This is a genomic window from Priestia sp. USM5 (genome assembly GCF_058323215.1).
Genome location: NZ_JBSGKN010000001.1, coordinates 57,672 through 173,014 on the forward strand (window position 1 = coordinate 57,672; position 115,343 = coordinate 173,014).

A 115,343-nucleotide genomic window follows, 5' to 3' on the forward strand; every position below is an offset into this window, starting at 1 on the left:
AGAAATAACTGTGCATGGCGAAGCCGTTTCTTACCGAGAATTTGTTTACTTTATGCTGCATAAGCCGCAAGGTGTCATATCAGCGACGGAAGATTCTCTTCATGAAACAGTTTTGGACTTATTGGAAATTGACGATGCTGTGTATGACCCATTTCCGGTAGGGCGTTTAGACAAAGATACAGAAGGGCTCTTGCTGCTGACAAATGATGGTCAGCTTGCACATCAGCTGCTATCTCCTAAAAAGCACGTTCCTAAAACGTATTTTGCAAAAATTAATGCGCCGGTGACTGAAGAAGATGCTGAAGCATTTAGACAGGGTGTCACTCTTGATGATGGATACGTAACAAAATCAGCAGAGTTAAAGGTACTAACAAGCGGTGTGGAATCAGAAATTGAATTAACGATCGTTGAAGGGAAATTTCATCAAGTGAAGCGTATGTTTGAAGCAAGAGGAAAAAAAGTAACGTATTTAAAACGTTTATCTATGGGAGCTTTGCTATTAGACGAGTCGTTAGATTTAGGAGAGTACAGGGAGTTAACGGAAGAAGAACTAGCTTTATTACAAAAATCAAATGCCTAAGAAGAGGCGAAAGAAAAAGGAACCTAAGTCTAAAATGGTTCCTTTTTTTGTCCACTTTGTTAGACAAGTGAAACATTTCACGTTAAAGCACTTAAACGAGTACCAACTCTGCTTGACGTGCAAATGGAGCGGGGGACTATGCACTCGTCCAAGTCTTGACTTTCTACTGCGTAGAATTTTATCTCTATATATAAATCACTTACTACCCTTGAAATAAACTTACTAGGATGACATCTTGACCTTCTTTTGCGTAGTCGTCCATGTACCGCGACTTGGGCTGCGAACTAAATCATTATATGCTAACACATTCAAGTCACGCTGAATGGTTCTTGGTGTAATACCAAATTCGTCTACGAGCTCTTGCGTTGTAACTGTTCCATTTTTACAAATGAACATATAGACCGATTTGATACGAGTTAGCATTCGATTAGTTGAAGGTTTCAAAAAACCACTTCCTTATTCGTTTTTCGTAAGGCACAACTTCTTTATAACTCTGAGATGTCAAGCACTATTTCAGTCCTTATCCTTATTGTACACAAAATCGACAGAAAAATAAAAGAGAAAACGCAAATTAACACAATATTTACAAAAAATGATATAAATATGTAATCCTTTCGTAACATCTCCTTCCTCTATTTGCACATTTTTTATAGTATATGTAAACAATAAACAAATAGAATCCGTTTTTATCGATTGTGCCTACAAATTATTTCCCGGAATTTTGACTCTGTAAACCTTTGATATGAAAGGAAAGAGACAATTATTTCTTTCTATATAAAGGTATGATAAAGTTAAATTTACCAATAGTAATGATAGATACAATCTGTAAAAGCAGGCAAAGGAGGCACACAGATGACAGCAATTAATTGGAAAGAGGAAGTGCAAAAAAGAGAAGCTGAAATTCTAGCTGAGACGCAGCGTTTTTTGCAAATTAAAAGTGTTTTGACAGACACAGAAAAAAAAGAAGAGCCATTTGGACCTGGAGTTGCTCAAGCGCTTCACTTTCTTTTAAACAAAGGAAAAAATGACGGGTTTTCCGTCAAGAACGTAGACGGATATGCAGGTCATATTGAAGCGGGAGAAGGAAAAGACCTTCTTGGCATTTTGTGTCACGTAGACGTCGTTCCTGAAGGAGACGGGTGGTCGGTTGATCCATACGGCGGTGAAATAAAAGACGGGAAAATTTTTGCTAGAGGAGCAATCGACGATAAGGGCCCGACGATGGCTGCTTATTATGCGATGAAAATTGTGAAAGATTTAGGGCTTCCTCTATCTAAGCGGGTTCGAATGATTATTGGAACGGATGAAGAAAGTGACTGGAGATGTGTGGACCACTACTTCAATCATGAAGAGATGCCAACGATGGGATTTGCGCCGGATGCGGATTTTCCTATCATTTATGCTGAAAAAGGCATTACAGATGTAGAAATTCGCCAGCAGCCCATTGAAGGAACAAAGGGAAGCGTCCAGCTTACATCATTTGTCTCTGGGCGACGCTACAATATGGTTCCTGATCTTGCAACAGCTGTTCTTGAATTCCATAGTGAAACGGATATTAAAAATAAATATGATCAATTTTTAAAAGATCAGTCTTTAAAAGGTTCAATAACCGAAAAGAGCGGTGCGTATACACTTACTCTAGAAGGAGTTTCAGCACATGGAAGCGTGCCTGATAAAGGGAAAAATGCTGGGCTTACACTTCTTCGCTTTTTACACACATTAGAACTTGATGAACAAGCTAATCAGTTTGTAGGTTATGCAAATGCGTATTTAATCCAAGATGCACTAGGAGAAAAAATGGGCTTAAATCGCAAAGATGAGGTCACGGGTGATTTAACGATAAATGTGGGAATCATGTCTTATAATCAAGAAGAAGCGGGGCACTTTGGCTTAAATATTCGCTATCCTGTATCAGCTCATATTGACGATATTATTGATACGATTAAAGAAAAAAGTGAATCTTATCAAATGACTATCAAACATTTTACAGATTCTAAACCACATCACGTCGATCAAAAACATGAGCTTATTCAAACGCTTCAAAAGGTTTACCAAGAACAAACAAATGAAGAACCTACGCTTATTTCAATTGGAGGAGGAACATATGCCAGAGCATTAGAAGCGGGTGTGGCATTTGGACCTCTTTTCCCAGGCCGTGAAGAAGTAGCGCACGAAAAAGACGAGTACATGGTAATTGAAGATTTGCTTCGTGCAACAGCTATTTATGCACAGGCTATTTACGAATTGGCTAAATAAAAAGAGGTTGAGACATAACGAAACGAATCCAATTTAAAGGTGAATAACTAGGATACATGAGCTGGACTGTTTGTGACACCGCAGTTGATTTCCATGCAAGGCTTCGCTTTCCGCGGGCGGCCGCTGAGTCTCCTCGTCGCCTGGGCTCCTGCGGGGTCTCACCTGTTCCGCTTTTCCCGCAGGAGTCTTCGCCTTGCCCTCCAATCAACTGCTAGAAGTAACGAAACCGATGAACCTACATTCACCATCACAAAAAAACGAACCATGAATCAAACATGTTGATCAATGGTTCGTTTTGCATTTGGGCTAAAATCCTTTTGTTCCAGCCTCTTTATTATTCAAATGAGAAGAGGTCGCTTGATAAATAACGTTCACCTGTATCGCAAGCAATACATACGACCACTTGATCAGGAGATAATTTTTTGGCTACCTCGATAGCAGCATAGCAGGCAGCGCCAGATGAAGGACCGACTAAAATTCCTTCTTCAGAAGCCAGGCGTCGCGTAATATCGTAGGCTTGTTCATCTTTAATTTTTAAAATTTCGTCGTAAACCTCTATGTTAAGCGTATCAGGAATAAATCCAGGGCTTGTTCCTACAAGCTTGTGCTTTCCAGGTCTTCCTCCAGATAATACAGGAGACCCAGCTGGTTCCACAACATGAACGGTCATATTTGGGTAGTTTTCTCTTAGGACTTCACCTGTGCCCGTGATCGTTCCGCCTGTTCCAGCAGTAGCAACAAAAGCAGATAGGTCTTTTCCTAAATCGTTCATTGCCTCAATAATTTCCTTAGCAGTCGTTTTTCGATGTGCGTCAGGATTTGCATTATTTTCAAACTGCATGGGCATAAATGCATTTGGAATTTCTTTTGTAAGCTCTTCTGCCTTGCGGATTGCGCCAGGCATTTTTTCATCGCCAGGTGTTAGAACAACTTCAGCACCATATGCTTTTAACAAGTTAATTCGTTCTTGAGTCATCGTATCGGGCATGACTAAAATAGAACGATACCCTCTTGCTGCTGCATTCATAGCTAAGCCAATACCTGTATTTCCGCTCGTTGGTTCAATAATGGTGGAATTTTCATTGAGCAAGCCTGCTTTTTCAGCTTCCACGATCATATTAAAAGCAGCACGGTCTTTTACACTACGGCTCGGATTAAAAAATTCTAGTTTTAAGTAAACGGATGCTCCATCTGCTGGTTGAAGACGATTCAATTTAACAAGAGGTGTCTCGCCAATCAAATCAGCCATATTGTTAACAACTTTCATTTTTCTCATCCTTTTCTTATAAAAATTCTCTGTATTATTTCTATGATAACACAATTTCTTATTTTTTAAGCACATGACAAATTTTCAGAAAAACCTCTCTATTTGATCCAGAAAACCTTTAAAATAAATCTAGCTCTTTTTGAACATGACAAATTGGGGAAAGATAATGAAAAGAAAAGGAGGGATTTGATGAAAAGTGATCAACACTATTTTATTGGAATCAACGTGCCAGTCTCCATTGCATATCAGGCAGAAAATTGGGCAAAAGAATTAACACCTTTTCCTTTTAAACAATGGACATACCCTGACGATTATCATATAACACTACAATTCTTAGGATTTGTAGATAACAAAAAGGAAAAGCTGATTAACCGCTTAAAAGAAGTAGCCTCCCGTCATTCAAGTTTTTCACTGCAGACCGGTCAGTACGATGTGTTCGGTGCGTATAACAAGCCTAGAGTGCTTTATGTAAGCCTTAAGCCAAATGATAAGCTTGTGAATCTACAAAGGGATATACAAGCTGTATGGGGAGACCTAAGCGGCTTATACGAAAAACGTCCTTATTGTCCTCATATTACGATTGCAAAGAAGTGGGGAGGGGCAGCCGGGCTTTCGGAAGAGCAGTTAAAGCAAACGTCGGTTGAAGAACAGTTTCAAGTAAGTTCATTTGCCCTTTTTGAAGTTCATCCTGCTAGCAAACCTAAATATAAAAAAATACTATCTTTTTCATTGCAGTCACAGTAGCATATGAACATACAAGCATGGAGAGAGGTTATTTAAAGATCACTCTTATTAAAGGAAAGAAAACGCCGATGATAATAGAGAAACAATCGGTGAACCAAGTGTTAGAGGAATTTTAATTAGGGGATTGATGTAAACGTGGCGCAGCTACTTAAGGTGCAAGATTATATTTCCCGTTATGAAAAAGACGTTTATCACTACACGTCTCAGTTTAATCATTTAAAAAAACATAATTGGAAGAAAGCAAAGCAATTGTTTGAACAAGGGCTATTACATGGCCCTCCTGTAAAAGAAGAAACAAAAGCTCAACGTTCATTTTTGCAAAAAGCAAAAGAGCGGTTTACAAGGAAAAAAGAAACGCTTGAAGTGGAAGAAGCGTTCTCTAGCGATAGCGTGGAAAATCAAGAGCTATTGAGGTTTACAACTCTTCCACAAACAGCGGAAGATTTGAAAATATTGTTTTTAGAAAATGTATTTGATCTTCAAATGAAATGGGCTACATCCACTTTATTTGAGTTCTCGCAAGCAGATCGTAAATATTACCATGATGAAGCTCTCCGTTATTTTATTCAGCGCTTTCCTGATACGTATCTCGTGATGTACAAGCCTGTTTTCCTGATGAATAAAGCTCCGGTAGAAGGGGATATCATTATTGTTACTCCGACGGAAACCCTCTGTATTTGTTTAATAGAAACATATAAAAGCGCTGTTTTTCAGTATTCAAAAGAAAATTTTTGGACAGAGTTAAGAGGAAGAGATCAAAAAAAGATATTAAATCCGTTAATTGGGTTAAATCGAATGGAGCAAATTGTCCGAAGTATCTATCGTACTCACGGCATTGAACATAGCGTAAAGAAAATATTACTAAGCAGAAATGGATACATTGACTACGCTGCGGAGCCTTATCAGGTTGAATTTGTAGATGCTAGAAAGTATGAAGAATGGTTTTATGAACTTAGGAAATCTAAAGCGCCTTTAAAGTTTAAACAGATGAAAGCAGCTCAGGTACTGCTCGAACACAGCCAGAGTATTTATTTTGACCGGGAATTCGAAGCAGGTGAATAATCCGAACATTCATGCTATGAAAGTGCTTTCGTTTTTGCGTTTGCTACATATAATGCTACTAAAGAGGTAATTGGCATAAGGAGGAGAAAAGGATGACTGGTGATAATAAGTTTCAGGCTTATTTAGATCAAATAGATCGTATTACTGTTTTAGTTCCAACTTCTTATCATGAAGGTCAAATTGATTTTTTTGTGATTAAAGGTGCACAAATGCATGAGACCATCTCTATTGAAAACGTACATGAATTAGAAGGTTTTATCAAATATGAAGGTAAGGTTGAAGAGAGCATAGAAATTGGACATTCGTACGTTATCTGTGATAATCACGGGGAGAAAGTTCCGTTGCAGGTAGGGGCTGTTATACGAACAAAAGAGTTTGATGAAAGATTTTATTATAATCAAAATGATTTGGGTGCAGCCTTTTATTCAGATCATATTATGATAAAAGTCTGGGCCCCGACTGCATCAGCAGTGGTTTTAAAATTAATACATGCAAATAGCGGAGAAGAAGAACTGTACGTTATGACTCGTCAAAGAAAAGGCGTATGGGAAAAGGAACTTCCCTTAGATAAAGAAGGGTATTATTATCGATTTTTAATAGATGTAAACGGTCGGACAAATGAAGCGGTGGACCCTTATGCCGTTGCAGCTACAGCAAATAGTGAATACGGAGTTCTGATAAATCTTCATACAGCCTATGTTCATCCCCATGAAAAGCCGCCTTTCCTTCAGCCAACGGATGCCGTTATTTACGAAATGCATGTTCGAGACTTTTCTATTCATCCTTCAAGCGGGATAGAAAAAAAAGGTACGTACCTAGCTGTTACTGAATCAAGCGGTCAGCCAGGCAAACCAACAGGCCTCCATTATTTAAAAGAGCTAGGAGTGACCCATCTTGAATTTCTTCCTATTAACGACTTTGGCGGAGTAGATGAATTAAACCCTCATGCTTCTTATAATTGGGGGTATAATCCATTGTTGTTTAATGTGCCGGAAGGAAGCTACTCTGCTGACCCTTCAAATCCCACCACTCGTATTGTTGAAGTGAAGCAATTAATATCAACGCTTCATCAACAGGGATTCCGTGTTATTATAGATGTAGTTTATAATCACGTATTTGTACGAGAAGAATCACCTTTTGAAAAAATTGTTCCGGGCTATTATTTTCGACATGATGAGTTTGGGATGCCTTCGAACGGGACGGGAGTAGGAAATGATTTTGCTTCTGAACGGAAAATGGCGCAAAAGTTTATTATCGATTCAGTATTATTTTGGATAAAAGAGTACGATGTTGATGGTTTTCGTTTTGACCTCATGGGGATTTTAGATATAGAAACGATGAAAATCATTCGGGAAAAAATAAATGAAATTGATTCTACTATTTTGGTGTTTGGCGAAGGCTGGGATTTAAATACGCCTCTTCCCCACACTCAAAAAGCAATGATGGCGAATGCCCGCCAAACACCTCAAATCGGCTATTTTAATGACCGCTTTCGAGATTCTGTAAAAGGAAGCACGTTCGATGTGTATGAAAAAGGTTTTATCAGCGGGAATATTCATCAAAAAGAAGCAGTGCAATCTGTGATAGCGGGTAGCATTCTGGATAAAGAAGACAGTCCCGCTTTATTTATAAATCCAGCACAGTCAATTAATTATGTTGAATCACATGATAATCATACGCTGTGGGATAAGTTAACGAATTCAAACGGAGAAGAAGACGAAGACACTCGTAGAAGTCGTCATCGCCTTGCTACTGCTATTGTGCTTCTTTCACAAGGCATACCGTTTCTTCATAGTGGTCAAGAGTTTTACCGCACTAAAAAAGGCGTAGAGAACAGCTATAATTCACCCGATGATATTAATGCACTCGATTGGAATCGAAGAAGGGAATTTTCTTCTGATGTGAATTGGGTTCAAGAGCTGATTCGTATTCGCAAACAGCACGATGCATTTCGCTTGGGGGATGCTTCAGCGATTAGGCAGCATGTCTCTTTTCTAAACACGCCGCAATCCGTTATTGGCTATTGCTTATCAAACGTATTGGCTTACGGTCCGTGGAAGAATATTATTGTGTTTTTTAATCAAGGCCTAATGGAAGAAAAAGTAGTTTTGCCAGAAGGACCATGGAAAATAGCACTTGATCATTGTAAAGTATATAAAAATGGGTATCCTACTATAGAGGATAATGCTATAAATGTTCCAAAGCTTAGCGTTCTTATTTTATTTCAAACGTAATTATTGTCTTCAACCACTTGACGAAAAAAGTGTGATGGAGATAATATTTATAAAGGATGGCTATTGATACATATCCTCAATAGCCGTCTTTTTTATTTACTAAGAAAATAACGTCATGATGTCTTAATAGATTGCTTTATTGAGTGAAATTTTTAAACGAAATGTGTGTGTTGAAATTGAAGGTGAATTGGTTGGAAGATATATTAGGAAGCGAATGGGAAATTACTCCTGCTGGCGGAGCGACAGGAGAAGCTTATTTTGCAAAATTTCAAGACCGAAAGCTTTTTTTAAAGCGTAATTCATCACCTTTTTTAGCAGTATTGTCAGCTGAAGGAATTGTACCGAAGCTCGTGTGGACAAGACGAATGGAAAATGGAGATGTGATCACAGCTCAGCACTGGCTAGATGGTCGAGAATTAAAACCAAAAGATATGAATTCGAGTCGAGTGACAGAATTGCTTAGTAAAATTCATCATTCAAACGAGTTATTAGATATGTTGAAAAGGTTAGGGAAAACACCGCTTCTTCCCGAAGACGTGCTAGCCGATATTCTAGAGAACGTGGACGAGCGACTTCAAAAAGAGAGTATTGTAGAGCAGGGAATCAGCTATTTACAAGCAGAGCTTCCGTCCATTCAGACAGATAAATATGTGGTATGTCACTGTGATGTGAACCACAATAACTGGATGCTTGGAGAGAATACGCAGCTATATTTAATCGATTGGGACGGAGCGATGATTGCAGATCCTGCTATTGATTTAGGTTTATTGCTTTATTGGTACATCAATCCATCTCAGTGGGAAGAATGGCTTGATCATTATGGGGTTGAACTAACTGAGAACTTGAAAAAGAGAATGAAGTGGTATGTGATAAGTCAAACCATTTTATTCATTGAATGGCATCGTTCGAAAAATGAACATTCTGAAATGAATTACTGGCTTGAATATCTTCGGATGTTGCTCGTCAACGACATTCAAGCACAGTAGCAAAGGTTATGACAAGGTAGATAGTTCTTGGACCCATTGTGATAAATTTTGTTGATTGGTTTGAATATGTTCGTCTAAATGAGCAGCACTTTTTGCATCTTGCGTGTATTTGTAAACGTTTTGTAGTGTTGCTTGTACGTCTGTGCTAGCATATCCTTTTGCTAACATTGATTGAATTAAACGTTCAACCTGTTCACATTCCGCAACCGTTCCGCAGCAATCACTTTGATGATTAGATAAAATATCTTTTACTATATTCATTTGGTGTTCGGCATTTAAAGGCATTAAGCATCATCCTTTCTCGTATGATGCTCTTATTTTTTTCTATCTAAACACAATTATGCATGAAAATGTCGGTTGTTTCGAATAACCGACATTTTCAATGCGTCAAAATAAATTAAAGAGGTGCAACATGAGATTACGAAACAAACCTTGGGCAAAAGATAAAATTGCTGAAAATCCCCAATACGTGGTTCCAAATCCAGCGGAGTATAAAGGAAACTGGAAAGAAGTTTTTGGAAATGAAAATCCTCTTCATATTGAAGTAGGAACAGGAAAAGGCCAATTTTTAGTAGGGATGGCTAAACAAAATCCGCATATCAACTATATTGGAATTGAAATGTATGAAAGTGTCATCTTAAGTGCTCTAGAACGATTGATTGAAGAAGAGCTTCCAAATTTAAAGTTGTTGAATGTAGATGCTAACCATCTTAGTGAGTTTTTTGCAAAAAATGATGTGGGTCGCGTTTATCTCAATTTCTCTGATCCATGGCCAAAAAAGAGACATGCCAAGCGCCGCTTAACATACAAAACGTTCTTAAGCATGTATGAAAATCTGCTGGTTGATGGTGGAGAAATTCACTTTAAAACAGATAATCAAGGGCTATTTGAGTATTCATTGACAAGCTTTTCAGAATATGGACTTCTTCTCAAGTACATTAGCTTAGATTTGCATAAAAGCGATTTTGAAGGCAATGTTATGACGGAATATGAAGAGAAATTTTCACAAAAAGGCAGCCGCATTTACCGCTGTGAAGTAAAATACCTGAATGAAAAAGACTGAGTTCCTCAGTCTTTTTTTGTTCAAAAAGAGAAGGGGATAGTGATAAAATAAAAAGGAATATAATGGAGGTGTAAAATGGAAACGTTAACAATAGGCGAATTAAAAGTTACATGGCTTCGTGGAGGGAATAATCATTTAGATGGAGGGGCAATGTTTGGTGTTGTTCCAAAAGAGCTTTGGACAAAAAAATATCCCATTTCAGACGGGAATCGAATTCCCATGAGGACTGATCCTTTGCTCGTTCAAACTGAAAAACACCTCATGTTAATTGATGCAGGTATAGGAAATGGGATGTTGGATGAGAAAAAAAAGCGTCATTTTGGCGTAACGGAAGAATCATTTATTGCTGAAGACTTACAAAAGTTAGGGTTCACGTGCGAAGATATTACTCATATCATTATGACGCATCTCCACTTTGATCATGTGTCAGGCTTAACAAAATGTATCAACGGAAACTTTTCCTCTGCTTTTCCAAATGCAAGAATTTTTGTTAGTGACATCGAGTGGAATGAAATGAGGAATCCTAATATACGTTCTAAAAATACGTATTGGAAACAAAATTGGGAATTTATTCAGCATCAAGTAATAACATTTAGCGACAAAGATGAAATTGTGCCTGGAGTAACGGTTCATCATACCGGCGGTCACAGCGATGGTCATGCTGTAGTTATATTAAAAGGAAACAATGACATCTTAGTGCACATGGGCGATCTTTTGCCAACACATGCACATCAAAATGTCTTATGGGTAATGGCATATGATGACTATCCAATGACTTCGATTGAACAAAAGCAGCAGTGGTTAGCTTATGCCTATGAGCATCAAGCTTGGCTAAGTTTTTATCATGATGCTTTTTATCGAGCTGTAAAATGGGATAACAAAGGAGAAATAGTTGACGAAATTAAACGGGTGTATTCAGCGTCAATTCAATAATAGCACCGCTTTTTTTATCAATGAAAAACTCGTAATGTTCCTGTTTTGCATCACGTGTTCTGATAATTCCACCTGTATAACCATAAAAAGAGAGACCATGCTTTTGAATGACCTTAGTCGTCGTTTCAATCCATGAGCCGTCGATTGCCCCATTTTGTTTAAAAGCGCTTTTAACAATCGTAAGGGCTTCCGATGAGGAAATTGACGACGTTCTTTTTTGAATAATATAAGCGCTTGCAAATCCGACTGCAGCTCCTGCTATTAGTTGAGTCCATTTCACGTTATTCACCTGCTTTTTAAGGATATGTTTTCATCATTATATCAAATTGTCGAATGCTTTGTTAAGTTGAGTCATAGAAGAGAAGGACGGAACTAGCAACTATTTCCGGTTTTCGATACAATAAAGAAAATGATACATAAAGGAGAGTATATATGAACAATGAAACGCTATCTCTATTTAAAACATTAACGGAGTTACCAGGTGCCGCTGGAAACGAACATCAAGTACGTTCATTTATGCGCTCGCAAATTGAACCCCTTGTAGATGAAGTCATTCAAGATGGGTTAGGAAGTTTATTCGGCGTTCGCTATAATGAAGAAAAAGGTCCTAAAGTAATGGTAGCAGGACATATGGACGAAGTAGGATTTATGGTTACGTCTGTAACTGATAAAGGAATGCTTCGTTTTCAAACTCTAGGAGGATGGTGGAGTCAAGTACTTCTAGCTCAACGCGTCCATGTTGTGACAAAAAAAGGTCCTATCACCGGCGTAATTGCTTCTATCCCTCCCCATTTATTAGACGAATCACAGCGCAACAAGCCAATGGCCATTAAAAATATGATGATTGATGTGGGCGCAGATAGCAAGCAGGAAGTAGCAGAAATGGGCATTCGTCCTGGCGATCAAATTGTACCGATTTGTCCGTTTACGCCAATGGCAAATGAAAAGAAAATACTGGCAAAAGCATGGGATAACCGCTATGGGTGCGGACTTGCGATTGAATTATTAAAAGAAGTAAAAAATGAAAAATTGCCAAATATCTTATATTCTGGAGCTACTGTTCAAGAAGAAGTAGGACTTCGCGGTGCTCAATCAGCTGCGAATATGATTAAACCGGATTTGTTTTATGCACTAGATGCTAGTCCTGCTAACGATACGTCAGGCGATAAAAATGCATTTGGACAATTAGGAAAAGGCGTATTACTTCGTATCTTTGACCGTACGATGGTCACACATAGAGGAATGAGAGAATTTATTTTAGATACAGCGGAGACAAACAGCATCCCTTATCAATACTTCGTTTCTCCAGGAGGTACGGATGCAGGGCGCGTTCATACTTCTAATAACGGAGTTCCTTCTGCAGTGATCGGCGTATGTTCACGTTATATTCATACCCATGCATCTATGATTCATGTGGATGACTATGCAGCTGCAAAAGAATTATTAGTCAAACTTGTACGCTCTACAGACCAAACAACGCTTGATACGATTAAACAAAACGGATAAAGAAGAACAAAGCAGCTGCTTTTGCGGTTGCTTTGTTTCATCATGACAGGAGAAAAAAATGAAAATTGCAATCGGAACGAAGAATCCAACAAAAGTAAATGCAGTAAAAAAAGTATTTGGAGATACTTTTACATATGTAGAGGTAGGCGTGCAGTCCGGGGTGTCACCACAGCCTTTTTCTGATGAAGAAACCATCCAAGGAGCGATTAACCGCGCGCGTGCTGCTGTTAAAGAGACAGGTGCTGATATCGGCATTGGGCTCGAAGGAGGGGTGCAGGAAACACCTCATGGCTTATTCCTTTGCAATTGGGGAAGTCTTGTTACCTCTAAGGACCTTGAACCGATTTTAGCTGGAGGAGCTCGTATTCGGCTTCCTGAAGCGGTAGCCGACATGCTTCGTCATGATAAAAAAGAATTAGCCGAAGCTATGGAAGTGTATACAAACCAAAAAAATATTCGAAAAAAAGAAGGAGCAATCGGCATTTTCACCAATGGAAATTTAGATCGGACCGCTATGTTTTATCAGGTTGTTTTAATGCTAAAAGGACAGCTGGATTTTAGGACAAATCAAGCTGTTCAATAGGAAATTCCTTTGTAACCCTTTATAATAGAAAAGCATCAGTGTATGATAGTTGCAACAACTCATATACTATGTTTTGATGTAGAAGGATTAAAAAATGTATGGGGCTTTAGCCGTTTAAATACGAAAGTAAAAAAAAAAGTGGAGGAAAGAAAAATGGAAAAAATGCAAACAATTGAACAATACAAAGAAATCATTAAAGAAGGAAAACATATCATGATGTTTTCAGCAGACTGGTGCCCAGATTGCCGAGTAATCGAGCCTGTGCTTCCAGAAATTGAGGCGAATCATAGCGAGTATACATTTCATTATGTCGACCGCGACGACTTTATCGATCTTTGTGCAGAATTAAGCATCTTTGGCATTCCAAGCTTTGTCGGTTACAGCAACGGAGAAGAAACAGGGCGTTTTGTCAGCAAAGACCGTAAAACAAAAGAAGAAATTGAAGAGTTTATTAACGGCTTAAATGCATAAAACAAGTGAAGACTGATAGCGATCTACAGCTATCAGTCTTCATACATAAAAATGAGAAAAGGAGGCGTAAATATGGCGAAAATGAATAGTCAAAAGATGAGAAAACTACTAGAAGAGCGATTAACGGGTGCGGATTGGTCATTTTTATTTGATCGTGAAAAAGATACGCTGCGCGTTGAACATAAGGAAACGAAAAAAGGTGTAACCATTTCTTTACCTGGGCTAATTGCAAAATGGGAAGAAAAAAAGGAAGCGGCTCTAGATGAAATGGTATATTATATAAAAGAAGCTCTTCGTGTTATGAACGATGAACAGCAGGTAACGGGAAAAGAAAAGCGCATTTATCCAGTTATTCGCTCAACGTCTTTTCCGGATAAATCGAATGAAGACGTGCCGTTGATTTATGATGAACATACAGCTGAAACACGCATTTATTATGCGCTTGATTTAGGCAATACATATCGTCTATTAGATGAGAAACTAATTCGTAAGGAAAATTTAGATCTATCCGCAGTGCGGGAAATGGCTAAATTTAATCTTCGCTCTTTGCCGATTTCACATAAAAAAGATACGGTAGCAGGCAATGACTTTTATTTTGTAAATCAGAACGATGGATACGATGCAAGCCGAATTCTTAACGAGGCATTTTTGCAAGATTTTGCTTCTAGTGTTTCGGGCACAATGGCTGTAGCAGTACCTCATCAAGATGTGCTGATTCTAGCTGATATCCAAAACGAAACGGGTTATGATATTCTTGCGCAAATGACCATGAGCTTTTTTGCAAGTGGACGTGTACCCATCACAGCTCTTTCATTTTTATACGAAAACGGTGAGCTAGAACCTATTTTTATTCTAGGAAAAAATCGCAGTAAAGGACGGGACTAATTATGAATCTTTTTTATAATAAAGAAGGTATCGGCGATACGTTAATCGTCAAGCTAGAAGATATTGCAATTGAAAATCGCACGTTTGAAACAAAAAGCGACGTTGTACGTATCTTTGATCAAAAATCAAATACAACGGCTGGCTATAACATCTTTCATGCTTCTTCTAAGTTAAAAGTAGAGGGAAATGGTTCTCTTGAATTAACAGAAGAAATGGTGGAAGAAGTAAATCGTGTACTTAGCGAAAGCGGTTTTGAAGGTAAACTTGAAGTGGATTTATCTCCTAAGTTTGTAGTTGGATATGTTCAAGAAAAAGAAAAGCATCCAAATGCAGATAAGCTAAACATCTGTAAAGTAGATGTTGGCACAGAAACACTTCAAATTGTATGTGGAGCACCAAATGTAGACGCAGGTCAAAAAGTCGTCGTAGCAAAAGTAGGAGCGGTTATGCCAAGCGGTATGATCATTAAAGATGCAGAGCTGCGCGGTGTACCTTCTTCAGGCATGATTTGCTCTGCTAAAGAGCTGGCGCTTCCGAACGCTCCTCAAGAAAAAGGGATTTTAGTACTTGAAGACAAATATGAAGTAGGTCAGCCTTTTCAAGCATAAAAGCAGAGTGTGATACTAATTTATAGGGCAAAAGCAGGATGTTTTTTTACACGTATATTTCAAAGCGTTACAGTTGCTGAAAAGCAATTGTCAATTCTTAAAAAGGTTTGATAAAATTAAAAGCCACTAGTATAGACTAGTGGCTTTTTTCGCGTTTAATTATGAGTGCTAATTAAACATGAAAAAATATTTTTGCAAAGAGGAATTTTACTGTATAAATAAGGGAAGCAAAATAGTAGATTTTATAGTAAGAGTTCAAGCATACGTGATAGAATGATAAATGAAAAGATAGTATATATATCCATCTCAGAGAATACTTTGAGGCCAAAGGTAAATAAAGGATGCATGGATAGCTTTTTGTAGATGTCGCAGCACTGCGATATAAGAGGCTAAACGAAGTAAGATAGTCTGATAGAAAGAGTGATAAAAATGGGTTTTGTACGAAAAGTAATGGATTATTTACTAGGATACGAAGTGAAAGAAATCGTTGTAGACGAACATGGAAATACAACGGAAGAATACCCTTTAAATAGAGAAAAAACAATTCCTAAAAAGAAGGCTACTAAGCCTAAACAAATGCAGTCAGTTCATCAAAAGCCAGTGATGAAAGCAGCGCCAAAACCTTCTGTTCCACACTCGGCCAGAACGCAAAAGCGGAATTACAGTGAAGAGCAGCAAGATGTTCATACAAAAGTAGCTTATCAATACCCAAAAGGAACGTTTCGTTTCCCTTTAATTGATGATACGGGAGAAGCAAAAAAGGCAGCAGCTCCTAAAAATGAACCAAGGCCTGTAGCAAAAAAGGCACCGGCTCCGTTTTATCAAGAGCCTGTTCGCAAGTCGGCGCTAACGCAGCCTAAGTCAGTATCTCAGCCGTTAAAAGCGGTATCTGAAAAGAAAGAAGCGATTCCGCAAGTAAGAAAACGTCCGTTCCGTCCGACTGAAATCCCTTCACCTGTTTATGGGTTTAATAAGCGGCCTTCTAATGTTGTACAAAACGGAAGTGAGGAAGTAGTAGAATATGAGCTTCCGAGTACACAGTTATCAAAAGCAGCGTTTGAAGATGAAATTTACCGACGAGCGATGAATACGTCTGTTGTAGAGCCGTTAAGAAAACCAGTTTCTAAGCCTATAGCGGAAGAAGCACAGATTCAAGAAACGGAAGAAATGATGCAACTGTCTTCTCAGCGTTTTGCTCAGTGGAAGCAATATGAGGAAAATCAAAAAGAGAAGATATCATTTCCTGAAGAAAAGCCAAGTTCTTCAGTAGCCGTAAAAGAACAGGAAGAGGTTCCAACTTTTGAAGAATCACATGCGGTCGAACCGTTAGTGGCAAAAGAGAAAGCTACCGACTGGGATTTGGCGGAAGAAACAGCAGTAGCTGAAGAGGCTCCAATTTCAAAGGAAACGCCTCCGTTTGAATCATCCGTTTCTTTCCAACAAGAGATCGGAAATGAAGCTGAAGAGGCAGAAGCAGAAACGTTGATGGAAGAAAGCCCAGCGTTTTTACAAGCAGAAGAAGTAGAAGCACTAAAGCCTAGAAAGAGAGAAGAAGTTCCAGCCGCTGAAAAAGAAAGTCACGTCATTCTAGAAGAGCCAACAAACAGTGTTCATGTTGAAGCAGAACATGAGCTGAATTCTGAAAGTTTACATCCATCGCAACCCGCAGCTGATGAATGGCAACCAGAAGCGGTATCCGCTGTTGTGCACCGAGAGCTTGAAAATTCAGTGATAAAAGAGGAAGAGAGCAGGATGCAAGAAAGTCAAGAGTTACAAGGACAAGTACAGCAAGAGTCAGCTGTAGAACCTCTTGTACCTGCAGAACAGCCAGGGAATGCTGAACGAGCTCGCGGTAAGCGATTAGTGCCTTTTAACGTAATGATGCTGAAAAAAGACCGCACAAAGATGGATAACAGCGCTCGAGAAAAAAGTCAGCCGTCCCAAGGTTCATACCAAAGGCAGGAGGCAGAAGCTCTGCAAAAAAAAACGGAAGTAAGTAGGCAAGAAGAAGTTCACGGTGAAAAAACCGAAGAAGCGGTTCCGCAGGCTTCATTAAAATCTGAAGAACCTGTAAATGTAAAAGCTTCTTCTCCTTATACATTTCCTGGAATGAACTTGCTTAACATTCCTCCAGCTGCTATTGAAGAAGATAATCAATGGGCGGATGAGCAGCGTGAGCTTTTGGATATGACATTAAAAAACTTTAACGTTCGAGCTAAGGTCGTAAACGTCACGCAAGGTCCTACCGTAACCAGATTTGAAGTACATCCTGAGCCCGGTGTGAAAGTGAACAAAATTACGAATTTAACAGATGATATTAAACTGAGCCTAGCCGCGCGTGATATTCGAATTGAAGCGCCAATTCCAGGGAAAAATACGATTGGGATTGAAGTGCCAAATCGTCAAAGTAAGCCGGTGTTAATTCGCGAAATTTTGAGGCATCCTTCTTTTAGAAAAGATAACTCTCCTTTAACGGTGGCGTTAGGGTTAGATATTTCAGGAACGCCGGTTGTGACTGACTTGAACAAAATGCCTCACGGTTTAATTGCTGGAGCGACGGGGTCTGGTAAAAGTGTGTGTATTAATACCATTATCGTCAGCTTGCTTTATAAAGCTGCGCCACACGAAGTCAAGCTTATGTTAATTGACCCTAAAATGGTTGAGCTAGCTCCTTACAACGGCATTCCGCATTTAGTCAGCCCGGTTATCACGGATGCGAAAGCAGCTACTACAGCTTTAAAGTGGGCAGTAGAGGAAATGGAGCGCCGTTACGAACTGTTTGCACATGCGGGCGTACGTGATATTACAAAATACAACGAACGTGTAAAAGAACATAATGAAAAAAGCGGGGAGCTGCCGTATCTAGTTATTATTATTGATGAACTTGCCGACTTGATGATGGTATCTCCAGGGGAAGTAGAGGAAGCTATTTGCCGTATTGCACAAAAGGCAAGAGCGTGTGGCATTCACTTATTGCTTGCAACGCAGCGTCCTTCCGTAGATGTTATTACAGGCTTAATTAAAGCAAATGTGCCAACGCGTATCGCATTTTCTGTTTCTTCGCAAGTTGATTCACGTACAATTATCGACACAGGAGGAGCAGAGAAGCTATTAGGTAAAGGTGATATGCTGCTTCTTGAAAACGGATCTTCTAAAAGCGTTCGAATTCAAGGGAACTTTGTTTCAGATGAAGAAATTGATCGCGTTGTAGATCATGTCAAAAAGCAAATGAAGCCAACATACTTATTTGATCAAGAAGATTTGTTGAAAAAGCAGCAAAGCTTTGCTTCAAATGAAGAAGATGAGCTTTTCTATGAAGCATGCGAGTTTGTGCTAGACCAAGGCGGTGCATCTACTTCCAGTCTGCAAAGACGCTTCAGAATGGGGTACAATCGCGCAGCGCGCCTAATTGATATGATGGAGCAGCAAGGAATTATTTCAGAAGCAAGAGGAAGCAAGCCGAGAGATGTGCTCATTACCGAAAACGAGCTTCAGGAAATGGAAAGTCAAACAGCCACTTCTACATTTTAAGCTGTTTTTCTGCATGTAGGTTAAAAAAAGAGGCTATGCAAAATCAGCAGGATACAGCTTTATGTGAGCTAACGCTCTGTCACTGTATCCGCCGCCTCTTTTTTTCCTGCTTTAAGTTCGTTTATACAGAATTTGAGTAGGGATTTTGGAAGAAATCCATCAGGAAAAAAAGGAAAAGGTTTGTCAGAACTAGTAAAATGATTTACTATATGTAAGGATAATGTGTGTTTTGCTTTTTTAGCATGTGATAGTTTGCTATCATTTCTCACCAGCTGAAACATATGAGCTGAAGGCGTTTAAAGAGGACAAACCAAAATAATTAGAGTACGAGTGAAGAGTAATGACAGAAGAAAATCATGAACTGATTAACTTTAATGAAATTCGTGAACAAAAGCAGCTTCAGTCTGATAATGCTATTTGCGACTTTTACAATCAATATTTCTTTTTTGTGAACCGCTATACGAATATACGAGAAAAAGTGCGGGCTTCACATCTATTTAAAGAGTTAGTAAACTTGCCTCATGAGGCGGCTCTATCTGATTCCCATGAACAATTATTTTTTCAGTGGTTTGCATTTGAATATGTAACCATTCAGGGGAAAACCCTGCTGCAGCTGTTTTTAGCTGATCAGGCGAAGCAGAAAACAGAGTCGTTTTTAATTCAAGGAGCCTTTTTTTTGACGAGTGTACTAGAGCCAATTATTGTGTCTAAAGTACCTAATTCGTTTTTCTTAAAAGGATATACCCCATTGACAAATGAGCAGGTTATCATCAAAGATGTAAGAGGAAGATTTGCAAATTTAGAGGAACAACAAGTAATTTGGATTCGAAAAATAAAATCAATCGGATATGACGTGTTAATTGACTCTTTCTTTTTAGGACATAAACAACGCATTGAACAGTTAGTAACCCAATATAATGACAAAAAAAATGCAATGACATGGCGATCGTTTTTAAAACAGCAGGCTATATACTATGTGATGAAGCCAAAATAAAAGGCCGTTTCGCAAGGGAAGAGAGTAGAAATGGAGTCATGGAGTTATGTTATAAGAAGTGATATAATGTACGAATGTTATCGTGAAATCAGCAATCAAACGACATTTATATACGTTTGTAAGAGCAATTCTAGATAACCGTCATATACTGTCTTACAGATAGACGAATGTTGGAGGTTCTTTATATGACAGTTTACCATTTTGTAGGTATTAAAGGAACAGGAATGAGTGCGCTTGCGCAAATCCTAAACGATATGGGCTTTCAAGTTCAAGGATCGGATATTGAAAAAGAAATTTTTACGCAAAAAGCACTAGAACAGCAGGGAATTCCTGTTTTACCATTTGATAAAAATAATATTAAAGACGGCATGACTGTAATTGCAGGAAATGCTTTTCCTGATACGCATGAAGAAATTGCAGAAGCAGCTTCAAAAGAAGGAGTCAAGCTTGTACGCTATCACCGTTTCTTAGGTGACTTTATGAAACAGTATACGAGTGTAGCCGTAACAGGAGCACACGGAAAAACATCCACAACGGGTATGTTAGCGCATGTGATTCAAGGAGCTGAACCTACTTCATATTTAATTGGAGACGGTACGGGTAAAGGTGTAAAAGACAGCAAGTATTTTGCGTTTGAGGCATGTGAGTATCGCCGCCACTTCTTATCTTATACGCCAGACTATGCAATTATGACGAATATTGATTTTGATCACCCTGATTATTTTGCCAATATCGATGATGTATTCAGCGCGTTCCAAGAGATGGCACTTCAAGTCAAAAAAGGAATTATTGCCTGTGGAGACGATGAACATCTGCAGCAAATTCAAGCGAAGGTACCTGTTCTTTATTACGGATTAGGCGAAGAAAATGATTTCCAAGCACGTAATATCGTAAAAAGCACAACAGGCACAACATTTGACGTGTTCGTTCGAAATACATTCCACGCATCATTTGAGATTCCAGGGTATGGCGACCATAACATCTTAAATGCACTTTCCGTTATTGCACTTTGTCATTATGAAGAAATTGACGTTGCTGTGCTGCAAGAGCGTTTTAAAACATATCAAGGTGTAAAGCGTCGTTTCAGCGAAAAGAACGTTGGCAAACAAGTGCTAATCGATGATTATGCACACCATCCAACGGAAATTAATGCAACGATTTCAGCTGCTCGTCAAAAGTATCCAAACCGTGAAGTTGTGGCTGTTTTCCAACCGCATACGTTTACGCGTACACAAACGTTCTTAGAGGACTTTGCAGCAAGCTTACAGCACGCTGATAAAGTATATCTATGTGACATTTTTGGATCAGCCCGTGAGCATCAAGGTAAATTATCAATTGAAGATCTACGAAGCAAAATCAGCGGAGCTGAATTAATTAATGAAGAAACAATTGAATCGTTAAAAGACCATAATGAAGCTGTATTAGTATTTATGGGTGCTGGAGACATTCAAAAGTTTGAAAAACTATATCAGCAAACCGTATCATAAAAAAGAGGCACTCTTCTGAGTGCCTTTTTTTTATTTCAAAACTCATTTTAAATTTTCAGGGTTTAACGCTTTTAATTCTTCAATGACAAATAGCCCGTCTTTACGAATCAACACGTCATCGAAATAAATCTCACCGCCACCGTATTCTGGGCGCTGAATCATCACCATATCCCAGTGAATATTTGACTTGTTTCCGTTATACGCATCTTCGTAGCACTCGCCAGGAGTGAAGTGGAAGCTTCCGTCAATTTTTTCATCAAATAAAATGTCTTGCATTGGATGTTGAATATACGGATTTACGCCAATCGCAAATTCGCCAACAAAACGAGCGCCTTCATCTGTATCAAAAATGCCGTTGATGCGTTCTGTATCATTAGCGGTTGCTTCAACAATTTTACCGTTTTTAAATGTTAAGGATACATTCTCAAACGTAAAGCCTTGATAGTTAGAAGGAGTGTTGTAAGAAATTGTTCCGTTTACAGAATCACGTACAGGAGCCGTGTATACTTCACCGTCCGGAATATTCATTTCTCCGGCACACTTCACTGCAGGAATATCTTTAATAGAGAACGTTAAGTCTGTATTCTCACCCGTTAAACGCACTTTGTCCGTACGGTTCATGAGCTCAACTAAAGCATCCATCGCTTTGCTCATTTTGCCATAGTCTAAGTTGCATACATCAAAATAAAAATCTTCAAATGCTACTGTACTCATTTTAGCAAGCTGCGCCATTGAATCGTTTGGGTAGCGAAGAACGACCCATTTTGTTTTTGGAACGCGAATTTCTCTATGTACTTTTTTACCGATCGTATTCCCTTGGATTTTCATTTTATCTGCCGGAACATCTGATTGTTCAAAAATGTTTGAACCAGAACGTAAGCCAATATAAGCATCCATTTCTTTCATCACATTTGCTTCGAAGTCTGCCATCATATTGTACTGCTCTTCTTGTGCACCGTTTAAAAGAGCTCGGTCTACCGAATGATCTTTTAGCAGTACAAACGGGTAGCCACCGGCCTTGTACGCTTCATCTACAAGTGCTGTCACAAGCTCGCGCTGAAGTCCAAAGTTTTCGATTAATACTTTTTCTCCTTTTTGAAGGCGAACAGAATAATTAATTAAATTTTTAGCTAATGTTGCAATTCTAGGGTCTTTCATAAATAGTGCCTCCTTAAAATAACAATGATTGATGATTCACTTTCTATTGTACCCCACTGAGCTTATTTTGTTTGTTTTTATGCTTTAAAATCCTTTTTTTCTTTAGGAAGGGAAATAACTCATATATCGCGAAATAATGTAGCAATCTTCCCTTTTTATGAATAAATGCAGAGAGAATATGGTAAAGTTAAAGAGTCTATAGGGAATAGAAGGTTTAATTGTTTATAAAATTGGGAAAGTAGTTATAACAAGAGAGATGAAAATAGGAGGTGCCTTGCACAGATGGTTATTATTCTTTATTTAAGCGCTGCTATTGTTGCCATTGCGATTTTTTACCTGGTGGTTTCCGTGTCAAAAACATTGAAATCCGTTCAGCACACATTAAATTCAGTGGCAGGTACTTTAGACGGTGTAGAAAAGCAAATGACAGGAATCACAGCTGAAACAACTGCACTTTTACATAAGACTAATCTGTTAGCTGAAGATATTCAGCGTAAATCCGAAGCGCTGAACACAGTCGTGGATTCTGTTAAAGGCGTAGGTGACTCAATCCAAGACCTAAATAAGTCGATTAAAAGCGTATCATCAAGCGTTTCAGAGAAAGTAGAAGAAAATAAAGAAACTGTTGCTCAAGTCGTTCAATGGAGCAATGTTGCATTAGACGTATGGGAACGTATAAAATTAAGAAAACAGAAAAAAATTGACGCGGAGCCTGTACCTGTTGAAGTAAAAGAAAAAGCGGTTCAACGCTCACGCTCATTTTCATAAGGATGAACTTTAAAGGAGGAGACGCATATGTCAAACAAACCAAATAAACCAAACAACACTTCAAATAAAGGCTTTTTAGTAGGAACAGTGATTGGAGGAGTTGTAGGAGCTGCAACGGCATTATTACTTGCTCCAAAATCAGGTAAAGAGTTCCGTTCGGATTTAAATGAGCAGGCAGCTTACGTTCGTTTAAAAACAGAGCAAGCGAAAAACAGCGCTGTTGAAAAAGGACAAGGGTTTGCTCAAACGGCTAAAGAAAAAACGGCTGGTTTATCACAAACATTATCTGAGCAATCTTCACAAGTAGTGGACAAAGTGAAAAACTTCCGTAAAGTAGATCCTGAACACGAAGCATTACCTCCAACGAGCTTAGAAGTGCTTGCTGATGAAGTGGAGTCTCAAAGCAACGAAGACGTTCAACAGAAGCTAACAGAAGCTCAAAAAGCATTAGATGAAGTGGAAAGCACAGTGCCACGACCATAATAAAGAATCAAAAGCGTTTAACCTATAGGGTGAACGCTTTTTTTGTATGTAATTTAGGTTGAACGGCAAGTAAATGTTAGTTTCATCAGAGGGATTTTAATTTAACAAGTTCTTTTCTTTCTATGCTGAAAATAACTTCACCTTATAAATAAATTCATTAGCATTATACATAAAGCTGAGCACTCTTTTTGTATGGAAACGGTCAAACCATGTAAACTTAAGAGTAAGTACAGAAAGGGTGAAAAAAATGAAAAAGATTTCAACAGTTGAAGAGTTCGAACAAGTTATTAAGGAAAACCATCGCTTTTTATTTTTAAAGCACAGCACGACGTGTCCAATTAGTGCAGCTGGTCATGAGGCATTTTCAGCGTTTGCTTCTAGTCATGAAGACATTCCTTCTTATTATCTTCATGTGCAAGATTCACGAGACGTATCCAACTATATTGCTGAAACGTATGAAGTGAAGCATGAATCACCTCAAGCGCTTCTGTTTGAAGATGGAAAAGTGAAGTGGCACGCTTCTCACTGGAACATTAACGAAGAAGAATTAGCGAAAAATGTAGCTCATTAATTGAAAGAGGCTGGTACAAAAGCAGTTTAGGTGAAGGAAGATCCGAACGATTAATCGTTCGGTTTTTTTTGTAAGCTGATTGCGGTTTCATCCACTTTTTCGTACAATAGATGTAGTTTAGCACATAAAAGCAGAGAAGCCCCTTACATATATCCTCCATCACCTATCATCTTATGTAGTAACCCTGCTAAACGGATTTTTTAAAATCAGTGAAAGGGTGGACGTACATGACGAATTCAGATCTTCAGCATTTGCGATCTCAAATTGACGAAGTAAATATGAAACTGTTAAAGCTTATTAATGAGCGAGGCGAGCTTGTTCAAGAAATAGGAAAATTAAAAGGAATGCAGTCAACCAAACGGTTTGACCCTGTTCGTGAACGAGCAATGCTTGATGCGATTTTAAGCAAGAATGAAGGACCGTTTCAAACATCTACGCTTCAACATATTTTCAAAGAGATTTTCAAAGCTCATTTAGAGCTTCAAGAAGATGATCATCGTAAAGCACTTCTTGTATCCCGTAAAAAGAAGCCGGAAAATACAATCGTTACGGTAAAAGGAGAAACAATTGGTGACGGACTTCAGCGTTTTGTAGCAGGACCTTGTTCCGTTGAAAGCTATGAGCAAGTAGCAGCCGTAGCAAATGCCGTAAAGCAGCAGGGTGTGCGGATGCTTAGAGGCGGAGCCTACAAGCCAAGAACATCTCCTTATGATTTTCAAGGCCTCGGCTTAGAAGGACTGCAAATTTTAAAAAGAGTAGCTGACGAATATGATTTAGCCGTTATTAGTGAAATTGTCGACCCCGCTGATATTGAAACGGCTGTAGAATACGTAGATGTGATTCAAATTGGTGCTCGTAATATGCAAAATTTTGAGCTGTTAAAAGAAGCGGGTGCGGTGAAGAAGCCTGTCTTATTAAAGCGGGGCTTAGCCGCTACGATTGATGAGTTTATTAATGCTGCTGAATACATTGTATCAAAAGGAAATGATCAGCTGATTTTGTGTGAACGAGGAATTCGTACGTATGAGCGAGCAACGCGAAATACGCTGGATATTTCAGCCGTTCCCATTTTAAAACAAGAAACTCATTTACCTGTTTTAGTCGACGTCACGCATTCAACAGGAAGGCGAGATTTGCTTGTTCCAACGGCTAAAGCGGCTCTTGCCATTGGTGCGGATGGAATTATGGCAGAAGTTCATCCAGATCCGGCGGTAGCACTTTCTGACTCAGCTCAGCAAATGGATATTCCACAATTTACAGAATTTATGAAGCAGCTAAAACCTATATGTAACTTAAATTTATAAAAAAACGTAAAAAAGAAAAATTCGTATACTTTTATGACAAGTTTGAGGCACTTAATGGTTTCAAGCTTGTTTGCCTTTCGTTATAATAAAGATAAGCGAAATTATCACGTATTTTGAAAACAGTCGATAACTTTTGTCAAAATAGGAAAGAATAAGTGCAAATCCAAAAAACAAGAATTTATGAAATTCTCGTGAAACTTGTCGGAAAAAGGCGGTAAATACGTTGCGGTGAAGCACATAGTATCGTATAGTAGTTACAGATATTCGCTATCATTCTGTGAGTGCATATGATATAAATTCGCGATTCACTTTTTTTATTTACTTACTATACATCGTCTTTTACATTGTTACATATAAACTGGTAAAATTGTCTTTGCACACGTAATAATAAGGGCATAACAGGAATGATTTAGATGCATACAGGGTATCTAAGCTGTATGTAAGAGTGAAGGAGCTAGAAATAGCCATTCTATAAAGGAAGATGGATTTATATACGTAAATACAAGAAATGAAATAAGGATAAAATAAACGAAATGTTTTTCGATAAGGAGTGTTTGTTGTGAACGTAACAATTTATGATGTAGCAAGGGAAGCAAGCGTGTCGATGGCAACGGTTTCTCGTGTGGTAAACGGAAATCCAAATGTAAAACCATCAACTAGAAAAAAAGTATTAGAAACAATTGAAAGACTAGGCTATCGTCCGAACGCAGTAGCGCGTGGATTAGCCAGTAAGAAAACAACGACAGTAGGAGTTATCATTCCTGATATTTCAAATATTTTCTATGCAGAGTTAGCGCGTGGAATCGAAGATATTGCAACAATGTACAAGTATAATATCATCTTAAGTAACTCCGACCAAAATCAAGATAAAGAACTTCATCTTTTAAATAACATGCTTGGTAAACAAGTAGACGGAATCATCTTCATGAGTGGGAATGTAACGGAAGAACACGTAGAAGAGTTAAAAAAATCACCGGTTCCAGTTGTACTTGCAGCATCAATCGAATCAACTAACCAAATCCCATCTGTAACTATTGATTATGAACAAGCAGCTTTTGATGCAGTGCAATCACTAATTGACAGCGGTCATAAAAATATTGCATTCGTTTCAGGTACGCTAGAAGAACCGATCAATCATGCGAAAAAAGTAAAAGGGTACAAGCGTGCTCTTACTGAAAGCGGATTGCCTGTACGCGATTCTTATATTGTAGAAGGAGACTACACGTACGATTCAGGTATTGAAGCAGTTGAAAAACTATTAGAAGAAGATGAAAAGCCAACTGCTATTTTCGTTGGAACGGATGAAATGGCATTAGGCGTTATTCACGGGGCACAAGATCGCGGGTTGAATGTACCAAACGATCTAGAAGTTATCGGTTTTGATAACACAAGACTTTCAACAATGGTTCGTCCTCAGTTAACATCTGTTGTACAGCCAATGTATGATATTGGTGCAGTAGCGATGCGTCTCTTAACGAAATACATGAACAAAGAAACGGTAGACAGCAGCATTGTACAGCTTCCTCACCGCATCGAGTTCAGACAATCAACAAAATAATACCTGTGAATGAATAAGAATGAATCCAAAGTTCAGACACGGGGAGATAGAATATGAAAAAAATTGATATGCTCACACCTATAGGGATACTAATTGGTATCTCTATGGTTGTGTTTGGGGTTATTTCAAGTGGAGGAATGAGCGGTTTTTTAGCTTTTATTGATGTGCCATCGATTTTAATTGTACTGGGAGGCGTTTTTGGTACGCTGTGCGTGAGCTTTCCGTTAAAACAATTAAAAAATATGGGAAGAGTAGGGAAACAAGCGTTTCAATCGAAAGAAATAAACGTAGAAGAAATTGTAGGAACATTTGTACATTTATCGGAAAAAGCGCGTCGAGAAGGGCTTCTATCGTTAGAAGCAGAGCTTGAACAAATCGATGATTCATTTGTGAAAAAAGGTATTTTGCTAGCCATTGATGGAGTAGAACCAGAAATGATTCGAGAGCTGCTTGAAGCTGAAATAGCTGCAGTAGAAGAAAGACATACGAGAGGTCGAAGTATGTTTGAAAAAGCAGGCGATTATGCCCCCGCTTGGGGAATGATTGGGACGCTCGTTGGGCTAGTGCTAATGCTTAAAAGCCTTAATACCCCTTCATCGCTTGGGCCTAACATGGCAATTGCTCTTTTAACGACTTTCTACGGGGCGCTGCTTTCAAACTTGTTTTTTCAGCCAATCGCAGCTAAATTAGCTGGTAAAACGGAGCATGAGCTTTTTGTTAAAGAAGTGATTATTGAAGGTGTCATCGGCTTGCAGGCGGGGCAAAATTCTCGCTTTGTGCAAGCAAAGCTAAAAGTATTTGCCCCTGTTGAAAAACGAAAGCTGGAAGAAAAGAGAGAACACGTTCGTGAAGCGTAGAAGAAAAAGGTATTCGGCACAGTCGCCAAAATGGATGGTAACATTTGCTGATTTGGTGACGTTAATATTAGTTTTTTTTATTTTACTATTTTCAATGTCTAGCGTTGATAATCAAAAGTTTCAGACCGTTGTCAATTCGCTTGCAAGCGGTGGCTCATTAGCTTCTGTAGAAAAGAGCCAGCAGTCTCAAAAGCTGGATAACATTTTAGCGAAAGTGCAAAATTACCTGAAGGAAAATAAGCTTCAGAATGTTATTACTGCTAAGCGAGATGAACGCGGAGTTGTGCTTATTTTACAAGAACAGGTGCTGTTTGAAACAGGACAGGCAGACATTTTGAAGAAAGGTACCCCTTTCCTGGATGAATTAGGAAGGTTATTCAGTACTATTCCAAATGATATTAAAGTAGAAGGTCATACCGATAATCGACCTATTCACACCTATCGTTATCCATCTAATTGGGAACTATCGGCAGCGCGTGCCAGCGGCGTCATACGTTATTTAACGAACCACTTTTCTCTTTCTGCTAACCGCTTTGAAGCACTTGGATACGGAGATACAAAGCCGCTTGTTCCGAACACGTCTAATGACAATTTACAAAAAAATAGACGCGTCGAAATTATTATTTCAGATCCCGAAGCACAGTGAAAAAGGCCATACGTTTGTATAGCCTTTTTTTAAGAATGAGATGTATGAGAACGAATAGGATAAAGAGCGCGCTCAAGAGTTTGAGCGTTTTTTTCTGTTATTTCTGGTTTTCTTGGAATTGGCTGATAGATATTAGGTTCATCATCCCACTGCGTGCAAATGGGGTGAGGCGATACTTTTGTCCATTTTTCAAGCCATGATAGAGGAAGCATGCCTTCTGCCTTTCGTTCAATCATTTCAAGCCAAATGAATGACCAAGCCCGAGGAACAACCCGCCAAATATCATAACCTCCTCCGCCAACCGCAATCCATCTTCCCTGACAGTATTCATGGGCAATTTCATGAGCAATTTTAGGAATCTCACGGTATATTTTCGTGGTGCCGCATAAATGAGTGAGCGGATCGTAATAATGAGAATCGGCTCCATTTTGTGTCAAGATAACATCTGGTTTAAAAAAAGCAGCTACTTCTTTTAAAGAGGTCTTATAAACGTCGAGCCAAGACTCATCTTCCGTATAAGCATCAACAGGCACATTAAATGAATAACCATAGCCTTCACTGTGCCCGCGTTCGTTAACGTTTCCCGTGCCTGGAAACAAGTAGCGTCCCGTTTCATGAATGGAAAGAGTACAAACGGAAGGATCGTCATAAAATGTCCATTGCACGCCGTCACCATGGTGAGCATCTGTATCGACATAGAGGACGCGCGCGTTGTACTTTTGCTGCATATATTTGATGGCTACCGCGCTATCGTTATAAATACAGAAGCCGGAAGCTTTTCCTCGAAAGCCGTGGTGCAATCCTCCTCCTAAATTTAGAGCATGCTTAGCTTTTCCAGTCATCACATAATCTACAGCCGTAAGTGTACCCCCAACTAAAAACGCACTGGCTTCATGCATGTTGGGAAACATAGGTGTATCTTCTGTTCCAAGACCAAAATCTGCTGCTTTTTCAACAGAAAGCTCGCCGCTTCCTGCTAATTTTACCGCTTGAATATAGCTAGTATCATGGACAAGCTGAAGTTCTTCATCAGATGCCATCCGCGGTAATACAATATCTTGATTGCCTAAAGCGCCAAATTCCCGTAACAGTTCATATGTTAGTTGAACACGAAGCTGGTTAAACGGATGATTATTGCTGAATTTGTACGAAAGAATATCATCTGAATAAATAAATACAGCATTACTAGTCATTACGTCATCTCCGGTAATTTAGGCCATAGCACCTCATAGCCGTTTTCTTTTAATGTATTTATACTAATCAATGGATTAATAGCTTGAATGCGAAGCACAAGGATTTTATATCGTTCATCTACATCAGGGTAGACAAGTACGCTTAAGATGTTTGTTCTCTTTGAACCAAAGAGGGATGTAACTTCAGCGAGCACGCCAGCCTTATTTTCTACTTTTATTTCAATTTGTGAACCTGGCTTATTAGTGCCAGTAAGCTGAATAAACGTATGTAGTAGATCTCTTTCGGTAACAACTCCTACTAACCGCTTGTTTTTTGTGACGGGAATACAACCGATTTGGTGTTCATAAAAAATGCTTGCAATTTCTTCAACAAAATCAAGAGGGTGAGCTGTAATGACTTCTGTTTTCATAATCATCCGCACGGGTTCGGATAGAAGAGCAGATGTATAAGTATTATCTAAAATAGATGGACTTGCATCTCTTACGTCTCGATCAGAAATGATGCCAACTACGTGATGAAGGTCATTAACGATAGGAATATGTCTAATCTTATGTGTATCTAAAAGTTTCATAGCTTCAGCAATCGTATGGTCGGGGGTTAAGGTAACGAGATCGGTTTTCATCATCTCTTCAACAATCATCAGACACAGCTCCTTTTCTTAAAGGTCAGCTCAATACATAAAGCGATTTCGAAAGCGCAGGCTATCAAATTCTTGTATGCTTTCTTGAGGGACTCTGCTCCCGATTCTTACCATCAAACAATTAGCAGGGTGGGAGCTAATCTCCGGATCATCTGTGGCAAACCACGTCAGTCCGCCTTTATTCATCATTTTCTCCATAATTTTGCGGTAATCCCACACATTTAGCCCTGTTCCTTTTAAATCCCAATGCCAGTAGTATTCTGTCGTAATGACAATATAATCTTCCATTGCATCATCCATCATAGATACGATAAGCAAGTTTTTTCCAACAGCGTAGCTGCGAAACGGGGCAGCTACCTCTATAGCTCCTAATTCGATTAAATTCTCCATATTTCCTTCCGACCATCGTTCTAGAGGATCGGGATATAAAAAGGTGACATAACCAATGATTGTATGATGATGACGAGCAATAATGATTCTACCTTCAGGCAAGTTGGCAATCTCGATCAATGCTTCTTTTTGCTGTTCAGGTGGACGAAAGGCCGTTAGTTGCTCATGAAAATCAAGTTGTTGCAAGGTTTGTGAGGAGACAGGTCCTTCAATAACAATTGCTCCAACCGCTGTTTTTAGTTCTTTCATATTGTATGTTTGGGAATGTTTCACATGAATCACCACCTTCAAGCAGTCTTATCTGTATTATAATACAAAAAAAACTCTACATTAAAGCGTTTTCAAAAAATTAAATAAAAGAAAAGGAGTTTTTTCAAAAACATAGAATAGGAAATTAAAAGAGATTCTTGTTAATTCGACACTTATATAACAAAGGTTGTCATATAACAAGGGAGACTATTATCCCAATTCCGACAAATAATTTTTATAAAATTGTGAAAAGTCTATTTTTGTTATATAATAGGTTTGTAAATTTTATACATAAGGGGGAGTTTGTGATGAAGGTGGAAGCGCTTCCTGTAATTGAAGGGGTATACAACTTACAGGACTACGATAAAACGTATCAAACCTTTGACTGGTCACAAGTGGAGAAGGAATTTTCATGGCATGAAACAGGTAAATTAAATGCAGCTTATGAAGCAATTGATAAGCACGCAAACTCTACGCGTAAAAATAAAGTTGCGCTTTATTATCGAGATGCGCAGCGCAATGAAAAATATACATTCAAAGAAATGAAAGAATGGTCAAACAAAGCCGCAAACGTGCTAAAACAAGCAGACGTAGAGAAGGGAGATCGTGTGTTTATCTTTATGCCTCGCTCTCCGGAACTTTATTTTGCATTGTTAGGGGCGGTGAAGCTTGGCGCTATTGTTGGGCCTTTGTTTGAAGCATTCATGGAAGGTGCAGTAAAAGATCGTTTGCAAGACAGTGATGCAAAAGTGTTAATTACAACGCCTGAACTGCTGAGCCGCGTTCCGGTGAAGGATTTGCCAGCTTTAAAACACATTCTCCTTGTAGGGGAAAATGTAGCAGAAGAAGGCATTCAACTAGATTTTCTGAAGCGATTAGAAGCGGCGAATAAAGAGGTGGAGATTGAGTGGGTAGATAGAACAGATGGTATGCTGCTTCATTATACATCAGGTTCAACTGGAAAACCAAAAGGGGTGCTTCACGTTCATAATGCAATGCTTCAGCATTATCAAACTGCTAAGTGGGTGCTCGACTTAAAAGATGACGATGTGTATTGGTGTACAGCAGATCCGGGTTGGGTAACGGGAACTTCCTACGGAATTTTTGGTCCTTGGCTTGCTGGAGCAACAAATGTGATTGTAGGAGGACGCTTTAGTCCAGATGCATGGTATCAAGCACTTGAAGATTTTGGCGTAACGGTTTGGTACAGTGCGCCTACAGCATTTCGTATGCTAATGGGTGCTGGCGATGACTTAGTTAAACGCTATGATTTAAGCAGCCTGAGACATGTATTAAGCGTGGGAGAACCATTAAATCCTGAAGTGGTACGCTGGGGAATGAAGGTTTTCCAAAAACGTATTCATGACACGTGGTGGATGACTGAAACTGGAGGTCAGACGATTTGTAATTACCCGTCTATGAAAATTAAACCAGGATCTATGGGAAAACCTATTCCGGGTGTACAAGCAGCAATCGTTGACGATCAAGGACAAGAGCTTCCACCTTATCGAATGGGTAACTTAGCAATTAAAAAAGGCTGGCCATCTATGATGCATGCAATTTGGAACAACAAGGAAAAGTATGAGTCATACTTTATGCCAGGCGACTGGTACGTATCAGGTGATTCCGCGTATATGGATGAAGACGGTTATTTTTGGTTCCAAGGCCGAATTGATGACGTTATTATGACCGCAGGAGAACGAGTTGGTCCATTTGAAGTAGAAAGTAAGCTTGTTGAACACCCTGCTGTAGCAGAAGCGGGTGTCATTGGTAAGCCTGATCCTGTGCGTGGGGAAATTATTAAAGCGTTTATCGCACTTAGAGATGGGTATGAATCTTCAGATGAACTGATTGAAGATATTCGTCAATTTGTGAAAAAAGGGTTAGCTGCTCATGCAGCTCCACGTGAAATCGAGTTTAAAGATAAGCTACCTAAAACACGAAGCGGTAAAATTATGCGTCGCGTTTTAAAAGCGTGGGAATTAGATTTGCCAACGGGCGATTTGTCGACGATGGAAGACTAAGGAGTAAACGTTTCAATCTTTGTAGGGAAAATAAGTGATTTTTATAAAGTTCAAACAGCCAGCTGTTTGAACTTTTTTTTGGACTTGAATTTTAAAATGAAATCATTCATAATTGTGGGGTGTAAACTTTTAAATAAAATAAACTGCAGTGATAGGAAGAAGTAATACTTGTCTCCCTGTTTAAGAGAGCTGATGGTTGCTGAAAATCAGTACATAGACAAATATGAAATACGTCCTTGAGCATCTTTTGTGAACTTACAGTAGCAAAAGACGGGTAGACCGTTACATCATTTAAGTGGGAAATAATTTATTTCCAAATAGGGTGGTACCGCGATATTTTCGTCCCTTCTTTTTTAAGAAGGGGCGTTTTTTATGTTGTTCAACAAATTGTAACGAGCAATTAGATAAAGGAGAGAATATAACATGGATATTTTACAAGATCTTGAGTTTCGAGGGCTCATTAATCAACAAACGGATGAAAAAGGTTTAAATGAACTTTTGAGTAAAGAGTCTGTTCGTTTGTACTGTGGATTCGATCCAACAGCCGACAGCCTTCACATCGGCCACATGCTTCCTGTTTTAATTTTGCGTCGCTTTCAACAAGCTGGACACCAACCGATTGCATTAGTTGGTGGAGGTACGGGTCTTATTGGAGATCCAAGCGGTAAAAAAGCAGAGCGTACGTTAAATGAAAAAGAAACGGTTGCTATGTTTAGTGAGCGTATTAAAGGTCAGCTTTCACGCTTCTTAGATTTTGAAGAAGGTGAAAATGCAGCGGTTATTGCGAATAACTATGACTGGATTGGCACGTTAGATGTTATTACATTCCTACGAGATATCGGTAAAAACTTTGGTATTAACTACATGATGGCAAAGGATTCTGTTCAATCTCGTATCGAATCAGGCATCTCATTTACGGAATTCAGCTACATGATTTTACAATCATATGATTTCTTGAACTTATACCAAACGTATAACTGTAAGCTTCAAATTGGCGGCAGCGACCAATGGGGAAATATTACAGCTGGCTTAGAATTAATTCGTAAATCAGAAGAAGATGCAAAAGCATTTGGATTAACAGTTCCGCTTGTAACAAAAGCAGACGGCACGAAGTTCGGTAAAACAGAAGGCGGAGCAATTTGGTTAGACGCTGAAAAAACAAGTCCGTATGAATTCTACCAGTTCTGGATTAATACAGATGATCGTGATGTTATAAAATATTTAAAATACTTTACATTCTTATCACATGAAGAAATTAATGAATTAGCAGCATCTGCAAAAGAAGCGCCTGAAAAACGCGAAGCACAAAAAGCACTAGCAGCGGCGATGACTACGCTTGTACACGGTGAAGAAGCTCTTGAGCAAGCCATTCGTATTTCGCAAGCTTTATTTAACGGAAGTATTTCAGAGTTAACAGCAGAAGAAATTAAGCAAGGATTCAAGGATGTTCCTTCTTACACGCATACAGGTGAAGATATTGGTTTAATCGATTTACTTGTAGAAAGTAAAATCTCTCCTTCTAAACGTCAAGCGCGTGAAGATATTTCAAACGGTGCGATTTACTTAAACGGTGAGCGTGAGCAAGATTTGCAAAAAACAGTAGGAGCAGAAGACCGTATTGAAGGTCAATTTACAGTAATTCGTCGAGGCAAGAAAAAATATACGCTTATTCAATACGCATAAAAAAAGGCCGAAAGGCCTTTTTTTGTATAAAGACAGTAAAAAAGCCGCTCCATAGGGAACGGCTTTTTACTATTAACGAGAGTAGAACTCTACGATTAGTGCTTCGTTGATTTCAGCAGATAATTCAGAACGCTCAGGTAAGCGAGTGAATGTACCTTCTAATTTCTCAGCGTCTACTGTTAAGTAGTCTGGTACGAAGTTGTTAACTTCAAGCGCTTCTTTCACGATTGAAAGGTTGCGAGATTTTTCGCGAACACCGATCACTTGACCAGGTTGTACACGGTAAGATGGGATGTCAACGCGTTTACCGTCAACTAAAACGTGACCGTGGTTAACTAATTGACGAGCTTGACGACGAGTGCGTGCAAGACCCATACGGTATACTAAGTTATCAAGACGAGCTTCTAAAAGAATCATGAAGTTCTCACCGTGCTTACCAGTTAATTTACCAGCAGCAACGAATAAGTTACGGAATTGACGCTCAGTTACACCATACATGTGGCGTAATTTTTGCTTTTCTTGTAATTGTAAACCGTACTCAGAAATTTTCTTACGTTGACCTGGGCCGTGTGGACCTGGAGCGTAAGGGCGTTTTTCTAATTCTTTACCTGTACCACTTAGAGAAAGACCTAAGCGACGAGAGATTTTCCAACTTGGACCTGTATAACGAGCCATGATGACTCCTCCTTGTTTGTGTTTTTATTTTATGCAAAACAAAAACAGACACATTCTAGCGATATGCTCATTTTGTTTTCATGTACCATCGCTCTAGCAGCAGAGAGTTACACGATACACCATCTTTTTAAAAGAATTGCTACTTCTGTAAAACAACCTTTTAATGAGGAACAAAATGAAAAAACATAAAGAAGATTGTATAAGCTGCAATATTTCACACAACGAGTATTATAGGTGTTTCCTCGTATAAAGTCAAGGAAGATTGAAGATTAAAAGATTGTAAAAGAAAGGATATATTCATTTGAAGTATGAAAAGAGAAGAAAGAACGTAAGGAAACGGTGGTGATGGCTAATCAAACGTTTGTTTAATAAGCAAAAACCGCTGATTTGCAGCGGTTTTTTTGCTTATTCATATTTAAAGAAAAGAAGTGAGTTCTTTGACGAATTCTTCAAGATACTGTTGATCGATTTCATCAAAGCGATTTTTGATTGGACTGTCAATATCAAGAACACCTAAAAGCTGACCGTCTTTTACAATTGGTACAACGATTTCAGATTGAGAAGCGGCATCACATGCAATGTGGCCAGGGAAGGCGTGAACATCTTCAATTCGCTCTGTTTTTTGATTTTGAGCTGCTGTACCGCATACGCCTTTTCCAAGTGGAATACGAACGCAAGCCGGCAGTCCCTGGAAAGGTCCAAGCACTAACTCCCCGTCTTCCATTAAATAAAAACCTACCCAGTTTACTTCATTTAAAAATTGATTTAGCAAAGCTGAAGCATTTGCTAGATTAGCAATCGTATTGCTTTCTCCTTCTAATAAGGCGCGTAATTGCTTAATTACTAATTCATAATCCTTTTGTTTTGAGCCGCTGTAGTTTTCGACATTAAACAATGTATTCTCCTCCATTCAACATAAGATTTAATGAATTTTTATCAGGAAACGTCAGTTTTAACGCTACTTTGTCGATAAAAGATTACAGGAACTAAAAAGCCTATCACGAATTATGTAGAGAGGCTACTAAAATCCTTTTTAAATACTGTAACGATTTCTACACAATTTTGCAATCATATGTGTTTTGTAAAAATAAATCGAAATGAGGTGTAGATAGATGGCTGTACAGTCAAAAACGAAAGAGAAAATTATTGATGCGGCCGTTTCTCTTTTTAACGTAAAAGGTTTTGATGGTACGTCGGTGCGCGAGATTGCAGGAAAAGCGAAAGTGAACGTAGCGAATATTTCATATTATTTTCATAGCAAAGAAGGATTGCTTGAAAGTTTAGTGATTTCTTATTTTGAAGGTTATATTGGGGTGTTGGAGCAAGCATTTCAAGAAATGAAAAAGCTGTCTTCAACAGAAAGTATGATCGTAATGATTCGAGCTATCTTACATTACCAGCACGAAAATAGGCATATTGCCCGGCTTGTATATAGAGAAATCTCTCTTGACACGATTTTAATTCGAGAAGTTATGACTACGTATTTAACCAAGGAAAAATACTACTTAAAAACAATCCTTGAAAGAGGGATGAAAGAAAAGGAGTTTCGAAAGTTGCACGTTTCCTTTACAATCATTGAGCTTAAGGGCATGCTCTCTATGCCTTATCTTCATCCTCAGTATCTAAGTGAAGTTCTTCATATATTGCCTCACGAACCGTATTTTGTTCAGCAATATGCGATTGAGCTTGAGCAATGGGTGCATACAACGGTATGTTTGCCATATGAACGGACAAACAAACTGCGCGTTCAATTATCCTAAATGGAGCTCTCCATAGCCTTGGCCTAAATCCTTCGCACAGTGGGCGTCTGACCCATATACGAGAGGGATTTTTTTCTGTTGGGCTGCCTTTACGACAAAGGGAGCTGGATACGCTTCCTTGCACAAAGGTTTAAACAACCCTGCACCATTATAATCCAACGTCAGATCTTTCATTTTTATTTCATCGAGTATTGATAAAATAATAGGGGAAAGTGTGTCTTCATATGGAAAGCGAGTTTGAAATTTATGTACGAGTGTCATATGACCAATGCGCTTGGGCTTATAAACGCCTAAATTGGCCTGTACAGAGCGTAATACCGTATTGTAATACTTATCATATACTTTGCTTACGCTGCCGAATTTCTGTACAATATGTGCAAATACGTCAGCGCTAAAATCCAGGCAGTCATATTCTTCTTCATATTTTAAGAAGTGAACCGAAAGGATGCTGTCATCGAGATAAGGACCATATTCGTTTAAGAACTCTGTTGTTTCGTGTTCAAATCCTTCAATAAAGTCAACTTCCAATCCGATATTAATACGAATATCGCGCTCAAATTCTTTTTTTACTTGCTGTACGTTTTGAATGTAGCGATCAAGTTTGTCAGGAGCCATTCCGCTGTCTCGATCAGGCGTCGGATCAATGAAGCTTTTTGGTAACGGAGCATGCTCTGTAAACGAAATCTCGCCAAAGTTCAGGGAAATCGCCTGTTCAACATATTGTTGCAATGAATCAGGCGAACCGTGTGGGCAAAATGGAGTATGAATATGTTTGTCAACTTTCATAAAAAATGCCTCCTTTTTTCTTCTTTTTCCATTGTAACGACACAAAGTGACTCCATGCCAATATTTTGTATAAAAAAATTTAATTTTTTGCTCAAAAGTTGGGCTTTACATGGTATCATAAAAACATTGACGCAAAAAAATTTAAAGGATTAAATTCACCCTTTTTATAAATAAGAAACTTGTCATGTAGAACGCACTGTAAGGGGGCTTAGTATGGAATTCATTATAGCACTAATCATACTCATTATCGGATTAGTTGTGTACGGAATGTTTTCACGTAAAAAGATTTATCAAGAAATTGATCGCCTGGAAACGATCAAAGTCGAATTAGCAAATACGCCAGTTGCAGAGGAAATTTCAAAAGTAAAAGAATTGAACATGACAGGTCAAACTGAAGAGCTATTTGAACGTTGGCGTGAGCAGTGGGATGAAATTATATCAACTAATCTCCCCAAAATTGATAAAGAACTGTTTGAAACGGAAGAAGCAGCAGATAAATACCGATTTAAAAAAGCGAAGCAGTTATCTATACATATTGATCAAGCCTTAGAACAAACCAAGATAGATATTGAAAACATACTTACTGAACTTCAAAATTTAATTGGTAGCGAACAAGATAATCGATATGATATTGAGGAATTAAATCAGCTTCACCGCCATGTGAAGAAAAAATTGCTCGCACATCGGTATTCCTATGGAAATGCTGAAAAAACGTTAGAATACGCAATTAATACATCTAAAGAGCAGTTTAAAAAATACGAGGAAGAGACGATTAACGGAAACTATCTTCAAGCACGTGAGATTGTTCTTCAATTAAAAACTGATTTAACAGCTATTGATTCGTATTTAGAACAAATTCCGAAAGTGTTAGTTGAGTGTCAGACCACTCTTCCTGTTCAATTCAATGAGCTGCTTGACGGGTTCCGCGAAATGAGTGAGCAGGGATATGTGTTAGATCATCTGCAAGTAGAAGAAACGGTAGAGCTTTTAAAACAAGAAACTGCTGAAATTATTGCAGATATTGAAGAATTATATGTGGAAGAAGCGATTACAAAACTAGATGATGTTAACGAACGCTTAGAGCAGTTATATGACTCACTTGAGCATGAGGTTTTCTCCTATCATAAAATGAACCGTGAATCTCATACGGTATCTAACTTCCTTCGTATGCTTCAAGAACGAAACCGTGAACTTCGTGAAGAAACGCTATTTGTACAGCAGAGCTATCATTTTAAAGAGCGCGATTTAGACGTATATTACAAAATGGATCGCGAACTAAAACGATTAACTAACTTGTACTATAATATTTCGGACAAGGTAGCGGAGCACAATTTAGCCTACAGTGTGATCCAAGAAGAACTCGAAGACGTTTCCAAACAGCTTAATCAATTAAAAGAATCTCAGGAATCCTATAGCGATATGCTACAAGCTCTTCGCAAAGATGAGCTCTCAGCTAAGGACAAAATAGAAGAACTGAAAGCTCAGTTGATTGAAGCACGACGCCTTATTCAAAAAAGCAACCTTCCCGGTGTTCCTGAAGAATATAAAGTGCAGCTTGAAAAAACGGTTCATATCTTAAATGAAGTAACCGCTAAGCTGAAAGAAAAACCGCTTAATATTCAAGCTGTTCAATCTTTACTTGAAGATGCTGTTGGTTTTGTTCAAGATACATTTGATGAAACAGAGGCAATGTTAGAGGAAGCGCGACTCGTTGAAAGAGTGATTCAATACGGGAACCGTTATAGAAGTACTCATCACTCGATTGCACAGTCTTTAGAAGAAGCAGAAGAAGCATTTCGTCATTATGAATACAAAGAAGCGTTAAAACAGGCATCTGCAGCTATTGAGCAAGTGGACCCTGGTGCGCTTGATCGTATACAGCGTATTGTATCTTCACAGAGTTAAAAAGCTCGTGTCCTTTGGACACGAGCTTTTTTATGATGCTTTTCTTTGTATACTATCCGTGTGATGTGTACCTCTTGCAATGCTAATAATATAGCCTATGAAGGCAGCAGCAACTGTTGGAATAAGCCAGCCAAGGCCTTGGCTATAAAGGGGCAAATAGTTTTTGAAAAAATCGTCTATGCTTGTTAAGATAATTCCTGCTGCTTTTAACCCGTCAAAAATGCTCAGAATCGAGCTAATGATTACGGCTGTCACATATACTTCTCGACCGAACGAAATGGCTCTTTCAATTAATGATAAAGCAATTAGCGTAATGGCAATAGGGTATACAAAGGTCAAAATAGGTATGGAAATAGAAATTAATTGAGTAAGCCCTACATTTGAAATAACAGCACTAAACAGCATTAAAATGACAACAAATGTTTTATATGACATGCTTGGCACCAGCTGCGTGAAAAATCGTGCGCAAGCAGAAGTTAATCCGATGGCTGTCGTTAGACAAGCAAATGTAATAGCAAGTCCTAAAATAATGGTGCCAAACGAACCGAATAATGTTGTAGCTACAGCTGTTAAAATAACTCCTCCATTTTCTTTCATACCAATTGCTTCTACGCTTGAAGCGCCGACATACGCGAGAGAAAGATAAACGATAGCTAACCCAGCAGCAGCAATCAACCCGGCTTTGATACATACCGAAGCGAGTGTTCGTTCGTCCGTTACGCCTTTTTCCTTAATACTGTTGATAACAACGATGCCAAATACGAGAGCTGCAATTGTATCCATTGTCAAATATCCATCAATAAAGCCGCCCGTAAATGGAGAGGCTATATATTTGGCGTGAGGTTCTTGAAAAGAACCCATAGGTGTCATTAAACTTTTGATAGCTAAAAGAGCTAATACTGCGAGCAGTAAAGGAGTTAGAATTTTTCCTATGCGATCAACAATTTTAGTTGGATTCAATGATAAATAAAGTGTTAGGCCAAAGAAAATAACGGTATAGACCATTAAAGGAATCTTGCTTGCAACCGCATTTTCTGATAAAAATGGGGTCACACCGATTTCAAACGCTACCGTATCCGTTCTGGGTATACCAAAAAAAGGGCCAATTGCTAAGTAAAGCAATATAGTAAAAGAAATCCCGAAAATAGGGTGAACTTTTTTAGCTACTTCGGTAAAGTTTCCATTACTTTTAGAAACAGCGATTATCCCCATAAGCGGAAGTCCTACACCTGTAATGAGAAAACCGATAATGGAACTCCAAGTGTGTGTTCCGGCTTGCTGTCCGAGCAAAGGAGGGAAAATCATATTTCCCGCTCCGAAAAAGAGAGCAAACAGCATAAGACCGATGGCGAGTATTTCTTTGTTAGTGAGTGCTTTGGTTTTCATAATGCCTCCTAGTGTTTCTTATGTTGATGATTAAATTTTCTGACTTTTTAAAAACTAAAAGTACGTGATACATACTACCACATTTATGGAATCATATATAGGTTTTTTTGAAAAAATCTAAATAGTTTATTAATAATAAAAGGAACGCCTAATTTAAAAAAATACCAAGGTGTGGTATGATAATACGTTGTTCCGAAAAAATGAAGAAGGGGGCGCGCATCCTTGATTTATTTAGATAATAGCGCTACAACAAAACCCTATAATGAAGTCATACAATCTTTTACCAAAGTAGCTACAACTTATTATGGCAATCCATCGTCCCTCCATCAATTTGGCGTACAGGCGGAGAATTTGTTGAGCCGTTCACGTGAGCAAGTAGCAGAATTGCTGCACGTATCGTCAAATGAAATTATCTTTACATCAGGAGGAACGGAAGGGAATAATTTAGCTATTAAAGGCGTAGCGATGCAATATAAAAGCCGAGGTCAGCATATTATTACGACAAATATTGAACATGATTCTGTTCATGAACCATTTAAGCAGTTAGAAGCACTAGGGTTTCATGTGACGTATGTTCCGGTAGATTCAAATGGATTTGTGTCACCTGCGGCTATTGAATCAGCTATTACGGATGAAACCATTTTAGTATCCGTTATGCATGTAAATAATGAAATTGGCACCATTCAGCCAATTGAAGAAATTGGACAGATGCTTACGAACTATTCGAAGGTGCTTTTTCATGTCGATCATGTGCAGGGGATTGGAAAAGTTCCGCTTTCTTTAGCAAATCATAAAATTGATTTATGCACATTATCAGGACACAAAATTCACGGCTTAAAAGGAACGGGGATTTTATATAAACGAAATGGAGTTCAGCTTCATCCGTTGCTTAGCGGAGGCTCTCAGGAAATGCAGCATCGATCAGGCACGGAAAATGTTCCGGGAATCGTAGCATTTGCTAAAGCACTTCGTTTAACACTTGAACATGCAGCTCAGAATCAGCAAAAAATGCAGAAAATAAAAGCAGAACTGATGGACAAACTTTCTGCTCACGAAAGAATCACGATTAATACGCCGAATGAGCATTCAGCTCCCCATATTATAAATTTTACAGCGCAAGGTATTAAAGGTGAGGTTTTTGTTCACGCTCTTGAAGAAAAAGGAGTGTTTGTATCAACTACATCTGCCTGCTCATCAAAACGAAAAAAGCCAAGTAAAACGCTTTTAGCTATCGGTAAAAATTACGAAGAAGCCGATCAGTCCATTCGTTTGAGCTTGTCAGGATTAAATGACTATAATGAAGTAACGCCCATTATAAATGCTATTTTCACAGTAATTGAAGATTTAAAGAAAGTAATGAGGTAAATAACTATGATATATAACCATATTTTAATTCGATACGGAGAAATCTCCACTAAAGGACAAAATAGAAAAAAATTTGTTGCGCAGCTAAGAAAAAATATTGTAACGGCTCTTAGTGCATTCCAAAACATTCACGTAAAATACACAAGAGACCGCATGTATATTCACTTAAATGGTGAAAATCACGAGCCTATCATTGAACGTCTTCAGCAAATCTTTGGTATTCAAAGTTTTAGTTTAGCATTAAAAGTTGAAAATGAACTTGAAGCCATTCAAGAAGCAGCGCTAGAAGCAATGAAAGAATTTGATATAGAAGGAAAAACGTTCAAAGTATCTACTCGAAGAGCGTACAAACAATTTCCTCTTGATACAAACGAATTAAATTATGCAGTAGGAAGTCATATTCTACGAAATACAGAGCATCTACAGGTAAACGTAAAAGAGCCAAGCGTAAATGTACGAGTAGAAGTGAGAAGTGAAGCAACGTATATTACATGTTTTGATTATCGCGGAGCAGGGGGTCTTCCAGTTGGTACGAGTGGAAAAGCGATGCTCATGCTTTCTGGAGGAATCGACAGCCCGGTTGCAGGATACTTAGCTATGAAGCGCGGTTTAGAAATAGAAGCGGTTCATTTTTATAGTCCGCCTTTTACAAGTGAACGTTCTAAGCAAAAAGTAATTGATTTAACGCAAAAATTAACGGCTTATCACGAAAAAGTAAAGCTTCACATTGTACCGTTTACAGCTGTACAGCAAGCGATTCAAAAGCAAATTCCAGAGAATTATACCATGACCTCTACACGCCGTATGATGCTTCGAATTACGGACCTTATTCGTGAAAAAAATGAATCGTTAGCTATCGTAACTGGAGACAGCTTAGGGCAAGTAGCTAGTCAAACGGTTGAGAGCATGTATGCGATTAATGAAGTGACGAATACGCCAATTTTGCGTCCGCTTGTGACAATGGATAAAACGGAGATTGTTGAAATTGCCCGTAAGATTGATACACATGAAATTTCGAATCGTCCGTATGAAGACTGCTGTACCATTTTTACGCCAAGCTCACCTAAAACGAAGCCAAAACGTGAAAAAATCAATCGATACGAACAATTTTATGATTTTGAAACATTAATTCAAGAAGCGGTAAATAATGTAGAAACGCTTGAAATGACTGCTTCTTCGGCTACAAATACGGCAGAGAACGTCGAAGATTTGTTTTAAAAGTAAAATTTCATAAAATTACCAAAAGAGATCATGTATGAAGCCATGTGTTTTGACACAATCTATATTCAACAAGGAGGTGAAAACACATGGCAAACACAAACAAATTAGTAGCTCCTGGTTCAGCAGCTGCTATCGACCAAATGAAATACGAAATCGCTTCTGAATTCGGTGTGAATCTTGGACCAGAAGCAACAGCTCGCGCTAACGGATCTGTTGGTGGAGAAATCACTAAACGCTTAGTTCAAATGGCTGAGCAACAACTTGGTGGTAAATAAGTCATATTAACTAAATAATGATGGCTAAAAAGAGTGGGGGAAACCCCACTCTTTTGTCTTGTTTGTTTTGTCACGTATAATAGAGAAAAGGTCAAGCTTTATAAAGTAAAGGAGATGTTGGCGATGGGAACTTTATTTTACGGCGGCAAAATATATACGATGCGAAAAGAAGATGAGCATGTAGAAAGCGTATATGTTGAAAAAGGATTTATTGAAGATATAGGTGCAGAAGAAGAGTTAAGAATCAAATGGGGTCCTGCAATTGAAAACGAAGTACACCTCAAAGGATATACAATGTACCCTGGCTTTGTAGATAGCCATCTTCACTTAATTGGTCACGGTGAAAAGCTTCTTCGGCTTGATTTGTCTCAAGCTACTTCTCGGGAAGACGTGTTGAGGCGTGTTCGGCAAAAAGTAGAAAGTACACCAAAAGGAGAATGGGTGATCGGGGAAGGCTGGGATGAAAATCAGTGGGAAGATTCCTCATTGATTCAGTATCAAGATCTTGATCAGCTTTCAACTGAACATCCTATTATGTTGAAACGAGTTTGTCGTCACGGATTAGTAGCGAACGGAACAGCTCTTAAAATAGCCGGAATTACAGCTGAAACACGTGATCCGGAAGGAGGTATTATCCAGAGAGATGAAGCTGGAAATCCTACCGGTTTTTTGGCTGATCAAGCGCAAGAATTAGTAACGGCTCATATTCCTCAAGTATCAGAAGCATACATTCGACAAGCGCTTTCAGTGGCCATAAAAGATTGTGTTCAGCACGGATTAACGGGTGGACATACGGAAGATTTAAATTATTATGGAGGCTTTCTGCGTACATATCAAGCATTTCAAGACGTTATTCATAAAGAAAAGCAGCTGTTTCGTGCTCATTTACTTGTTCATCATGAAGTTGTAGATGATATGTATACATACTGTGAAGAAAAGAAAGACACATCCGATTTTATCGAAATAGGACCAATGAAGATTTTTGCTGATGGTTCGCTTGGCAGTCAATCTGCGCTTTTAAGCTTTCCCTACAAAAGCGACCCTTCTACAAGAGGTGTAGCTATTCAATCACTAGATGAATTAAAGCAGCTAGTGAGGAAAGCGAGAGAATTGGGCATGACCGTTGCAATTCATGCGATTGGTGATTTAGCGTTTCAATATGTAGTAGAAAGCATCGAGCAATACCCTCCTCAAACAGGGCGAAGAGATCGTATCATTCATGCGCAGATTTTACGAAAAGATTTAATTGATCGTGTAAAAAATCTTCCTGTTGTATTGGATATTCAGCCTCGGTTTTTAGCCAGCGATTTTCCATGGGTTATTGAAAAAATTGGAGAAGAGCATTTGGATTATTGCTATGCGTGGAAAACGTTATTGGACGAGGGCGTTATGTGTGCAGGGGGATCGGATGCGCCTATTGAACCTATCAATCCAATGTTAACGATTCATGCAGCGGTTTCAAGAAAAACTTCTCCAAACAGCTCGGTCGTTTACATCCCTTCTGAGCGACTGACTGTATTTGAAGCTGTTCAGCTGTTTACGTTAGGAAGCGCGCAGGCCATTCATCAAGAGCATAAAAAAGGATACGTTCAAAAGGGTTGTGTAGCTGATTTTACCGTATTAGAAAGAGATCTGTTTGAGATATCTGCAGATGATATTCCAGGGGTACGGGTCCAGATGACTGCTATTGATGGAGAAATTGTATATCAAAAATAAAAAGCGCCCAAGGGCGCTTTTTGTTATAGAAATGTACGCTTAACTCGTTGCCAGAAAGAGTTATCTTTCAGCTTAACCGTTTTAATTTGACGGTCGCTTAGACGAATTTGAACTTGATCAACTTGACGTGCATTTAATGCTTCGTTATCTATTCCAATAATTGGATTGTGGTTGTTGTCATTGGATAGTTTTAAAGTGAGCGTATGCTCAGCGCTTAGGATGAATGAAGATCCTAATGTGCGATAGTTATTATTATTTAACGATGCCAATTCGCTGACTTGCATACAAGGAATTAATGGATCAACTACGGCTCCATTAACCGATTTATTATAAGCCGTACTGCCTGTTGGTGTTGAAATAATCATCCCATCCCCACGGAATGTTTCAAAGTGATTTTCGTTAATAAAAACATCTAGACTGAATGTTTTTATAACACCTGATCGAATGGAACATTCATTTAAGCAATAAAAAGAAGTTCCTTGATCAATTTGAGTTTGCAAAACGGGAAATCGACGTACTTCTATATTTTCTGTCGTAATAGCTTCAATCATTTTATCCGTTTCATCAATATGAAAATCGCAGTAAAAGCTTAGCTGATCTGAAGTTGTGACACCAGCATATAAGCAGTCATCTCGAAAGCCAGATTGACGGACAGCCTGTAAGAAAGCTCCGTCACCGCCAATACTTACAATGATGTTAGCGCTGTCGAAATGGTCTACTACATGAAAATCATATTGTTTTGCAAGTTCAATAAGTGGACTTACGAGCGCCTTTGTTTCCTGGTTTTTTGGATGAAAGAAATAAACGTTGCGACGATTTGGCATAGATAGTTCCCCCTTGTTTGTCTGATATGTAAAATATTAGCGATAAAGTAAACTTTTTAAAAAAAGTTTGTTACAATAATTATAGCATTATTGCTTTAAAAATTAAAAGAATAATCTTTTAATTCTGACACCTAAAAAGGAGGATTTTCATGAACAAAAAAAGGTGGATTGCTCTTTTGATTGCCGCCTGCTTATTCATTTTCTCTGCGATTGTTAATGTTGGTTTTTCAGTCAAAGAAGAAAAAGATGACGGTCTGGCAGGCATATTTGGAGGAGACGACAGTGAACTATCAGAAACAGTTATCGAAAAAGGGAATGCAGCTAAGAAAATTGCAGTACTAGAGGTCAATGGAACGATTCAAGATACAGGAAGCGGTTCCTCTCCGCTTATGTCTCAAAATGGTTATAACCACCAAGCATTTTTAAAGCAGCTAGAGGCTGCAAAAAATGATAAGGCAGTTAAAGGAGTCATTATTAAGGTGAATTCACCGGGCGGGGGCGTCGTTGAAAGTGCTGAAATACATAAAAAAATTGAAGAGCTGAAGAAAGACACGAAAAAGCCAGTTTATATTTCAATGGGATCAATGGCTGCTTCAGGAGGCTATTACATTTCAACAGCTGCTACTAAAATCTATGCAATCCCTGACACTTTAACAGGTTCACTAGGTGTAATTATGCAAAGCGTTAACTATGGCAAGCTGGCGGATAAACTAGGAGTAGAATCTGTTGTTATTAAAAGCGGGGCTCATAAAGATATTATGTCTCCAACAAGAGAAATGACCGGAGAAGAAAAAGAAATTATGCAAACACTTGTAGACAACTCGTATGATGGTTTCGTCAATGTTATCTCTGAAGGACGTCACCTTTCTAAAGAAAAAGTGCGTTCTATTGCAGATGGACGAGTGTACGATGGACGTCAGGCTAAAGAGCTGAAGCTGGTCGATCAACTAGGCTATTTTGAAGATACGGTAAAAGGAATGGAGAAAGATTACAAGTTAAAAGGTGCACAAGTAATTCAATACAATCAAGGATTCGGACTGCCTTCTTGGCTTTCAATGAGCATGCAAAAAGTAATTGGTGGAGATGAACAAGTTACCGCAATGTTAAAAACATTTGCGCAGCCAAGCTCTCCGCGCTTGATGTATTTATATGCAGAATAGAGGTGGGAACATGGAAAATCAATCTCATTCAACCGAATCAAACGACACTATAAAACATGAGCCAGCGGTAAGTGCTCCAATAGGTAGTGAATTCCATTATGCAGGCTTTTGGATGCGCTTTTGGGCATATCTTTTGGATCTAGCTGTAGTAGCTAGCTTGAACTCCCTGCTGATCAAACCCATTTTCCATTTAGCAGATATTCCTCAAGGGGATGGATTTTTTTCTCCCTATACGATTGTGACGGTGATTATCTTTTATGGTTATTTTGTTTTAATGACCAAGTATTTTGGACAAACGCTTGGAAAGATGGTGTTTGGGCTTAAAGTAGTATCACTGAAAGACTCCACTTTAACTTGGCCTGTTGTGCTGTTTCGTGAAGGAATTGGACGTTATATTTCTAAAACAGTTTTTTTACTTGGCTATTTGTTAGTTGCTTTTTTACCTAAAAAGCAAGGAGCGCATGATTACTATGCAGATACAACCGTTATACATGAAGGTACAATAAGCAGATAATAAAAAGAGGCTGGGGCAAAAATATTTAGACGAATTGAAAAACGAACCATTGATCAAGGTGTTTGATTAGTGGTTCGTTTTTTTTGGTTATGGTAAACGTAGGTTTCATGTGTGTAGGTCTTTCTAGCAGTTGATTGGAGGGAAAGCGAAGCCTTGCACGGAAATCAACTGCGGTGTCGCAAACGGTTAAGCTCATGTATACTATTTGTTCGTCTTTAAATTGGATTCATTTCGTTATGTCTCAACCTCTTTTTATTGTTTTCATAAGGTTTAATATTCTGTGTTTTGGAGATAATGTGAAGCTAAGAAGGAGTGAAGGATGTGCTATGGCTTTTATGGATATTGCTAGCACTTTTAATTGTTATTGTACTTATTGTATGGACAAAAATCACGCTATTTGTAGAGCTTCATCATGTCCGAGATAACGATTATTACAGAGTGAGACTCAGGGCTTGGTTTGGTCTTATTCGCTATACATATGAAATTCCGGTAGTGAAAGTAAAAAAAGATTCTCCTCGTTTGCTTGTTGAAAAGAAAAAAGGAATGGGTGATCAAGGAAAAGAAGACGAGAATTCATGGAGTGATTATTCTGTAGAAGACGGGTTAAGCATGTTAGAAAATGCGAAGCAATTCCTTGAACAGGTAGTCGGTTTTCATAACATTTTTCGTCGTTTCTTACAGAAAGTGACGGTAAGGGATATTAAATGGCACAGCCGTTTCGGCTTAGGTGATGCTGCGTTAACAGGCGTACTTACCGGGGCGGTATGGTCTGCAAAGGGGGGCATAGTTGGTATAATCAGCCGTTATATGAAACTAAAAGATATGCCTGTAATGAGCGTTACTCCTGTATTTCAACATCTTTGGTCAGAAACGGTATTTGAGTGCATAATTTCTCTTCGAGTTGGTCAAGCTATTCTAGTAGGTTTACGGACCTTGAGATACTGGCGGCATACGTCCAAAAAGCGTCGCAAAAGATGGAAGTCGTCAAATAAGAACAAGACACACTCTGTGAAAACATAAGGAGGTTATCTTAATGGCAGAACATCCAATTAAAAGTTTAATGTCGACAGCTATGGAAAATTTAAAGGAAATGATTGATGTTAATACAATCATTGGTGATCCCGTAGAAACACCTGATGGCAGCGTTATTTTAACTGTCTCAAAAGTAGGTTTTGGCTTTGCAGCGGGCGGAAGCGAGTTTGGAGTAGAAGGGCATGCGCCATCTTCTCCAGGGCAGCATCAGCAAGAATCAGGTCATCCATTTGGCGGAGGTAGCGGTGGCGGTGTATCAATTACGCCAATTGCCTTTTTAATTGTGAGTGGAAGCGGAATTAAAATGCTTCACCTTAATGAAAGTACACATTTATATGAAAAGATTTTAGATACAGCACCTCAAGCAATTGAACGCGTGCAGCAAATGTTCAAGCGAAATAACCATCAGCAGGATCATCATAATCAACAAAATCAGCATCATGACGGTGCAAATGATTTTAATTTGTAGGGATAAAATAAAGCTTTGCTTGCTTCTTTGAACGATAAAAGAAGCAAGCAAAGCCTTTTTTTATTGGGCATGTTTTCTAACATATAGCGTTATAGTATGTATGTCATTTAATTGCAATATAGAGACAGACAAGCTAATATGAACAGTGTACATACTTATTTAAAGGAGGAATTATTCGTGACTAAATTTAAAGGTAACGATGTAACATTATTAGGAAATCAAGTAAAGGTTGGAGACAAGGCGCCAAACTTTACCGTTTTAGCAAATGATTTATCAGAAGTAACGCTTGACAGTACAAAGGGTTCTGTTCGCCTAATCAGTGTAGTTCCTTCTATTGATACTGGAGTTTGTGATGCGCAAACTCGCCGCTTCAACGAAGAAGCAGCTAAATTAGATAACGTAAAAGTATTAACAGTGAGCGTAGATTTACCGTTTGCTCAAAAGCGCTGGTGTGGTGCTAATGGCATTGATAATGTTCAAACATTATCTGACCACCGCGACTTATCTTTCGGCGAAGCATATGGTGTAGCTATTCAAGAATTACGCTTATTGGCTCGTTCAATCTTTGTAGTAGACTCAAATGACAACGTAACGTATGTTGAGTACTTACCAGAAGTAACTGAGCATCCGAACTACGAAGCAGCAATCGAAGCAGCTAAAGCAGCTAAGTAAGATTGTCGATGGCGTTCGGCAGAAGGCGGAAAACAATGTTTTTCGCCTTCTTTGTGTTTTAAGAAGCTTTTATGATAAAATATGATGTTCCAAATAGGACGTTTACTCATTTATATAGATATCATTTCATTACACAGGAGGCAGAATATGAGTCAATTAGCTAGTATGGAAAAGCTATTTGGTGTAATTGATCAAACAGCTATTATTTTAAGAAAAGAACTAAACTGCGTATATTTAGAAGCAGTAGCTGAAACGGGAGAAAACTTGTTTCAAGGAACTATTTTGCAAGAAGAGCTAGATGAGGTAACCAAAAAACGTTTAAAAAAAGAATACGATTCAATCACGCTTGATCATTTTGAAAAAGAAACGATTCGAAAAGCATATCAGCTAGCTATTTTAAAAGGGATGAAAGAAGCAGTTCAGCCTAACCACCAAATGACCCCTGATGCTGTAGGACTATTTGTTAGCTACTTAGTTGGAAAATTCATGGCAGGAAAAGATAAGTATACGCTTTTAGATCCAGCAGTAGGAGCTGGAAACTTATTAACAACCATTTTAAATACACACGCTGCGTCAATTGAACATGTATACGGTGTAGATGTGGATGATTTATTACTTCAATTGACATATGTAAATGCAAACTTACAGAAGCACGGCGTTCAATTATTTAATCAAGACAGCTTACAGCCGCTTTTTATTGATCCTGTTGATTTAGTTGTCTGTGACCTGCCGGTTGGTTATTATCCAAACGATGAAGGGGCAAAAGACTATAAAGTAAGAGCTGAAGAAGGTCATACCTATGCTCATCACTTATTCATTGAACAAAGCTTGCGCCATGTAAAAGACGGAGGATACGTAGTAGCTCTTATTCCAAATAACTTGTTCGAATCTGAACAGTCTCATTTATTACAGCCGATGCTAAAAGAGGAAGCAATCGTTCAAGGAATCGTTCAGCTGCCGCTTTCAATGTTCAAACAAGAGCAGGCTGCTAAGAGTATTATCATTCTTCAAAAGCAAGGAGAAGGGGTAACGGCACCTGAGAACGCGCTGCTTGTGAATTTGCCGAAGTTCAGTAATCGAGAAGCAATGAGTGATATTATGGCTCAAATGGACCAATGGTTTCGCGTTAATAAAAAGTAAGTCTTTTTCGAAAATAATGAATATTTGCCGGTAGCGTTTTCATGATGTATAGCTCTTGAAATCTATTGTCGTGAATGATTAAATGAATAAGGATAGAAATCGTGTCGAAATGCATAGAATATTGTAGAGATTACACTTTTATGTTCTGTTCGTTATGTTTATGATGCACGTATAATAAAGAAGGAGCTGTTTTTTTATGTCAAAAATCATGGCAATCAACGCCGGCAGTTCTTCACTTAAGTTTCAATTATTTGAAATGCCAAGTGAGACGGTATTAACAAAAGGTTTAGTAGAACGAATTGGTTTAGATAACGCTGTTTTCACGATCTCGGTAAATGGTGAAAAACAAACGGATATTACAGAAATCCCTGACCATGCTGTTGCAGTTAAAATTTTAGTTGAAAAGTTACTTTCTCAAAACATCATTCAATCATACGATGAAATCACTGGTGTAGGTCACCGTGTCGTACACGGCGGAGAGAAATTTGCTGACTCTGTTTTAATCACAGATGAAACACTAGCGGAAATTGAAGCTTTATCTGATTTAGCACCGCTTCACAACCCAGCAAACATTGTGGGAATTAAAGCGTTCCAAGATATTCTTCCAAATGTTCCAGCTGTAGCAGTCTTCGATACAGCATTCCATCAAACAATGCCAGAAAAATCATTCTTGTACAGCTTACCGTACGAGTACTATGAAAAGTATGGCGTTCGTAAATACGGTTTCCACGGCACATCTCATAAATATGTTTCTGAGCGTGCAGCTGAGCTTCTTGGACGCCCAATTGAACAATTACGCTTAATCTCTTGTCACTTAGGTAACGGTGCAAGTATCGCTGCAATTGAAGGCGGAAAGTCAATTGATACATCAATGGGCTTCACACCATTAGCTGGTGTAGCAATGGGAACTCGTTCAGGTAACATTGACCCTGCATTAATTCCATTTATTATGGAGAAAACAGGAAAAACTGCTGACGAAGTATTAAATGTATTAAATAAAGAAAGTGGTCTTTTAGGTGTATCTGGTATTTCTAGTGACCTACGCGATCTAATCAAAGCTAGCGCTGAAGGCAATGAACGCGCTGAAACAGCACTTGAAGTATTTGCTAGCCGTATTCATAAATATATCGGTTCTTATGCTGCTCGTATGTCTGGTGTAGATGCAATCATCTTCACAGCAGGTATTGGAGAAAACAGTGATGTTGTACGTGCTCGCGTTCTTCGTGGTTTAGAGTTCATGGGCGTTTATTGGGATCCAGCTTTAAATAGTGTACAAGGAGAAGAAGCATTTATTAGCTACCCTCATTCTCCAGTTAAAGTTATGGTTATTCCTACAGACGAAGAAGTTATGATTGCACGTGACGTTACTCGTTTAGCGAATATTTAAGTTCATAAAGTGCCTCTTCAATGCATGAATTCTCATAAATTGTCAGGCAAACTAACGAAAAGCTGATTTCCTTGTTAGGAAATCAGCTTTTTTATATAGCGTAAGGAGCTGACGGTTGAAAGAAGGTTTACAACGTATAGAAGAAAGAAATAATATAGGAAGCAAAATGTAACGGATGCATTATTTGTTATAATAAAAATAAAACTACTTATTTCTTGAAAGGGTGACATGATGATATTAACGAATCGCGAAGAACAGCTTTTAGAAGAAATCTATAAATGGGAAGAGAGCTTACAGAGCGTAGAAGCAACTGAGATGGAGTTATTGTACGAAGAATGGTTAGAAAAAGGGCTTAACTTAATTCCTGCTTCTGTTCGTGAGACCTATTTACATAAAATTGATGAGGGACTCTTTCAGTTAACTGCATTAATTCAAGGTACGGAAATGCAAACTCAAGCGACAAAACGAATTATTGAAACCGCCCGTGTATTCAAAGAAGATATCACAGATCTGTCAGAAATGAATTCCCTTCAAGTAGATCAGCTTTCTTATATATGCGAACAGCAAATGGCCAAGCTGCGGTTGTATGCGCTGAGTCAAGGAGCACTTTCAGGAACCGGCCAATCGCTGCTAGTCGGTATTGATATACCCGCTGTTTTATGCATGAATATTCAAGCGGTGCAACAGGCAGCAATGAGCTACGGCTATCATATCCAGACTCCTTCAGAGCTTATGCTAACGCTAAAAGTTTTTCATGCAGCAACGTTACCTAGACACCTTCAGGCTGAGGGGTGGCATCAATTAAAGAGTGAGCTAAGCCAAGAATTTGACCCGTATTTTTATGAAGGTGTTGATCAAATTGTAGATAAGACGTGGCTGCAAAAAATCGTTGTGCAAATTGGAAAAACGCTAGCTATATTTGCTGCGAAGCGAAAAGTTTATAATCGTTTGCCAATTGTGAGTATGATGGTTGGCGGAGGGATGAATTATCGAATGGCCAAACAAGTGACAGATTATGCGAAGCGCTTTTACCAATACCGCTATTTGCTGGATAAGAAAAACGAGTCTCATTAATTTTTCATGAGACTCGTTTTTTTGTCTATCCGTGAACTTTTTTTGATATTTCCTCATTTGTTCGATACCAAATCCACAAATCATTAATAATAGAAGCAAGTTCTCCTATCTCGCTATTTAATTCACAGGAGCGGATAAAATTAGTCTCATCTTCTAACGCCGCTTGTTTTTGATTAATCCTCTTTTCTACAGATTGAATTTTGTCTGGAATTTGCCCTCGAATGGATTCCCATGTTAGGAGGATATCCTGCTGAACTTTTTCAGAATAGAATGTCCATTCTCTTTCAAGAGCAGGAATTTTTATACCGAGTCTGTTGTCATAAGTAAAAAAGCGCTCCATTTTTTCACCTCTTCCCTTCCATTTTATACAATGACAAAAGCCAGAGCTACTTTAAGTGAAAAATAAATCATTTATACTTGATTTATGCATATAAATATACAATGCATTTAAGGCAGGAATATTCATTCACGTCTATTTTTACAGTATTTTAAAAGCTTTTATCCTATTAAATTAAAAAAAACGTGAATTTATATACTTTTTTTTGAATAACTATTGAAAATAGATTAAAAAGTTGTTAAAGTAATAGTAGATTAAATGAATAAAAATTAAAACGGTTGTATTAATATATATATAATTTGTAGGAGGAATAGATGATGAGTAATCCAAAAGTTGTTTTAGCATATTCCGGAGGTTTAGATACATCAGTTGCAATTAAATGGTTACAAGAAAAAGGGTACGATGTGGTAGCTTGCTGTTTAGACGTAGGCGAAGGAAAAGATTTAAAATTCGTTAAAGAAAAAGCCTTAACAGTTGGAGCGGTATCGTCATATGTGATTGATGCAAAAGAAGAATATGCTAATACATTTGCATTAGCAGCACTTCAAGCACACACGTTATATGAAGGAAAATATCCATTAGTATCTGCACTATCTAGACCGCTAATCGCTAAAAAGCTTGTAGAAGTAGCAGAACAAGAAAATGCAGTAGCTGTCGCACATGGATGTACGGGAAAAGGAAATGACCAAGTGCGTTTCGAAGTATCAATTAAAGCATTAAATCCACACTTAGAAGTTTTAGCTCCTGTTCGTGACTGGAAATGGTCTCGTGAAGAAGAAATCGAGTATGCAAAAGAAAAGAATATCCCAATTCCAATTAACTTAGACAGCCCATTTTCAATTGATCAAAACTTATGGGGAAGAAGTAACGAGTGCGGCGTTCTTGAAGATCCTTGGGCAGCTCCACCTGAAGAAGCATATGACCTAACGGCTTCTCTTGAAAATACTCCGGACACAGCCGATGTAGTAGAAATTGAATTCGTTGAAGGTGTTCCAGTAGCATTAAATGGTCAATCTTATACGCTAGCTCAGTTAATTCTAGAATTGAATGAAATTGCAGGTAAGCACGGAGTGGGACGTATTGATCATGTAGAAAACCGTCTTGTGGGAATCAAATCACGTGAAGTATATGAGTGTCCAGCTGCTATGACATTAATTAAAGCACACAAAGAGCTTGAAGATTTAACATTAGTGAAAGAAGTAGCGCACTTCAAACCAGTGATTGAGAAAAAATTAACAGAAGTTATCTATGAGGGTTTATGGTTCTCTCCATTAACAAATTCCCTGCTTGCATTCTTAAAAGACACGCAGCAATATGTGAACGGAACAGTGAGAGTAAAACTATTTAAAGGGCATGCTATCGTAGAGGGACGTAAATCTCCTAATTCTTTATACAATGAAAAACTTGCAACATATACAAAAGAAGATGAATTTGATCACAATGCAGCAGTTGGTTTTATCTCATTATGGGGTCTTCCAACACAAGTGAGCAGCATGGTAAATCAAAAGAAGGTGACAACGGTATGACCAAACTTTGGGGAGGGCGTTTTACGAAACGCCCTGAACAATGGATTGACGAGTTCGGTGCGTCCATTTCATTTGATCAGCATCTTGTAGAAGAAGATATTGAAGGCAGTTTAGCACATGTAACAATGCTTGAGAAATGCAGCATTCTTTCTGGAGATGAAGCGTCACAAATTAAAAAAGGCCTTCAAACACTGCTTGAAAAAGCTAAGAAGAAAGAATTAACATTTTCTGCTCAATATGAAGATATTCATTTGAATTTAGAAAAGCTATTAATTGATGAAATTGGTCCGGTTGGAGGTAAGCTTCATACGGGTCGAAGCCGTAATGATCAAGTTGCTACAGATATGCACTTATATTTAAAAAAGCATGTTCAGCAAATTGTAGGACTGATCGAAAATCTAGAAGATGTGCTGCTTACAAAAGCAGATCAGCATGTCGAAACTATTTTTCCAGGCTACACACATTTACAGCGCGCGCAGCCGGTTTCTTTTGCTCATCATCTAATGGCTTATGTTTCAATGTTTAAGCGTGATGCTGAGCGTTATGCGGAATCACTAAAGCGTATTGATTTATCTCCTTTAGGAGCAGGAGCTTTAGCTGGTACGACATTTCCAATTGATCGTCATTACAGCGCGGAGCTTCTAGGCTTTAATGGAATTTATCAAAACAGTATGGATGCTGTCAGCGACCGTGACTTTATTTTAGAGTTTTTAAGCAACAGTTCTATTTTAATGATGCATTTATCTCGTTTTTGTGAAGAGTTAATTTTATGGTCTAGTCAAGAGTTTCAATTTATTGAAATGGATGATACGTATGCAACTGGCAGCAGTATTATGCCTCAAAAGAAAAATCCTGATATGGCAGAGTTAATTCGTGGTAAAACAGGACGAGTATATGGTCATTTATTTAGCTTGTTGACTGTGTTAAAAGGCACGCCTTTAACATACAACAAAGACTTGCAAGAAGATAAAGAAGGCATGTTCGATACGGTTACAACGATTGAAGGCTGCTTAACAATCTTTGCTGGCATGATTGAAACAATGACAGTAAAAACAAATGTTATGGAAAAAGCTACGAAACAAGATTTTTCAAATGCAACGGAGTTAGCTGACTATCTTGCTGCAAAAGGTATGCCGTTTCGTGAAGCACATGAAGTGGTTGGGAAACTAGTTCTCGTTTGTATTCAGAAAAATATCTACCTAATGGATTTGCCGCTCGAGCAATATAAAGAAGCGTCAGATTTATTTGAGGAAGACATCTACCATGTATTAAGTCCAAAAACAGCTGTTAATCGCCGCAATAGCGCGGGGGGAACAGGGTTTGAACAAGTGAAAAAAGCAATTCAGCTAGCTAAAGATGAATTGCATGAAAAAGCTTCAATATAAAACAGTTTTCAAAACGTCCGCAGAAAATTCTGCGGGCGTTTTTTGATGTGAGATAAATGGTATAACTAGAGCAATTAAGAAGAAAATAGAAAAGATCATGTAAGGGATTATGAAATAAAGTTCACATTCGTAAAGAAAATAGAGTGAAAAAGGAGAAGTGACATATGAAAGACAAAAAACATCCGCAGCATGTATATGAATATGATTTTGAAGGAGAAAAAGAGACATCAAGACAGCTAATGGATTCTTATTCAAGCGGCGTTATTGGCGATGCTATGGCTTCTGTAGTTGAAAATCCAGAAGCACAGAGTGATAACGAACTATATGAATAACTACATGCATATACTGTATATAGACTAAGAAAAGCAGGATTATGCTGAGCTCTATCGAAAGGTAACGTCATAGTAAATCCGGTTTTCTAAAGGATTTGGTGTGGCGTTCTTTTTTCAGTTAATCACTGATATAAGAAAAGAGGGATAAAGGTGAAAATTGGAGTGCCGAAAGAAGTGAAAAATAATGAAAATCGCGTGGCTATTACTCCAGCTGGTGTTACAGCTTTAGTTAACGGTGGGCATGATGTATATATTGAAACACAGGCAGGAGAAGGCTCTGGATTCCATGATGAAGATTACACAAATGCAGGAGCTTCTATTGTAAATACTGCAAAAGAAGCATGGGATGCTGAAATGGTTATGAAAGTAAAAGAACCGATTTCAGAAGAATACGGATATTTTCGTGAAGGACTTATTTTGTTTACGTATTTACATTTGGCAGCTGAAGAAGCGTTAACGAAAGCATTGATTGATAAAAAGGTAGTGGGTATCGCTTATGAAACGGTACAGCTTCCAAATAAAAGCTTGCCTCTGTTAACGCCGATGAGCGAAGTTGCAGGAAGAATGTCTTCTCAAATTGGAGCTCAATTTTTAGAAAAAACCAAAGGTGGCAAAGGGATTTTGTTAAGTGGAGTGCCAGGCGTGCAAAGAGGAAAAGTAACAATTATTGGAGGAGGAGTAGCGGGAACCAACGCTGCTAAAATTGCGGTCGGATTAGGGGCTGATGTCACAATAATTGATTTAAACGCTGATCGCCTTCGCCAGCTGGATGATTTGTTTGGTAAAGAAGTGACAACATTAATGTCAAATCACTACAATATCGCACAATCTGTAAAAGAGTCAGATTTAGTGATAGGAGCGGTCCTCATACCAGGAGCTAAAGCGCCAAAGCTTGTCACCGAGGAAATGGTTCAAACGATGTCAAAAGGGTCAGTTGTGGTTGATATTGCCATTGATCAAGGCGGAATTTTTGAAACAACTGATCGTATTACCACTCACGATAACCCGACTTACTCGAAGCATGAGGTCTTGCATTATGCTGTTGCTAATATGCCAGGGGCTGTTCCCCGCACGTCGACCTTAGCGCTGACCAACGTAACGGTTCCTTATGCTCTGCAAATAGCAAATCAGGGATATAAAAAAGCGTGCTTAAAAAACCCTTCCCTTCTTCAAGGCATCAACACCCTAAATGGGTTTGTCACTTACGCGGCTGTTGCAGATGCACACGGTCTAACTTACGCTGATGCAACAACTTTATTAGAGCAAGCATAATAAGGCATGTTTTTGCGCAGTTTGTGATATGATAGCCGCGTATTCACTCGTTTTGTAACCAAAACAGACGGGTAGAATATAGAAAAGGTTAGTGTAAAAGGAGAGAATATATGATGCACGTTTCTTATCATGGACATTCTGTTGTTAAAATTGAAACAAAAGGAAAAACAATTTTAATTGACCCGTTTATCACTGGAAATGAATTAACAGATTTACATGCTGAAGATGTAAAAGCAGATGTGATTTTACTGACTCATGGCCATAATGATCATGTAGGCGACACGGTGGAAATTGCTAAGCGCAGCGGTGCACTTGTTGTGGCAGTAGCAGAATTAGCTACATATCTTAGCTGGCAAGGCTTAAACGTACATCCAATGAGCATAGGCGGAGCCTATACATTTGATTTTGGTACGGTAAAATTGACACAAGCTTTCCACGGTTCAAGTTATACAGAAAATAATGAGAAAATTATTTATACAGGAATGCCGGCTGGTTTGCTTTTAACGATTGAAGGAAAGACAATTTATCATGCTGGAGATACGGCTTTATTTTCTGATTTAAAGTTAATTGGTCGCCATGAGCCTGACGTAGCATTTCTTCCAATTGGAGATAACTTTACAATGGGACCTGAAGATGCGGCTATCGCAGCGGAATGGGTGCAGGCAAAGCTTGTTGTGCCAATTCACTACAATACATTTCCTGTAATTAAGCAAGATCCTCATCAATTTGTTGGGTCTTTATCTGGCATTGAAGGAAAAGTATTAAAAGTTGGAGAAGGATTGGATCTTTAATCATAAATAAAGGCTGGGACAAAACGATTTCAGTTAAAGTTAAAAAAGAACGAGTAATCGATAATATCGATCACTCGTTCTTTTTTTATTGTTAAGGTGAACGTAGGTTTCACATTTGTTCATCTTTAGATTGAATCGATGCAGTTATGTCTTAATCTCTTTTTATTTGCAAAGAAACGTTCTGCTTTTTTTACTTTCCCGCATACGATAGTAATAATAAGGAGGGAGAGTTATGGAAAAAAATCGAGTTATTTTATCGCTTTTACTATGCGGAGTGATGCTTTACTATGCAATGCCGCACTTAGTGTTAACAACTGCGAGTTTGCAAGGGATTTTTAGTATAAGCTGGCTTACCTTTGCTCTTTTTGTAGCCGGAGGCAATTTGTCATCACTACTTTATGCACCGCGCCGTAAAAAGGCAGGTATTCAAAAAAATAGTGCGAGAAAGCCTTTGCGTCAAAGAGGTTAGATTGAATCCATTTCACTTCCCCCGTATAATAAAAGAAAAGACATATGAAACGTAAAAACGTTTTAGAAGGGTGAAGTACACGTGGCGACAAAACATGAGCAAATTTTACAGTATATCGATTCGCTTCCAATTGGTGAAAAAATTTCAGTGCGCCAAATTGCCAAAGAACTGACTGTCAGTGAAGGCACGGCGTACCGAGCAATAAAAGATGCGGAAAATAAAGGATATGTTTCAACGATTGAACGAGTAGGGACTATTCGAATTGAACGAAAGAAGAAAGAAAACATTGAAAAGCTCACGTTTGCCGAAGTAGTAAACATTGTAGATGGACAAGTGCTGGGCGGACGTGAAGGTTTGCATAAAACGTTAAATAAGTTTGTTATTGGAGCGATGAAGCTTGATGCTATGATGAGGTATACCGAGGCCGGAAACCTTCTTATCGTAGGGAATCGAGTAAACGCTCATGAATTAGCCCTTGAAGCAGGCGCAGCCGTTTTAATTACGGGCGGCTTTGATACGGAAGAATGGGTTAAGAAGCTTGCGGATGATCTGAAGCTTCCTATTATTTCAACGAGCTATGATACATTTACAGTTGCAACGATGATTAATCGGGCTATCTATGATCAGCTGATAAAAAAAGAAATTGTGCTTGTAGAGGATATTTTAACACCCGTCTCTGAAGCGGTTAGCTTGCAGTTAACCGATACGATTGAAAAATGGCACGAATGTAACGATCAAACGCACCACAGTCGTTTTCCTGTAGTAGATCAGCATATGAAAGTTCATGGAATGGTTACCTCAAAAGATGTTATTGGATATGATCTTTCCACTTCGATTGAAAAAGTGATGACGAAAAATCCGATGACCGTTCACGGGAAAACATCGGTCGCTTCTTCCGCTCATATGATGGTATGGGAAGGGATTGAAGTGCTGCCTGTAGTGGACGATTACCACCGACTAGAAGGCATTATCAGCCGTCAAGATGTCTTAAAAGCGCTGCAAATGATTCAGCGTCAACCACAGGTAGGAGAAACCATTGATGACATTGTAACGAATCAATTTATGGACGTACAAGAGACAAAGGAAGCACCTGTCTATCGCTGTGAAGTAACGCCACAAATGACAAATTATATGGGAACTATTTCATACGGAGTTTTTACTACTATTGTGACGGAAGCTGCCAATCGTGTTCTGCGCTTATATAAAAAAGGTGATTTGGTTATTGAAAACATTACCGTTTATTTTATTAAACCGGTTCAAATTGAAAGTGTAATTGAAATTCGCCCTAAGCTATTAGAACTGGGTCGGAAGTTTGCTAAATTAGATGTAGAAGTCTACAACGCCGGAGTTGTAGTAGGAAAAGCGATGATGATGGCTCAGTTATTGGACAGAGTATAAAAAAAGAAGCTGGGACAAAAGTATGTTAGACGAAGTGAAAAACGAACCATTTATCAACCATGTTGATGAGTGGTTCGTTTTTTTTTGTTAGGGTAAACGTAGGTTTCACCTGTTTAGATTCTTCTAGCCGTTGATTGGAGGGCAAGACGAAGACTCCAGCGGAAAGCGAAGTCTTGCACGGAAATCAACGGCGGTGTCTCAAGCGGTTCAGCTCATGTCTCCCATTTGTTCGTCTTTAGATTGGATTCCTCTCGTTATGCCTCAGCCTTTTTTACATTTGATCTGCTTCTTTTATTGCATAAGGCTGATAGTACTTATAAGCTTTGACACCTGCTATTATGCTACCTGAACCGAATAATACAAATAATATGCCGATGATAAGCGAAAGGTTTGTTTCGTAAATAAACCATTGATTGATCCCAAAAAATAATACAAAAAAGCCAAGACAAATACTCGACTTAGCGGAAATCCACTTTCGTTCCATTGGGCGTTTTGAACGTACGTATTTTACTTTTAAATACATGTAGAAAACAAAGGACACAACGATTAAAATCATAAAAAATGGCACAGACGCCCCTCCAGTCCGGTGTATTTCTATCCGTAATGTTTCTAGATGCTAGTAATGCGTAGTGTTGAAAGTGTTTACAGTAGTATCTATTATTTTACAGGTAAATAACAGAAAATTCTACTATTGATTGATTCTTCTTTTAAAAAGGAGAAGAGATATGATTTAATAAAGATTATGGATACAGCGCTGTGGAAATATAAGTGCATGTGGTACGTACATAAAACAAGAACAGTATTGACAGGAGAGAGAAAATGAAAGCACAAATATTAGAAGCTATTAAGCAGTTTGACACCATCATTATTCACAGGCACATTCGTCCAGATCCAGATGCATACGGATCTCAGTGCGGATTAGCGGAATTGTTAAAAACATCTTTTCCGGAGAAGAAGGTATACGTAACGGGAGAAGAAGCGGAGTCGTTAAAATTTTTATACCGTATGGATGATATCGCCGATGACACCTATGAAGATGCGCTTGTCATCGTTTGTGATACGGCGAATGAAGCGCGTGTATCAGATCAGCGCTACGCAAGTGGAAAAATGATCATTAAAATCGATCACCATCCGAATCAAACTCCTTACGGTGATTTACTTTGGGTTGAGACGTCTGCTTCTTCAACAAGTGAAATGATTTATGAATTTTACTTGGAAGGAAAAGAAAAGGGGTTAGCTCTTAATGATGAAGGAGCAAAGTTAATTTTCACTGGTATTGTCGGTGATACGGGCCGATTTTTATTTCCAAATACAAAGCCGAAAACGTTTTGCTATGCAAGTGAATTGATTCAATATGGCTTCAATTTTAAGGATGTATATGATCAGCTATACAAAACAAAAGAAAACGTCGCTCACTTACATGGATATGTGCTGCAAAACTTCACGATGTCTCCAGCGGGAGTTGCTCACATGAAAGTTCCGAATGAAATTCTTCGCAAATATGATGTGACACCTGCTGATGCCTCTCAGCTAGTCGGCTCGTTAGGACAAATTGATGGAGTGAAAACGTGGGTATTTTTTGTAGAAGAAGAAAATCAGATTCGGGTCCGCCTGCGTTCAAAAGAGCTTGTGATTAATACAATTGCTAGAAAATACAACGGAGGAGGCCATCCTCTTGCGTCCGGCGCTTCCATTGACTCATGGGAAGAAGTAGAGCCTTTACTACTTGATTTAGAAGAGCTCTGCAGTCAGGAGTAATCTGTAAAATAAGCCGTTGATTTTAAATCAGCGGCTTTTTATAGTACTTTTTCCATCTTTTTAATTCGAACTTCAATCGAAAGCGTTGTATAAAAATAAATTTGATGAACTTCAACTTCATAAATCGTTTTATCGAATTCGTATTTTTTGTTTTCAATTGCTTTTTTTAAGATATCCCTGCTTCGATACGCACTTTCAATATCTTGGGCAATTAAGTGCTGAGCTTCTTCGTCGACGCTTTTTTGAATATTGTATTCCACCACAGAGTTTACTTTATAACGATGGCCGTTCACTAATTTTACTTTCACATTTTGAATAATCAAATGCTGCTTCATTTCCTTGTTTAATGCTTTTACATCTTCTTGCCATGCGCTAATTTGCAAATTTGCTTTTTTTAGCTTATCATTAGCAATTCGAATCTCCTCTAGCTCTCTATCTCTTGAAACGCCGTAAATTGTTAAAAACACTCCCCAGCTGACAATTGCTCCAATGACAATACCGGCGAAAAAACGCTGCCAGTCGGAGCGCTTGAACATTCGCTCGCTGGGTACTCTCATACAAAGTGCTCCTGCGTTAACCACTTGATGATCAGAGCCCCGGTCTGAGCTCCTCCCATAGCGGATAGAATTAAAAGAATTTGTTTGAATACATCTTTTGTCGCTCCTTCAAAGAGTCCTCGCTCAAAGCTGTAAAACGTATCAAATGTTCCTCCGATGGCTCCGACAATTGCCCAGATTTTTAAGCTATTGCTGAGGGTATGCATAACGTACAGGGGAGATTTTCCAATTAAGAACCCCGCAAATGCTCCGATTAATGAACCGCCTAAAATAATACCTAATGAAGTAAAGTAACTCCAAATGAAAAGAGACATAAAAGGCTCTTTTGTCATGACGCGTCCTCCTTTACTATTTTATTGATAACTCATGCTTCCTACATATATATGGACAAACGTTCAGAGTTATGTAATTTGTCTACGCCCGCAACAAAATTTATAATGAGAATAAAGAATTAAAGAAAGGTGGGAAGTCCTGTGCCTTTTGTTCACTTACAGCTTCAAAGTTCTTATAGCTTACTAAGCAGTTCCGTTCGTATTCATGAACTTGTAGAAACAGCTAAAAAAATGAACTATGAAGCGATTGCTTTGACCGATGAAAATGTAATGTACGGAGTCATTCCTTTTTATAAAGCCTGCGTGAAAGCGGGGATTAAGCCGATTATTGGGCTTACACTATCAATTTTGGAACATGAAGAAAGCGAGCAAGCGTATCCTTTAGTTTTGCTAGCAGAAAATGATAAAGGCTATGAAAATCTATTAAAACTAAGCAGTTTAGTTCAAACAAAGGAAAAACACGGTGTAAAGAAAAAATGGCTCCAGCATTATAGCAGCGGGCTGATTGCTATTACACCTGGCGTAAGGGGAGAAGTAGAAACTCTGCTAGCAGAAAACAAACTTCAAGATGCAAAGCGAGTGCTTCAATTCTTTAAAAAAGTATATTCTCAGTCTTTGTATATATCTATACAGCGCCACGGACAGGATGAAGCTTTGATAAATCAGCAGTTAACGGAGCTTGCTGCTGAAGAAAATGTCCCGCTCGTAGCAACGAATCAAGTGAAATATTTAAAAAAAGAAGATCGGGACGCATATGATTGCTTAGCGGCTATTCGAGACGGAGAGAAATTACATAGCGGTGAACAGGTGCAAGAAGAAAGCAGCGAGTACTATTTCAAATCATCTCATGAAATGGAAGTTCTCTTTCATGATCAGCATTTTTTAATAGAAGAAAGTATAAAAATCGCAAGACGATGCGAGCTTAAAATTTCTCTAGGCGTCATGTCTATTCCAAAATACCCTGTTCCTCCGTCAGTTACATCATCAACCTACTTACGCACTCTTTGCGAGAAAGGACTGCAAGAAAGAGTTCAAGTGATCACGGAACAATACCAGAAACGCTTAGATTATGAGCTGAACATTATTGAAAGTATGCGCTTTAGCGATTACTTCCTTATCGTGTGGGATTTTATGAATTATGCTCATGAACATGGTATTTTAACAGGTCCAGGTCGTGGCTCAGCGGCGGGCTCACTAGTTTCATACGCCTTACGAATTACAAATGTTGATCCAATTCAGCATCAGCTTCTCTTTGAGCGCTTTTTAAATCCTGAACGTATTTCGATGCCTGATATTGATATCGATTTTCCTGATAATAAACGGGATCAAGTCATTCAGTATGTGGCTCAAAAATATGGAGCGCTGCATGTAGCTCAAATTATTACATTTGGAACATTAGCGGCTAAAGCAGCCGTACGTGATGTAGGAAGAGTGATGGGATTTGATCAAGAGGCGTTAAATAAAATGTCTAAAGCGATTCCAACTAAACCAGGTACAACGTTAAAAAGCGCTCTTCGTGATTCAAGAGTTCTTCAAACTTATTTAGCAGAAAATGAAGCCAGAAAGCAATGGTATAACATTGCCATGAAGATAGAAGGACTGCCAAGGCATACTTCCACACACGCAGCAGGCGTTGTGATCAGTGAGAAGCCGCTGACGCAATCTATAGCTGTACAAGAAGGACATGATGATGTATATCTGACTCAATATCCAATGGAAGCTCTGCAAGACGTTGGGCTTTTGAAAATGGACTTTTTAGGTTTGCGTAACTTAACCATTTTAGATCACATTTTAAAGAAAATTGAGCGGGACATGAACCAAAAGCTGTCACTGTCTCGTATTCCATTTAACGATCAGAAAACTTTTGAACTGCTGAGTAAAGGAGATACGACAGGGATTTTTCAGCTAGAGTCAGATGGAATGAGAAGGGTTCTTCAGCAATTAAAACCTACAGAGCTAGAAGATATTGTAGCAGTTAACGCGCTGTATAGACCCGGTCCGATGGAAAATATTCCAACTTATATTAAGCGCAAGCACGGAGTGGAGAGCGTCATATATGACCATCCCACGCTTCAAGGCATTTTACAATCCACCCATGGCGTTATCGTGTATCAGGAGCAAATTATGCAGATTGCTTCAAAGATGGCTGGCTTTTCTCTTGGAGAAGCAGATTTATTGAGAAGAGCAGTTAGTAAAAAAGAACGATCCGTGCTTGATCGTGAACGAGCACATTTTGTTCAAGGAAGCGAGAAGAAAGGATATGACCTATCCGTTGCTAATCGAGTATATGACCTTATTGTGCGCTTTGCTGATTATGGCTTCAACCGGAGCCATGCCGTTGCTTACAGTATGGTGGCCTATCAGTTAGCTTATTTAAAAACACATTATCCGCTACAGTTCTTTTCAGCGTTGTTAACGAGCGTTATTGGAAACGAAGGGAAAATTGCTCAATATATTAATGAACTCAAAAGAAAAAAAATACAAGTTCTCCCACCTTCTATTAACAAGAGCATGTATTCGTTTAATGTAGAAGGTGAAAGAATAAGATATAGCCTTGCAGCGATTAAACATATTGGTGCGGCAGCTATGCAGGAAATAACAGAAGAGAGAAAGAAAAAAAGATTTGAAGACTTATTTGATTTTTGTGCACGTGTTTCACCAAAAGCCGTGAATAAAAAAGCGCTTGAAGCTTTGATTTTGTCCGGAGGCTTTGATGAATTTGGAGAAAATCGAGCAACTTTATTAGCAACCATTGATGTAGCATTTGAACATGCAAGCTTGGTCCTCCCTGATGATGATTTTGGATTTGGAGCTGAATTTTCGTTAAAGCCTAAATATATGGAAAAAGAGGAACTGAAAATAGAAGATCGGCTTCAGTATGAAAAAGATATGCTAGGTTTTTATTTATCAAGCCACCCTGCTTCTCAGTATGAAGCACTGAATTCCTTTTATTCTGTTGTTTCTCTTCACGATATGAAAGAACACGCTTCAGGAAAAGCGGTCTCTCTTTTAGTATTTGTGTTGGAAATTCGCGTCATCCGCACGAAAAAAGGAGAGCAAATGGCCTTTTTGCGCATCACGGATGAAAGTGGAGAAGGAGAAGTTGTTGCATTTCCCCGCGTATTTGAGCAGAATCGTCTGCTGTTTGAACAAGGTAAGGTTTTACTGATACATGGAAAGATAGATGAAAGAAATGGGCAGCAGCAAATTGTTTGTCAACGTGCTGAAGCTGCTAGCGAAGCGGTTCAAAAATTACCGTCAGAAGAATTGTACTTACGTATAGAAACAAAGCAAGGTACGGAAAAGCTGCTTCATACTATTTATCAGCATTTTCAGTCTCATAGAGGGAAAATCCCCGTGAAAATTTATTATGAGGCAGAACGTCAATTGGTCAAGCTTCCTGTTCACTATTCTGTTGAACGAAGCGATGAGTTGATCAAAACGTTAAAAGCAATGCTTGGAGAGAAGCACGTTGTGTTCAAGAAGATATAGTCTTTACAGATTTCATGTGATGTTATATGGTAAAATAGTTAAAAAAGTGGTCTGACCACCGTTTTTTTATAAAATATACGAATTAGATGCGTTTTTCTTGAAATGAAATGCAATTGGATTTATAACATCATATGAGTGTGGGAAAGAACATGGTTCAGGCACAGTATTTGTTATCATTTTGTTTATTGGGAGTGAAATTCATTGTCTTTACGTGAAGAAGCATTGCATATGCACCGCATTAACAAAGGTAAACTAGAATCAAAGTCCAAAATTCCTGTTCGAAACGCAGAGGATTTAAGCCTTGCTTATTCCCCTGGTGTAGCAGAACCTTGCAAAGAAATATATGATGATGTAAACAATGTATATGAATATACGATGAAAGGAAATATGGTAGCTGTTGTATCTGATGGCACTGCCGTATTGGGCTTGGGCAATATAGGCCCTGAAGCTGCTCTGCCAGTAATGGAAGGGAAAGCGGTCCTTTTTAAAAGTTTTGCCGGCGTAGATGCATTCCCAATTTGTTTAAACACGACAGATGTGGACAAAATTATAGAAACTGTTAAATTGCTAGAACCAACTTTTGGAGGCGTTAATTTAGAAGATATTGCGGCTCCTAACTGTTTTGAAATTGAAGAGCGGTTGAAAAAGGAAACAAATATCCCGGTTTTTCATGATGATCAGCATGGGACGGCTATTGTTACGGTAGCGGGTCTTCTTAATGCCCTGAAGCTGACAGGAAGAAAAATGTCACAAATCAAAGTAGTAGCGAATGGAGCAGGAGCTGCTGGTATTGCTATTATTAAATTATTATACAGCTATGGAGTGCGCGATATTATTATGTGTGATTCCAAAGGAACGATTTATGACAAGCGTCCTCACGGCATGAACCGTATAAAAGATGAAGTTGCAGCCTATACAAATCGAAGCAAAGTAGAAGGTACGTTAGCCGATGCGTTAGAAGAAGCTGATGTATTTATTGGAGTGTCGGTTGAAGGAGCACTCACATCGGAAATGATTGGAAAGATGAATCCAGACCCAATCATTTTTGCAATGGCAAATCCAGTGCCTGAAATTATGCCAGAAGAAGCTAAAAAAGCTGGCGCGAAAGTAATCGGCACCGGGCGTTCAGATTTTCCTAATCAAGTGAACAATGTCTTAGCGTTTCCGGGGATATTCCGAGGTGCACTGGATGTGCGTGCTACTCATATTAATGAAAAAATGAAAATGGCTGCAGTTGAGGCCATTGCTAATTTAATTACGGAAGAGGACTTGAATACAGACTATGTGATTCCAGGGCCATTTGATGCACGAGTGGCTCCGGCAGTAGCCGCAGCTGTTGCAAAAGCAGCTATGGAAACAGGCGTTGCCCGAATAAAAGTAAAGCCAGAAGCCGTAGCTGAAAATACACGCCGTTTAGCGATTATTGAATAAGGTTACATCAACTGTTCTTTGACAGGCATGATGCTTCAAGCATGCCTGTTAAAGTAATGTAAAGTGAGTGGTAATAAACTTGAAGAATGAACGTTCAAAAGTATATGTAGAAATTCTAAAACAAATTCGCCAGCTAATGGAAGATGATCGTTTAACTACGGGTGATAAAATCCCGTCAGAACGAGAGCTTTCTGAACGGTTAGGCGCAGGACGTTCTTCCGTTCGAGAAGCGCTCAGAGCGTTAGAGCTAATTGGATTGATTGAAACTAGAAGAGGTGAAGGTACGTTTATTAAAGAAGTGGGAGATCATCAATTTATTGATTTATTAGCTACTTTTTTAATACAAGACGGCAAAACAAAGTCAGACTTAATTCAGACGAGATATATTCTGGAAAAAAGCTGTTTGTTTTCTGTTTTAGCGGAACAGAACAAAATCAATGTTTCAAAAGTAATTCAAAAGCAGAATGACGATCGCTTAAAGAACTTGTTTGACTATTTGTTTTCTTTGCAGCCTAATCGGCTATTGCACCGAATTTGGCTGATTATTTGCCGTTTTTCTCAAACCTTTCAACAAAACTCAGCGCCAAGCGACACTCTTATAAATGAATTAGTAGAGGCGCTAGTTAAAAAAGATGAAGCAGCTGTATTAAATCTTCACCATCAGTGCTACAAACAAGTGTGAAAGAAGGAATTTGTCGAAAGAGACATGCCATCTTTCTACACAAAATCAAACCGTCATCTAGTAAAGTAAATAGCAACTAATAAAGTGAAGCGAATAATTCATCCAATTTTTTCTTATATGTCGCTTGTTTTTGCGTTTGAGACGGGCTTTCATAACGTGTAAAGTAGAAGAAGAGGAAGAAGAAAGGTTCTTATGTTAAAGAAAAGAACCAAAAGGAGGTTACACCTTGTTACGAGATTTATTTACAAAAAACACAAAAACTCCAAAAAAACGAAAATATGCTACGATTCCTTCTGAGCATATGAGACAAGATGTACCTGAAGGGATTATGACCAAGTGTAAAAAGTGTAAGAAAATCATGTATACAAAAGAGTTAAATAAAAACTTAAAAGTATGCTTAAACTGTGGATACCATCATCAAATGACAGCACCAGAGCGTATTGAAAGCTTGATTGACAGCGGTACGTTTGTTGAATACGACAAAGATATGACGTCAGAAAATCCTCTTGGATTCCCGGATTATCTTGAAAAGCTCGAAAAAGATCGTGAGAAAACTAATTTAAGTGAAGCGATTGTTACGGGTGAAGGAGATATTGAAGGAATTAAAGTAGTGGTTGCTGTTATGGATTCACATTTCCGTATGGGAAGCATGGGTTCTGTAGTAGGTGAGAAAATTACTCGCGCCATTGAAAAAGCAAAGGAAATGCATGTCCCATTCCTTATTTTTACAGCTTCAGGCGGTGCACGTATGCAAGAAGGTGTTCTGAGCTTGATGCAAATGGCTAAAACTAGCGCAGCCCTTAAAATGTTCAGTGACGAAGGCGGCTTAATCATTTCGATCATGACACATCCTACTACGGGAGGAGTGTCAGCAAGCTTTGCTTCGCTAGGCGATTATAATTTAGCCGAGCCGGGCGCGTTAATTGGCTTTGCTGGAAGACGTATTATTGAACAAACAATTAGAGAAGAGCTTCCAGAAGATTTTCAGACGTCTGAATTTCTGTTGAAGCATGGTCAATTAGATGGAGTTATTGACCGTCACGATTTAAAAGACACGTTAACAACTATTTTAGATATACACGTAGCAGGAGGTGACATCGAGTGGTAAGTGAATTAGAGTTTGAACGTCCAATTGTTGAGTTACGCGACAAGATTGCAGAACTGAAAGAGTTTGCTAAAAATACAGAAGTGGATTTATCTAGCGAAATTGATAAGTTGGAAAAGCGCTTAGAAAAAGTAGAAAACGATATTTACAATCATCTAAGCCCGTGGAACCGTGTTCAAATTGCTCGTCATCCTGAGCGTCCTACAACACTCGATTATATTACTCGCTTGTTTACAAACTTTTTAGAGTGTCATGGCGATCGCTTTTATGGAGATGATGAAGCAATCGTAGGAGGAATTGCCAAGTTTAATGGCGTGCCTGTTACCGTGATTGGACATCAGAGAGGTAAAGATACGAAAGAAAATATTCGTCGTAATTTTGGTATGCCTCATCCTGAAGGCTACCGTAAAGCACTGCGTCTAATGAAGCAAGCGGAGAAATTTAACCGCCCAATTATTTGCTTTATTGATACAAAAGGAGCTTATCCAGGAAAAGCGGCAGAAGAACGCGGACAAAGCGAAGCTATTGCGAAAAATCTTTTCGAAATGGCTGGCTTAACTGTACCTGTTATTTGTATTGTCATTGGAGAAGGAGGAAGCGGAGGAGCCTTGGCATTAGGTTTAGGAAATCACCTTCATATGCTTGAGAACTCGACGTATTCAGTTATTTCTCCAGAAGGAGCGGCTGCCATTCTTTGGAAAGATTCTTCTCTTGCTAAAAAAGCTGCTGAAACGATGAAGATTACAGCACCGGATTTGAAAGAACTGGGTATTGTAGATGAAATGGTTTCAGAGGTAAAAGGCGGAGCTCATCGAGATATCGATGCACAAGCTGGATACATGGAAAGCATTATTAAGAAGTCATTAAAAGAACTGATGAATTTATCAAAAGAAGAGCTAGTGGAGGAGCGTTATTTAAAATACAAAAAAATCGGACAATTTGCAGCTGAAAACGATGCCATTACTATAAAATAAAGAAACGTGCACTCTTGAAAAATAAGGGTGCGCGTTTTTGTGCGGTTTGTATAGCCCTTCTCTATTGTGTTTACAAGTTCTTCGTGGTATTTTATAGACAGCAAAAACCTTTAAGTAAAAGTAGAAAAAGAGTGTTTTTAAAAAAATTCCTATGGTTATTAGCAGCTGTGCGAGCGTTTGTCTTTTCTCTAAAACGTGAGATATATAAGACAAATCAGGCAGCAAGTATTGCTGTATGAATTGCAGGGAATAGTAAAACAAGAAGCAAACGATGAAGAAATTCATCGTTAAAGTGCTGTGTATTTGTTTGCTATTTGATTCAGCGCTACGTAGGTGTTTCATAAGTTACACGTAAAGCAAGGTGAACAGGTTAAGGGAACAAAATATTTGTTCACAGCCTGCTTGTAAAAGGTTAGTAAAGGAAATAGCTGTTTGCTCTACTTAAAGAGTAAATAGTAAATATATAGGAGGAAATTTGAATGCGTAAAACTAAAATTGTATGTACTATTGGACCAGCGAGTGAAAGTGTAGAAAAATTAGTTGAACTAATTAACTCAGGCTTAAACGTTTGTCGCCTAAACTTCTCTCACGGTGACTTTGAAGAGCACGGTGCACGTATTGTTAACATTCGTGAAGCTGCGAAACAAACAGGTAAAACAGTAGGTATCTTACTTGATACAAAAGGACCTGAAATTCGTACAAACACAATGGAAAATGGTGCAATTGAGTTAGAAGAAGGCGCTGAAATCATTGTTTCTATGACAGAAGTAGTGGGAACAACTGAAAAATTCTCAATTACATATCCAGGTCTAATTGATGACGTACACGTAGGATCAAAAATCCTTTTAGATGACGGTTTAATCGGTCTTGAAGTACTAGACGTCAATAAAACTGATGGTGAAATCAAAACGAAAGTACTTAACCCTGGTACATTAAAAAATAAAAAAGGTGTAAACGTGCCAAACGTAAGTGTAAACCTTCCTGGTATCACTGAAAAAGATGCAAACGATATTGTATTTGGTATCGAACAAGGCATTGATTTTATCGCTGCTTCTTTTGTGCGTCGTGCATCTGATGTATTAGAAATTCGTGAACTACTAGAAAAACACAATGCAGCTCACATTCAAATCATCTCAAAAATCGAAAACCAAGAAGGCGTAGATAACATCAAAGAAATTCTTGAAGTTTCAGACGGCTTAATGGTTGCTCGTGGTGACTTAGGAGTAGAAATTCCTGCTGAAGAAGTACCATTAGTACAAAAAGATCTGATCAAACAATGTAATGCACTTGGCAAACCAGTTATTACAGCTACACAAATGCTTGATTCAATGCAACGCAACCCGCGCCCGACTCGTGCGGAAGCAAGTGACGTTGCCAATGCTATCTTTGATGGTACAGATGCAATTATGTTATCTGGTGAAACAGCTGCAGGTTCTTACCCAGTTGAAGCTGTACAAACAATGCATTCAATCGCTTCTCGTGCTGAGCAAGCTCTAAACTACTCTGAGATTTTACAACAGCGCAGCAAGCAAGTTGGCCCATCTATTACAGATGCAATCGGACAATCTGTTGTACACACAGCGCTTAACTTAAACGCTAGTGCAATCGTAGCGCCAACAGAAAGTGGTTATACAGCGAAAATCGTTTCTAAATATCGTCCGCAATCTCCAATCGTAGCTGTTGCAGCAAACGATTCTGTTGCACGTCGTCTTTCTCTAGTATGGGGTGTTACACCAGTTGTTGGTGAGCGCGTAAGTACAATTGACGATATGTTAGATCACGCTGTAAATGACGCAGTAAAAACAGGCGTTGTAGCACACGGTGATTTAGTTGTTATTACTGCTGGTGTTCCAGTTGGAGAATCAGGTGCAACGAACTTAATGAAAGTTCAAGTTGTAGGTGACGTTCTGGCTAAAGGACAAGGAATTGGTCGTAAAGCAGCAGTTGGTAAAGTAGTTATTGCTAAAACTGCTGAAGAAGCAAATGCAAAAATGACTGAAGGTGCTATCCTTGTTACAAACAGCACAGATCGCGATATGATCAGTGCAATCGAAAAAGCAGGGGCTCTTATTACGGAAGAAGGCGGTCTAACAAGCCATGCAGCTGTAGTAGGATTAAACTTAAGCATTCCTGTCATTGTAGGTGTAGAAAACGCAACAAGCGTATTCTCAGAAGATCAAGATATTACAGTTGATGCTTCACGTGGTGTTGTATACAACGGACACGCAAGCGTACTGTAAGAAACACGTAGATGATTGAAAAAAAGAGAAGGGGAAATCCTTCTCTTTTTGTTTAGGCAATTCAATAAGCGAAGAGGTGATGATGGTGAGGAAGCTTCTTCCGCTCCTTCTTATTGTACCTGCTGTTGAGGTAATGATTTTGATTTATTCAAGTCATCTCATTGGTGTAATGTCAACATTTTTACTGATTATTGCTACCAGTTTTATTGGTGCGTTTTTAGCGAAAAAACAAGGAACATCTCTTTTTCAAAAAGCACAGCGTCAGATGAGCCAAGGACATGTTCCAAGCGGTGAAATCCTTGATGGTATGTGTGTACTATTTGGCGGTTTGTTTCTACTGTTTCCAGGCTTCTTGACAGATGTTGTAGGCTTTATCTTTTTACTGCCGTTTACACGCAAAATCGTTAAGCCTTTCCTTTTAACGTGGCTAAGAAGATTTTTTCAAGGACGTAATCGAATGACGATTATTCGTTAACTAGAAAGTGTGTGAAAGAAGCTTCTTTCACACACTTTTTCATTTTCCTATAATAAACTGCCACGTTTCTTTAAAAACTCCCGTTGTATGAAGTGTTTTTAGAATAACAAGAATAACAGGGCCAACTATTAATCCAAAAAATCCAATCAATTGATATCCTACAAATAAAGCAATTAATGTAGCAAGAGGGTCAAGACCAATGCTCGATGACAGAATCTTGGGCTCCATAATTTGTCGCTGCACAAGTACTACAGCATATAGTACCGAAAGTCCTACAGCAAATGACACATTATCTGTTGCAAACGCATAAATCATCCAAGGAACAAAAACCAGTCCTGTTCCGAGGTAAGGAAGAATATCTACTAAGCCGATTAATAAAGCGACTGTAATAGCATAATCAACCTTAAGAACAAGTAAACCAAAAAGAACGATAATGGTGGTAATCGAAATAAGCGTAAGCTGAGCTTTAATAAAACCAAACAGTGCATTTTTAAGCTCCATAACAACTGTCTGTCCATTTTCTCTTACTTTTTTAGGAATAAACACGCTGCTTTTAGCCATCAGCTTGTACCAATCTTTACTAATAAAAAAAGTAGCCAGCAATGAAAAAATAATCACAGTAGCTGCATTAGGCAATACGGATAAAAATACTGGGATGCTTTGCAATACATTTTGCAGAAAATCGCCCACCGTTTGAGCGATATGGTTGCCTACCCCTTTAATGTTCGATAAAATAGTTGCTTGCTGACCGGTATTTAAGTTATTAAACATAGAAGTAATGCGTTCATAAAACGGAAGTATTTGTTCTGTAGCAATATTTTCAATAAATATGACCACTTCTTTGAAATTTGTGGGAACAACTTTCGCTAAATACGTACTTCCTGCAATAATTTCTGTGATAAGTAACGTAATAAGTCCAGCCAAAAGAGAGAAGATAAGAACCATTGACAGTAAAACAGCTAAGTAGCGTGGTAAGCGCAGCTTTAATTCAAATAGATTAACCATAGGATTTATAAAAAAAGCGATGCAGCAGGCGATAATAAATGGATAGAGGAGAGAAGAGACATAATAACTAAGAAATACAGCTGCTGCAATAATTACCAACACACAAGCTAAGCGAAATAGGCGATGTAAATGAAGCTTGTACACAATAAATAGAGGCCTCCTTGTAAACGATAGTCAACAAAAGAAAAAGCTACTCATAAAATAGTTACGTAATACGCTTTAGAATTATCACAATAAAAAAAGAAAGGATGAGTAAAATGTTTTCACAACCGATGCTTTTTTTAGCTGTTTTACTCGTAATTGGATTAGTGGCTAAAAATCAATCATTAATCATTGCAGTTGCATTTTTACTTATTTTAAAATTAATCGGGTTAGACAGTAAGGTTTTTCCTTTTCTACAATCAAAAGGAATTAATATTGGGGTAACGGTGATTACAATTGCCGTTCTTGTGCCAATTGCAACAGGAGACATAGGGTTTAAACAATTAGGAGAAGCTGTGAAATCTTCTTATGCCTGGATTGCTCTAGGAGCCGGCATTGCTGTAGCAATTATTGCCAAATATGGGCTTACGCTCTTGGAAGATGATCCGCATATTACGACCGCTTTAGTTTTTGGCACAATTCTTGCTGTGGCGCTGTTTCAAGGGGTAGCAGTAGGTCCGTTAATCGGTGCTGGAATTGCTTATTTATTTATGAAATTAACTGAACTTTTTTCGTAGAAATTTTTGTATAATAATAATTTTTTTAAAATTTCTTCTCTCTTTTGATTCACAAAAGTCAGATAATTGTTTATAATATATTTTGAGGCCGCATCTTTTTACATACAATTGTATGTTTTACCTATAGGGCTGTAACAAAGCAATGACACATGCAGATGTTTTAATTTTGTGTGTTATTGAAACAAATGGAAATGTAAGCATTTTCTTTACGTGGGGTGAAGGAATGTTCTTCCAAGATATATATTCAAAAGAGGCGCTTCGTATATCATTTAATGTCTAGTTGAGCAGAAGCTCAATTTTGTTTTTCACGTTTTACACAGAAAGGTATGGGGAATTTTTTCTGTAAAGGAGTGGAGATTTATGACAGCAACTCGAGGTCTAGAAGGGGTAGTCGCTACAACGTCAGCAGTAAGTTCAATTATTGATGACACTTTAACATATCAAGGCTACAATATTGATGATTTAGCGAATTATGCAACATTTGAAGAAGTGGTGTATTTACTATGGCACGGAAAATTACCTAACAAAGAAGAATTATCTGTGTTTTCTAGATTACTAGCAGAAAACGCTAAATTACCCCAAGAAGTCTTAAATCATTTCAAAACTTATCCAATTCAAGATGTTCATCCAATGGCAGCTTTAAGAACAGTCGTATCACTATTGGGGTTGTACGATCCTGAAGCTGATTTAATGGATGAAGAAGCAAATTATCGCAAAGCTGTTCGTTTGCAAGCACAATTACCAACGGTGGTAACGGCTTTTTCAAGAGTCCGTAACGGATTAGAGCCAATTGAACCAAACGAAAACTATAGCATTGCCGCTAACTTTTTATATATGTTAACCGGCGAAGAGCCAACTGATATCCAAGTAGAGGCATTTGATAAGGCACTTGTCTTACACGCTGACCATGAGCTAAATGCTTCAACTTTTACAGCTCGTGTCTGTGTGGCAACATTATCTGATATTTATTCAGGAATTACAGCCGCTATTGGAGCGTTAAAGGGTCCTCTTCACGGGGGAGCGAATGAAGCTGTTATGAAAATGTTGTCTGACATTCAAACAGTTGAAAACGCAGAACCTTACATTCGCGAAAAGCTCGCGAAGAAAGAAAAGATTATGGGATTTGGACATCGTGTGTATCAGCAGGGTGATCCTCGTGCCAAGCACTTGAAAGAAATGTCTGAAAAACTTACAAAACAAGCAGGAGATACAACGCTATACGATATGTCAGTGAAAATTGAGAAAATCGTAACAGGCGAGAAAAAGCTTCCGCCAAACGTTGATTTCTATTCAGCTTCTGTATACCACAGCTTAGGTATTGATCACGATTTATTTACTCCGATTTTTGCCGTAAGCCGCGTATCAGGATGGATTGCTCACATTTTAGAGCAGTATTCAAACAATCGTTTGATTCGTCCAAGAGCTGATTATATCGGTCCTGGAAAACAAACGTACATTCCGCTTGAAGAGCGCAGCTAAACAATGTGACGAAGGTGCTCACGTTCGTTGAGCACTTTTCCATAAGTGAAAGTAGACAATTTTTTAAGGAGGTCATTCTCATGACAAAAGGTGAACAAATTTCTGTAGCAAACGGCGTTTTAAACGTACCAAATAACCCAATTATTCCATTTATCGAAGGTGACGGAATTGGTCCGGATATCTGGGCAGCAGCTTCCCGCGTATTAGAAGCAGCAGTTGCAAAAGCATACAATGGTGAAAAAGAAATCGTTTGGAAAGAAGTATTAGCAGGTGAAAAAGCATTTAATCAAACTGGCGAATGGTTACCGGAAGAAACGTTAGATGCAATTCGCGAATACATAATTGCAATCAAAGGACCATTAACGACACCAGTAGGCGGTGGAATTCGTTCTCTAAACGTGGCATTGCGTCAAGAATTAGACTTATTCACATGCTTACGTCCTGTTCGCTACTTTGACGGCGTACCTTCTCCAATTAAGCGCCCAGAAGATACAGATATGGTTATCTTCCGTGAAAATACTGAAGATATTTATGCTGGTATTGAATATGCGAAGGGTTCTGAAGAAGTACAAAAACTTGTTTCATTCCTACAAACGGAATTAGGCGTAAATAAAATCCGTTTCCCTGAAACTTCTGGATTAGGTATTAAGCCTATTTCTTCTGAAGGAACGGAGCGTCTTGTGCGTGCAGCAATCAACTATGCGATTGAACAGGGCCGCAAGTCTGTTACGCTTGTACACAAAGGTAACATTATGAAATATACAGAAGGCGCATTTAAAAATTGGGGCTATGAGCTAGCTGAAAAAGAATTCGGCGATAAAGTATTTACTTGGGCTCAATATGACCGTATCGTTGAAAAAGAAGGTGCACAAGCTGCAAACAAAGCTCAAGCAGAAGCGGAAGCAGCAGGAAAAATTATTGTAAAAGATTCTATTGCAGATATCTTCTTACAACAAATTTTAACTCGTCCACGTGAATTTGATGTAGTAGCAACAATGAACTTAAATGGAGATTACATTTCAGATGCATTAGCAGCACAAGTTGGCGGTATCGGAATTGCTCCAGGAGCAAACATCAACTATGAAACTGGACATGCTATCTTTGAAGCAACTCACGGTACAGCACCTAAATATGCTGGTTTAGATAAAGTAAACCCATCTTCTGTATTATTATCAGGTGTGTTAATGCTTGAACACCTTGGCTGGAATGAAGCAGCGGATTTAATCATGAAATCAATGGAAAAAACAATTGCTTCAAAAGTAGTAACATATGATTTCGCACGTTTAATGGACGGCGCAACAGAAGTGAAGTGTTCAGAGTTTGCTGATGAATTAATTAGCAATCTAGGAAAACAAGTAACAGTTTAATAGCTATTCATTTAGGGGAGGAATTATAATGGCAAATATGCGTAAAAAAGTATCTGTTATCGGAGCGGGCTTTACGGGAGCTACAACTGCTTTTTTAATTGGTCAAAAAGAATTAGCTGATGTTGTATTAGTTGATATTCCGCAATTAGAAAATCCAGCTAAAGGTAAAGCGCTGGATATGTTAGAAGCAAGTCCTGTACAAGGCTTTGACGCTAACATTACAGGAACAGCCAACTACGAAGACACAGCTGATTCTGACATTGTCATTATTACAGCTGGTATCGCGCGTAAGCCAGGTATGAGTCGCGATGATTTAGTCACAACGAACCAAAAAATTATGAAGTCTGTTACTCAAGAAGTTGTTAAATACTCGCCAAACTGTCACATTATCGTGTTAACAAACCCGGTAGATGCTATGACGTACACAGTATTTAAAGAATCTGGTTTTCCTAAAAACCGCGTAATCGGTCAATCAGGCGTATTAGATTCTGCACGTTTCCGTACGTTCGTAGCGCAGGAGTTAAACATTTCAGTGAAAGATATCACAGGTTTTGTACTTGGTGGACATGGCGACGATATGGTACCTCTTGTACGCTACTCATATGCTGGCGGTATTCCTCTTGAAACGCTTATTCCAAAAGCGCGTCTTGAAGCAATTGTTGAAAGAACACGCAAAGGCGGCGGCGAGATCGTTAACTTATTAGGCAACGGAAGTGCGTACTACGCTCCTGCTGCTTCTTTAGTGGAAATGACAGAAGCGATCTTAAAAGATCAGCGTCGTATTTTACCAGCGATTGCTTACCTAGAGGGTGAATATGGTTATAACGGCATCTACTTAGGTGTTCCGACCGTATTAGGAGCTGCAGGAATTGAGCAAGTAATTGAATTAGAACTTACTGATTCTGAAAAAGCTGCGTTAGATCAATCAGCAAAATCAGTCAAAACTGTCATGGGTGTATTAGCTTAATACAATAAAGTAGGTTTGAGTATAGGTTTTTATAGATATTCAAACAATAGTCACAAGGAAAATTCGAGGGAAACCTCGAATTTTTCTTGTATATAAAGAAAAACTATTACTTTATACAAAAGGTGGAATGATGATGGTATTAGGTAAAAAACAAAAAATAGGTCGAAGTATTGAAGATATAAAAGTTGGAGAAAAATTAACGCTAACTGAACGAATTGAAGATAAAGATATCTTATTGTACTTAGGGCTGACAAATGATTCTAACCCTTTATACATTCAGCATGATTATGCATCTCAGACACCTTTTAAGAAACCTATTGTGCCAAGCATTATGATTACCGGTATTATGACAGCAGCCATTTCAAAGTACTTGCCCGGACCTGGAAGCCATGTTGCAGAACATACGGTTGCCTTTCCCAAAAAAATTCATCATTATAGTACGATTGAATTTTTATTTGAAGTCACAGAGGTAGATGTTTCTTCTAAAACTGTTACGATTGAAGTAGAAGCGGTCAATGAACAAAAAGAGAAAGTAGTAACGGCTCGGTTTCATGTGTATCCGCCGCTTAGACTTCCATCAGTAGAGACACATGACTTTGAAAATTTTTAAAACGCCCTAAATATTGATAAATATAGAAGAAGCTCTTTAGCCATATTTTCTGAAAATGTTGAAATGTATTGGAGAACGAGGCTAAAACATTGTATGATAAGAGAAGATAAATAGAAAATAATATCATTTGGGTGAAGCTGCGGTTTAATTTAACTAGATGGAGGCTTATATCGTTAATATGAGTAAGAAATTATTAGTCGTAGATGATGAACAATCAATTTCAACATTATTACAATATAATTTACAACAAGCTGGCTTTACAGTAGAAACAGCTGAAGACGGGGAAGAAGGATACAACAAGGCATTAGAAGGAAAACCTGATTTAATTGTGTTAGACTTGATGCTTCCTAAAATGGATGGAATTGAAGTTTGTAAAAAGCTTCGTCAGCAAAAAGTGATGACGCCTATTTTAATGTTAACTGCAAAAGACGATGAGTTTGACAAGGTATTAGGGCTAGAACTTGGCGCAGATGACTACATGACGAAACCATTTAGTCCTCGAGAAGTAGTAGCCCGTGTAAAAGCCATTTTACGTAGAACACAAATTATTGCTCAGGAAAATGAACAGGAGGAAGATGGCGAACGCATCATGATTGGTGATTTAAAAATTCTTCCAGATCATTATGAGGCCTACTTTAATCAAGAGCAGCTTGAGCTTACTCCGAAAGAATTCGAGTTATTATTATATTTGGCAAAATACAAAGGACGGGTATTAACTCGTGATCAGCTGCTGAGTGCAGTGTGGAATTATGATTTTGCCGGAGATACGCGAATTGTAGATGTGCACATCAGCCATCTGCGTGAGAAAATTGAACATAATACGCGAAAACCGGTTTATATAAAAACGATTAGAGGATTAGGATATAAGCTGGAGGAACCAAAGGTAGATGAATAAATTTCGTTCAAGGCTACTTTTGGCTCTATTAGTACTTATTATTATTGTATTAGTAGGTCTTGGCCTGCTGCTGGGGCAGTTGTTTAAAAACTTTTATTTTCAAACGTTTCAAGAGCGAATGGAAAAAGAAGCAAAGCTTGTGGAAATGTACATTAGTGAAGAAGGCATCACAAGTCCTGCTTTAAAATCTAAAGTTGATCAAATCAGTCATTCGCTAAGTGTACGAACGACTGTCGTTCAAAAAAATGGAAAAATATTAGTTGACTCAAATCCAGGTAGCAAGCAGCAAAGAATCGAAAAAAGTATTGTAATCCAACAAGTATTAAAAAAGCAGTTAAACAGCAAAAAAAGCTTTGATCAAATTAAAGAAGATTACGACTTATATTACTATGGTATCCCGCTTATTATAGAAGGTAAGCAAGAGGGATTTGTTGTTTTGAGTACATCGTTTGATTCATTAAAACAAGTAAATCAGCAAATCTGGGGGCTTCTTATTGGAAGCTTAGGTCTAGCTTTGATTGTGATTTTACTCTTAGGTGTAAAGATTATGGGGCGCTATACCCGTCCTATTGAATCGGCAACCAAGGTGGCTATGGAACTTGCAAAAGGGAATTATAAAGCTCGTACATATGAAGATTATGTAGATGAAACAGGGATGCTGAGTCAGTCTATTAACGCACTTGCTCGTAATCTGCAAGAGTCTATCACTAATCAAGAAATGCAGCAGGACAGGCTGCGCACCCTAATTGAAAATATGGGAAGCGGTATGCTTCTTATCGATAGTCGAGGCTATATAAACTTAGTGAATCGAGCTTATAAAGAGCAGTTTCATATACATCCGGACGATTTCCTTTATCACTTGTATTATGAGGTATTTGAGCACAAAGAAATCATTAAACTTGTGGAAAAAATATTTATGACCGAAGTAAAGGTTCGAAAACAAGTCGTTTTGCCTTTAAATATTGAACGAAGATATTTTGATGTTTACGGAGCGCCGATTATTGGCTTAAACGATGAATGGAAAGGCATTGTGCTTGTTTTCCATGATATTACCGAGCTGAAAAAACTAGAACAAGTGCGCCGTGACTTTGTAGCGAATGTGTCTCATGAACTAAAAACGCCTATTACGTCCATTAAAGGGTTTAGTGAGACATTGTTAGACGGTGCCATGGAAGATCCAAAGCTGCGAGAGCAGTTTCTATCTATTATTCTAACGGAAAGCCAGCGCATGGAGAGCCTGATTCAAGATCTTTTGGATTTATCTAAAGTTGAACAGCAAGGTTTTAAACTAAGCATTCATTCAGTAGATTTGAATACCCTTCTCTATGAGGTCATAACAGTGCTATCGAACCGAGCGAATGAAAAAGAAATCACTCTAACGTTAGATACGCTTCCTGAAGAAGCGTGGATTGATGGTGACAGTCAGCGCCTTATGCAAGTGTTCGTTAACTTAATTGGCAATGCGCTCATGTATACAATGCCTGGAGGAACCGTTCACGTTTCGCTTGAAGAGGAAGAAGAAACGATTACGGTTCATGTTCAAGATACAGGTATCGGTATTGATTCTGATGAAATTTCACGTATTTTTGAGCGTTTTTACAGAGTAGATAAAGCAAGAAGCCGCAATTCCGGAGGAACAGGTCTTGGATTAGCAATTGTTAAACATCTTGTTGAAGCTCATAAAGGGGAAATTGAAGTGAAAAGTGAAGTCAATAAAGGGACAACTTTTTCGGTGAAGCTGCACAAGTATTTGCCGCAGATGTAAAATGTTTACGTTCCTTTTACAATTTATTTAATGTAGCTTAATAATTAATTGATACAATTTTTCATGGAAACCCCTTCATCCAAGGAGCCAATATGTAAGGCGAAAATAGCTTTAACCGTGCTATTTTCGCCGATTCTTTTTGACAATTTCTATCCATTCACATGCTACACCGCCTAAAATAACTAGGCGGTGTTTTTTATTTTATGATGTATAGATCTTATCACCATATGAAAATAAAACGTTGAATTCAAGAGTACTTTTTGTCCTTAAAGCTTATTGTTTGCTAAAATAAAGGTAAGATAAGAAGAGAGCGAAATGGAGGAACATGAATGACACAAAAACTAGTATTAATTGACGGGAATAGTATTGCCTACCGTGCATTTTTTGCTTTGCCGCTTTTAAACAATGATAAAGGAATACATACAAATGCCATATACGGCTTTACTACAATGCTGACACGTATTTTAGAGGAAGAGAAGCCAACGCATTTACTGGTGGCTTTTGATGCAGGGAAAACAACGTTTCGTCACAAAACATTTACAGAATATAAAGGAGGCAGACAAAAGACGCCTCCTGAACTTTCAGAGCAGTTTCCCTTTATTCGTGAGTTATTAGATGCATATGGAATTAAGCGCTATGAACTGTCTGAGTACGAAGCAGATGATATTATCGGTACACTTTCAAAACAAGCAGAACAAAAAGGAATGGCCGTGAAAGTCATTTCCGGTGATAAAGATTTACTTCAGCTTGTGTCAGAGCATGTAACCGTAGATATTACGAGAAAAGGAATTACGGATGTGGATTCCTATACGCCTGCAGCCATTGATGAAAAATATGGAATCACTGCTGCGCAAATCATTGATATGAAGGGTCTTATGGGAGACAGCTCAGATAATATTCCAGGCGTGCCCGGAGTTGGAGAAAAAACAGCCTTAAAGTTATTAAAAGAGTTTGAAACCGTTGAAAATGTATTGCAATCTATCGATCAAGTCAGCGGTAAAAAATTAAAAGAAAAGCTAGAAGATAATTGTGAATCAGCCATCATGAGTAAAAAGCTTGCAACTATTTATTGCGAAGCGCCTCTTGAAGTATCTGTAGAAGATGCGAAATATGACGGGTTTGAATCTTCAAAGGTCATCTCTTTATTTAAAGAGCTTGGGTTTAATTCTCTGCTTGCTAAATTTGGTGAATCAGCAGAAGAGGAAGCAGATTTTGAAGAACTGACGTTTGAAATAGTGCAGGAAGTTCACGATGATATGTTAACAAGCGAAGCAGCTCTGATCGTAGAAGGTTATGAAGAAAACTATCATCACAATCAGCTGCTCGGTTTTGGAATCAGCAACAAAAACGGCCACTATTTTATTGATAAAGACACAGCTCTTTCATCTTCCAAGTTTACAGCATGGCTAGAAGATGAAGATGTAAAAAAGACGGTATTTAATGGAAAACGTACGATTGTATCGTTAAAATGGGCGGGGCATGAAATTAAAGGAATTGAACATGATGTAATGATTGCTTCTTACATCTTAAATCCCGCTGAAGCAAATGATGACCTAGCGACAATTGCAAAATTAAAAGGATATCATCAAGTGCAATCAGATGAAGCGGTGTATGGAAAAGGAGCTAAGCGAAGCATTGCGGAAGCTGCTCAGCTAGCTGAGCATGTTATAAGAAAAGCAGCCGCCGTAGCTTATTTAAAAGAAGTGTTGGAAAAAGAATTGGTTGAAAATGAACAGTTTGAGCTGTTTGAAAAGCTTGAAATGCCTCTTGCCATTGTCCTTGCCGATATGGAATATCAAGGGGTGAAAATTGATCGGGCGCGTTTGGATGAAATGGGCGAAGATCTTCGAGAACAGCTTGAAAAAATTGAAGCGAAAATCTACGAATACGCTGGACAAGAATTCAATATTAATTCACCAAAGCAGCTAGGAGTTGTTCTTTTTGAAAAAATGCAGCTTCCAGTCATAAAGAAAACAAAAACAGGCTATTCCACATCAGCTGATGTATTAGAGCAATTAGCTAGCGCCCATGATATTATCCCAGAGATTTTACAATACCGTCAGCTAGGAAAATTACAGTCTACGTATATCGAAGGGTTAAAAAAGGTTATTCATGAAAGCGATGGAAAAGTTCATACCCGCTTTAATCAAACGTTAACTCAAACGGGAAGGTTAAGCTCAGTAGATCCTAACTTGCAAAACATCCCGATTCGTCTTGAAGAAGGTAAAAAAATAAGAGGTGCGTTCGTGCCTTCACAGCCTGATTGGTTAATATTTGCGGCGGATTATTCACAAATTGAGCTGCGCGTACTGGCTCATATTGCAAATGATGAAAAGCTAATTGATGCGTTTAAGCATGACTTAGATATTCATACGAAAACAGCGATGGATGTGTTCCACGTCGAAAGAGAAGAAGTAACGTCGAATATGCGCCGTCAGGCTAAAGCAGTTAATTTTGGAATCGTCTATGGCATCAGTGATTACGGTTTATCGCAAAGTTTAGGAATTACAAGAAAAGCAGCGGCTACTTTTATTGAACGCTATTTAAAAAGCTTCCCGGGTGTACAGGAGTATATGGATACGATTGTGCGCGATGCAAAAGAAAAGGGATACGTAACAACGCTCTTGCACCGCCGCCGTTACTTGCCTGAAATCACGAGCCGAAACTTTAACCTCCGCAGCTTTGCTGAGCGTACAGCTATGAATACGCCTATTCAAGGGACAGCAGCTGACATTATTAAAAAAGCAATGATTGAAATGGATAAGCGCTTAAAAGATGAAAATCTTCAGGCTAAGCTGCTGCTTCAAGTACACGATGAGCTGATTTTTGAAGCCCCAGAAGAAGAAATTAAAATTTTAGAGAAAATCGTACCAGAAGTAATGGAGCATGCTTTAGAGCTAGAAGTTCCGTTGAAAGTAGATTATTCTTACGGAAAGACTTGGTACGAAGCAAAGTAGTGGAAAAAGGATGTGACAAACGTGCCAGAATTACCAGAAGTTGAGACCGTCAGACGTACGTTGATTGAATTAGCCAGTGGTAAGACCATTGAGCGTGTAACCGTTAAATGGCCTAATATTATCAAACGTCCTGAGCAAGTTGAGCAGTTTTGTGACGCGCTTGTTGGACAAACCATTCGAGATGTTGAACGCAGAGGTAAGTTTTTGAAAATTGTACTCGATGATTATACGATGGTTTCTCATCTGCGTATGGAAGGAAAATATGCTCTCCATGAAAATGCAGACGAACCAGATAAGCATGTACACGTCTTTTTTCACTTCACCGACGGAACAGAATTACGATACCGGGATGTAAGGAAATTTGGTACCATGCACTTATTTAAAAAGGGAGAGGAAGATCTGTTTCCTCCTCTTATTGGCCTTGGACCTGAACCGTTTGACGAAACATTTAATCCAAGTCAGTTAAAAATGCGAATCGGCAAAACCTCTCGAAAAATCAAGCCGGTTTTACTCGATCAAAATGTCGTGGTTGGGCTAGGGAATATTTATGTAGATGAAGCACTATTTCGCGCAGGGATTCACCCTGAACGAGTGGCCAGCCAATTAACAGACGAAGAGTATGAAAAATTGTACGAAGAAATTGTAGCGACCCTTCAAGAAGCGGTGAAACAAGGGGGCAGCACAATTCGTACGTATGTAAACACACAGGGGCAAATAGGCATGTTTCAGCAGCAGCTTTACGTGTACGGAAGAAAAGGCGAATCCTGTAAAATTTGCGGTACCCCAATTGAAAAATTTGTTGTAGGCGGTAGAGGAACACATATCTGCCCAAATTGTCAGCCGGCTAAAAAATAACAATGGATGGGCTCCTTTCATATACTACGTATAGACAGAAAGGAAAGGAGTCCTCTCATCATGATAACATTTTCTTTACTTATTCTTGCTTTTGCCGTAAGTCTTGACAGCTTTAGCGTTGGCCTGACATACGGACTTCGAAAGGTGAAAATCCCGCTGAAATCCATTTTTATTATTTCATGTTGCTCAGCATTTTCTTTAATGTTTTCTATGTTTTTAGGAAAGGTACTTACGCATCTATTTTCAGTGGATGTACTAAATAAAGTAGGCGGAGGTATTCTTGTTCTACTTGGAATGTGGATTTTATACCAGTTTTTTTGTCCGGCAGATTCATCTCGAGTGAAAGAAGAAAAAACATTAGTGAAAATTGAAATTAAGTCAATTGGCTTAGTCATTAACGTATTGAAAAAACCAACGGCAGCAGATTTAGATAATTCAGGTTCCATCACTGGGATTGAAGCATTTATACTTGGAATTGCATTATCTCTTGATGCATTTGGAGCAGGGTTTGGAGCAGCTTTATTAGGTTATTCGCCGTATGCTTTAGCAATTGCTGTCGCTCTTATGAGTTCACTTTTTTTAAGTGCTGGCATACAGTTTGGCAAAGTTTTTTCACGTTTATCATGGATGAAAATGTTTTCCTTTTTACCGGGAGTTCTGCTTATTATTTTAGGTATTTTTAGATTTTAAATAAAGCGATAAAGGAGAGGCCAATGTCAATTGTAATTGGATTAACGGGCGGAATTGCTAGTGGAAAAAGTACGGTAACCGGAATGCTGAGAGATATTAATATTCCAGTAATCGATGCTGACCACATTGCAAAAGAAGTCGTCGAACCAGGAAAAGAAGCATATAACCAAATTGTAGAGACGTTCGGCCGTGTCATTCTTCACGAAAATGCGGAGATCAATCGAGCGGCTTTAGGGGGAATTGTGTTTTCTCAAGAGGAAGAACGTAAAAAGTTGAATGCAATTGTACACCCTGCGGTAAGAAAAGAAATGCTTTCTCAAAAGGAAAGGTATATCGAGGAAGGATACGATGCTGTGGTATTAGATATTCCGCTGCTGTTTGAAAGTGATTTGACGCATTTAGTCGATAAAGTAGTGGTTGTATATGTCGATGAGCCTGTGCAGCTAGAAAGGTTAAAATCTCGTAATGATCTCTCGACGAAAGATGCCTATGCACGTATCCACGCACAGCTGCCTTTGATTCAAAAAGTAGCCTTAGCCGATGCGGTGATCAATAACAACGGACCTGTAGAGGAAACAAAACAACAGCTTTTAAGTATATTAGCCCTATGGCTAGATTAAAGAGGCTTGGATAAACGTATGTTAGCTGAAGGGAAATCCGAACGAGCTTGATTCTTGAGGTAGAATCAAGCTCGTTCGGATTTTTTTATTGAGAATATTTACGAGCTTCTAAAAAAGAATGTGTTAAATATCTGTTCTCGCTATATACATATAGTAAAACTCAATTAAAATAATTTATTAAAAAAAATTAATATTATTCACTTTTTAAATATTTATGTTATACTATTCAATATAAAAAGTTAAATAGTATAACACATATAGAGAGGGGTATAGCCATGAAAGCACGTATTGCCATTAATGGTTTTGGGAGAATAGGAAGAATGGTTTTTCGCACAGCGATTATAGAGGAGAATTTAGATATTATTGCCATAAATGCATCTTATCCAGCAGAAACATTAGCACATTTAATCAAATATGACTCTATACACGGACCATTTAATGGAGACGTTAAATGTGATGATGATGCGCTAATTGTTAACGGTAAAAGAATCCAGCTATTAAATTCACGCGATCCGCTGAATTTGCCTTGGAAAGAGCTTGGGATTGATTTAGTCGTTGAAGCAACAGGGAAATTTAATTCAAGAGAAAAAGCGCAGTTACATATTGAAGCAGGTGCGAAAAAAGTTGTCTTAACGGCACCGGGTAAACAAGAAGATATTACTATTGTGATGGGCGTAAACGAACGAGAGTTTGATGTGAATCAGCATAACATTATCTCTAATGCCTCTTGTACGACAAATTGTCTAGCTCCAGTTGTCAAGGTGTTAGACGAAGCGTTCACAATTGAAAACGGTTTAATGACGACCGTTCACGCATATACAAATGATCAAAAGAATATTGATAACCCGCATAAAGACTTGCGAAGAGCCCGTGCGTGTGCTCAATCAATTATTCCTACAACAACTGGAGCAGCCAAGGCGCTTTCATTAGTTCTTCCTCATTTAAAAGGAAAGCTTCATGGAATGGCGCTGCGCGTTCCTACGCCGAACGTATCGCTTGTCGATTTAGTTGTGGATGTAAGGAAACCTGTGACGATGGAAGATGTTAATCTAGCGTTCATTAAAGCTGCTGAAGGACCATTAAAGAATATTTTAAATTTAACAATGGAACCACTCGTATCAATTGACTTTAATACAAATCCTCATTCAGCGATTGTAGATGGACTATCGACTATCGTAATGGAAGATCATAAAATTAAAGTGTTAGCTTGGTACGATAACGAGTGGGGCTACTCTCAGCGCGTAGTCGATTTGGTAAGATATATTGCTGCAGAAATGCGTAATGGATCAAAGATAAGAGTAAGCTAAGAAAGCTATAGATTGCTTTTTAAAAAAACAGGGAGCTATCGCCCTGTTTTTTGTTGTTTTTATTCAAAAGAATAGGGAAAAGCAATAAGATAATCATGCAAAGGAGTGTTTCTTTTCCTCAATTTTAATAAAAAAATGAATAGTCGTTTAGCAGCTTTTACACACTGTCTCACGAGAATACAGGGGTAATTTGTATAGGTCTATCTGCGGGAACAATCTTTAATAAAATCAAAACACGTATTGCAAAATAAATGTAAACAAAGTATACTATGTTTCGTGAACTTCTTGTGTACCTTTCGGTGATGTGGCTACTTAAAGGGTTAGGACCTCTTTGGACTAACTTTCCCCCGTGGTAGTTAACATGCTATATGGCGAAAGAACTTCATGTTTAACGATTAAAAATTGTTAAAGGGGGAAATATCATTATGGAAACAATGGGTCGTCATGTCATCTCAGAATTATGGGGATGCGATTTCGATAAGTTAAATGATATTGATTATATTGAAAAAACGTTTGTTGATGCAGCTTTAAAATCTGGTGCGGAAGTTCGCGAAGTAGCGTTCCATAAATTTGCACCTCAAGGTGTAAGTGGCGTTGTTATTATTTCAGAATCACATTTAACGATTCACAGCTTCCCAGAGCATGGTTATGCAAGTATCGATGTTTATACTTGTGGTCATTTAGATCCTACAATCGCAGCAGATTATATTGCAGATGCTCTAAGTGCACAGACACGTGAAACAATTGAATTACCACGTGGAATGGGTCCTGTTCAGGTAAAACAAACTAAAGCGAATGCACTTTAATAGTGTCGATTGATTACGTAAGTTAAGAGGTGTATTACACACCTCTTTTTAGTATATAAATTTTTAATATGCAAAAACAAAGGGGATAACAACATGGGGGTAGTACAAGTAGTTAAATCTTTATTTTCTAATCATGTAGAAACAAGCGATCGTCATTCAGATCCGACTCTAAAAACGCATTATTACAAAACAACGGCTGGGAATGCATTTAAGCAAGTTCATGAAATGTTGAAGCATATGCAAGGGATAGAGATACTTGCTGCGTATGAAGAGCGAGGAGAAATTAGCTTAAACGTTGTAAAAGGAAGAAAAGCTTTTGTTGTGATTACCATTATTAGCGTACGTCCTCTTGAAACCGCTATCGATTTTTCTGCTACAACAGAGTCAAAAGTGGTGCCAGTTGATTTTGGTTTTAGCAAAGAACTTGTACGTACGCTTTATAAGAGCTTTGATCAAAAACTTATTCCTCTTTCTTCGTAAGTTCCTTATCATTTTTGAATTTCAGGAAATAAAATGGGGAAATTCCTTTTCCTTTACTTGTATTCAAGCCTTGTTTTCTATAAGATGGAATAAAGTAAATCCTTTAATATAGCATCGTGTTTGATAAAGGAAATGATGATGACAATCATAATAAATGGCGAATAGCCGGCTAACATAGATGAAAATTAACTTATATGAGAGAAAATAAAAAGAAAAACAAGGTTTATTATTGGAGCTGAGAATATGAAGTGCCCATCCTGTCATTACAATGGAACGAGAGTGCTGGACTCGCGCCCTGTAGAAGAAGGCCGCTCTATTCGTAGAAGACGTGAATGCGAAGAGTGTCACTATCGTTTTACAACTTTTGAGAAAGTAGAAGAACTTCCGTTAATTGTTGTAAAAAAAGATGGAGCGAGAGAAGAGTTCAGCAAAGACAAAATCCTTCGAGGGTTAATTAAGGCGTGTGAAAAACGCCAAGTAAGCTTAAAACAACTGGAAGATACCGTACACGATATTGAAACAGAGCTGCGCAGTCAGGGTACATCAGAGGTGCAGTCAGATGTGGTAGGAGAAATGGTGATGGAGCGATTAGCTGCTATCGATGAAGTCTCTTATGTTCGATTTGCTTCGGTATACCGACAATTTAAAGACATCAATGTATTTATTGATGAATTAAAAGATTTAATTAAGAAGGAACGACTGTAAAAGAGCTATTGAAGTATTCTTTAGGCTCTTTTTTTGTCATTTCTATTACTTTAAAAGTAGGTAGGGAACGACATGAAAGAACAACATTGGAAAGAAATGATACCGGTCGATCGTTATGTTGTTCGTTCGAGCGGCATACTGCAGGAATACGACCGAAAGATTTTAACAATGCTCTATCAGCCGTTGGTGGGTACGACGTGTTTTGGTTTGTATATGACGCTATGGAGCGAGCTGGAACAAGATCGTTTATGGGGAAAAGAGTCTACGCATCATCACCTAATGTCAATGATGCAAATTAATTTGAAAGCTATTTACCATGAGCGGTTAAAATTAGAAGGTATTGGTTTGTTAAAAACATATATTAAGGAAGAAGATGATGTTCGTGTGTTCATTTATGAGCTCATTCCTCCTCTTACGCCCCATCAGTTCTTTAACGATGGCGTGTTAAATGTATATTTATATAACCGACTAGGAAAATCCATCTTTCAAAAAATAAAAAATTATTTTTCGGATTCACTCGTGGATGATCAATCGTTCAAAGATGTGACGCATTCATTTAACGATGTATTTAAATCAGTTAAAGCAACGGAGCTGGCTCCAAGTTTTCAGTCTGAAAGCAAGGATGTATTTTCTCCTGATGCTCAAACGGACTTTATAGATTCTTCAAACCGTGCTTCTATTGAGATGAGCCCGGATTCCTTTGATTTTGATTTATTTTTAGCAGGCCTAACAGATTCAATGATTTCGAAAAGGTCAATTACATCTAAAGTAAAACAAGCGATTGAAAAGTTAGCTTTTTTATACGGCATTGATCCTCTTCAAATGAAAAATGTAGTGCTCGATTCGCTAAATGAGAATGATCAAGTTGATATTGAATTGCTTAGAAAAGCAGCACAGTCCTTTTACCAATTTGAAAATGGAGAAGCACTTCCCAATCTAAGCGAACAAATTCAGCCTCCTATGCTTCGTACCATGCAGGAAAAGCAGCCTCAGACTAAGGAAGAGCAGCTCATTCAACAGCTAGAAGTCACCTCTCCTCGACAGCTATTGATCGAGTTTTCAGGGGGGGCAGAGCCATCAAAAGCAGATTTGCAAATGATTGAAGAAGTGATGTTTAATCAAAAGCTTTCACCAGGGGTAGTAAATGTTCTGATTTACTATGTTATGCTAAGATCCGATATGAAATTATCTAAGAGCTATGTAGAGAAAATTGCTGGACACTGGGCGCGCAAAAAGGTACAAACTGTTCAAGATGCCATGAATTTAGCTAAAAATGAACAGAAAGAATATCAGAACTGGACCGAGGCAAAGCAAAATAAAAAAACGGCCGGACGAAAAATTGTGCGTAAAGAAATGGTGCCAGAGTGGTTGAGCAATGAAGAAAAAGAAGAGAAAAAGCAGCCTTCAAAAGAAGTGGATGGATTTGAAGAAGAAAAACGAAAGCTACAAGAAGAGCTCAAGCAGTTAGATCAAGAGCTAAAACAAAAGCATAAAGAATAAAAAGCAGGTATGATAGAGATGAGGTGAAAAAGATGAAGCCTATCAATGATTCACTAAATCAGTTAGTGAACAAAAAGGATTTTAAAGCACGTTTAGAAGCATTAAGAAACAGTATTCTGTCTAATCCCGAAGTTAAAACGTTTCTGCAAGAGCATCGCCATGAGTTAGATGAGCAAATGGTCGACCGAGGCTTGATGAAGATGCATGAATTCATCGACCAGAGCAAATGCTGTGACAAATGCCCTTCTCTGCAAAGCTGTGTCAATATGGTGAAGGGGTATCACCCTCAGCTGGTTGTAAAAGGCCGTAATATTGATTTACAGTATGAACGCTGTCCTAGAAAAGTACAAGAAGATGAGCGAAAAGAACAAGAATCTTTTATTCAGTGTATGTACGTGCCCAAAGAAATTTTACAGGCAACGATGTCTGATATTGAAATTGAGCAGGGAAGATTTGAAGCCATTAAATTAGTAAGAGATTTTGTGCGAGAATATGAGCCAAATAAGAAAATGAAAGCTTTATATTTACACGGTTCGTTTGGTGTGGGGAAGACGTATTTTCTTGGAGCAATTGCCAATGCGTTAGCCGAAAAGAAAGTGAAATCTACGATTCTGTATGTCCCGGAGTTTTTGCGTGAGTTAAAAGGTTCGTTTCAAGATCAAAGCTTCAATGAGAAAATAGAGTATGTCAAAAAAGTACCGGTTCTTATGCTTGATGATCTCGGAGCAGAATCTGTAACGAGCTGGATGCGAGACGATGTGCTCGGAACCATTTTACAATTCCGCATGCTCGAAAATTTGCCGACATTTTTCAGCTCGAATTTAAATTTTAAAGAGCTTCAACATCATTTGACTTATACCCAACGAGGCGAGCAGGAAGAGCTCAAAGCCGCTCGTGTCATGGAACGAATTAAGTCTCTAGCCATTCCCGTTGAAATGAATGGAGAGAATAAACGAAATAGATGAGCAGGTCGTTTTACATTTCTTGTAACGACTTGCTCATTTTTTTGCATGTTGCCCCATATACATTAATAAAGCGTGTCCAAAGGGGGGCTATGAGGAATGAAAATATTCTTTAAATATGTAGAAGACGCAGTCATTGTATATGAGTCTTTATGCGCGAAGCGAAGCGCTTTATCATATGGTTCACAGTGCTTGAAGTTGGTGAATAATCAGCTTTTAGTTATTGATGAGACATACAATCGAGAGGCCATTTTACAAGACATGGTGATACCGGTATTAACGCACGTGATTTTAAAAAAGAAAGAAAAAAAGATGATGGTAAACATATTAAAAGAACAATTTTTCTATTCAGAAGAGGAAGAACAAGATTTGCTGCTTCAAATTATGGGGGGGATTATGGAAGGAGAGAGAGGCGAAATTCCGCAAAAAACATTTTCCCTTCCAAGAGAATTACTTATCCGCCAGGCTCTTCAAGACTTCTTCATTCATAATGTAACATTCACCTTTGAGTCTTTTCTCCAATTCCGTTTAAAAGAATATCAAGAGCGGCTGCGCTATTATGCTGAGCTGGCGATTGATGAATATAAGCTTGAACAAGACTATCAAATTCTTATTCATCAGCTGCGTCAAGCAGCTAATGAAAGACAGTCATCTACAGGCGATGTGTATGTAATGCATTTGAATAAAAACAAGTTTGTATTGTACGACCAAAGCAGTAGATATGTTCCGGAGCGTGAATGTGCAGCCCTAGCAGAGGCCTTTCTATCTGAACAAGAATCAGTATACATAGACTCAACTATCATCGCGCCTTTGCTGAGTTTATCTCCAGCTGCTATTCATCTGTATAGCGATCAGCATGATCATGATTTTGTTTATACCATTCAAAATATTTTTCAAGAAAAAGTGATGTTATACGAAAAAAATGAATTTCCGTTTGATCAAAAGCAAAATATAACGTGAAAGGTTGATTTCTATTTTGAAAATGAATATAATAAATGCATATTGAAAAACAGCTATATGTCACAAGTTATGATGAGGACATGAGTGTATATTTACGGTTTATAGAGAGGGAGATCTAGGCTGAAAATCTCCTAACACGGAATATATTCTTACCACCTCTAAACTTCAGTAGTAAACGAGCAGCGTCTCTAGTAATTACTGACGGAATTTCCGTTATAAAACCTCGAGCCGCTTCGGGTTATTTGGGTTATCCAAGATACGAAGAGGAAACAAGGGTGGTACCGCGTGTATACACAACTCGTCCCTTTTTATAAGGGACGAGTTTTTTGTTTTTACAAAAAGTTTATTAGTTATGTTAAAGGAGTGGAAAGTTGTGTCAGAAGTAATCAAAATGACATTTCCTGATGGAGCTGTTAAAGAGTATCCAAAAGGATCATCAACAGAAGATATTGCGGCTTCTATTAGCCCGGGATTAAAGAAAAAAGCATTAGCAGGTAAAGTAAACGGCGAGCTGCTGGATTTACGTACGCCAATCGAACAAGATGGCAGTCTTGAAATCATTACGCAAGATGCTCCTGAAGCGCTTGAAATTATGCGCCATAGTACAGCGCATTTAATGGCTCAAGCAATCAAACGTTTATACAAAGATGTAAAAGTACAGCTAGGTGTAGGCCCGGTTATCGAAAATGGGTTTTACTATGACATCGATATGGAAGAATCAATTACTCCTGAAGATTTAGGTAGAATTGAAAAAGAAATGAAAAAAATCGTTAATTCAAATATTGAAATTGAACGAAAAGAAGTTTCTCGTGAAGAAGCCATTCAACTTTTTAAAGAAGTTGGCGATGAACTAAAGCTTGAATTGATCGATGCGATTCCAGCAGGTGAAAAGGTGACGATTTACCAACAAGGCGAATTCTTTGATCTTTGCCGAGGTGTGCACGTGCCGTCAACAGGCAAAATTAAAGAGTTTAAACTATTAAGCGTAGCAGGTGCTTATTGGCGCGGAGACAGCGACAATCAAATGCTGCAGCGTATTTACGGTACAGCATTCTTTACAAAAGCAGATTTAGACGAGCATCTTCGTCTTCTTGAAGAAGCAAAAGAACGTGACCACCGTAAACTTGGTAAAGAGTTAAACTTATTTACAAATTCTCAAAAAGTAGGACAAGGTCTTCCTTTATGGCTTCCAAAAGGTGCGACGATCCGCCGTATTATCGAGCGTTATATCGTAGATAAAGAAGTAAGCCTTGGTTATCAGCACGTTTACACGCCGGTGCTTGGAAGTGTAGAACTTTACAAAACGTCTGGTCACTGGGAGCACTATCAAGATGACATGTTCCCTGCAATGGAAATGGATAACGAAGACCTGGTTCTTCGTCCAATGAACTGTCCTCATCACATGATGGTGTACAAACAAGGTATTCACAGCTATCGTGAGCTTCCAATCCGTATTGCTGAACTTGGAACAATGCACCGCTACGAAATGTCAGGAGCATTATCAGGACTTCAGCGCGTTCGAGGCATGACGTTAAATGATGCACATATCTTTGTACGTCCGGATCAAATCAAAGAAGAATTTATTCGTGTGGTTCGCTTAGTTGAAGCGGTTTATAAAGATTTTGGATTTGAAAATTATTCATTCCGTCTATCTTATCGTGATCCTGAAGATACAGAAAAATACTTCGATGATGATGCAATGTGGGAAAAAGCACAAAGCATGTTAAAAGATGCAATGGATGAGCTTGACCTCGATTATTATGAAGCTGAAGGCGAAGCGGCATTCTACGGTCCAAAACTAGATGTTCAAGTTAAAACAGCTCTTGGTAAAGAAGAGACGCTATCTACGGTTCAATTGGATTTCTTACTTCCTGAACGCTTTGATTTAACGTATGTAGGGGAAGACGGAAAACAGCATCGACCTGTTGTTATTCACCGCGGCGTGGTGTCAACAATGGAACGTTTTGTAGCTTTCTTAATCGAAGAATACAAAGGAGCTTTCCCAACGTGGTTAGCACCTGTACAAGTTCAAGTGATTCCGGTATCACCTACGGTTCACCTTGAGTATGCAAAAGAAGTGCAAGAACAGCTTCAGCTTGCGGGTATTCGTGTGGAACTTGATTCTCGCGATGAGAAAATTGGCTATAAAATCCGTGAGGCTCAAATGCAAAAAATTCCTTACATGCTTGTTGTAGGGGATAAAGAAGTAGAAGATAAAGCAGTAAACGTACGTAAATATGGTGAGCAGAATTCAGAAACAGTGGATTTCCAAGCCTTTTTACAAAATGTAAAAGCAGAAGCATCTCGTTAATGAAAAAAGCAGAGAATTGAAATTCTCTGCTTTTTTATCTAACATTTATAAAAAACTGTTGCATAAATGGTTTTCCTTTGATACAATAACTTTTGTTGTGAAAAAAGAACGAAATCATTGACTTTTGTCTTTGTTGATACTATAATAGCTTAAGTAATTGAATACTTGTTTATACAGAAGAAGAAGCACCCGCTTCTCACCTGAGTGACGCATAAAGCAGTTAGCAGGTACATCGTATCTTAATTAAAACGATAGAAGTGTGGGTGCAGTATGTACTCACACTTTTTTGTGTGAGTTAATAATCGGTCTAAGCAAGCGTATTCGCTCATTAAACCTTGGAGGTGGCTACTTATTAGCAAGGACATGATGGTAAACGAGGGCATTCGAGCTCGCGAAGTTCGTCTAATTGATCAAAATGGTGAACAATTAGGAATTAAATCAAAAAATGAAGCATTAGAAATTGCTTCACGAGTAAATCTTGACTTAGTAATGGTTGCTGCAAATGCGAAACCGCCGGTATGTCGTATTATGGACTACGGTAAATTCCGCTATGAGCAACAACGTAAAGAAAGAGAAGCTCGTAAAAACCAAAAAGTTGTAAACTTAAAAGAAGTTCGTTTAAGTCCAACAATTGATGAACATGATTTTAACACTAAACTTCGTAACGCACGCAAGTTCCTTGAAAAAGGTGACAAAGTGAAAGCGTCTATTCGCTTTAAAGGTCGTGCCATTACTCATAAAGGGATTGGCCAAAAAGTACTTGAACGTTTTTCACAAGCTTGCGAAGATGTAAGTTCAGTTGAATCGGCTCCTAAAATGGAAGGCCGCAGCATGTTCTTAGTCTTGGCACCTAAAAACGAAAAGTAATAGAACGAGGAGGAACACCCCATGCCAAAAATGAAAACACATCGTGGCGCTGCAAAGCGTTTCAAAAAGACTGGAAGCGGTAAATTAAAACGTGCTCGTGCTTACACAAGCCATTTATTCGCTAACAAATCTACAAAACAAAAGCGTAAATTACGTAAAGGTTCTTTAGTAAGCAAAGGTGACTTCAAACGTATCCGTCACTTATTAGATAACATTAAGTAATTTGGGTTGAGATAGAAACAATACAGGAGGTAAACAATTATGCCACGCGTAAAAGGCGGTACAGTAACACGCAAACGTCGTAAAAAAGTTTTAAAATTAGCTAAAGGTTTCTTCGGTTCGAAGCATAGATTATATAAAGTTGCTAATCAGCAAGTTATGAAATCTCACATGTATGCTTATCGTGACCGTCGTCAGAAAAAACGTGACTTCCGTAAATTATGGATCACACGTATTAATGCAGCTGCTCGTATGAACGGTCTTTCTTACAGCCGTTTAATGCACGGTTTAAAATTAGCAGGTATTGAAGTTAACCGCAAAATGCTTGCTGACTTAGCTGTAGCTGATGAAAAAGCATTTGCTGAATTAGCAACTGCTGCTAAAAAAGGCTTAGATAAGTAATGAATATAAAGTCTCGTCATCTTTAGATGATGAGGCTTTTTTGCTATCGGAGGACATATCATGAATGAACTGCTGCTTACCTATTTTATTGTTATTAATATAATAGGGATAGGAATGATGTATAGAGATAAACAAAAAGCGAAAAGACATGAGTGGAGAATTGCCGAAAGCACACTGTGGACGGTAGCTGCTATCGGAGGAGCCATTGGAGGACTGATTGGTATGTATTGCTATCGTCATAAAACGAAGCACACATCGTTTACAGTAGGTTTTCCTATTCTTGCCGCTCTTGATTTACTTTTCTTTTTTGTTATCAGCTGAGCACAAATGATTTTGTGCTCAGTGTAAAAATTCTCGAACGGGGCTTTTCCAGCGAATAGGAGCATTTGGATACATGTTGTGTACGTGATTTTCCAGCAGCTTGAAATCTTGTTTTTGCAGTTCATGCAATCGAGATGGATCTGTTAACACCATTGTAATCGACAAAGACTCTGGTTCATTGGGATTGCTGTATTTTTCTCCTTCAAATAAAATACCTTTATACGTTAGTAGAAAATTTTTGCGGATATTCGTTTTTTCGTCAACGACAAAAAATTGCTGATGTTCCTGAGCTGCTACAAGCTTCCGCTTTGGACTGCGAAAATGCTGAACCAGCTTTAATAGTGTGTAAGCAACAAGCGCGAAAATGAACACGCGAACGATAACAATAACAAACATAACGCTCCCTCCTTTACAAGGCACAGTTTTCTTACTTTACGTTTCAGTCTCTAAAAAGTTTCACGATTTTTGATATAATTTCTTTATTGGTTTAAAAAGAAGAAGATATACATAATTACAGGAGTGATTACATTGAATTTACAACAGCTATTTACCATGCAGCGCCAGCTGGATCAGCATATAGAGGACAAGCATCAGCTTCATAAGGAAGACTTGGTTCCAAGAAAACTTTTAGCTCTGCTTGTTGAAATGGGAGAGCTGGCAAACGAAACGCGCTGCTTCAAATTTTGGAGCGTTAAACCTCCGGCTGAAGATGCTGTTATTTTAGAAGAATTTGTGGACGGCGTACATTTCATTCTTTCTTTAGGTATTGAAAAAGGATACGATGATTTAACTGAGCTGCCAAAAGTAAAAGCAGCTGATTCAAAAACAACACAATTTTTACAGGTATTTGCACAAGTTTCTGCTTTCGAGCAGGACCTGTCAAAAGAAAACTATGTGAACATGTTTGCATCTTACATGAAGCTTGGCGATATGTTTGGTTTTTCTGCTGAACATATTGAAGAGGCGTACATGTCAAAAAATGAAGTGAATTTTAAACGCCAAGAACAAGGATACTAGAAATAAAGGGATGGGAAATTTTACTTCAACCTCTTTTTAGCTATAATAGAGGTATACATATGAAAGGGGTAATCCATATGACAAAGTTAGATGAAACATTGACGATGCTTAAAGCACTAACAGATGCAAAAGGAATTCCTGGAAATGAGCGTGAACCGCGTGAGGTTATGAAGAAATATATTGCACCTTATGCAGATGAAGTAACGACGGATGGGCTAGGCAGTTTGATTGCAAAAAAAGTAGGCAACGAACAAGGGCCTAAAATTATGGTAGCCGGTCACTTGGATGAAGTTGGTTTTATGGTGACTCAAATTGATGAACGCGGCTTTATTCGTTTTCAAACGGTAGGCGGATGGTGGTCTCAAGTTATGCTTGCTCAACGCGTAACCATCGTGACATCTAAAGGAGAGGTAACGGGGATTATTGGCTCAAAGCCACCTCATATCTTGCCTCCAGAAGTTCGCAAAAAGCCAGTTGACATTAAAGATATGTTCATCGATATTGGTGCTTCTAGCAGAGAAGAAGTAGCGGAGTGGGGAGTAAAACCTGGTGATCAGGTTGTACCTTATTTCGAATTTACGGTTATGAACAATGAAAAGATGCTCCTAGCGAAAGCCTGGGATAACCGTATTGGTTGTGCAATCGCTATCGATGTATTAAAAGCTTTAAAAAATGAAAAACATGAAAATGTTGTGTATGGTGTAGGAACGGTGCAAGAAGAAGTTGGACTCCGAGGTGCAAAAACATCTGCTAACTTTATTGAACCGGATATTGCATTTGCTGTTGATGTCGGTATCGCTGGAGATACACCTGGTGTTTCTGATAAAGAAGCCTCTTCTAAAATGGGGCAGGGTCCGCAAATCATTTTATATGATGCTTCCATGGTCTCTCATAAAGGACTTCGAGATACAGTGGTAGATGTGGCAGATGAATTAAATATTCCGTATCAATTTGATGCAATTGCTGGAGGCGGTACGGACTCGGGTTCTATCCATATTTCAGCTAACGGGGTGCCAGCACTTTCGATTACAATTGCAACTCGTTATATCCATTCTCATGCAGCAATGCTTCATCGTGATGATTATGAAAACGCAGTTAAATTAATTGCGGAAGTCATTAAGCGCTTAGACCGAGATACGGTTAACGCCATTACGTATAATTGAAAAAAGCTCATTCTCCTAGGAGAATGAGCTTTTTGTTGTACATAGGAAAAGGTTATTTATTTTAAACCGTTTTCAAGCGTTGTCAGAATTTCTTCTTTTTCTGATTCCGGAGACTTTTCCCAAAGCACTTCAAATAAAACACCAAGTCCAGGGAGCATTTTTTCTTCACCGCTTTGAATAGCGTCAGAAATTGTAGCCTCAAGCTCTTCTTTTGAGTTTCCTGAAACGTTTGCAATAACAGCATTTCGTAAATTAAGATCCATCATTTTCACCTCAGCTATCGTAAAGTTACCAATAGTTTTTGTTTTCTTTGCGATTTCTATGTACAATAAAGTGAAACTTATCTAATGATTATTGAACAAAATGTAATCGAACTATTTATTTTTGTATAGATAAAGGAGTTATGTTTGTGAAACAAATTGATTCAGTTAAAAATCCGCAGGTAAAAGCGTGGAAAAAACTGCATAATAAAAAAGACCGTGATAAGCAGGGCCTTTTTATGGTAGAAGGCTTTCATTTAGTCGAAGAGGCTATCAAAAATAAGGATTGCGTAAAGGAACTAATTATACGCGAATCGACCGAAGTGCCCGCACAGTGGGATATAGACGGTATCGAAATAATCGTTGTAAACGAAGCAATTAGTAAGTTATTATCTGACACAGAAACACCTCAAGGAATTATTGCCGTGTGTTTTCAAACAAAGCATGCGGAAATTATTCATACAGCACAGAAAGTATTGCTTTTAGATGCCGTGCAAGATCCAGGTAACCTAGGCACCATTATCCGAACCGCTGATGCTGCGGGAGTGGAGGCTATTATCATTGGAGAGGGCAGCGTGGATGTGTACAACCCAAAAGTCGTTCGTTCAACGCAAGGAGCTATTTTTCACCTTCCAATTGTAAAAGGCGATTTACTCGAAATAATTTCATTGTTAAAAGAAAGAGGAATAGCAGTTTACGGCACGTCGTTACAAAATGGAAAGGTCTACACACACGTAAAACCTTCAAACGAATTTGCGCTGATTGTGGGAAATGAAGGAAACGGCGTAAGCGAGAAAGTGTTGGAACAAACGGATCAGAATCTGTACATTCCCATCTATGGAAAGAGCGAGTCGTTAAATGTTGCCATCGCTTCTGGAATCTTACTTTATTATTTACGCGGAATGTAGTTGCATCGAGAACGTGTTTTCACTATAATAATACAATAGTTACATATGTAAAAAACGATGAAAGAGAGCAGTAGCTTATGTCCGTTTATGCAGGGAGAAAATGCCATGACTGAAAGCATTTTTATAAATGTAATAAGTGAATTCACCTCTTGAGTTGACACTTAGACCATCTTACATAGATGTAAAGGTGTTCCGGAGATTCCGTTAACTTGAATGAAGTGAACTGTATACGTCTGTGTATATAGTTAACAAGGGTGGTAACGCGACTAATCCTCGTCCCTTTTTTGGGAGGAGGTTTTTTTATTTGTCATTTTTTACGTTAAAAGGAGGAATAAGTGATGAAAGAACGTTTACAAGAACTTCAACAAGAAGCAATTGCAAAAGTCGAAGCAGCAAGTGCTTTAAAAGAATTAAACGACGTACGCGTAGCTTATTTAGGAAAGAAAGGCCCTATCACAGAAGTACTTCGCGGTATGGGAAAACTTTCAGCTGAAGAGCGTCCTGTAATGGGAGCACTTGCAAATGAAGTACGTGAAGCGATTGCATCTAAAATTGAAGAAAAACAAACGGCGTTAGAAGCAGCCGAGGTAGAGCGTAAACTTGCTTCAGAAACAATTGACGTAACGCTGCCGGGACGCCCGGTTAAAGCAGGTACGCATCACCCGCTCACAAGCGTGGTTGAAGAAGTAGAAGATTTATTCTTAGGAATGGGCTATGAAGTAGCAGAAGGACCAGAAGTAGAGCAGGACTACTATAATTTCGAAGCGCTGAACTTGCCAAAAGGTCACCCAGCACGTGATATGCAAGATACGTTCTATATTACGGAAGAAACGCTTCTTCGTACGCATACATCAACTGTTCAAGCTCGTGTTATGAACAAGAATGAAGGCAAAGGACCTGTTAAAATTATTTGCCCAGGTAAAGTGTACCGCCGCGATGACGATGATGCTACGCATTCACATCAATTTATGCAAATTGAAGGTCTTGTAGTAGACGAAAACATTCGTATGAGCGATTTAAAAGGCACGCTTGAAGTATTTGTGAAAAAGATGTTCGGTGCAGACCGTGAAATTCGTCTTCGTCCAAGTTTCTTCCCATTCACTGAGCCGTCTGTAGAAGTAGACGTATCGTGTGCAAAATGTGGAGGTAAAGGCTGTAATGTATGTAAACAAACAGGCTGGATTGAAATTTTAGGAGCCGGTATGGTTCATCCAAATGTTCTTGAAATGGCTGGATACGATTCAACTAAATATCGTGGTTTTGCTTTTGGAATCGGTGTAGAGCGTATTGCTATGTTAAAACACGGCGTGGATGATATTCGTCATTTCTATACAAATGATGTTCGTTTCTTAGATCAATTTAAACAAGTATAAAGGAGGGACTACGATGTTTGTATCTTATCGTTGGTTACAAGAGTATGTTGACTTATCAGGCGTAACGGCAGAAGAGTTAGCTGATAAAATCACAAAAAGTGGAATTGAAGTTGAAGGTGTAGAAAACTTAAATAAAGGCATCAGCGGAGTGGTAATTGGTCACGTTGTAGAACGTGAACAGCATCCAAATGCGGATAAATTAAGCCGCTGTCAAGTAGATCTTGGCGGAGGAGAAATCGTTCAAATCGTGTGCGGAGCACCTAACGTGGCACAAGGTCAAAAAGTAGCGGTTGCAAAAGTGGGAGCTGTACTTCCAGGTAACTTTAAAATCAAGCGTGCTAAGCTTCGCGGTGAAGAATCGAACGGTATGATTTGTTCTCTTCAAGAGCTTGGCATTGAAAGCAAGCTTGTGGCAAAAGATTATCAAGAAGGCATCTTCGTCTTCCCAAGTGATGCTGAAGTAGGAGCGGATGCGCTAGATGCATTAAACTTAAACGATGAAGTATTAGAACTAGGGCTAACACCAAATCGTTCAGACTGCTTAAGTATGTTAGGTGTAGCACATGAGGTGGCTGCTATTTTACGTCGTGAAGTGAAGTATCCGTCAGTAAACGTGCAAACGTCTGATGAGCAAGCAGCTGATTATATTTCCGTTAAAGTAGAGGCAAAAGAAGACAATCCCCTTTACGTAGCGCGCGTTGTGAAAAACGTAAAAATTGCTCCGTCACCATTATGGATGCAAACGCGTTTAATGGCAGCTGGTATTCGACCTCATAACAACGTTGTTGATATTACCAACTATATTTTGCTTGAATACGGCCAGCCGCTGCATGCTTTTGACTATGATCGTCTTGGTTCAAAAGAAATTGTTGTACGTCACGCGTCAGAAGGCGAGAAGTTTGTAACGCTTGACGATCAAGAGCGCGTATTAAAAGGCAATCAGCTTGTTATTACAAACGGCAGTGAACCGGTAGCCCTTGCAGGTGTAATGGGGGGAGCAAACTCTGAAGTAAAAGACGATACGGTAAATGTTCTTATTGAATCAGCTTACTTCAAAGGTTTAACAGTTCGTCAAGCTTCCAAAGACCACGGTCTTCGCAGTGAGGCAAGTGCTCGTTTTGAAAAAGGAATTGATCCTAACCGTACGCGTGTAGCTGCTGACCGCGCAGCAGAATTAATGGCTGAATACGCTTCAGGTGAAGTGGTAAGCGGTACTGTAGAAGTAGATACACTAACTGTGGAACCTGCTGTTGTAGCTGTGTCACTTGGACGTATTAACAATGTGCTTGGTACAGAACTGTCGATGGAAGAAGTACAAGATATTATGAACCGTCTTCAATTTGAAAGCAAAGTCGAAGATGAAACAATCGTTGTAACGGTACCGACTCGTCGAGGCGATATTACAATTGAAGAAGATATCGTGGAGGAAGTAGCGCGCATGTATGGCTATGACAACCTTCCTACAACGCTTCCTGTAACAGTGGCAACTCCAGGAAAATTAACAGAGTATCAGCTTGGACGCCGTAAAGTTCGCCGTTTCTTAGAGGGAGCAGGGCTAGCGCAAACAACAACCTATTCGTTAACGAGCGCTGAAAAAGCTACTCAGTTTGCACTCAATGCAACAAGTACGATTGGTTTAGCAATGCCGATGAGTGAAGATCGCAGCATCCTTCGTCAAAGCTTAGTGCCTCATTTACTTGAAGCAGTGAAGCACAATAATGCTCGTCAATCGGATTCTATTGCGCTATACGAAACAGGCTCAGTGTTCTTATCTAAAGGTGAAGGGGAATTACCGGATGAGCAGGAGCGCGTAGCTGGTGCAATCACGGGTCTATGGCATGCTCACGGCTGGCAAGGTGAAAAGAAAGTCGTTGATTTCTATGTGATTAAAGGTGTACTAGAAGGGTTATTTGCACAGCTTGGTTTAGAGAAACGAATCTCATATGCTCCCGTTAAAAAAGACGGTATGCACCCTGGACGTACAGCGGCTGTATGGTTAGATGAAAAAGAAATTGGATACGTGGGTCAAGTTCATCCTGTTGCTCAGAAACAGTATGGCCTTCGTGAAACATACGTGTTTGAATTACACCTTCAAGAGCTATTAGCTGCAGATGTCGAAGAAGTTCGTTATTCAGCTATTCCAAGATTCCCATCTATTACACGTGATATTGCACTTGTTGTAGATAAAAACGTTCTTGCAGGAGAAGTTCAGCGCGTCATCTATACGACGGGCGGAGAACTTTTAAAAGACGTGACAGTATTTGATCTATATGAAGGCGAGCGTATGGAAGAAGGCAAGAAATCTGTAGCTTTCTCTTTACGTTACTTAGATCCTGAACGTACATTAACAGATGAAGAAGTAGCAAAAGCACATGGTGCAGTTTTAGAAGCTGTTGAAAAAGAATTTGGTGCAACGCTTCGTTCATAAGAATAAAAAAAGAGATGTGGATTTCCACATCTCTTATTTTTTAGCTAATTTTAAAGCTTTTTCTGTATTAGCAAAATGGATTTTAGCTAAAGAGTTCAGCGCATTGACGCCATGTTTTTTAATAATTTTAGCAGCGGCGATATCAACTTGTGCTCCAGCTCCGCGAGGAATGACCATCCCCGTCTTTTCCGTTAGTAAATCCATTTGTTTTAAAAATGCGTATCTGGCAATAATGGAAGCAGCGGCTACAGATAAATGAACGCTTTCTCCTTTTGTACTGAAAAAGACATTTTCTTTGATAATCTCTTTTTCCTTTACGATGTGTTTATAATAGGTGTTTTTTTCAACAAACTGGTCAATTAAAATCGCATCAGGTTTTTCAGAATCCAATTTTTTTAACACGTTGGATAAAGCTTTGTTGTGCAACAGAGCTTTCATTTTACCTTGTGACATGCCTTTTTCTTGAAATGCATTATACTTTTCGTTATGTAAGACAAGCAAACTGTAAGGAATAAACGAAACAAGCTGCTTGGCAATTTCAATGATTTTAGCATCCGTTAACTCTTTTGAATCTCGTACTCCTAATTCTTTTAACAAAGGAAGCTGCTCTTTTTGAACATAGGCAGCAACTACGGTCATGGGACCAAAATAATCTCCCGTTCCTACTTCATCAGAACCAATGACCGATAGTGAACTGAAGTTTGATGGGAGATGTGAGACGGGAGCCTTTTTAGCAGCATCTAAAGGACCTCCCCACTTAGCTGCTTCTGTTTCAGCTTCTTTTCCTTGAAAAAGTACTTTTCCAGAGCGGTATGCAGTGATAGAACAGCCGGGAGTTTTAGCCGAAAAAATACTTCCCTGCGGCAATTTAGGCTGCAAATAGGATGTGTAATGAAGCTTCATTTTAGCTATCTGATCAGCTGATACCTTAATAACAGCATGTGACATAATGCTTCACTCCTTTCGGGGTATTTTAGTTTACTTTATAAGCACTATCCCTTATGATAGCTTAAATATAGATATGTTTCCATTGAAGTCTTCTTCGTGGTATGATAGGGATTAGGATTTTTCGTGGAACGGAGGATTTTCTCGTGTCAAGACAAGATAAAACACGTGCGACAGTTGACATCTTTGGTCAGCAGTACAGCATCGTCGGTAGCGAAAGTACAAGCCATATTCGACTTGTCGCCTCTATAGTGGATGAAAAAATGCGTGAAATCAGTACTAAAAACCCTTCTTTAGATATCAATAAATTAGCAGTATTAACAGCTGTGAATGCTGTACACGAATATATAAAACTGAAAGAAGACTATGAGAGACTTGAACAAAAACTTTATGGAAAAGAGGAATGACTGAGTCAATGCTTAATATCATTTTAATTATATTGCTTCTTTTAGGCTTTGTAACAGGTCTTAAAAGAGGATTTATTTTGCAACTCATTCATATTGTCAGTTTTGCGGTTTCGTTTATCGTCGCTTATATGTTTAGTGGAGATTTGGCAAGTCGACTTCGCTTGTTGATTCCGTTTCCAGACAATATTCAGCAGCAAAGTGTCGCATCGTTTGTATTTGATTCTGGAACGATAGAAGACGCTTTTTATCGAATGATTGCATTTGCGATTTTATTTTTTGCTACTCACATTGTACTTCGCCTTGCAGGCTCTGTTTTAACGGCTTTAACGGAACTGCCAATTCTGCGCCAGTTAAATAAATGGGGCGGAGGTGCACTTGGATTCGTTGAAGTGTATATCATCGTTTTTATTTTGTTATACATTGGAGCCGTGATTCCTGTAAGTGAAATTCAAACGCCAATTCAACAGTCTTCAATTGCAATCAATATCGTACAAAATACTCCATACTTATCGTCTGCCATTCAAGATTTGTGGACTCAGTATGGTGTAATGTAATGAAATTACAATAGCTTGTTGAGAGGGTGTGTCGAAAGTGTCATAATACTTTTGAGATACCCTCTTTTTTTATCGCAGTCTGTTCTGCGGTTTTCACGGAGATAAAAGTATGTCTAGATAAAAATTTGAGAGAGTACATATGTCACTCATCATGTTTTGAAAGTTTCGTTATTATGATAATAGGCTGGTGAAAAGAGATGAATAAAAAGGATATTATTAAATTGTTAGAAACAATTGCTACATATATGGAATTAAAAGGAGATAACCCTTTTAAAATTTCTGCTTTTCGAAAAGCAGCTGCAGCGCTAGAAACGGACGAGAGAACGCTGACAGAGATTGAGGATTTTACCAAGCTCCAAGGGATTGGTAAAGGAACGGCTGCAGTTATTACAGAGTATATGGAAACAAATGAGTCAAGCGTACTAGAAGAACTAAAGCAAGAAGTTCCTGAAGGACTTATTCCTCTGCTTAAGCTGCCGGGGCTTGGAGGTAAAAAAATCGCTAAATTATATAAAGAGCTAGATATTAAAGACATGGAATCACTGCATCAGGCCTGTATGGAAAATCGAGTGCAGGGACTAAGCGGTTTTGGTAAAAAGACGGAAGAGAAAATTATCGCTGCTATTGAAGAGTTTGGGAAACGTCCTGATCGTTTGCCTCTTGCTTTTATGCTTCCAATAGCGGAAGAAATTTTAGAAGTCCTTAAACATATGCATAGCATTGAGCGTTTTTCTCAAGCAGGGAGCATTCGCCGCATGAGAGAAACTGTAAAAGATCTTGATTTTATTATTTCAACAGCTGAGCCTCATGCTGTCCGTGAACAGCTAGTATCGTTGCCAAATGTGAAGGATGTCATTGCAAATGGAGATACAAAAGTATCGGTAACGTTAGCCTATGAGTACGATGTGTCCGTGGATTTTCGTCTTGTAGAAGATAAAGCGTTTGCCACGACGCTTCATCATTTTACAGGATCAAAAGATCATAATGTGCGCATGCGTCAATTAGCAAAAGAACGCGGTGAAAAAATTAGCGAGTATGGCGTTGAAAATGCGGAGACAGGCGAAGTTATGACATTTGAGTCTGAACAAGCATTCTATGAACATTTTGGGCTGTCTTTTATTCCGCCGGAACTTCGTGAAGATGGAACGGAAGTAGATGCATTTATAAAACCTCAAACGCTTGTGACCTACGGTGCGGTAAAAGGTGATTTGCATATGCACTCCACGTGGAGCGACGGAGCGTATTCAATTGAAGAAATGGCGGAAGCATGTCGCGCGCGAGGCTATGAATACATGGCGATTACAGACCACTCTCAGTATTTAAAAGTAGCTAACGGTCTAACGCCTGAACGCATTCGCAAACAGCGTGAAGAAATTAATCGTTTAAACGCACAGTTCGATGATTTTACAATACTAGCAGGAATTGAAATGGATATTTTGCCCGATGCAACACTTGATTATGATGATGAAATGCTAGCTGAGCTAGATTTTGTTATTGCGTCCATTCACTCTAGTTTTTCACAATCACGCGAAGAAATTATGAATCGTTTAAAGCAAGCGTTAAATAATGTTCATGTAGATTTAATCGCTCATCCGACCGGTCGTTTGATTGGTCGCCGCAACGGATATGATGTAGATATTGATATGCTAATTGAATTAGCTAAGGAAACAAAAACGGCTCTTGAACTAAACGCGAATCCAAACCGTTTAGATTTAGCCGCTGAGCACATAAAAAAAGCACAAGAGGCAGGAGTTAAAATTGCAATTAATACAGATGCTCACAATCTAGACATGCTAGAGCATATGGAAATTGGAATATCTACGGGAATTAAAGGCTGGCTTAAACCAGAAACGGTATTAAATACGTATAGCCTCAAAGAATTAACCGCCTTTTTAAATCGACATAAATAAGCAACAGGAGGAATCAGTTTTGCAATCACGTATTTTCCATGTACTAGAGTTTAATAAAGTTAAGGAACAGCTTCAGAAAAAAGTAGCTTCTTCTTTAGGCCGAGAAAAAGTAGCGAATTTGATTCCCTCGACTCAGTATGAAGAAGTAGTCAAATGGCAGGAAGCAACAGATGAAGCTACAACCGTGCTGCGATTGCGTGGCAACGTACCGCTAGGAGGCATCTTTGACGTTCGACCTAGCGTAAAGCGCGCTGAAATTGGAGGAACGCTAAGCTCTAATGAACTTCTTGATGTAGCAAGTACTATTTATGCTGCAAGACAAGTCAAGCAATTTATCGAGCAAGTAGTAGAAGACGAAGATTTACAGCTTCCAATTATAACTGAACATATCGAAAAACTAATGCCTCTTCCTGAGGTAGAACAAACAATTAAAATGAGCATTGATGAGAATGGCACAGTACTAGACGGTGCAAGCGACCAGCTAAGAGGCATTCGTCAAAAACTTCGCTCGACGGAGTCTCGTATTCGCGAAAAGCTAGACAGTCTTATTCGCTCCTCGTCTGCTCAGAAAATGTTGTCAGATGCGATTGTTACCATTCGAAACGAACGTTTCGTTATTCCTGTTAAGCAAGAATATCGCAGTGCGTATGGAGGCATTGTGCACGATCAGTCTTCATCTGGAGCAACGTTATTTATTGAGCCACAGGCGATTGTGACGTTAAATAATGAGCTTCAAGAAGCAAAAGTAAAAGAAAAACAAGAAATTGAGCGTATTCTTATTGCTCTAACCGTTCAGGTAGCGGAAGTGGCAAATGAACTCCGTCAAAACGTTTATTTGTTAGGTGAGCTGGACTTCATGTTTGCTAAAGGGCGCTATAGCCATGAGCTAAAAGCTTCAAAACCTAAAATGAACGATCGAGGCTATATTAAGTTAGTGAAGGCAAAACATCCTCTTATTGCACAGGAAGATGTCGTTGCAAATGATATTGAGCTAGGTGATCAATATACGTCTATCGTTATTACAGGACCAAATACCGGCGGTAAAACCGTAACGTTAAAAACACTTGGGTTATTCACATTAATGGCTCAAGCAGGTTTGCAGATTCCTGCGCTGGATGGATCGGAAATGGCTGTGTTTAAACACGTATTTGCTGATATTGGAGATGAGCAGTCCATTGAACAAAGTCTGAGTACCTTTTCATCTCATATGGTCAACATTGTAGATATTTTACAAAAAGTAGATCATGAAAGTCTGGTCTTGTTCGATGAATTGGGAGCCGGAACAGATCCCCAAGAAGGTGCAGCGCTTGCGATTTCGATTTTAGATCAAGTATATGAAAGAGGCGCTCGCGTAGTTGCGACTACTCACTATCCTGAATTAAAAGCGTACGGCTATAACCGTGAAGGAGTGGTCAATGCTAGCGTAGAGTTCGATATTGAAACATTGAGCCCTACTTACAAGCTGCTGATTGGTGTACCGGGTCGAAGCAATGCTTTTGAAATTTCAAAACGTTTAGGTTTAAGTGCAGAAGTAATTGAACGTGCCAAAGGCTATATTGGCTCAGAAACAAATAAAGTAGAAAATATGATCGCTTCTCTTGAAGATAGCCGCCGTCAATCTGAACATGAGCTAGAAGAAGCTGAACAGCTAAGAAAAGAGGCTCAGAAGCTTCATAAAGAATTACAGAGTCAGATTATTGAGTTTAATGAAAAACGAGATAAGCTGTACGAAAAAGCTGAAGAAAAAGCTCAAGCCACAGTTCAAGCAGCATCTGAAGAAGCAGAGAAAATCATTAGCGATTTGCGTAAAATGAGTCAAAAAAATCATGCGCTTGTAAAAGAGCATGAATTGATTGAAGCACGTAAGCGTCTAGAAGATGCAGTTCCAACTCTTGAAAAAAGTAAAAAGAAACCGGCTGTGCTGAAAAAACAAGAGCGCACTCTTCAAGCTGGAGATGAAGTGAAAGTCTTAAGCTGGGGACAAAAAGGAACGCTTGTGGAACGAGTAAGTAATAATGAATGGCAAGTGCAAATGGGAATCATGAAAATGAAGGTGAAAGAAAAAGATCTCGAATATATTAGTTCCCCAAAACCTGTAGAAACAAAGCCGCTTGCTACGGTAAAAGGAAAAGATTATCATGTAAATCTAGAACTGGATTTAAGAGGAGAGCGCTATGAAAATGCGCTGATTCGAGTTGAAAAATATATTGATGATGCTTTGTTAGCCAACTATCCGCGCGTTTCGATTATCCACGGTAAAGGAACCGGAGCTCTTCGTAAAGGTGTACAGGAATATTTGAAAAATCATCGTTCTGTTAAAAATATTCGTTTCGGAGAAGCTTCTGAAGGAGGTTCTGGCGTTACGGTTGTGGAATTTAAGTAAAAGAATGCTGAGATAAAGGTGTCAGTGGATGCGCTGAACAAGCATATATGAAGATGGAAAATCCGACATGGCTCATGAACTATGTTGGGTTTTCTATCTCTTTTAAGAACGATGCAAGTAAAGGAAAGAGACCTGTCAGTTCATTACGTGGAGTGTAATATAAATTAGGAGTGATGCAAAAATGAGGGATTTTTGGAAAGACCCGTATATTGAATCCGCCGCTTATTACAGCGTGGTTGTCTTGAGCATTGTCGTCTTTCTTGTTGTGTTTGAGCTCGTTACTAAATATAAGAATTGGGAAGAGATTCAAAAAGGAAATATGGCTGTTGCGATGGCAACAGGTGGGAAAATATTTGGATTAGCTAATATTTTTCGCTATTCAATTGAGCATAACGACAATTTGTTAAGAATGCTTGGATGGGGAATATATGGGTTTGTTCTTTTACTAGTCAGCTATTTTATTTTCGAATTTTTGACGCCGAAATTTCGAATCGATGATGAAATTGAACAAGATAACAGAGCCGTTGGGTTTATTTCACTTGTTATTTCAATCGGTATGTCCTATGTAATAGGAGCAGGGATAGGATAGGAGAGAGTCATGGAGAAGTTAGCGAAAATTTTACTCATTTTATGCGGAGTGTTTATGCTTATTGGTCTTATCTATTTATCTATATAGCTTTTCCTAACATTGTGATGACAGCAAAAAAGCTGGCCTTAAAGCAGGTCAGCTTTTTTAATGATTACTTCCATACTTCTTCAGCAATTGAAATCACGTGCTTTACTTTATCCCACTGCTGTTCTTCAGTTAGTAAATTTCCTTCTTCTGTAGAAGCAAATCCGCACTGGGGACTCAAACAAATTTGATCAAGAGAAACAAATTCTGCCGCTTCAGCAATTCGTTTTTTCACTGCTTCAGGATCTTCTAAATCTCCAAATTTTGATGTGATAAGACCAAGGACAATCTGAAGGTCATTTCGCTTTACATGTCGAAGAGGTTGGAATCCTCCTGAGCGTTCATCATCAAATTCTAAAAATAGTCCATCTACGTTTAACTGACTGAAAATAGCTTTTGACGCATTTTCATATCCGCCGCTTGCTGTATAAGTAGACTGGAAATTCCCTCTGCAAATATGCATTGTAATAACCATATCATCTGGCTTATGCGCAATGGATTCGTTGATCGCATCCGTAAAACGTTTCAGTAATTCTTGGGGCGTAAATCCTTTTGACGCGATTTGTTCTTGTCCTTTTTCTGAGAAAAAGACCGCCCACGCAGTATCATCTAACTGTAAATAGCGGCATCCAGCATCATAAAATGCTTGAATGGCTTTTTGGTATGTTTTAACTAAATCAGCAAAAAATACATCCGTATCCGAGTAAGCAGACTCTTCAATATGACCTCTGAAAAACAGCATATTGGGACTTGGAATGGTGAACTTAGCCACGTGTTCTTTTCCAGCCGCTTGATGAAGAAATTTATAATCTTCAATCATAGGGTGGTGATTAAAATCTAGTTTTCCAGTAACTTTTATACCGTGAGCTTTTGTTTGGACACCGTGAAACTGAATTCCCGACTCTGCTTCGTAAAGTTCTACGCCCACAAGTTCTGATAGAAAATCAAAGTGCCACCACGCACGGCGAAACTCACCGTCTGTTATGGCTTTTAATCCAATTTGTTTTTGCTTTTCTACGAGCTTACTAATTTCTTCATCTTCAATTGCTCGAAGCTGTTTCTTTGTCATTTCCCCGTTTTCTACCTGTAATCGTGCTTGCTTGATACGCTCAGGACGCAAAAAGCTTCCAACGTGATCTGCTTTGAACGGTCCTTTAGTCAATGTTGTTATCAATTCATACAGCTCCTTAAAAAAATCTAATTTTTATTATATACAAAAAATTCGGATAATGTACAGGGATAAATCCAATTTTTATTTATTACGCTGCAGGATGAAAGAGTGATTAGACAGGAAAGAGAACATTCAATAACGATTGCATCTAAAAAAAGAATGAACTATAATTTTAATTAGAAAATTCTAATTTTTTATTTTTTTGAGGGAGAGGATACGTGTGGAATCCACCGAAAAGATATGGCTTTCTCAATACCCAGAGGAAATATCTGCTACGCTTCATTATGAGCAAAAAAATTTAGCACAGCTTTTTGAAGAAGCAGTTCAAAAAGCCCCTAAAAAAAACGCAATCTATTTTCTAGGGAAAAAAATGACGTTTTCCCAACTGCATCAAGATTCTTTGAAACTGTCATCTTACCTTATTGAACTGGGATTAAAAAAAGGGGATAGAGTAGCCATTATGCTTCCAAATTGCCCTCAAGCTGTCATTTCCTTTTATGCTGTTCTTCTTGCCGGAGGAGTAGTCGTTCAAACAAACCCTTTGTATACGGAAAGGGAGTTAGAGTATCAGCTGAATGATTCAGAAGCGACCATGATTATTGCACTCGATTTGCTATATCCGCGTGTAGTAAAAATGAAAGCGTTAACAAGTGTAAAACACGTAGTCATCACCTCTATTCAAGACTATCTCCCATTTCCCAAAAACATAATCTATCCATTTATTCAGCGCAAACAGCAGAAGATAAGCGT

The 115,343-nt window shown here is 38.6% G+C and carries 111 protein-coding genes and 4 other annotated features (2 of these 115 cut by a window edge); of the genes, 88 read left to right on the forward strand and 23 right to left on the reverse strand.

What is annotated here, in order from left to right; translation table 11 throughout:
* Positions 1–580, forward strand: partial view of a pseudouridine synthase gene (locus ACWATA_RS00335; RefSeq protein WP_028411835.1) — the 3' portion only. 137 nt of this gene lie to the left of the window's left edge; 580 of the gene's 717 nt are visible here — the last part of the coding sequence; its start codon lies off the left edge, out of view; the stop codon is at positions 578–580.
* Positions 581–802: 222 nt separating this feature from the next.
* Here the strand turns inward: ACWATA_RS00335 and ACWATA_RS00340 are convergent, their stop codons facing one another.
* Positions 803–1,024, reverse strand: a complete 222-nt coding sequence (locus tag ACWATA_RS00340; RefSeq protein ID WP_013059517.1) for a DeoR family transcriptional regulator — start codon at positions 1,022–1,024, stop codon at positions 803–805.
* 408 nt (positions 1,025–1,432) lie between these two features.
* Between ACWATA_RS00340 and pepV the strand changes: the two genes are divergently transcribed.
* The gene (gene pepV, locus ACWATA_RS00345; RefSeq protein ID WP_473049529.1) at positions 1,433–2,836 is read left to right on the forward strand and encodes a dipeptidase PepV; all 1,404 of its coding nucleotides are present in this window, start codon (positions 1,433–1,435) and stop codon (positions 2,834–2,836) included.
* Here pepV and ACWATA_RS00350 read toward each other — a convergent pair.
* Positions 2,829–3,044, reverse strand: a complete 216-nt coding sequence (locus ACWATA_RS00350; RefSeq protein ID WP_165635093.1) for a hypothetical protein — start codon at positions 3,042–3,044, stop codon at positions 2,829–2,831. The genes pepV and ACWATA_RS00350 overlap by 8 nt on opposite strands.
* Before the next feature lie 126 nt (positions 3,045–3,170).
* Complete coding sequence (cysK, locus tag ACWATA_RS00355; RefSeq protein ID WP_168761351.1) at positions 3,171–4,103, reverse strand: cysteine synthase A; 933 nt, start codon at positions 4,101–4,103, stop codon at positions 3,171–3,173.
* Positions 4,104–4,292: 189 nt separating this feature from the next.
* Here cysK and thpR point away from each other — a divergent pair, with 189 nt between their 5' ends.
* From thpR to ACWATA_RS00375, 4 genes are all read left to right on the forward strand, one after another.
* On the forward strand, positions 4,293–4,847 hold the full coding sequence (thpR, locus tag ACWATA_RS00360; RefSeq protein ID WP_430078790.1) for an RNA 2',3'-cyclic phosphodiesterase: 555 nt from the start codon (positions 4,293–4,295) through the stop codon (positions 4,845–4,847).
* Positions 4,848–4,982: 135 nt separating this feature from the next.
* On the forward strand, positions 4,983–5,909 hold the full coding sequence (locus ACWATA_RS00365; RefSeq protein ID WP_416420409.1) for a hypothetical protein: 927 nt from the start codon (positions 4,983–4,985) through the stop codon (positions 5,907–5,909).
* A gap of 92 nt (positions 5,910–6,001) precedes the next feature.
* Positions 6,002–8,143 (forward strand): type I pullulanase, encoded by a 2,142-nt coding sequence (gene pulA / locus ACWATA_RS00370; RefSeq protein WP_367030750.1) that lies wholly within the window; start codon positions 6,002–6,004, stop codon positions 8,141–8,143.
* 191 nt (positions 8,144–8,334) lie between these two features.
* Positions 8,335–9,129, forward strand: a complete 795-nt coding sequence (locus ACWATA_RS00375) for a phosphotransferase family protein (RefSeq protein WP_049166259.1) — start codon at positions 8,335–8,337, stop codon at positions 9,127–9,129.
* Positions 9,130–9,135: 6 nt separating this feature from the next.
* Here the strand turns inward: ACWATA_RS00375 and ACWATA_RS00380 are convergent, their stop codons facing one another.
* Entirely contained in the window at positions 9,136–9,414 is a 279-nt protein-coding gene (locus ACWATA_RS00380) for a YtzH-like family protein (protein ID WP_028411828.1), read from the reverse strand.
* A 127-nt stretch (positions 9,415–9,541) separates the two neighbouring features.
* Between ACWATA_RS00380 and trmB the strand changes: the two genes are divergently transcribed.
* The gene (gene trmB, locus ACWATA_RS00385; RefSeq protein WP_028411827.1) at positions 9,542–10,192 is read left to right on the forward strand and encodes a tRNA (guanosine(46)-N7)-methyltransferase TrmB; all 651 of its coding nucleotides are present in this window, start codon (positions 9,542–9,544) and stop codon (positions 10,190–10,192) included.
* 75 nt (positions 10,193–10,267) lie between these two features.
* Positions 10,268–11,125 (forward strand): YtnP family quorum-quenching lactonase, encoded by an 858-nt coding sequence (locus ACWATA_RS00390; RefSeq protein ID WP_028411826.1) that lies wholly within the window; start codon positions 10,268–10,270, stop codon positions 11,123–11,125.
* Here ACWATA_RS00390 and ACWATA_RS00395 read toward each other — a convergent pair.
* On the reverse strand, positions 11,094–11,405 hold the full coding sequence (locus ACWATA_RS00395) for a PepSY domain-containing protein (protein WP_028411825.1): 312 nt from the start codon (positions 11,403–11,405) through the stop codon (positions 11,094–11,096). The two genes, ACWATA_RS00390 and ACWATA_RS00395, sit on opposite strands and share 32 nt — an antisense overlap.
* 152 nt (positions 11,406–11,557) lie before the next feature.
* On the opposite strand from ACWATA_RS00395, the gene ACWATA_RS00400 reads away from it, so the two are divergent.
* From ACWATA_RS00400 to murC, 8 genes are all read left to right on the forward strand, one after another.
* Positions 11,558–12,631 (forward strand): M42 family metallopeptidase, encoded by a 1,074-nt coding sequence (locus tag ACWATA_RS00400; RefSeq protein ID WP_013059506.1) that lies wholly within the window; start codon positions 11,558–11,560, stop codon positions 12,629–12,631.
* A 58-nt stretch (positions 12,632–12,689) separates the two neighbouring features.
* Complete coding sequence (locus ACWATA_RS00405; RefSeq protein WP_473049530.1) at positions 12,690–13,214, forward strand: DUF84 family protein; 525 nt, start codon at positions 12,690–12,692, stop codon at positions 13,212–13,214.
* A gap of 153 nt (positions 13,215–13,367) precedes the next feature.
* On the forward strand, positions 13,368–13,685 hold the full coding sequence (locus ACWATA_RS00410) for a thioredoxin family protein (protein ID WP_013059504.1): 318 nt from the start codon (positions 13,368–13,370) through the stop codon (positions 13,683–13,685).
* Positions 13,686–13,757: 72 nt separating this feature from the next.
* Positions 13,758–14,570 (forward strand): DUF1444 domain-containing protein, encoded by an 813-nt coding sequence (locus ACWATA_RS00415; RefSeq protein WP_080754456.1) that lies wholly within the window; start codon positions 13,758–13,760, stop codon positions 14,568–14,570.
* A gap of 2 nt (positions 14,571–14,572) precedes the next feature.
* The gene (gene ytpR / locus ACWATA_RS00420; RefSeq protein WP_028411821.1) at positions 14,573–15,178 is read left to right on the forward strand and encodes a YtpR family tRNA-binding protein; all 606 of its coding nucleotides are present in this window, start codon (positions 14,573–14,575) and stop codon (positions 15,176–15,178) included.
* 429 nt (positions 15,179–15,607) lie between these two features.
* The gene (locus ACWATA_RS00425; protein WP_323873928.1) at positions 15,608–18,709 is read left to right on the forward strand and encodes a DNA translocase FtsK; all 3,102 of its coding nucleotides are present in this window, start codon (positions 15,608–15,610) and stop codon (positions 18,707–18,709) included.
* Positions 18,710–19,049: 340 nt separating this feature from the next.
* Positions 19,050–19,703, forward strand: coding sequence for a hypothetical protein (locus ACWATA_RS00430; RefSeq protein WP_028411819.1), 654 nt, complete (start codon positions 19,050–19,052; stop codon positions 19,701–19,703).
* Between the two features lie 185 nt (positions 19,704–19,888).
* Positions 19,889–21,190, forward strand: a complete 1,302-nt coding sequence (gene murC, locus ACWATA_RS00435; protein WP_013059499.1) for a UDP-N-acetylmuramate--L-alanine ligase — start codon at positions 19,889–19,891, stop codon at positions 21,188–21,190.
* A 42-nt stretch (positions 21,191–21,232) separates the two neighbouring features.
* Here the strand turns inward: murC and ACWATA_RS00440 are convergent, their stop codons facing one another.
* The gene (locus ACWATA_RS00440) at positions 21,233–22,348 is read right to left on the reverse strand and encodes an aminopeptidase (RefSeq protein WP_323873929.1); all 1,116 of its coding nucleotides are present in this window, start codon (positions 22,346–22,348) and stop codon (positions 21,233–21,235) included.
* Positions 22,349–22,630: 282 nt separating this feature from the next.
* On the opposite strand from ACWATA_RS00440, the gene ACWATA_RS00445 reads away from it, so the two are divergent.
* The 7 genes from ACWATA_RS00445 (at position 22,631) to motS (ending at position 28,535) form a co-directional block, all read left to right on the forward strand.
* Complete coding sequence (locus ACWATA_RS00445; protein ID WP_028411817.1) at positions 22,631–23,116, forward strand: DUF948 domain-containing protein; 486 nt, start codon at positions 22,631–22,633, stop codon at positions 23,114–23,116.
* A 27-nt stretch (positions 23,117–23,143) separates the two neighbouring features.
* On the forward strand, positions 23,144–23,599 hold the full coding sequence (locus ACWATA_RS00450) for a YtxH domain-containing protein (RefSeq protein WP_013059496.1): 456 nt from the start codon (positions 23,144–23,146) through the stop codon (positions 23,597–23,599).
* A gap of 247 nt (positions 23,600–23,846) precedes the next feature.
* Positions 23,847–24,170: a bacillithiol system redox-active protein YtxJ gene (ytxJ, locus tag ACWATA_RS00455; RefSeq protein ID WP_028411816.1), complete on the forward strand. Its 324-nt coding sequence runs from the start codon at positions 23,847–23,849 to the stop codon at positions 24,168–24,170.
* 227 nt (positions 24,171–24,397) lie between these two features.
* Complete coding sequence (locus ACWATA_RS00460; protein WP_165635101.1) at positions 24,398–25,474, forward strand: bifunctional 3-deoxy-7-phosphoheptulonate synthase/chorismate mutase; 1,077 nt, start codon at positions 24,398–24,400, stop codon at positions 25,472–25,474.
* Positions 25,475–26,033: 559 nt separating this feature from the next.
* Positions 26,034–27,032, forward strand: a complete 999-nt coding sequence (gene ccpA, locus ACWATA_RS00465) for a catabolite control protein A (RefSeq protein ID WP_013059493.1) — start codon at positions 26,034–26,036, stop codon at positions 27,030–27,032.
* Positions 27,033–27,085: 53 nt separating this feature from the next.
* Entirely contained in the window at positions 27,086–27,889 is an 804-nt protein-coding gene (gene motP / locus ACWATA_RS00470; RefSeq protein ID WP_033579602.1) for a flagellar motor protein MotP, read from the forward strand.
* Positions 27,879–28,535 carry a flagellar motor protein MotS gene (gene motS / locus ACWATA_RS00475; RefSeq protein WP_323873930.1) on the forward strand — a complete coding sequence of 219 codons (657 nt, stop codon included), beginning with the start codon at positions 27,879–27,881 and terminating at the stop codon, positions 28,533–28,535. Before motP ends, motS begins: the two co-directional genes overlap by 11 nt.
* A 29-nt stretch (positions 28,536–28,564) precedes the next feature.
* Here motS and ACWATA_RS00480 read toward each other — a convergent pair whose 3' ends face one another.
* The 3 genes from ACWATA_RS00480 to ACWATA_RS00490 are packed head-to-tail and all read right to left on the reverse strand — an operon-like array spanning position 28,565 to position 31,032.
* On the reverse strand, positions 28,565–29,728 hold the full coding sequence (locus tag ACWATA_RS00480) for an acetoin utilization protein AcuC (protein ID WP_028411812.1): 1,164 nt from the start codon (positions 29,726–29,728) through the stop codon (positions 28,565–28,567).
* Positions 29,728–30,369, reverse strand: coding sequence for an acetoin utilization AcuB family protein (locus tag ACWATA_RS00485; RefSeq protein ID WP_028411811.1), 642 nt, complete (start codon positions 30,367–30,369; stop codon positions 29,728–29,730). The genes ACWATA_RS00480 and ACWATA_RS00485 overlap by 1 nt, the downstream gene beginning before the upstream one ends.
* Before the next feature lie 30 nt (positions 30,370–30,399).
* Positions 30,400–31,032: a hypothetical protein gene (locus tag ACWATA_RS00490; RefSeq protein ID WP_028411810.1), complete on the reverse strand. Its 633-nt coding sequence runs from the start codon at positions 31,030–31,032 to the stop codon at positions 30,400–30,402.
* A 284-nt stretch (positions 31,033–31,316) separates the two neighbouring features.
* On the opposite strand from ACWATA_RS00490, the gene acsA reads away from it, so the two are divergent.
* Together acsA and tyrS are read left to right on the forward strand one after the other, a co-directional pair.
* Positions 31,317–33,032 carry an acetate--CoA ligase gene (gene acsA / locus ACWATA_RS00495; protein WP_028411809.1) on the forward strand — a complete coding sequence of 572 codons (1,716 nt, stop codon included), beginning with the start codon at positions 31,317–31,319 and terminating at the stop codon, positions 33,030–33,032.
* 139 nt (positions 33,033–33,171) lie between these two features.
* Positions 33,172–33,382: a binding site (T-box leader), on the forward strand.
* 73 nt (positions 33,383–33,455) lie between these two features.
* Positions 33,456–34,715, forward strand: a complete 1,260-nt coding sequence (tyrS, locus tag ACWATA_RS00500) for a tyrosine--tRNA ligase (RefSeq protein WP_028411808.1) — start codon at positions 33,456–33,458, stop codon at positions 34,713–34,715.
* 72 nt (positions 34,716–34,787) lie between these two features.
* Here the strand turns inward: tyrS and rpsD are convergent, their stop codons facing one another.
* A complete protein-coding gene (rpsD, locus tag ACWATA_RS00505) occupies positions 34,788–35,390 on the reverse strand; it encodes a 30S ribosomal protein S4 (protein ID WP_013059485.1) in 603 nt (200 codons plus the stop codon).
* A 415-nt stretch (positions 35,391–35,805) separates the two neighbouring features.
* Positions 35,806–36,285, reverse strand: a complete 480-nt coding sequence (locus ACWATA_RS00510) for a GAF domain-containing protein (RefSeq protein WP_014458011.1) — start codon at positions 36,283–36,285, stop codon at positions 35,806–35,808.
* A gap of 217 nt (positions 36,286–36,502) precedes the next feature.
* Between ACWATA_RS00510 and refZ the strand changes: the two genes are divergently transcribed.
* Positions 36,503–37,150 carry a forespore capture DNA-binding protein RefZ gene (refZ, locus tag ACWATA_RS00515; protein WP_013059482.1) on the forward strand — a complete coding sequence of 216 codons (648 nt, stop codon included), beginning with the start codon at positions 36,503–36,505 and terminating at the stop codon, positions 37,148–37,150.
* Here the strand turns inward: refZ and hisJ are convergent.
* Positions 37,142–37,936 (reverse strand): histidinol-phosphatase HisJ, encoded by a 795-nt coding sequence (gene hisJ, locus ACWATA_RS00520; RefSeq protein WP_473049531.1) that lies wholly within the window; start codon positions 37,934–37,936, stop codon positions 37,142–37,144. The genes refZ and hisJ overlap by 9 nt on opposite strands.
* Before the next feature lie 213 nt (positions 37,937–38,149).
* Here hisJ and ezrA point away from each other — a divergent pair, with 213 nt between their 5' ends.
* Complete coding sequence (ezrA, locus tag ACWATA_RS00525) at positions 38,150–39,841, forward strand: septation ring formation regulator EzrA (RefSeq protein WP_028411807.1); 1,692 nt, start codon at positions 38,150–38,152, stop codon at positions 39,839–39,841.
* A gap of 30 nt (positions 39,842–39,871) precedes the next feature.
* Here ezrA and brnQ read toward each other — a convergent pair whose 3' ends face one another.
* On the reverse strand, positions 39,872–41,227 hold the full coding sequence (gene brnQ / locus ACWATA_RS00530) for a branched-chain amino acid transport system II carrier protein (protein ID WP_473049532.1): 1,356 nt from the start codon (positions 41,225–41,227) through the stop codon (positions 39,872–39,874).
* A gap of 222 nt (positions 41,228–41,449) precedes the next feature.
* Here brnQ and ACWATA_RS00535 point away from each other — a divergent pair, with 222 nt between their 5' ends.
* The 4 genes from ACWATA_RS00535 to ACWATA_RS00550 all read left to right on the forward strand — a co-directional run bounded on the left by ACWATA_RS00535 (position 41,450) and on the right by ACWATA_RS00550 (position 45,804).
* Positions 41,450–42,592 (forward strand): cysteine desulfurase family protein, encoded by a 1,143-nt coding sequence (locus tag ACWATA_RS00535; protein WP_098112326.1) that lies wholly within the window; start codon positions 41,450–41,452, stop codon positions 42,590–42,592.
* A gap of 6 nt (positions 42,593–42,598) precedes the next feature.
* Entirely contained in the window at positions 42,599–43,810 is a 1,212-nt protein-coding gene (thiI, locus tag ACWATA_RS00540) for a tRNA uracil 4-sulfurtransferase ThiI (RefSeq protein ID WP_028411805.1), read from the forward strand.
* A gap of 89 nt (positions 43,811–43,899) precedes the next feature.
* The gene (locus tag ACWATA_RS00545) at positions 43,900–44,088 is read left to right on the forward strand and encodes an alpha/beta-type small acid-soluble spore protein (protein WP_013059477.1); all 189 of its coding nucleotides are present in this window, start codon (positions 43,900–43,902) and stop codon (positions 44,086–44,088) included.
* 123 nt (positions 44,089–44,211) lie between these two features.
* Complete coding sequence (locus tag ACWATA_RS00550) at positions 44,212–45,804, forward strand: amidohydrolase (RefSeq protein WP_473049533.1); 1,593 nt, start codon at positions 44,212–44,214, stop codon at positions 45,802–45,804.
* A 23-nt stretch (positions 45,805–45,827) separates the two neighbouring features.
* Here ACWATA_RS00550 and ACWATA_RS00555 read toward each other — a convergent pair whose 3' ends face one another.
* Positions 45,828–46,628 carry an NAD kinase gene (locus tag ACWATA_RS00555; protein WP_028411802.1) on the reverse strand — a complete coding sequence of 267 codons (801 nt, stop codon included), beginning with the start codon at positions 46,626–46,628 and terminating at the stop codon, positions 45,828–45,830.
* A gap of 149 nt (positions 46,629–46,777) precedes the next feature.
* Here ACWATA_RS00555 and sppA point away from each other — a divergent pair, with 149 nt between their 5' ends.
* The 8 genes from sppA (at position 46,778) to ACWATA_RS00595 (ending at position 54,076) form a co-directional block, all read left to right on the forward strand.
* Complete coding sequence (gene sppA, locus ACWATA_RS00560) at positions 46,778–47,788, forward strand: signal peptide peptidase SppA (protein WP_028411801.1); 1,011 nt, start codon at positions 46,778–46,780, stop codon at positions 47,786–47,788.
* 10 nt (positions 47,789–47,798) lie between these two features.
* Positions 47,799–48,302, forward strand: a complete 504-nt coding sequence (locus ACWATA_RS00565; protein WP_033579607.1) for an RDD family protein — start codon at positions 47,799–47,801, stop codon at positions 48,300–48,302.
* Positions 48,303–48,623: 321 nt separating this feature from the next.
* Entirely contained in the window at positions 48,624–49,322 is a 699-nt protein-coding gene (locus tag ACWATA_RS00570) for a DUF2953 domain-containing protein (protein WP_473049534.1), read from the forward strand.
* 13 nt (positions 49,323–49,335) lie between these two features.
* Positions 49,336–49,803 (forward strand): GerW family sporulation protein, encoded by a 468-nt coding sequence (gene ytfJ, locus ACWATA_RS00575; RefSeq protein WP_028411798.1) that lies wholly within the window; start codon positions 49,336–49,338, stop codon positions 49,801–49,803.
* A gap of 138 nt (positions 49,804–49,941) precedes the next feature.
* The gene (gene tpx, locus ACWATA_RS00580; RefSeq protein WP_045291207.1) at positions 49,942–50,475 is read left to right on the forward strand and encodes a thiol peroxidase; all 534 of its coding nucleotides are present in this window, start codon (positions 49,942–49,944) and stop codon (positions 50,473–50,475) included.
* 147 nt (positions 50,476–50,622) lie between these two features.
* Positions 50,623–51,615: a class I SAM-dependent methyltransferase gene (locus ACWATA_RS00585; protein ID WP_473049535.1), complete on the forward strand. Its 993-nt coding sequence runs from the start codon at positions 50,623–50,625 to the stop codon at positions 51,613–51,615.
* A 196-nt stretch (positions 51,616–51,811) separates the two neighbouring features.
* On the forward strand, positions 51,812–53,002 hold the full coding sequence (locus tag ACWATA_RS00590; protein ID WP_013059468.1) for an acetate kinase: 1,191 nt from the start codon (positions 51,812–51,814) through the stop codon (positions 53,000–53,002).
* A 231-nt stretch (positions 53,003–53,233) separates the two neighbouring features.
* Positions 53,234–54,076 (forward strand): EcsC family protein, encoded by an 843-nt coding sequence (locus ACWATA_RS00595; protein WP_028411795.1) that lies wholly within the window; start codon positions 53,234–53,236, stop codon positions 54,074–54,076.
* Between the two features lie 25 nt (positions 54,077–54,101).
* Here ACWATA_RS00595 and ACWATA_RS00600 read toward each other — a convergent pair whose 3' ends face one another.
* A complete protein-coding gene (locus ACWATA_RS00600; protein ID WP_028411794.1) occupies positions 54,102–54,416 on the reverse strand; it encodes a hypothetical protein in 315 nt (104 codons plus the stop codon).
* A 314-nt stretch (positions 54,417–54,730) separates the two neighbouring features.
* Between ACWATA_RS00600 and ACWATA_RS00605 the strand changes: the two genes are divergently transcribed.
* From ACWATA_RS00605 to ACWATA_RS00635, 7 genes are all read left to right on the forward strand, one after another.
* Positions 54,731–55,939, forward strand: coding sequence for an argininosuccinate synthase (locus tag ACWATA_RS00605; protein ID WP_033579611.1), 1,209 nt, complete (start codon positions 54,731–54,733; stop codon positions 55,937–55,939).
* Entirely contained in the window at positions 55,936–57,324 is a 1,389-nt protein-coding gene (gene argH / locus ACWATA_RS00610; RefSeq protein WP_014458026.1) for an argininosuccinate lyase, read from the forward strand. The genes ACWATA_RS00605 and argH overlap by 4 nt, the downstream gene beginning before the upstream one ends.
* A 164-nt stretch (positions 57,325–57,488) precedes the next feature.
* Positions 57,489–57,656 (forward strand): hypothetical protein, encoded by a 168-nt coding sequence (locus ACWATA_RS00615; RefSeq protein WP_013059463.1) that lies wholly within the window; start codon positions 57,489–57,491, stop codon positions 57,654–57,656.
* Positions 57,657–57,806: 150 nt separating this feature from the next.
* A complete protein-coding gene (gene ald, locus ACWATA_RS00620; RefSeq protein WP_014458028.1) occupies positions 57,807–58,928 on the forward strand; it encodes an alanine dehydrogenase in 1,122 nt (373 codons plus the stop codon).
* 113 nt (positions 58,929–59,041) lie between these two features.
* Complete coding sequence (locus tag ACWATA_RS00625; protein WP_473050206.1) at positions 59,042–59,719, forward strand: metal-dependent hydrolase; 678 nt, start codon at positions 59,042–59,044, stop codon at positions 59,717–59,719.
* A gap of 232 nt (positions 59,720–59,951) precedes the next feature.
* Complete coding sequence (locus ACWATA_RS00630; protein ID WP_034271480.1) at positions 59,952–60,188, forward strand: hypothetical protein; 237 nt, start codon at positions 59,952–59,954, stop codon at positions 60,186–60,188.
* A gap of 81 nt (positions 60,189–60,269) precedes the next feature.
* On the forward strand, positions 60,270–61,586 hold the full coding sequence (locus tag ACWATA_RS00635; RefSeq protein WP_028411790.1) for a CBS domain-containing protein: 1,317 nt from the start codon (positions 60,270–60,272) through the stop codon (positions 61,584–61,586).
* 271 nt (positions 61,587–61,857) lie between these two features.
* Here the strand turns inward: ACWATA_RS00635 and ACWATA_RS00640 are convergent, their stop codons facing one another.
* Entirely contained in the window at positions 61,858–62,154 is a 297-nt protein-coding gene (locus ACWATA_RS00640) for a YtpI family protein (protein WP_473049537.1), read from the reverse strand.
* Positions 62,155–62,405: 251 nt separating this feature from the next.
* On the opposite strand from ACWATA_RS00640, the gene ACWATA_RS00645 reads away from it, so the two are divergent.
* Entirely contained in the window at positions 62,406–63,344 is a 939-nt protein-coding gene (locus tag ACWATA_RS00645) for a DHH family phosphoesterase (protein WP_473049538.1), read from the forward strand.
* A 38-nt stretch (positions 63,345–63,382) separates the two neighbouring features.
* Here ACWATA_RS00645 and ytrI read toward each other — a convergent pair whose 3' ends face one another.
* Both ytrI and ytrH read right to left on the reverse strand, forming a co-directional pair.
* Entirely contained in the window at positions 63,383–63,901 is a 519-nt protein-coding gene (gene ytrI, locus ACWATA_RS00650) for a sporulation membrane protein YtrI (RefSeq protein ID WP_014458035.1), read from the reverse strand.
* Complete coding sequence (gene ytrH / locus ACWATA_RS00655) at positions 63,898–64,233, reverse strand: sporulation membrane protein YtrH (protein WP_013059455.1); 336 nt, start codon at positions 64,231–64,233, stop codon at positions 63,898–63,900. The genes ytrI and ytrH overlap by 4 nt, the downstream gene beginning before the upstream one ends.
* A 141-nt stretch (positions 64,234–64,374) precedes the next feature.
* Between ytrH and dnaE the strand changes: the two genes are divergently transcribed.
* The 7 genes from dnaE (at position 64,375) to ACWATA_RS00690 (ending at position 74,632) form a co-directional block, all read left to right on the forward strand.
* Positions 64,375–67,725, forward strand: a complete 3,351-nt coding sequence (gene dnaE, locus ACWATA_RS00660) for a DNA polymerase III subunit alpha (RefSeq protein ID WP_473049539.1) — start codon at positions 64,375–64,377, stop codon at positions 67,723–67,725.
* A 201-nt stretch (positions 67,726–67,926) separates the two neighbouring features.
* Positions 67,927–69,156, forward strand: coding sequence for an NADP-dependent malic enzyme (gene ystJ, locus ACWATA_RS00665; RefSeq protein ID WP_028411786.1), 1,230 nt, complete (start codon positions 67,927–67,929; stop codon positions 69,154–69,156).
* Between the two features lie 79 nt (positions 69,157–69,235).
* Complete coding sequence (locus ACWATA_RS00670; protein WP_028411785.1) at positions 69,236–69,838, forward strand: FadR/GntR family transcriptional regulator; 603 nt, start codon at positions 69,236–69,238, stop codon at positions 69,836–69,838.
* Positions 69,839–70,064: 226 nt separating this feature from the next.
* Positions 70,065–70,946, forward strand: coding sequence for an acetyl-CoA carboxylase, carboxyltransferase subunit beta (gene accD / locus ACWATA_RS00675; protein WP_028411784.1), 882 nt, complete (start codon positions 70,065–70,067; stop codon positions 70,944–70,946).
* Complete coding sequence (gene accA, locus ACWATA_RS00680; protein ID WP_047749772.1) at positions 70,940–71,917, forward strand: acetyl-CoA carboxylase carboxyl transferase subunit alpha; 978 nt, start codon at positions 70,940–70,942, stop codon at positions 71,915–71,917. Before accD ends, accA begins: the two co-directional genes overlap by 7 nt.
* A gap of 479 nt (positions 71,918–72,396) precedes the next feature.
* On the forward strand, positions 72,397–74,157 hold the full coding sequence (pyk, locus tag ACWATA_RS00685; protein ID WP_045291184.1) for a pyruvate kinase: 1,761 nt from the start codon (positions 72,397–72,399) through the stop codon (positions 74,155–74,157).
* 82 nt (positions 74,158–74,239) lie between these two features.
* A complete protein-coding gene (locus tag ACWATA_RS00690) occupies positions 74,240–74,632 on the forward strand; it encodes an FxsA family protein (protein WP_033579618.1) in 393 nt (130 codons plus the stop codon).
* A gap of 39 nt (positions 74,633–74,671) precedes the next feature.
* Here ACWATA_RS00690 and ytvI read toward each other — a convergent pair whose 3' ends face one another.
* A complete protein-coding gene (ytvI, locus tag ACWATA_RS00695; RefSeq protein WP_047749773.1) occupies positions 74,672–75,781 on the reverse strand; it encodes a sporulation integral membrane protein YtvI in 1,110 nt (369 codons plus the stop codon).
* A gap of 113 nt (positions 75,782–75,894) precedes the next feature.
* Between ytvI and ACWATA_RS00700 the strand changes: the two genes are divergently transcribed.
* From ACWATA_RS00700 to ACWATA_RS00810, 23 genes are all read left to right on the forward strand, one after another.
* The gene (locus tag ACWATA_RS00700) at positions 75,895–76,356 is read left to right on the forward strand and encodes a DUF441 domain-containing protein (RefSeq protein WP_033579620.1); all 462 of its coding nucleotides are present in this window, start codon (positions 75,895–75,897) and stop codon (positions 76,354–76,356) included.
* A 360-nt stretch (positions 76,357–76,716) separates the two neighbouring features.
* Entirely contained in the window at positions 76,717–77,835 is a 1,119-nt protein-coding gene (gene citZ, locus ACWATA_RS00705) for a citrate synthase (RefSeq protein ID WP_323873937.1), read from the forward strand.
* Positions 77,836–77,909: 74 nt separating this feature from the next.
* On the forward strand, positions 77,910–79,202 hold the full coding sequence (icd, locus tag ACWATA_RS00710) for an NADP-dependent isocitrate dehydrogenase (protein WP_255255780.1): 1,293 nt from the start codon (positions 77,910–77,912) through the stop codon (positions 79,200–79,202).
* 28 nt (positions 79,203–79,230) lie between these two features.
* Entirely contained in the window at positions 79,231–80,169 is a 939-nt protein-coding gene (gene mdh / locus ACWATA_RS00715) for a malate dehydrogenase (protein WP_013059443.1), read from the forward strand.
* A gap of 133 nt (positions 80,170–80,302) precedes the next feature.
* On the forward strand, positions 80,303–80,779 hold the full coding sequence (locus tag ACWATA_RS00720) for a MaoC family dehydratase (RefSeq protein ID WP_473049540.1): 477 nt from the start codon (positions 80,303–80,305) through the stop codon (positions 80,777–80,779).
* Positions 80,780–80,957: 178 nt separating this feature from the next.
* The gene (locus tag ACWATA_RS00725; RefSeq protein ID WP_013085192.1) at positions 80,958–81,674 is read left to right on the forward strand and encodes a response regulator transcription factor; all 717 of its coding nucleotides are present in this window, start codon (positions 80,958–80,960) and stop codon (positions 81,672–81,674) included.
* Complete coding sequence (gene pnpS, locus ACWATA_RS00730; RefSeq protein ID WP_473049541.1) at positions 81,667–83,439, forward strand: two-component system histidine kinase PnpS; 1,773 nt, start codon at positions 81,667–81,669, stop codon at positions 83,437–83,439. The genes ACWATA_RS00725 and pnpS overlap by 8 nt, the downstream gene beginning before the upstream one ends.
* A 329-nt stretch (positions 83,440–83,768) precedes the next feature.
* Positions 83,769–86,396 (forward strand): DNA polymerase I, encoded by a 2,628-nt coding sequence (gene polA, locus ACWATA_RS00735; protein ID WP_367076838.1) that lies wholly within the window; start codon positions 83,769–83,771, stop codon positions 86,394–86,396.
* A 21-nt stretch (positions 86,397–86,417) separates the two neighbouring features.
* The gene (gene mutM, locus ACWATA_RS00740; protein ID WP_028411775.1) at positions 86,418–87,251 is read left to right on the forward strand and encodes a DNA-formamidopyrimidine glycosylase; all 834 of its coding nucleotides are present in this window, start codon (positions 86,418–86,420) and stop codon (positions 87,249–87,251) included.
* Between the two features lie 60 nt (positions 87,252–87,311).
* On the forward strand, positions 87,312–87,941 hold the full coding sequence (ytaF, locus tag ACWATA_RS00745; RefSeq protein ID WP_033579623.1) for a sporulation membrane protein YtaF: 630 nt from the start codon (positions 87,312–87,314) through the stop codon (positions 87,939–87,941).
* 23 nt (positions 87,942–87,964) lie between these two features.
* Entirely contained in the window at positions 87,965–88,561 is a 597-nt protein-coding gene (gene coaE, locus ACWATA_RS00750) for a dephospho-CoA kinase (RefSeq protein ID WP_221831926.1), read from the forward strand.
* Positions 88,562–88,836: 275 nt separating this feature from the next.
* Positions 88,837–89,868 carry a glyceraldehyde-3-phosphate dehydrogenase gene (locus tag ACWATA_RS00755; RefSeq protein ID WP_013059435.1) on the forward strand — a complete coding sequence of 344 codons (1,032 nt, stop codon included), beginning with the start codon at positions 88,837–88,839 and terminating at the stop codon, positions 89,866–89,868.
* A gap of 425 nt (positions 89,869–90,293) precedes the next feature.
* The gene (gene speD / locus ACWATA_RS00760) at positions 90,294–90,674 is read left to right on the forward strand and encodes an adenosylmethionine decarboxylase (RefSeq protein ID WP_013059434.1); all 381 of its coding nucleotides are present in this window, start codon (positions 90,294–90,296) and stop codon (positions 90,672–90,674) included.
* 93 nt (positions 90,675–90,767) lie between these two features.
* Complete coding sequence (locus tag ACWATA_RS00765) at positions 90,768–91,154, forward strand: hypothetical protein (protein ID WP_028411774.1); 387 nt, start codon at positions 90,768–90,770, stop codon at positions 91,152–91,154.
* Positions 91,155–91,397: 243 nt separating this feature from the next.
* Positions 91,398–91,859 carry a transcriptional regulator NrdR gene (nrdR, locus tag ACWATA_RS00770; protein ID WP_013059432.1) on the forward strand — a complete coding sequence of 154 codons (462 nt, stop codon included), beginning with the start codon at positions 91,398–91,400 and terminating at the stop codon, positions 91,857–91,859.
* 72 nt (positions 91,860–91,931) lie between these two features.
* A complete protein-coding gene (locus tag ACWATA_RS00775) occupies positions 91,932–93,359 on the forward strand; it encodes a replication initiation and membrane attachment family protein (protein WP_430046841.1) in 1,428 nt (475 codons plus the stop codon).
* 32 nt (positions 93,360–93,391) lie between these two features.
* Positions 93,392–94,324: a primosomal protein DnaI gene (gene dnaI, locus ACWATA_RS00780; protein WP_013059430.1), complete on the forward strand. Its 933-nt coding sequence runs from the start codon at positions 93,392–93,394 to the stop codon at positions 94,322–94,324.
* Positions 94,325–94,420: 96 nt separating this feature from the next.
* Complete coding sequence (ytxC, locus tag ACWATA_RS00785; protein WP_028411772.1) at positions 94,421–95,281, forward strand: sporulation protein YtxC; 861 nt, start codon at positions 94,421–94,423, stop codon at positions 95,279–95,281.
* 60 nt (positions 95,282–95,341) lie between these two features.
* Positions 95,342–95,590: a binding site (T-box leader), on the forward strand.
* 43 nt (positions 95,591–95,633) lie between these two features.
* The gene (thrS, locus tag ACWATA_RS00790) at positions 95,634–97,592 is read left to right on the forward strand and encodes a threonine--tRNA ligase (protein ID WP_217915987.1); all 1,959 of its coding nucleotides are present in this window, start codon (positions 95,634–95,636) and stop codon (positions 97,590–97,592) included.
* A 171-nt stretch (positions 97,593–97,763) separates the two neighbouring features.
* Positions 97,764–97,886, forward strand: a sequence feature (ribosomal protein L20 leader region).
* 69 nt (positions 97,887–97,955) lie between these two features.
* Positions 97,956–98,459, forward strand: a complete 504-nt coding sequence (infC, locus tag ACWATA_RS00795) for a translation initiation factor IF-3 (protein WP_013059427.1) — start codon at positions 97,956–97,958, stop codon at positions 98,457–98,459.
* A 21-nt stretch (positions 98,460–98,480) separates the two neighbouring features.
* The gene (rpmI, locus tag ACWATA_RS00800) at positions 98,481–98,681 is read left to right on the forward strand and encodes a 50S ribosomal protein L35 (protein WP_013059426.1); all 201 of its coding nucleotides are present in this window, start codon (positions 98,481–98,483) and stop codon (positions 98,679–98,681) included.
* 39 nt (positions 98,682–98,720) lie between these two features.
* Complete coding sequence (gene rplT, locus ACWATA_RS00805) at positions 98,721–99,080, forward strand: 50S ribosomal protein L20 (protein ID WP_013059425.1); 360 nt, start codon at positions 98,721–98,723, stop codon at positions 99,078–99,080.
* Between the two features lie 60 nt (positions 99,081–99,140).
* Positions 99,141–99,401 carry a DUF1294 domain-containing protein gene (locus ACWATA_RS00810; protein WP_028411770.1) on the forward strand — a complete coding sequence of 87 codons (261 nt, stop codon included), beginning with the start codon at positions 99,141–99,143 and terminating at the stop codon, positions 99,399–99,401.
* Positions 99,402–99,419: 18 nt separating this feature from the next.
* Here ACWATA_RS00810 and ACWATA_RS00815 read toward each other — a convergent pair whose 3' ends face one another.
* A complete protein-coding gene (locus ACWATA_RS00815; RefSeq protein ID WP_028411769.1) occupies positions 99,420–99,797 on the reverse strand; it encodes a hypothetical protein in 378 nt (125 codons plus the stop codon).
* Between the two features lie 132 nt (positions 99,798–99,929).
* Between ACWATA_RS00815 and ACWATA_RS00820 the strand changes: the two genes are divergently transcribed.
* Both ACWATA_RS00820 and ACWATA_RS00825 read left to right on the forward strand, forming a co-directional pair.
* The gene (locus ACWATA_RS00820) at positions 99,930–100,418 is read left to right on the forward strand and encodes a dUTP diphosphatase (protein ID WP_033579626.1); all 489 of its coding nucleotides are present in this window, start codon (positions 99,930–99,932) and stop codon (positions 100,416–100,418) included.
* Between the two features lie 77 nt (positions 100,419–100,495).
* A complete protein-coding gene (locus ACWATA_RS00825; RefSeq protein ID WP_028411767.1) occupies positions 100,496–101,581 on the forward strand; it encodes a M42 family metallopeptidase in 1,086 nt (361 codons plus the stop codon).
* A 56-nt stretch (positions 101,582–101,637) separates the two neighbouring features.
* Here ACWATA_RS00825 and sspI read toward each other — a convergent pair whose 3' ends face one another.
* A complete protein-coding gene (gene sspI / locus ACWATA_RS00830) occupies positions 101,638–101,844 on the reverse strand; it encodes a small acid-soluble spore protein SspI (protein ID WP_013059420.1) in 207 nt (68 codons plus the stop codon).
* A gap of 140 nt (positions 101,845–101,984) precedes the next feature.
* On the opposite strand from sspI, the gene ACWATA_RS00835 reads away from it, so the two are divergent.
* The 3 genes from ACWATA_RS00835 (at position 101,985) to pheT (ending at position 106,550) form a co-directional block, all read left to right on the forward strand.
* Positions 101,985–102,749 (forward strand): TrmH family RNA methyltransferase, encoded by a 765-nt coding sequence (locus tag ACWATA_RS00835; protein ID WP_176343388.1) that lies wholly within the window; start codon positions 101,985–101,987, stop codon positions 102,747–102,749.
* A 48-nt stretch (positions 102,750–102,797) separates the two neighbouring features.
* Positions 102,798–103,033: a binding site (T-box leader), on the forward strand.
* A gap of 54 nt (positions 103,034–103,087) precedes the next feature.
* On the forward strand, positions 103,088–104,122 hold the full coding sequence (gene pheS, locus ACWATA_RS00840; RefSeq protein WP_014458064.1) for a phenylalanine--tRNA ligase subunit alpha: 1,035 nt from the start codon (positions 103,088–103,090) through the stop codon (positions 104,120–104,122).
* A 13-nt stretch (positions 104,123–104,135) separates the two neighbouring features.
* On the forward strand, positions 104,136–106,550 hold the full coding sequence (gene pheT, locus ACWATA_RS00845; protein ID WP_028411765.1) for a phenylalanine--tRNA ligase subunit beta: 2,415 nt from the start codon (positions 104,136–104,138) through the stop codon (positions 106,548–106,550).
* Between the two features lie 33 nt (positions 106,551–106,583).
* Here pheT and rnhC read toward each other — a convergent pair whose 3' ends face one another.
* On the reverse strand, positions 106,584–107,498 hold the full coding sequence (gene rnhC, locus ACWATA_RS00850) for a ribonuclease HIII (RefSeq protein WP_205663729.1): 915 nt from the start codon (positions 107,496–107,498) through the stop codon (positions 106,584–106,586).
* 143 nt (positions 107,499–107,641) lie between these two features.
* Here rnhC and zapA point away from each other — a divergent pair, with 143 nt between their 5' ends.
* The 5 genes from zapA (at position 107,642) to ACWATA_RS00875 (ending at position 113,338) form a co-directional block, all read left to right on the forward strand.
* Positions 107,642–107,902 (forward strand): cell division protein ZapA, encoded by a 261-nt coding sequence (zapA, locus tag ACWATA_RS00855; protein ID WP_013059415.1) that lies wholly within the window; start codon positions 107,642–107,644, stop codon positions 107,900–107,902.
* Entirely contained in the window at positions 107,899–108,456 is a 558-nt protein-coding gene (locus tag ACWATA_RS00860) for a CvpA family protein (protein ID WP_014458067.1), read from the forward strand. Before zapA ends, ACWATA_RS00860 begins: the two co-directional genes overlap by 4 nt.
* 197 nt (positions 108,457–108,653) lie before the next feature.
* The gene (polX, locus tag ACWATA_RS00865) at positions 108,654–110,366 is read left to right on the forward strand and encodes a DNA polymerase/3'-5' exonuclease PolX (RefSeq protein ID WP_394554240.1); all 1,713 of its coding nucleotides are present in this window, start codon (positions 108,654–108,656) and stop codon (positions 110,364–110,366) included.
* Between the two features lie 19 nt (positions 110,367–110,385).
* Positions 110,386–112,749, forward strand: a complete 2,364-nt coding sequence (locus ACWATA_RS00870; protein ID WP_473049543.1) for an endonuclease MutS2 — start codon at positions 110,386–110,388, stop codon at positions 112,747–112,749.
* 181 nt (positions 112,750–112,930) lie between these two features.
* Positions 112,931–113,338: a DUF350 domain-containing protein gene (locus ACWATA_RS00875; protein WP_013059411.1), complete on the forward strand. Its 408-nt coding sequence runs from the start codon at positions 112,931–112,933 to the stop codon at positions 113,336–113,338.
* Positions 113,339–113,489: 151 nt separating this feature from the next.
* Here ACWATA_RS00875 and ACWATA_RS00880 read toward each other — a convergent pair whose 3' ends face one another.
* Positions 113,490–114,596, reverse strand: coding sequence for a 5-methyltetrahydropteroyltriglutamate--homocysteine S-methyltransferase (locus ACWATA_RS00880; RefSeq protein ID WP_165635118.1), 1,107 nt, complete (start codon positions 114,594–114,596; stop codon positions 113,490–113,492).
* Between the two features lie 217 nt (positions 114,597–114,813).
* On the opposite strand from ACWATA_RS00880, the gene ACWATA_RS00885 reads away from it, so the two are divergent.
* Positions 114,814–115,343, forward strand: partial view of an AMP-binding protein gene (locus ACWATA_RS00885; RefSeq protein ID WP_098626995.1) — the 5' end (the start) only. The gene runs 1,162 nt beyond the window's last position; 530 of the gene's 1,692 nt are visible here — the first part of the coding sequence; the start codon lies at positions 114,814–114,816; its stop codon lies off the right edge, out of view.

Bases quoted from the DNA above. Each gene is read 5' to 3' on its own strand.
- ACWATA_RS00860 (WP_014458067.1), top strand. From the start codon at position 107,899: ATGACTGAGTCAATGCTTAATATCATTTTAATTATATTGCTTCTTTTA.
- ACWATA_RS00630 (WP_034271480.1), top strand. From the start codon at position 59,952: ATGGAAAAAAATCGAGTTATTTTATCGCTTTTACTATGCGGAGTGATG.
- murC (WP_013059499.1), top strand. From the start codon at position 19,889: ATGACAGTTTACCATTTTGTAGGTATTAAAGGAACAGGAATGAGTGCG.
- acsA (WP_028411809.1), top strand. From the start codon at position 31,317: ATGAAGGTGGAAGCGCTTCCTGTAATTGAAGGGGTATACAACTTACAG.
- pnpS (WP_473049541.1), top strand. From the start codon at position 81,667: ATGAATAAATTTCGTTCAAGGCTACTTTTGGCTCTATTAGTACTTATT.
- ACWATA_RS00410 (WP_013059504.1), top strand. From the start codon at position 13,368: ATGGAAAAAATGCAAACAATTGAACAATACAAAGAAATCATTAAAGAA.
- rpsD (WP_013059485.1), bottom strand. From the start codon at position 35,390: ATGGCTCGTTATACAGGTCCAAGTTGGAAAATCTCTCGTCGCTTAGGT.
- pyk (WP_045291184.1), top strand. From the start codon at position 72,397: ATGCGTAAAACTAAAATTGTATGTACTATTGGACCAGCGAGTGAAAGT.
- ACWATA_RS00415 (WP_080754456.1), top strand. From the start codon at position 13,758: ATGGCGAAAATGAATAGTCAAAAGATGAGAAAACTACTAGAAGAGCGA.
- ytfJ (WP_028411798.1), top strand. From the start codon at position 49,336: ATGGCAGAACATCCAATTAAAAGTTTAATGTCGACAGCTATGGAAAAT.
- ACWATA_RS00815 (WP_028411769.1), bottom strand. From the start codon at position 99,797: ATGTTTGTTATTGTTATCGTTCGCGTGTTCATTTTCGCGCTTGTTGCT.
- tyrS (WP_028411808.1), top strand. From the start codon at position 33,456: ATGGATATTTTACAAGATCTTGAGTTTCGAGGGCTCATTAATCAACAA.
- speD (WP_013059434.1), top strand. From the start codon at position 90,294: ATGGAAACAATGGGTCGTCATGTCATCTCAGAATTATGGGGATGCGAT.
- infC (WP_013059427.1), top strand. From the start codon at position 97,956: ATGATGGTAAACGAGGGCATTCGAGCTCGCGAAGTTCGTCTAATTGAT.
- pheS (WP_014458064.1), top strand. From the start codon at position 103,088: ATGAAAGAACGTTTACAAGAACTTCAACAAGAAGCAATTGCAAAAGTC.
- ACWATA_RS00565 (WP_033579607.1), top strand. From the start codon at position 47,799: ATGGAAAATCAATCTCATTCAACCGAATCAAACGACACTATAAAACAT.
- rnhC (WP_205663729.1), bottom strand. From the start codon at position 107,498: ATGTCACATGCTGTTATTAAGGTATCAGCTGATCAGATAGCTAAAATG.
- ACWATA_RS00405 (WP_473049530.1), top strand. From the start codon at position 12,690: ATGAAAATTGCAATCGGAACGAAGAATCCAACAAAAGTAAATGCAGTA.
- ACWATA_RS00600 (WP_028411794.1), bottom strand. From the start codon at position 54,416: ATGGAGCGCTTTTTTACTTATGACAACAGACTCGGTATAAAAATTCCT.
- sspI (WP_013059420.1), bottom strand. From the start codon at position 101,844: ATGGATCTTAATTTACGAAATGCTGTTATTGCAAACGTTTCAGGAAAC.
- ACWATA_RS00615 (WP_013059463.1), top strand. From the start codon at position 57,489: ATGAAAGACAAAAAACATCCGCAGCATGTATATGAATATGATTTTGAA.
- hisJ (WP_473049531.1), bottom strand. From the start codon at position 37,936: ATGAAAGTTGACAAACATATTCATACTCCATTTTGCCCACACGGTTCG.
- ACWATA_RS00555 (WP_028411802.1), bottom strand. From the start codon at position 46,628: ATGCCAAATCGTCGCAACGTTTATTTCTTTCATCCAAAAAACCAGGAA.
- pepV (WP_473049529.1), top strand. From the start codon at position 1,433: ATGACAGCAATTAATTGGAAAGAGGAAGTGCAAAAAAGAGAAGCTGAA.
- ytxC (WP_028411772.1), top strand. From the start codon at position 94,421: ATGAAAATATTCTTTAAATATGTAGAAGACGCAGTCATTGTATATGAG.
- ACWATA_RS00765 (WP_028411774.1), top strand. From the start codon at position 90,768: ATGGGGGTAGTACAAGTAGTTAAATCTTTATTTTCTAATCATGTAGAA.
- ACWATA_RS00690 (WP_033579618.1), top strand. From the start codon at position 74,240: ATGGTGAGGAAGCTTCTTCCGCTCCTTCTTATTGTACCTGCTGTTGAG.
- cysK (WP_168761351.1), bottom strand. From the start codon at position 4,103: ATGAAAGTTGTTAACAATATGGCTGATTTGATTGGCGAGACACCTCTT.
- sppA (WP_028411801.1), top strand. From the start codon at position 46,778: ATGAACAAAAAAAGGTGGATTGCTCTTTTGATTGCCGCCTGCTTATTC.
- ACWATA_RS00550 (WP_473049533.1), top strand. From the start codon at position 44,212: ATGGGAACTTTATTTTACGGCGGCAAAATATATACGATGCGAAAAGAA.
- ACWATA_RS00875 (WP_013059411.1), top strand. From the start codon at position 112,931: ATGAGGGATTTTTGGAAAGACCCGTATATTGAATCCGCCGCTTATTAC.
- ACWATA_RS00380 (WP_028411828.1), bottom strand. From the start codon at position 9,414: ATGCCTTTAAATGCCGAACACCAAATGAATATAGTAAAAGATATTTTA.
- rplT (WP_013059425.1), top strand. From the start codon at position 98,721: ATGCCACGCGTAAAAGGCGGTACAGTAACACGCAAACGTCGTAAAAAA.
- ACWATA_RS00700 (WP_033579620.1), top strand. From the start codon at position 75,895: ATGTTTTCACAACCGATGCTTTTTTTAGCTGTTTTACTCGTAATTGGA.
- ACWATA_RS00430 (WP_028411819.1), top strand. From the start codon at position 19,050: ATGACAGAAGAAAATCATGAACTGATTAACTTTAATGAAATTCGTGAA.
- ACWATA_RS00450 (WP_013059496.1), top strand. From the start codon at position 23,144: ATGTCAAACAAACCAAATAAACCAAACAACACTTCAAATAAAGGCTTT.
- ACWATA_RS00835 (WP_176343388.1), top strand. From the start codon at position 101,985: ATGTTTGTGAAACAAATTGATTCAGTTAAAAATCCGCAGGTAAAAGCG.
- ACWATA_RS00775 (WP_430046841.1), top strand. From the start codon at position 91,932: ATGAAAGAACAACATTGGAAAGAAATGATACCGGTCGATCGTTATGTT.
- ytpR (WP_028411821.1), top strand. From the start codon at position 14,573: ATGAATCTTTTTTATAATAAAGAAGGTATCGGCGATACGTTAATCGTC.
- ACWATA_RS00480 (WP_028411812.1), bottom strand. From the start codon at position 29,728: ATGACTAGTAATGCTGTATTTATTTATTCAGATGATATTCTTTCGTAC.
- motP (WP_033579602.1), top strand. From the start codon at position 27,086: ATGAAAAAAATTGATATGCTCACACCTATAGGGATACTAATTGGTATC.
- coaE (WP_221831926.1), top strand. From the start codon at position 87,965: ATGTCAATTGTAATTGGATTAACGGGCGGAATTGCTAGTGGAAAAAGT.
- ACWATA_RS00460 (WP_165635101.1), top strand. From the start codon at position 24,398: ATGACGAATTCAGATCTTCAGCATTTGCGATCTCAAATTGACGAAGTA.
- ytxJ (WP_028411816.1), top strand. From the start codon at position 23,847: ATGAAAAAGATTTCAACAGTTGAAGAGTTCGAACAAGTTATTAAGGAA.
- refZ (WP_013059482.1), top strand. From the start codon at position 36,503: ATGGCTGTACAGTCAAAAACGAAAGAGAAAATTATTGATGCGGCCGTT.
- thpR (WP_430078790.1), top strand. From the start codon at position 4,293: ATGAAAAGTGATCAACACTATTTTATTGGAATCAACGTGCCAGTCTCC.
- ACWATA_RS00645 (WP_473049538.1), top strand. From the start codon at position 62,406: ATGAAAGCACAAATATTAGAAGCTATTAAGCAGTTTGACACCATCATT.
- citZ (WP_323873937.1), top strand. From the start codon at position 76,717: ATGACAGCAACTCGAGGTCTAGAAGGGGTAGTCGCTACAACGTCAGCA.
- ACWATA_RS00595 (WP_028411795.1), top strand. From the start codon at position 53,234: ATGATATTAACGAATCGCGAAGAACAGCTTTTAGAAGAAATCTATAAA.
- ACWATA_RS00425 (WP_323873928.1), top strand. From the start codon at position 15,608: ATGGGTTTTGTACGAAAAGTAATGGATTATTTACTAGGATACGAAGTG.
- ytaF (WP_033579623.1), top strand. From the start codon at position 87,312: ATGATAACATTTTCTTTACTTATTCTTGCTTTTGCCGTAAGTCTTGAC.
- ytrH (WP_013059455.1), bottom strand. From the start codon at position 64,233: ATGACAAAAGAGCCTTTTATGTCTCTTTTCATTTGGAGTTACTTTACT.
- rpmI (WP_013059426.1), top strand. From the start codon at position 98,481: ATGCCAAAAATGAAAACACATCGTGGCGCTGCAAAGCGTTTCAAAAAG.
- thrS (WP_217915987.1), top strand. From the start codon at position 95,634: ATGTTAAAGGAGTGGAAAGTTGTGTCAGAAGTAATCAAAATGACATTT.
- brnQ (WP_473049532.1), bottom strand. From the start codon at position 41,227: ATGAAAACCAAAGCACTCACTAACAAAGAAATACTCGCCATCGGTCTT.
- ACWATA_RS00720 (WP_473049540.1), top strand. From the start codon at position 80,303: ATGGTATTAGGTAAAAAACAAAAAATAGGTCGAAGTATTGAAGATATA.
- trmB (WP_028411827.1), top strand. From the start codon at position 9,542: ATGAGATTACGAAACAAACCTTGGGCAAAAGATAAAATTGCTGAAAAT.
- ytrI (WP_014458035.1), bottom strand. From the start codon at position 63,901: ATGAGAGTACCCAGCGAGCGAATGTTCAAGCGCTCCGACTGGCAGCGT.
- thiI (WP_028411805.1), top strand. From the start codon at position 42,599: ATGATATATAACCATATTTTAATTCGATACGGAGAAATCTCCACTAAA.
- ACWATA_RS00725 (WP_013085192.1), top strand. From the start codon at position 80,958: ATGAGTAAGAAATTATTAGTCGTAGATGATGAACAATCAATTTCAACA.
- ACWATA_RS00485 (WP_028411811.1), bottom strand. From the start codon at position 30,369: ATGATTGTTGAAGAGATGATGAAAACCGATCTCGTTACCTTAACCCCC.
- ACWATA_RS00825 (WP_028411767.1), top strand. From the start codon at position 100,496: ATGACAAAGTTAGATGAAACATTGACGATGCTTAAAGCACTAACAGAT.
- ACWATA_RS00590 (WP_013059468.1), top strand. From the start codon at position 51,812: ATGTCAAAAATCATGGCAATCAACGCCGGCAGTTCTTCACTTAAGTTT.
- ezrA (WP_028411807.1), top strand. From the start codon at position 38,150: ATGGAATTCATTATAGCACTAATCATACTCATTATCGGATTAGTTGTG.
- polX (WP_394554240.1), top strand. From the start codon at position 108,654: ATGAATAAAAAGGATATTATTAAATTGTTAGAAACAATTGCTACATAT.
- ACWATA_RS00445 (WP_028411817.1), top strand. From the start codon at position 22,631: ATGGTTATTATTCTTTATTTAAGCGCTGCTATTGTTGCCATTGCGATT.
- mdh (WP_013059443.1), top strand. From the start codon at position 79,231: ATGGCAAATATGCGTAAAAAAGTATCTGTTATCGGAGCGGGCTTTACG.
- ACWATA_RS00400 (WP_013059506.1), top strand. From the start codon at position 11,558: ATGAACAATGAAACGCTATCTCTATTTAAAACATTAACGGAGTTACCA.
- tpx (WP_045291207.1), top strand. From the start codon at position 49,942: ATGAACAGTGTACATACTTATTTAAAGGAGGAATTATTCGTGACTAAA.
- ACWATA_RS00390 (WP_028411826.1), top strand. From the start codon at position 10,268: ATGGAAACGTTAACAATAGGCGAATTAAAAGTTACATGGCTTCGTGGA.
- ACWATA_RS00545 (WP_013059477.1), top strand. From the start codon at position 43,900: ATGGCAAACACAAACAAATTAGTAGCTCCTGGTTCAGCAGCTGCTATC.
- nrdR (WP_013059432.1), top strand. From the start codon at position 91,398: ATGAAGTGCCCATCCTGTCATTACAATGGAACGAGAGTGCTGGACTCG.
- ACWATA_RS00585 (WP_473049535.1), top strand. From the start codon at position 50,623: ATGAGTCAATTAGCTAGTATGGAAAAGCTATTTGGTGTAATTGATCAA.
- dnaI (WP_013059430.1), top strand. From the start codon at position 93,392: ATGAAGCCTATCAATGATTCACTAAATCAGTTAGTGAACAAAAAGGAT.
- ACWATA_RS00605 (WP_033579611.1), top strand. From the start codon at position 54,731: ATGAGTAATCCAAAAGTTGTTTTAGCATATTCCGGAGGTTTAGATACA.
- pheT (WP_028411765.1), top strand. From the start codon at position 104,136: ATGTTTGTATCTTATCGTTGGTTACAAGAGTATGTTGACTTATCAGGC.
- ACWATA_RS00755 (WP_013059435.1), top strand. From the start codon at position 88,837: ATGAAAGCACGTATTGCCATTAATGGTTTTGGGAGAATAGGAAGAATG.
- ACWATA_RS00810 (WP_028411770.1), top strand. From the start codon at position 99,141: ATGAATGAACTGCTGCTTACCTATTTTATTGTTATTAATATAATAGGG.
- argH (WP_014458026.1), top strand. From the start codon at position 55,936: ATGACCAAACTTTGGGGAGGGCGTTTTACGAAACGCCCTGAACAATGG.
- pulA (WP_367030750.1), top strand. From the start codon at position 6,002: ATGACTGGTGATAATAAGTTTCAGGCTTATTTAGATCAAATAGATCGT.
- ACWATA_RS00625 (WP_473050206.1), top strand. From the start codon at position 59,042: ATGCACGTTTCTTATCATGGACATTCTGTTGTTAAAATTGAAACAAAA.
- ACWATA_RS00440 (WP_323873929.1), bottom strand. From the start codon at position 22,348: ATGAAAGACCCTAGAATTGCAACATTAGCTAAAAATTTAATTAATTAT.
- polA (WP_367076838.1), top strand. From the start codon at position 83,769: ATGACACAAAAACTAGTATTAATTGACGGGAATAGTATTGCCTACCGT.